The 111,128-nt window shown below is 70.6% G+C and carries 105 protein-coding genes, 2 other RNA genes and 1 other annotated feature (1 of these 108 running past the window's edge); of the genes, 29 read left to right on the plus strand and 78 right to left on the minus strand.

The window, feature by feature from the left end; genetic code table 11:
- Positions 1-109: 109 nt before the first annotated feature.
- The 9 genes from ftsH to ybgC all read right to left on the minus strand — a co-directional run bounded on the left by ftsH (position 110) and on the right by ybgC (position 9,707).
- On the minus strand, positions 110-2,047 hold the full coding sequence (ftsH, locus tag D3218_RS16270; protein WP_119541131.1) for an ATP-dependent zinc metalloprotease FtsH: 1,938 nt from the start codon (positions 2,045-2,047) through the stop codon (positions 110-112).
- A gap of 37 nt (positions 2,048-2,084) precedes the next feature.
- Complete coding sequence (tilS, locus tag D3218_RS16275; protein ID WP_119541132.1) at positions 2,085-3,443, minus strand: tRNA lysidine(34) synthetase TilS; 1,359 nt, start codon at positions 3,441-3,443, stop codon at positions 2,085-2,087.
- A 19-nt stretch (positions 3,444-3,462) separates the two neighbouring features.
- Complete coding sequence (ybgF, locus tag D3218_RS16280) at positions 3,463-4,395, minus strand: tol-pal system protein YbgF (RefSeq protein WP_245415079.1); 933 nt, start codon at positions 4,393-4,395, stop codon at positions 3,463-3,465.
- A gap of 202 nt (positions 4,396-4,597) precedes the next feature.
- A complete protein-coding gene (pal, locus tag D3218_RS16285; protein ID WP_119541243.1) occupies positions 4,598-5,140 on the minus strand; it encodes a peptidoglycan-associated lipoprotein Pal in 543 nt (180 codons plus the stop codon).
- 97 nt (positions 5,141-5,237) lie between these two features.
- Entirely contained in the window at positions 5,238-6,542 is a 1,305-nt protein-coding gene (gene tolB / locus D3218_RS16290; RefSeq protein ID WP_119541133.1) for a Tol-Pal system beta propeller repeat protein TolB, read from the minus strand.
- 119 nt (positions 6,543-6,661) lie between these two features.
- The gene (locus tag D3218_RS16295) at positions 6,662-7,783 is read right to left on the minus strand and encodes a cell envelope integrity protein TolA (protein ID WP_119541134.1); all 1,122 of its coding nucleotides are present in this window, start codon (positions 7,781-7,783) and stop codon (positions 6,662-6,664) included.
- 10 nt (positions 7,784-7,793) lie between these two features.
- A complete protein-coding gene (gene tolR / locus D3218_RS16300) occupies positions 7,794-8,246 on the minus strand; it encodes a protein TolR (protein WP_119541135.1) in 453 nt (150 codons plus the stop codon).
- A 39-nt stretch (positions 8,247-8,285) separates the two neighbouring features.
- Positions 8,286-9,002, minus strand: a complete 717-nt coding sequence (gene tolQ, locus D3218_RS16305) for a protein TolQ (RefSeq protein WP_119541136.1) — start codon at positions 9,000-9,002, stop codon at positions 8,286-8,288.
- A gap of 261 nt (positions 9,003-9,263) precedes the next feature.
- Positions 9,264-9,707: a tol-pal system-associated acyl-CoA thioesterase gene (gene ybgC, locus D3218_RS16310; RefSeq protein WP_245415080.1), complete on the minus strand. Its 444-nt coding sequence runs from the start codon at positions 9,705-9,707 to the stop codon at positions 9,264-9,266.
- A gap of 144 nt (positions 9,708-9,851) precedes the next feature.
- Here ybgC and D3218_RS16315 point away from each other — a divergent pair, with 144 nt between their 5' ends.
- Positions 9,852-12,059, plus strand: a complete 2,208-nt coding sequence (locus D3218_RS16315) for an esterase-like activity of phytase family protein (RefSeq protein WP_119541138.1) — start codon at positions 9,852-9,854, stop codon at positions 12,057-12,059.
- Positions 12,060-12,120: 61 nt separating this feature from the next.
- Here the strand turns inward: D3218_RS16315 and ruvB are convergent, their stop codons facing one another.
- The 5 genes from ruvB to ruvC form a co-directional block, all read right to left on the minus strand.
- Complete coding sequence (ruvB, locus tag D3218_RS16320) at positions 12,121-13,164, minus strand: Holliday junction branch migration DNA helicase RuvB (protein WP_119541139.1); 1,044 nt, start codon at positions 13,162-13,164, stop codon at positions 12,121-12,123.
- A gap of 11 nt (positions 13,165-13,175) precedes the next feature.
- On the minus strand, positions 13,176-13,796 hold the full coding sequence (gene ruvA / locus D3218_RS16325) for a Holliday junction branch migration protein RuvA (protein ID WP_119541140.1): 621 nt from the start codon (positions 13,794-13,796) through the stop codon (positions 13,176-13,178).
- A complete protein-coding gene (locus tag D3218_RS16330) occupies positions 13,793-14,218 on the minus strand; it encodes a type II toxin-antitoxin system VapC family toxin (RefSeq protein WP_119541141.1) in 426 nt (141 codons plus the stop codon). Before D3218_RS16330 ends, ruvA begins: the two co-directional genes overlap by 4 nt.
- Positions 14,196-14,465 carry an AbrB/MazE/SpoVT family DNA-binding domain-containing protein gene (locus D3218_RS16335; protein WP_119541142.1) on the minus strand — a complete coding sequence of 90 codons (270 nt, stop codon included), beginning with the start codon at positions 14,463-14,465 and terminating at the stop codon, positions 14,196-14,198. Before D3218_RS16335 ends, D3218_RS16330 begins: the two co-directional genes overlap by 23 nt.
- A gap of 66 nt (positions 14,466-14,531) precedes the next feature.
- On the minus strand, positions 14,532-15,050 hold the full coding sequence (gene ruvC / locus D3218_RS16340; RefSeq protein WP_119541143.1) for a crossover junction endodeoxyribonuclease RuvC: 519 nt from the start codon (positions 15,048-15,050) through the stop codon (positions 14,532-14,534).
- A gap of 321 nt (positions 15,051-15,371) precedes the next feature.
- Here ruvC and D3218_RS16345 point away from each other — a divergent pair, with 321 nt between their 5' ends.
- Positions 15,372-16,457, plus strand: coding sequence for a serine hydrolase domain-containing protein (locus D3218_RS16345; RefSeq protein WP_119541144.1), 1,086 nt, complete (start codon positions 15,372-15,374; stop codon positions 16,455-16,457).
- Positions 16,458-16,554: 97 nt separating this feature from the next.
- Here D3218_RS16345 and D3218_RS16350 read toward each other — a convergent pair whose 3' ends face one another.
- Positions 16,555-17,304 (minus strand): YebC/PmpR family DNA-binding transcriptional regulator, encoded by a 750-nt coding sequence (locus D3218_RS16350; RefSeq protein ID WP_119541145.1) that lies wholly within the window; start codon positions 17,302-17,304, stop codon positions 16,555-16,557.
- A gap of 173 nt (positions 17,305-17,477) precedes the next feature.
- On the opposite strand from D3218_RS16350, the gene D3218_RS16355 reads away from it, so the two are divergent.
- Positions 17,478-18,293, plus strand: a complete 816-nt coding sequence (locus D3218_RS16355) for an MBL fold metallo-hydrolase (protein ID WP_119541146.1) — start codon at positions 17,478-17,480, stop codon at positions 18,291-18,293.
- Between the two features lie 3 nt (positions 18,294-18,296).
- Here the strand turns inward: D3218_RS16355 and D3218_RS16360 are convergent, their stop codons facing one another.
- Both D3218_RS16360 and D3218_RS16365 read right to left on the minus strand, forming a co-directional pair.
- Positions 18,297-18,527, minus strand: coding sequence for a hypothetical protein (locus D3218_RS16360; RefSeq protein WP_119541147.1), 231 nt, complete (start codon positions 18,525-18,527; stop codon positions 18,297-18,299).
- A gap of 74 nt (positions 18,528-18,601) precedes the next feature.
- Positions 18,602-19,423, minus strand: coding sequence for a TIGR00282 family metallophosphoesterase (locus D3218_RS16365; protein WP_119541148.1), 822 nt, complete (start codon positions 19,421-19,423; stop codon positions 18,602-18,604).
- A 163-nt stretch (positions 19,424-19,586) separates the two neighbouring features.
- Here D3218_RS16365 and D3218_RS16370 point away from each other — a divergent pair, with 163 nt between their 5' ends.
- Positions 19,587-20,132 carry a CAP domain-containing protein gene (locus D3218_RS16370; protein ID WP_168990566.1) on the plus strand — a complete coding sequence of 182 codons (546 nt, stop codon included), beginning with the start codon at positions 19,587-19,589 and terminating at the stop codon, positions 20,130-20,132.
- On the opposite strand, the gene D3218_RS16375 is transcribed toward D3218_RS16370, so the two are convergent.
- The 4 genes from D3218_RS16375 to D3218_RS16390 form a co-directional block, all read right to left on the minus strand.
- Positions 20,083-20,676 carry a 5-formyltetrahydrofolate cyclo-ligase gene (locus D3218_RS16375; RefSeq protein ID WP_119541150.1) on the minus strand — a complete coding sequence of 198 codons (594 nt, stop codon included), beginning with the start codon at positions 20,674-20,676 and terminating at the stop codon, positions 20,083-20,085. The genes D3218_RS16370 and D3218_RS16375 overlap by 50 nt on opposite strands.
- Before the next feature lie 49 nt (positions 20,677-20,725).
- A non-coding RNA gene (gene ssrS / locus D3218_RS16380) (6S RNA) lies at positions 20,726-20,884 on the minus strand.
- Positions 20,885-20,941: 57 nt separating this feature from the next.
- The gene (locus tag D3218_RS16385; protein WP_119541151.1) at positions 20,942-21,307 is read right to left on the minus strand and encodes a cell division protein ZapA; all 366 of its coding nucleotides are present in this window, start codon (positions 21,305-21,307) and stop codon (positions 20,942-20,944) included.
- A gap of 32 nt (positions 21,308-21,339) precedes the next feature.
- Positions 21,340-21,621, minus strand: coding sequence for a DUF4164 domain-containing protein (locus D3218_RS16390; protein ID WP_119541244.1), 282 nt, complete (start codon positions 21,619-21,621; stop codon positions 21,340-21,342).
- A 425-nt stretch (positions 21,622-22,046) separates the two neighbouring features.
- Here D3218_RS16390 and gap point away from each other — a divergent pair, with 425 nt between their 5' ends.
- The 5 genes from gap (at position 22,047) to D3218_RS16415 (ending at position 28,106) form a co-directional block, all read left to right on the plus strand.
- Positions 22,047-23,063, plus strand: coding sequence for a type I glyceraldehyde-3-phosphate dehydrogenase (gene gap / locus D3218_RS16395; protein ID WP_119541152.1), 1,017 nt, complete (start codon positions 22,047-22,049; stop codon positions 23,061-23,063).
- Positions 23,064-23,071: 8 nt separating this feature from the next.
- Complete coding sequence (locus tag D3218_RS16400; protein ID WP_119541153.1) at positions 23,072-23,632, plus strand: putative glycolipid-binding domain-containing protein; 561 nt, start codon at positions 23,072-23,074, stop codon at positions 23,630-23,632.
- A gap of 38 nt (positions 23,633-23,670) precedes the next feature.
- Positions 23,671-24,864 (plus strand): phosphoglycerate kinase, encoded by a 1,194-nt coding sequence (locus D3218_RS16405; RefSeq protein ID WP_119541154.1) that lies wholly within the window; start codon positions 23,671-23,673, stop codon positions 24,862-24,864.
- Between the two features lie 18 nt (positions 24,865-24,882).
- A complete protein-coding gene (locus D3218_RS16410) occupies positions 24,883-25,611 on the plus strand; it encodes an SGNH/GDSL hydrolase family protein (RefSeq protein WP_119541155.1) in 729 nt (242 codons plus the stop codon).
- A gap of 707 nt (positions 25,612-26,318) precedes the next feature.
- On the plus strand, positions 26,319-28,106 hold the full coding sequence (locus tag D3218_RS16415) for a glucan ABC transporter ATP-binding protein/ permease (RefSeq protein ID WP_119541156.1): 1,788 nt from the start codon (positions 26,319-26,321) through the stop codon (positions 28,104-28,106).
- 4 nt (positions 28,107-28,110) lie between these two features.
- Here the strand turns inward: D3218_RS16415 and D3218_RS16420 are convergent, their stop codons facing one another.
- Positions 28,111-28,821, minus strand: coding sequence for a winged helix-turn-helix transcriptional regulator (locus D3218_RS16420; RefSeq protein ID WP_119541157.1), 711 nt, complete (start codon positions 28,819-28,821; stop codon positions 28,111-28,113).
- 88 nt (positions 28,822-28,909) lie between these two features.
- On the opposite strand from D3218_RS16420, the gene D3218_RS16425 reads away from it, so the two are divergent.
- A complete protein-coding gene (locus tag D3218_RS16425; protein ID WP_119541158.1) occupies positions 28,910-29,332 on the plus strand; it encodes a VOC family protein in 423 nt (140 codons plus the stop codon).
- A gap of 97 nt (positions 29,333-29,429) precedes the next feature.
- Positions 29,430-29,921 carry a VOC family protein gene (locus D3218_RS16430; protein WP_119541159.1) on the plus strand — a complete coding sequence of 164 codons (492 nt, stop codon included), beginning with the start codon at positions 29,430-29,432 and terminating at the stop codon, positions 29,919-29,921.
- Here D3218_RS16430 and D3218_RS16435 read toward each other — a convergent pair.
- Positions 29,900-30,931: a ligase-associated DNA damage response exonuclease gene (locus tag D3218_RS16435; RefSeq protein WP_119541160.1), complete on the minus strand. Its 1,032-nt coding sequence runs from the start codon at positions 30,929-30,931 to the stop codon at positions 29,900-29,902. The two genes, D3218_RS16430 and D3218_RS16435, sit on opposite strands and share 22 nt — an antisense overlap.
- Before the next feature lie 87 nt (positions 30,932-31,018).
- On the opposite strand from D3218_RS16435, the gene D3218_RS16440 reads away from it, so the two are divergent.
- The 4 genes from D3218_RS16440 (at position 31,019) to D3218_RS16455 (ending at position 37,332) form a co-directional block, all read left to right on the plus strand.
- Positions 31,019-31,942, plus strand: coding sequence for a class I SAM-dependent DNA methyltransferase (locus D3218_RS16440; protein WP_245415082.1), 924 nt, complete (start codon positions 31,019-31,021; stop codon positions 31,940-31,942).
- 83 nt (positions 31,943-32,025) lie between these two features.
- Complete coding sequence (locus D3218_RS16445; RefSeq protein ID WP_245415083.1) at positions 32,026-32,703, plus strand: YitT family protein; 678 nt, start codon at positions 32,026-32,028, stop codon at positions 32,701-32,703.
- Between the two features lie 39 nt (positions 32,704-32,742).
- Positions 32,743-35,319, plus strand: coding sequence for a ligase-associated DNA damage response DEXH box helicase (locus tag D3218_RS16450; RefSeq protein WP_168990567.1), 2,577 nt, complete (start codon positions 32,743-32,745; stop codon positions 35,317-35,319).
- Positions 35,320-35,466: 147 nt separating this feature from the next.
- Positions 35,467-37,332, plus strand: coding sequence for a PAS domain-containing protein (locus tag D3218_RS16455; RefSeq protein ID WP_168990568.1), 1,866 nt, complete (start codon positions 35,467-35,469; stop codon positions 37,330-37,332).
- Positions 37,333-37,428: 96 nt separating this feature from the next.
- Here the strand turns inward: D3218_RS16455 and D3218_RS16460 are convergent, their stop codons facing one another.
- The gene (locus tag D3218_RS16460) at positions 37,429-38,913 is read right to left on the minus strand and encodes a SulP family inorganic anion transporter (RefSeq protein WP_119541164.1); all 1,485 of its coding nucleotides are present in this window, start codon (positions 38,911-38,913) and stop codon (positions 37,429-37,431) included.
- A 79-nt stretch (positions 38,914-38,992) separates the two neighbouring features.
- Positions 38,993-39,045: a sequence feature (sul1 is cis-regulatory element that is thought to sense ions involved in sulfur or methionine metabolism; They are found in Alphaproteobacteria), on the minus strand.
- A 128-nt stretch (positions 39,046-39,173) separates the two neighbouring features.
- Here D3218_RS16460 and pdeM point away from each other — a divergent pair.
- Positions 39,174-39,893: a ligase-associated DNA damage response endonuclease PdeM gene (gene pdeM, locus D3218_RS16465; protein ID WP_119541165.1), complete on the plus strand. Its 720-nt coding sequence runs from the start codon at positions 39,174-39,176 to the stop codon at positions 39,891-39,893.
- Positions 39,894-39,906: 13 nt separating this feature from the next.
- On the opposite strand, the gene D3218_RS16470 is transcribed toward pdeM, so the two are convergent.
- The 4 genes from D3218_RS16470 to D3218_RS16485 all read right to left on the minus strand — a co-directional run bounded on the left by D3218_RS16470 (position 39,907) and on the right by D3218_RS16485 (position 46,191).
- Positions 39,907-40,401, minus strand: a complete 495-nt coding sequence (locus D3218_RS16470; RefSeq protein WP_119541166.1) for a DUF3429 domain-containing protein — start codon at positions 40,399-40,401, stop codon at positions 39,907-39,909.
- A gap of 6 nt (positions 40,402-40,407) precedes the next feature.
- The gene (locus tag D3218_RS16475) at positions 40,408-41,205 is read right to left on the minus strand and encodes a TIGR02186 family protein (protein ID WP_119541167.1); all 798 of its coding nucleotides are present in this window, start codon (positions 41,203-41,205) and stop codon (positions 40,408-40,410) included.
- The gene (locus D3218_RS16480; protein WP_119541168.1) at positions 41,202-42,134 is read right to left on the minus strand and encodes a sulfite exporter TauE/SafE family protein; all 933 of its coding nucleotides are present in this window, start codon (positions 42,132-42,134) and stop codon (positions 41,202-41,204) included. The genes D3218_RS16475 and D3218_RS16480 overlap by 4 nt, the downstream gene beginning before the upstream one ends.
- A gap of 97 nt (positions 42,135-42,231) precedes the next feature.
- The gene (locus tag D3218_RS16485) at positions 42,232-46,191 is read right to left on the minus strand and encodes a peptidoglycan-binding protein (RefSeq protein ID WP_119541169.1); all 3,960 of its coding nucleotides are present in this window, start codon (positions 46,189-46,191) and stop codon (positions 42,232-42,234) included.
- 269 nt (positions 46,192-46,460) lie between these two features.
- Between D3218_RS16485 and D3218_RS16490 the strand changes: the two genes are divergently transcribed.
- Positions 46,461-46,943 (plus strand): MerR family transcriptional regulator, encoded by a 483-nt coding sequence (locus D3218_RS16490; RefSeq protein WP_119541170.1) that lies wholly within the window; start codon positions 46,461-46,463, stop codon positions 46,941-46,943.
- 485 nt (positions 46,944-47,428) lie between these two features.
- On the opposite strand, the gene D3218_RS16495 is transcribed toward D3218_RS16490, so the two are convergent.
- The gene (locus D3218_RS16495; protein ID WP_119541171.1) at positions 47,429-48,307 is read right to left on the minus strand and encodes a 50S ribosomal protein L11 methyltransferase; all 879 of its coding nucleotides are present in this window, start codon (positions 48,305-48,307) and stop codon (positions 47,429-47,431) included.
- 51 nt (positions 48,308-48,358) lie between these two features.
- Positions 48,359-48,985: an SCO family protein gene (locus tag D3218_RS16500; protein ID WP_280959977.1), complete on the minus strand. Its 627-nt coding sequence runs from the start codon at positions 48,983-48,985 to the stop codon at positions 48,359-48,361.
- Positions 48,986-49,066: 81 nt separating this feature from the next.
- Here D3218_RS16500 and D3218_RS16505 point away from each other — a divergent pair, with 81 nt between their 5' ends.
- Positions 49,067-49,720, plus strand: a complete 654-nt coding sequence (locus D3218_RS16505; RefSeq protein ID WP_119541172.1) for a DapH/DapD/GlmU-related protein — start codon at positions 49,067-49,069, stop codon at positions 49,718-49,720.
- 134 nt (positions 49,721-49,854) lie between these two features.
- Positions 49,855-50,850, plus strand: coding sequence for a Tim44 domain-containing protein (locus D3218_RS16510; protein ID WP_119541173.1), 996 nt, complete (start codon positions 49,855-49,857; stop codon positions 50,848-50,850).
- A gap of 81 nt (positions 50,851-50,931) precedes the next feature.
- Here D3218_RS16510 and D3218_RS16515 read toward each other — a convergent pair whose 3' ends face one another.
- From D3218_RS16515 to D3218_RS16555, 9 genes are all read right to left on the minus strand, one after another.
- On the minus strand, positions 50,932-51,789 hold the full coding sequence (locus D3218_RS16515) for a 3'-5' exonuclease (protein ID WP_119541174.1): 858 nt from the start codon (positions 51,787-51,789) through the stop codon (positions 50,932-50,934).
- A gap of 33 nt (positions 51,790-51,822) precedes the next feature.
- The gene (ligA, locus tag D3218_RS16520; RefSeq protein ID WP_119541175.1) at positions 51,823-54,336 is read right to left on the minus strand and encodes an NAD-dependent DNA ligase LigA; all 2,514 of its coding nucleotides are present in this window, start codon (positions 54,334-54,336) and stop codon (positions 51,823-51,825) included.
- A gap of 87 nt (positions 54,337-54,423) precedes the next feature.
- Positions 54,424-56,097 (minus strand): DNA repair protein RecN, encoded by a 1,674-nt coding sequence (gene recN / locus D3218_RS16525; protein WP_119541176.1) that lies wholly within the window; start codon positions 56,095-56,097, stop codon positions 54,424-54,426.
- A 145-nt stretch (positions 56,098-56,242) separates the two neighbouring features.
- Complete coding sequence (locus D3218_RS16530) at positions 56,243-57,178, minus strand: outer membrane protein assembly factor BamD (protein ID WP_119541177.1); 936 nt, start codon at positions 57,176-57,178, stop codon at positions 56,243-56,245.
- A gap of 140 nt (positions 57,179-57,318) precedes the next feature.
- Positions 57,319-58,260: a UDP-3-O-acyl-N-acetylglucosamine deacetylase gene (gene lpxC / locus D3218_RS16535; protein ID WP_245415084.1), complete on the minus strand. Its 942-nt coding sequence runs from the start codon at positions 58,258-58,260 to the stop codon at positions 57,319-57,321.
- A 295-nt stretch (positions 58,261-58,555) separates the two neighbouring features.
- Entirely contained in the window at positions 58,556-60,154 is a 1,599-nt protein-coding gene (ftsZ, locus tag D3218_RS16540; protein ID WP_119541179.1) for a cell division protein FtsZ, read from the minus strand.
- A 114-nt stretch (positions 60,155-60,268) separates the two neighbouring features.
- The gene (gene ftsA, locus D3218_RS16545) at positions 60,269-61,597 is read right to left on the minus strand and encodes a cell division protein FtsA (RefSeq protein ID WP_119541180.1); all 1,329 of its coding nucleotides are present in this window, start codon (positions 61,595-61,597) and stop codon (positions 60,269-60,271) included.
- Complete coding sequence (locus tag D3218_RS16550; RefSeq protein ID WP_119541181.1) at positions 61,594-62,493, minus strand: cell division protein FtsQ/DivIB; 900 nt, start codon at positions 62,491-62,493, stop codon at positions 61,594-61,596. The genes ftsA and D3218_RS16550 overlap by 4 nt, the downstream gene beginning before the upstream one ends.
- The gene (locus D3218_RS16555; RefSeq protein WP_119541182.1) at positions 62,481-63,404 is read right to left on the minus strand and encodes a D-alanine--D-alanine ligase; all 924 of its coding nucleotides are present in this window, start codon (positions 63,402-63,404) and stop codon (positions 62,481-62,483) included. The genes D3218_RS16550 and D3218_RS16555 overlap by 13 nt, the downstream gene beginning before the upstream one ends.
- Positions 63,405-63,681: 277 nt before the next feature.
- Here D3218_RS16555 and D3218_RS16560 point away from each other — a divergent pair, with 277 nt between their 5' ends.
- On the plus strand, positions 63,682-64,923 hold the full coding sequence (locus D3218_RS16560) for a glycosyltransferase 61 family protein (RefSeq protein ID WP_136625125.1): 1,242 nt from the start codon (positions 63,682-63,684) through the stop codon (positions 64,921-64,923).
- On the opposite strand, the gene murB is transcribed toward D3218_RS16560, so the two are convergent.
- The 17 genes from murB to D3218_RS19850 form a co-directional block, all read right to left on the minus strand.
- Positions 64,920-65,867, minus strand: coding sequence for a UDP-N-acetylmuramate dehydrogenase (gene murB, locus D3218_RS16565; RefSeq protein ID WP_119541184.1), 948 nt, complete (start codon positions 65,865-65,867; stop codon positions 64,920-64,922). The two genes, D3218_RS16560 and murB, sit on opposite strands and share 4 nt — an antisense overlap.
- Positions 65,864-67,276 (minus strand): UDP-N-acetylmuramate--L-alanine ligase, encoded by a 1,413-nt coding sequence (murC, locus tag D3218_RS16570; RefSeq protein WP_119541185.1) that lies wholly within the window; start codon positions 67,274-67,276, stop codon positions 65,864-65,866. Before murC ends, murB begins: the two co-directional genes overlap by 4 nt.
- A gap of 31 nt (positions 67,277-67,307) precedes the next feature.
- Positions 67,308-68,411: an undecaprenyldiphospho-muramoylpentapeptide beta-N-acetylglucosaminyltransferase gene (murG, locus tag D3218_RS16575; protein ID WP_119541186.1), complete on the minus strand. Its 1,104-nt coding sequence runs from the start codon at positions 68,409-68,411 to the stop codon at positions 67,308-67,310.
- A gap of 10 nt (positions 68,412-68,421) precedes the next feature.
- Positions 68,422-69,588, minus strand: a complete 1,167-nt coding sequence (gene ftsW, locus D3218_RS16580; RefSeq protein WP_119541187.1) for a putative lipid II flippase FtsW — start codon at positions 69,586-69,588, stop codon at positions 68,422-68,424.
- Between the two features lie 3 nt (positions 69,589-69,591).
- Positions 69,592-70,986 carry a UDP-N-acetylmuramoyl-L-alanine--D-glutamate ligase gene (gene murD, locus D3218_RS16585; protein ID WP_119541188.1) on the minus strand — a complete coding sequence of 465 codons (1,395 nt, stop codon included), beginning with the start codon at positions 70,984-70,986 and terminating at the stop codon, positions 69,592-69,594.
- Between the two features lie 8 nt (positions 70,987-70,994).
- Positions 70,995-72,077: a phospho-N-acetylmuramoyl-pentapeptide-transferase gene (gene mraY, locus D3218_RS16590; RefSeq protein ID WP_119541189.1), complete on the minus strand. Its 1,083-nt coding sequence runs from the start codon at positions 72,075-72,077 to the stop codon at positions 70,995-70,997.
- Between the two features lie 3 nt (positions 72,078-72,080).
- Complete coding sequence (locus tag D3218_RS16595; RefSeq protein ID WP_119541190.1) at positions 72,081-73,550, minus strand: UDP-N-acetylmuramoylalanyl-D-glutamyl-2,6-diaminopimelate--D-alanyl-D-alanine ligase; 1,470 nt, start codon at positions 73,548-73,550, stop codon at positions 72,081-72,083.
- Entirely contained in the window at positions 73,547-74,995 is a 1,449-nt protein-coding gene (locus tag D3218_RS16600) for a UDP-N-acetylmuramoyl-L-alanyl-D-glutamate--2,6-diaminopimelate ligase (protein ID WP_119541191.1), read from the minus strand. Before D3218_RS16600 ends, D3218_RS16595 begins: the two co-directional genes overlap by 4 nt.
- Before the next feature lie 114 nt (positions 74,996-75,109).
- Positions 75,110-76,834, minus strand: a complete 1,725-nt coding sequence (locus tag D3218_RS16605; protein WP_119541192.1) for a peptidoglycan D,D-transpeptidase FtsI family protein — start codon at positions 76,832-76,834, stop codon at positions 75,110-75,112.
- Positions 76,831-77,178: a cell division protein FtsL gene (ftsL, locus tag D3218_RS16610; protein WP_119541193.1), complete on the minus strand. Its 348-nt coding sequence runs from the start codon at positions 77,176-77,178 to the stop codon at positions 76,831-76,833. Before ftsL ends, D3218_RS16605 begins: the two co-directional genes overlap by 4 nt.
- A gap of 3 nt (positions 77,179-77,181) precedes the next feature.
- Positions 77,182-78,219 carry a 16S rRNA (cytosine(1402)-N(4))-methyltransferase RsmH gene (rsmH, locus tag D3218_RS16615; RefSeq protein WP_119541194.1) on the minus strand — a complete coding sequence of 346 codons (1,038 nt, stop codon included), beginning with the start codon at positions 78,217-78,219 and terminating at the stop codon, positions 77,182-77,184.
- On the minus strand, positions 78,216-78,677 hold the full coding sequence (mraZ, locus tag D3218_RS16620) for a division/cell wall cluster transcriptional repressor MraZ (RefSeq protein WP_119541195.1): 462 nt from the start codon (positions 78,675-78,677) through the stop codon (positions 78,216-78,218). Before mraZ ends, rsmH begins: the two co-directional genes overlap by 4 nt.
- Before the next feature lie 518 nt (positions 78,678-79,195).
- An RNA gene (rnpB, locus tag D3218_RS16625) (RNase P RNA component class A) lies at positions 79,196-79,589 on the minus strand.
- A gap of 60 nt (positions 79,590-79,649) precedes the next feature.
- Positions 79,650-80,195: a lytic transglycosylase domain-containing protein gene (locus D3218_RS16630; RefSeq protein ID WP_119541196.1), complete on the minus strand. Its 546-nt coding sequence runs from the start codon at positions 80,193-80,195 to the stop codon at positions 79,650-79,652.
- 191 nt (positions 80,196-80,386) lie between these two features.
- A complete protein-coding gene (locus tag D3218_RS16635) occupies positions 80,387-81,142 on the minus strand; it encodes an N-acetylmuramoyl-L-alanine amidase (protein WP_119541197.1) in 756 nt (251 codons plus the stop codon).
- Positions 81,139-81,855, minus strand: coding sequence for a J domain-containing protein (locus D3218_RS16640; RefSeq protein WP_119541198.1), 717 nt, complete (start codon positions 81,853-81,855; stop codon positions 81,139-81,141). The genes D3218_RS16635 and D3218_RS16640 overlap by 4 nt, the downstream gene beginning before the upstream one ends.
- 159 nt (positions 81,856-82,014) lie before the next feature.
- Positions 82,015-82,215, minus strand: a complete 201-nt coding sequence (locus tag D3218_RS19850; RefSeq protein ID WP_168990569.1) for a hypothetical protein — start codon at positions 82,213-82,215, stop codon at positions 82,015-82,017.
- 200 nt (positions 82,216-82,415) lie between these two features.
- On the opposite strand from D3218_RS19850, the gene D3218_RS16650 reads away from it, so the two are divergent.
- The 3 genes from D3218_RS16650 (at position 82,416) to D3218_RS16660 (ending at position 85,616) form a co-directional block, all read left to right on the plus strand.
- A complete protein-coding gene (locus D3218_RS16650; protein ID WP_119541199.1) occupies positions 82,416-83,210 on the plus strand; it encodes a glycoside hydrolase family 25 protein in 795 nt (264 codons plus the stop codon).
- A gap of 73 nt (positions 83,211-83,283) precedes the next feature.
- The gene (locus D3218_RS16655; RefSeq protein WP_119541200.1) at positions 83,284-84,483 is read left to right on the plus strand and encodes a lytic murein transglycosylase; all 1,200 of its coding nucleotides are present in this window, start codon (positions 83,284-83,286) and stop codon (positions 84,481-84,483) included.
- A 344-nt stretch (positions 84,484-84,827) separates the two neighbouring features.
- Complete coding sequence (locus D3218_RS16660; protein ID WP_119541201.1) at positions 84,828-85,616, plus strand: peptidoglycan-binding protein; 789 nt, start codon at positions 84,828-84,830, stop codon at positions 85,614-85,616.
- Between the two features lie 274 nt (positions 85,617-85,890).
- Here the strand turns inward: D3218_RS16660 and D3218_RS16665 are convergent, their stop codons facing one another.
- The 5 genes from D3218_RS16665 to D3218_RS16685 all read right to left on the minus strand — a co-directional run bounded on the left by D3218_RS16665 (position 85,891) and on the right by D3218_RS16685 (position 89,078).
- A complete protein-coding gene (locus D3218_RS16665) occupies positions 85,891-86,838 on the minus strand; it encodes a glycine--tRNA ligase subunit alpha (protein ID WP_119541202.1) in 948 nt (315 codons plus the stop codon).
- 93 nt (positions 86,839-86,931) lie between these two features.
- On the minus strand, positions 86,932-87,123 hold the full coding sequence (locus tag D3218_RS16670; RefSeq protein WP_119541203.1) for a hypothetical protein: 192 nt from the start codon (positions 87,121-87,123) through the stop codon (positions 86,932-86,934).
- A 50-nt stretch (positions 87,124-87,173) separates the two neighbouring features.
- Positions 87,174-88,022 (minus strand): S49 family peptidase, encoded by an 849-nt coding sequence (locus D3218_RS16675; RefSeq protein WP_119541204.1) that lies wholly within the window; start codon positions 88,020-88,022, stop codon positions 87,174-87,176.
- A 68-nt stretch (positions 88,023-88,090) separates the two neighbouring features.
- Positions 88,091-88,858 (minus strand): methyltransferase, encoded by a 768-nt coding sequence (locus tag D3218_RS16680; protein WP_119541205.1) that lies wholly within the window; start codon positions 88,856-88,858, stop codon positions 88,091-88,093.
- Positions 88,851-89,078: a putative signal transducing protein gene (locus D3218_RS16685; RefSeq protein WP_119541206.1), complete on the minus strand. Its 228-nt coding sequence runs from the start codon at positions 89,076-89,078 to the stop codon at positions 88,851-88,853. Before D3218_RS16685 ends, D3218_RS16680 begins: the two co-directional genes overlap by 8 nt.
- 144 nt (positions 89,079-89,222) lie before the next feature.
- Between D3218_RS16685 and D3218_RS16690 the strand changes: the two genes are divergently transcribed.
- From D3218_RS16690 to moaB, 4 genes are all read left to right on the plus strand, one after another.
- Positions 89,223-90,236: a polyprenyl synthetase family protein gene (locus tag D3218_RS16690; protein ID WP_119541207.1), complete on the plus strand. Its 1,014-nt coding sequence runs from the start codon at positions 89,223-89,225 to the stop codon at positions 90,234-90,236.
- Between the two features lie 156 nt (positions 90,237-90,392).
- Positions 90,393-92,231 (plus strand): tetratricopeptide repeat protein, encoded by a 1,839-nt coding sequence (locus D3218_RS16695; protein WP_119541247.1) that lies wholly within the window; start codon positions 90,393-90,395, stop codon positions 92,229-92,231.
- A gap of 7 nt (positions 92,232-92,238) precedes the next feature.
- On the plus strand, positions 92,239-93,135 hold the full coding sequence (locus D3218_RS16700; protein ID WP_119541208.1) for a 4-(cytidine 5'-diphospho)-2-C-methyl-D-erythritol kinase: 897 nt from the start codon (positions 92,239-92,241) through the stop codon (positions 93,133-93,135).
- Complete coding sequence (moaB, locus tag D3218_RS16705) at positions 93,132-93,674, plus strand: molybdenum cofactor biosynthesis protein B (protein WP_119541209.1); 543 nt, start codon at positions 93,132-93,134, stop codon at positions 93,672-93,674. Before D3218_RS16700 ends, moaB begins: the two co-directional genes overlap by 4 nt.
- 6 nt (positions 93,675-93,680) lie before the next feature.
- Here moaB and D3218_RS16710 read toward each other — a convergent pair whose 3' ends face one another.
- Complete coding sequence (locus D3218_RS16710) at positions 93,681-94,157, minus strand: glycosyl transferase family 2 (RefSeq protein ID WP_119541210.1); 477 nt, start codon at positions 94,155-94,157, stop codon at positions 93,681-93,683.
- A gap of 132 nt (positions 94,158-94,289) precedes the next feature.
- On the opposite strand from D3218_RS16710, the gene D3218_RS16715 reads away from it, so the two are divergent.
- Together D3218_RS16715 and D3218_RS16720 are read left to right on the plus strand one after the other, a co-directional pair.
- Positions 94,290-95,447, plus strand: a complete 1,158-nt coding sequence (locus D3218_RS16715; RefSeq protein ID WP_119541211.1) for a PA0069 family radical SAM protein — start codon at positions 94,290-94,292, stop codon at positions 95,445-95,447.
- A 151-nt stretch (positions 95,448-95,598) separates the two neighbouring features.
- The gene (locus D3218_RS16720; protein WP_119541212.1) at positions 95,599-96,306 is read left to right on the plus strand and encodes a ribonuclease HII; all 708 of its coding nucleotides are present in this window, start codon (positions 95,599-95,601) and stop codon (positions 96,304-96,306) included.
- 121 nt (positions 96,307-96,427) lie between these two features.
- Here the strand turns inward: D3218_RS16720 and D3218_RS16725 are convergent, their stop codons facing one another.
- The 16 genes from D3218_RS16725 to D3218_RS16800 form a co-directional block, all read right to left on the minus strand.
- Entirely contained in the window at positions 96,428-96,910 is a 483-nt protein-coding gene (locus D3218_RS16725) for a F0F1 ATP synthase subunit B (protein WP_119541213.1), read from the minus strand.
- 11 nt (positions 96,911-96,921) lie between these two features.
- Positions 96,922-97,539 (minus strand): F0F1 ATP synthase subunit B, encoded by a 618-nt coding sequence (locus D3218_RS16730; protein ID WP_119541214.1) that lies wholly within the window; start codon positions 97,537-97,539, stop codon positions 96,922-96,924.
- A 72-nt stretch (positions 97,540-97,611) separates the two neighbouring features.
- The gene (locus tag D3218_RS16735) at positions 97,612-97,836 is read right to left on the minus strand and encodes a F0F1 ATP synthase subunit C (protein WP_055888550.1); all 225 of its coding nucleotides are present in this window, start codon (positions 97,834-97,836) and stop codon (positions 97,612-97,614) included.
- Positions 97,837-97,908: 72 nt separating this feature from the next.
- On the minus strand, positions 97,909-98,658 hold the full coding sequence (locus D3218_RS16740; protein WP_119541215.1) for a F0F1 ATP synthase subunit A: 750 nt from the start codon (positions 98,656-98,658) through the stop codon (positions 97,909-97,911).
- A gap of 234 nt (positions 98,659-98,892) precedes the next feature.
- On the minus strand, positions 98,893-99,231 hold the full coding sequence (locus D3218_RS16745) for an AtpZ/AtpI family protein (protein ID WP_119541216.1): 339 nt from the start codon (positions 99,229-99,231) through the stop codon (positions 98,893-98,895).
- Positions 99,232-99,349: 118 nt separating this feature from the next.
- Positions 99,350-100,501: a cell wall hydrolase gene (locus tag D3218_RS16750; protein ID WP_119541217.1), complete on the minus strand. Its 1,152-nt coding sequence runs from the start codon at positions 100,499-100,501 to the stop codon at positions 99,350-99,352.
- Positions 100,502-100,587: 86 nt separating this feature from the next.
- A complete protein-coding gene (der, locus tag D3218_RS16755) occupies positions 100,588-101,997 on the minus strand; it encodes a ribosome biogenesis GTPase Der (RefSeq protein WP_119541218.1) in 1,410 nt (469 codons plus the stop codon).
- Between the two features lie 18 nt (positions 101,998-102,015).
- A complete protein-coding gene (locus D3218_RS16760; protein WP_119541219.1) occupies positions 102,016-102,861 on the minus strand; it encodes a tetratricopeptide repeat protein in 846 nt (281 codons plus the stop codon).
- A gap of 113 nt (positions 102,862-102,974) precedes the next feature.
- Complete coding sequence (locus D3218_RS16765) at positions 102,975-104,018, minus strand: glycine betaine ABC transporter substrate-binding protein (RefSeq protein ID WP_119541220.1); 1,044 nt, start codon at positions 104,016-104,018, stop codon at positions 102,975-102,977.
- Positions 104,019-104,131: 113 nt separating this feature from the next.
- Entirely contained in the window at positions 104,132-106,057 is a 1,926-nt protein-coding gene (locus D3218_RS16770; protein ID WP_119541221.1) for a methyl-accepting chemotaxis protein, read from the minus strand.
- A 251-nt stretch (positions 106,058-106,308) separates the two neighbouring features.
- On the minus strand, positions 106,309-108,537 hold the full coding sequence (locus D3218_RS16775; protein WP_119541222.1) for a chemotaxis protein CheA: 2,229 nt from the start codon (positions 108,535-108,537) through the stop codon (positions 106,309-106,311).
- Positions 108,538-108,589: 52 nt separating this feature from the next.
- Positions 108,590-108,952, minus strand: a complete 363-nt coding sequence (locus D3218_RS16780) for a response regulator (RefSeq protein ID WP_274532641.1) — start codon at positions 108,950-108,952, stop codon at positions 108,590-108,592.
- 113 nt (positions 108,953-109,065) lie between these two features.
- Complete coding sequence (locus tag D3218_RS16785; RefSeq protein WP_119541223.1) at positions 109,066-109,383, minus strand: hypothetical protein; 318 nt, start codon at positions 109,381-109,383, stop codon at positions 109,066-109,068.
- Between the two features lie 28 nt (positions 109,384-109,411).
- Complete coding sequence (locus D3218_RS16790) at positions 109,412-109,984, minus strand: chemotaxis protein CheD (RefSeq protein WP_119541224.1); 573 nt, start codon at positions 109,982-109,984, stop codon at positions 109,412-109,414.
- Complete coding sequence (locus D3218_RS16795; protein WP_119541225.1) at positions 109,981-110,370, minus strand: response regulator; 390 nt, start codon at positions 110,368-110,370, stop codon at positions 109,981-109,983. The genes D3218_RS16790 and D3218_RS16795 overlap by 4 nt, the downstream gene beginning before the upstream one ends.
- An 85-nt stretch (positions 110,371-110,455) precedes the next feature.
- Positions 110,456-111,128, minus strand: partial view of a protein-glutamate methylesterase/protein-glutamine glutaminase gene (locus D3218_RS16800; RefSeq protein WP_119541226.1) — the 3' portion only. 338 nt of this gene lie beyond the right edge of the window; only the last 673 of its 1,011 coding nucleotides appear in the window; the start codon falls outside the window, past its right edge; the stop codon is at positions 110,456-110,458.

Raw genomic sequence — 111,128 nt, forward strand, 5'->3', positions numbered from 1 at the left:
GTCAGCGGGACGCACCATCGCGATCCCGTCGCGGCCTGCCGTGCCGCCGCCCCGCACGAAAAAGGCGGACCCGAAGGCCCGCCCCGCATGCTTAGCGCCGGTCCGCGCCTCAGACCGTCGGCTGAGGCTCCAGTCCGCCTTCCTTGTCGTCGCGCGGGCCGGACGGCTTGATCGAGCCGGCCTTGGGCACGGCGGATCCGCGCGAGGGCGGCGTGTCGTCGCCCATGTCGCGGGCCAGCGTCTTGCCGGCGAGCAGGTCGCGGACCTCGTCGCCCGAGAGCGTCTCGAACTCCAGGAGGCCGTTGGCCAGCGTGTGGAGGTCGTCCAGATGCTCGCGCAGGACCTGCCGCGCCTTGTTCTCGGCGACCTCGACGATGCCGCGAACCTCGCTGTCGATCAGCCGCGCCGTCTCTTCCGACATGTTCTGCTGCTGCGACACCGAATGGCCGAGGAACACCTCCTCCTGGTTCTGGCGGTAGCGCAGCCGGCCAAGCTTGTCGCTCATGCCGTATTCCATGACCATGGCCCGCGACATGTTGGTCGCCTGCTGGATGTCGTTGGAGGCGCCCGTGGTGACGTTGTCCAGCCCGTAGATGATCTCCTCGGCCGCGCGGCCGCCGAAGATCATGGCGAGGCGCGCCTCCATCTCGATCTTGCGCATGCCGTAGCGGTCGCGCTCCGGCAGGTTCATGGTGACGCCCAGCGCCCGGCCGCGCGGTATGATGGTCACCTTGTGCAGCGGGTCGTTGTGCGGAACGTAGATGCCGACCAGCGCGTGGCCCGCCTCGTGGTAGGCAGTGAGCTTCTTCTCGTCCTCGGTCATGGCCATCGACCGGCGCTCGGCGCCCATCATCACCTTGTCCTTGGCGTCCTCGAACTCGAGCATCGTCACGAGGCGCTTGGAGCGGCGCGCGGCCATCAGCGCCGCCTCGTTCACGAGGTTGGCGAGATCGGCGCCCGAGAAGCCCGGCGTGCCGCGCGCGATGGTGCGCAGATCGACGTTCGGGGCCAGCGGCACGTTGCGCACATGGACCTTGAGGATCTTCTCGCGGCCGCCGACGTCCGGATTCGGCACCATGACCTGGCGGTCGAAGCGGCCGGGACGCAGCAGCGCGGGGTCGAGGACGTCCGGACGGTTGGTGGCGGCGATCAGGATGATGCCCTCGTTCGCCTCGAAGCCGTCCATCTCGACCAGAAGCTGGTTCAGCGTCTGCTCGCGCTCGTCATTGCCGCCGCCGAGGCCCGCGCCGCGATGACGGCCCACGGCGTCGATCTCGTCGATGAAGATGATGCAGGGCGCGTTCTTCTTGGCCTGCTCGAACATGTCGCGCACGCGGCTGGCGCCGACGCCGACGAACATCTCCACGAAGTCGGAGCCCGAGATGGTGAAGAACGGCACGTTGGCCTCGCCGGCGACGGCGCGCGCGGTGAGCGTCTTACCCGTGCCCGGAGGGCCGACCAGGAGCACGCCGCGCGGGATCTTGCCGCCGAGGCGCTGGAACTTCTGCGGCTCGCGCAGGAATTCGACGATCTCCTCCAGGTCTTGCTTGGCCTCGTCCACGCCCGCCACGTCCGCGAAGGTGACGCGACCGTGCGCCTCGGTCAGCAGCTTCGCCTTGGACTTGCCGAAGCCCATGGCCTTGCCCCCCGCCCCACCCTGCATCTGGCGCATCAGGAAGATCCAGACGCCGAGGATCAGGAGGATCGGGCCGAAGGACAGGAGCATCGACCAGATCGGATTGGTGTTGTCCGACGGCGGGCTCGCGTTGATCTGGACGTTGCGGCCCTCGAGCCGGCTCACGAGCTGGGGGTCACCCGGCGAATAGGTCTGGAACGGGCTGGAGCCGTCCGTGTAGCTGCCGGAAATCCGCTGCCCCTGGATCGTCACGGAGCGCACGCGGCCCGAATCGACGTCCGACAGGAACTGGGAATAGGGAACCTCCCGCGTGTTCGCGTTCTGCGAGCCGTTGGAAAACAGCTGGAAGAGCGCGATCAGGAGAAGCGCGATGATCGCCCACAGGGCGAAATTCCGGAAGTTCTGGTTCATTATCCGTCCTGGGATGACGCCCCGATACGCCAACCCGCTAGGGTGCGCGAACCTTGACACGTCCTCGAAGATAGGTGGCCGCCAAATCCTTGCCAACAGCCTTGGAGGGATTTGCGGCATTTTGGGGTTCGGCGGTTAATCGTTCCGGCGGCTCGCCCGGCAGGTCCGCCCAGATCCGCCACCCGACCCGCTGGCGAACGGCCAGCACGGCGACGCCCGCAAACCGGTCCTGGAGGGCCGGATGCACGCCGACGAGGCTCCCGTCCCGGTCGAGCGCGACCGGGAGCGTGCGCTGCGCGGCGCCCCCGAGGCCGAGCCGTCCCAGCGCCTCGATGCGCTCCGCCCGGCCGGGCGGAATCGAGGCGATCGTGAAGCGGCGGTCGAAGGCGAGCGCGCCCGGCGCGACCGCCACGCCCGGCGGCCCCGCGCGGCCGAACTCGCGTCGCGCGACCAGACCACCCCGCCCCGCCTCGATCCGGCAACCGGCCAGCGTGGCCGCCTTGCCTTCGCCGGCTTCGAAGCGGGCGGCGAGCCGGTCGGCCGCCGCGCGCGGCGGCGGATGGAGCCCGCCCCCGACGGCTGTCAGGATGCGCGACCAGAGCGCCGCGTCACCGGCGCCGGGTCGGAAATCGGCGGCGCCGCACGCGTCCACGCCGATCCGCCTCTCGTCCGCGGCGCGGCCGATCGCCGACGCGTGGTGCGCGTCCTCCGCCTCGCGCAGCGCCGACGCATCCCCGATCGCGCGGCGGATCGCGGCGAGGTCGTGTGCGCCATCGGCAAGCTCGGCGCGAAGCCGGGCCCGCCGGAACCGCGTGTCGGCATTGCTCGGATCGGCCACCGCCTCCACCCCCGCCCGCCGGACCGTTTCCTCCAGCGCGCGCTTGGGAAGCGCCAGGAAGGGCCGCAGCAGGACGAGGCCGGGCTGGAGGTCCCGCCAGGGACGCATGCCGGCCAGCGCGGAACCGCCCGCGCCGCGCGCGCGCGCCAGGAGATGGGTCTCGATCTGGTCGTCGGCATGGTGGGCGACCATCAGCGCGTCCGCGCCGATCCGGGCCGCCTCTTCCGACAGGAGGTCGTAGCGCGCCTCGCGCGCGGCCGCCATCAGGTTGCCGCGCGGCAACCCGGGGCTCCGCCAGACCAGCGTGCGATGGGCGAGGCCGAGGTCGCGGCACAGGGCGGCCACGAACGCCGCCTCCCCCGCTCCTTCCGGCCGCAGCCCGTGGTCCACCGTCGCCACCGAGACGGCGACGCCGCCGCGTCGCTCCGCCATCGCCAGCAGCAGGGCGAGCGAATCCGGCCCGCCCGAGACGCCGAGAAGCCCATGGCGCACGGGCCGCCGCGACATGGCGAAACGGCCGAGAGCGACCGCGACCGCCTCGACCGTTTCGGATGTCATGGGCGCGACCGACGGCGGGTCAGGCGCAGTTGGCGGCCTTGGTCTCGCCCTGGAGCTTGCGCTTCACGTTGGCGCTCATGTCCGGGTATCGCTTGCCGACCTCGGCATAGGTGACGCAGGCGGTCTCGCGATTGTTGAGCCGGGCCAGCGACATGCCGAGCTTGAGCATCATCTCGGGCGCCTTGGCGCTCTTGGGATGCTCCTTCTGCGCGTTCAGGAAGACCTCGGCGGCGTCGCGATACTTGTTCTGCGCATAGAGTGACTCGCCCAGCCAATACTGCGCGTCGGCCGCGTCCTGCGAGTTCGGATAGGCCTGGGTGTACTGGCGGAACGTGGTCTCGGCGAGCTGGTAGTCGCCGGCCAGCATGTAGTTGTAGCCGAGCGAATACATCTCCACCGGGCCGTTGGTGGCGATGGAGGCGACCTGGCTGCCGTTCGACCCGGAGGCGGCGGCCGGCGGCGTCGGCTCGTTCAGGCTGGTATCGTCCAGAAGCGCGCCGATCTCGTCCTTCTGCCCTGCGGCCGGCGACGTGGCGTCGTTGACGCTCGGCGGGCTCGCCGAGGCGACGCGCTCGTTGCCGGGCGCGGCGGGAGCGGCCTCCGTGCGGCGTTCGGCCGGCTTGGCGGAGGCGCCCGAGCCCTTGCCCTCGAGATCCTGGAAGCGGAACTCGTTGTCCTCCTGCGCCTTGCGAAGCTGCTCCTGCAACTGGAGCACCATGAAGGACAGCTCCTCGACCTTGCCGGTGAGCCGCCGCATCTCCTCCTCCATCTGCGACAGGCGCACGCCGCCGTCGCCCGCCGCCTGCGCGAGCAGAACCGGCGCCTCCCGGCTCGCGGCCGCCGGCGCGCGTTCGCCGGCGCCGAAACCGAACGGCAGTTCGAGCGCCGAGGCGGGCCCCGCCAGGGTGGCGAGGGCGAGGATGGAGACGGTTGCGAGCTTCATGCTGGCCATGCGGAAATCCCCTCGGGATCGCTGGAGGCCCCTCGCCCGCCGGGCTTCGCGGCCGGGCGGACGGCGACCTTTCGACCCCTCAGCTTGAAAGAGGGGAAGGCGTCCAAAATTTGGCCGGTGCTAGCACAGACCGGGGTCCCGACATGCAAAACGGCCCCGAAGGGCCGTTTCGCGCAGCTCGCTGTGGCGGAAATGTCGCAGATCAGCTTCCGGCGCCGTTCAGCACCGTGACGGCGCGGCGGTTCTGCGACCAGCAGGAGATGTCGTCGCACACGGCGACCGGGCGCTCCTTGCCGTAGGAGATGGTGCGCATGCGATTCGGCGAGACGCCCTGGCTGGCGAGGTAGTCGCGCGTGGCGGCGGCGCGGCGGGCGCCCAGCGCGAGGTTGTACTCGCGCGTGCCGCGCTCGTCGGCGTGGCCTTCCACCGTGATCGAATAGTTGCGGTACTGGTTCAGCCACTGCGCCTGGCGCGAGAGCGTCTGCTGCGCGTCGGCGCGGATGGACGAGGAGTCCGTGTCGAAGAAGATGCGGTCGCCGACATTGACCGTGAAGTCCTGGCTCGTGCCCGGAGCCGCCGAGCCCCCGGCGCCGCCCATGCCGCCCATGCCGCCCGCGCCGCCGAGGCCGAGGCCGGCCGCGTTGTCCGGGAGACCCGTGTTCTTCTTGGCGCAGGCCGAAAGCGCCAGCGCCGCGACCAGCGCGAGGGCGATACGACCATGGACCCCAGTAGCGATGCGGCGCATGGCCGTCTCCTTCACGTATGTGGATTTCCGTCTGCGCCCGTTTACCATGTTCTCGGTTAACGAGTGGTCAACAGGCGATTGAAAAGGCTCGCGAATCCTATTCGAGCGCCGGCGACCATGCCGGGTCCGAGGCGTAGTTCGGCGTCGCCACCTTCTGCTCGTTGCGGCCCGTGAGGTCGATCGAGTAGAGCTGCGGTCCCGCGCCCTGGTCGCGGAAGAACATGATGACGCGGCCGTTGGGCGCCCAGGTCGGCCCCTCCGCGTGGAAGGACGAGGTGAGGATGCGCTCGCCGGAGCCGTCCGGCTTCATCACGCCGATCTGGAACTGGCCGCCGGTCTGCTTGGTGAACGCGATGAGGTCGCCGCGCGGGCTCCAGACCGGCGTGTTGTAGGTGCCCTGGCCGAAGGAGATGCGCTGCTGGCCCGAGCCGTCGGCGCCCATGACGTAGATCTGCGAGCGGCCGCCCCGGTCGCTCTCGAACACCACCTTGGACCCGTCCGGCGAATAGGAGGGCGAGGTGTCGATCGCGGCGGTGGAGGTCAGCCGGGTGGTGGCGCGCGAGCGCAGGTCCATCGCGTAGATGTTGGAGTTGCCGTCCTGCTGGAGGCTCATGATGACCTTCTGCCCATCGGGCGAGAAGCGGGGCGAGAAGGTCATGCCGGGGAAGTTGCCGACCACCTCGCGCTGTCCCGTCTCGAGCTGCAGCAGGTAGACGCGCGGTTCCGCCTGCCCGAAGGACATGTAGGTGATCTCCTGCCGGTTGGGCGAGAAGCGCGGCGTGAGCACGAGGTCGTTGCCCTGGGAGAGGTAGCGCACGTTTGCGCCGTCCTGGTCCATGATGGCGAGGCGCTTGCGGCGGTCGTTCTTGGCGCCGGTCTCGTCGATGAAGACGATGCGCGTGTCGAAATAGCCCTTCTCGCCCGTCAGCCGCTCGTAGATGGCGTCGGCGATGATGTGGGCGATGCGGCGCCAGTTGTCGGGGCTGGCATAGAACTGCTGGCCGTCGAGCTGCTGGCCGGCATAGGTGTCCCACAGGCGGAACTCGACGCGAAGGCGCCCGTCCGCCTCCGGCGTCACCCGCCCGGTGACCAGGGCCTGCGCGTTGATCACGGTCCAGTCCTGGAAGCGGGGCGTCGCGTCGGGCGTCACGTCCTTCTGGATGAAGGCGGCCGGGTTGATCGGCGCGAACAGGCCCGACCGCTTGAGGTCGGCCGAGACCACTTCCATCAGCTTCTGGCCCAGCGCGTCGCGCGACTGGAAGTTCGGCAGGGCGATCGGCAGCGGCTGGACATTGCCTTGCGTCACGTCGATCTCGACCTGGGCGCGGGCGCCGGATGCCAGGGCGAGACCGGCGGTCGCGGCGGCAAGGGCTAGGGCCAGGGATCGGATGAAGCGCGTCATGGGCGGGACCTTCCCGTTTGGGCGTCGGGCTCGAAGCCGGGATGGCGGCGACGGCCCGTTCTGGCATGAGACATGGACCGGGGAACGACGGCGCGCCGCCCCCCGTACGAAGCGGCGGATCAGAACATCTGGCTCGGGTCGAAGTTGACGGTGACCTGAGCCCAGGTGTCGTATTTCTCGGCCGGCAGGTTGTAGGGCGCGCAGCGGCGCACGGCGCGGATCGCCGCCTCGCTTGCCGCCCGTTCCGCCATGGACGCGCCGCCGCCGGACACGATCTCGGGCATCCCCTCGAGCTCGCCCGTCGGGCCGAGCTGCATGGAGATCTTCACCCGGAACGAGCCCGCGTCGACGTTTCCGGCCGGCGGGTTCCAGCACTTGGAGATCTGGCCCCGCAACGCGTCCATCTCGCTCTGCGACAGGGAGCCGCCGGTCTGGCGCGTCGCGCCGAACGCCGCCTGCTGCGTCGAACGCTTGGCCCCGCCGCCCGAGGACTCCTGCTTGTTGAGGAGCGCGGCAATCGCGTCGGCGTCGAACTGCTTGTCGGCCGAGGTCTGGGGCGCCGGCTTCTTGGTGTCCTTCGGCTTGTCCTTGGACTTCGACGCTTCCTTCGCCGGTTCCTTGGCGGGCTCCTTGGCCGGCTCGGGCGCCTTCGCCTCCGCGACCTTCACGGGCTCTGTGGGCTTGGGCTCGGGCGGCTTCGGCTTCACCTGCGGCAGCGGAACGTTGCGCGGCGGCGCGGGCGTCTCGGCTTCGGCCTTCGCAATCTCTGCGGCCAGGGGGTCGATCTCGGGCGCCGGCTCGGCCGGCGTCGGGGCGGGCTCCGCCTCGGCGGTCTCCGCCGGGGGCTCGGGCGGCGTCGGCTCCGGGGGCGCGGGCTGCGGCGGCTCGGGGCGCGCCTGCGGCGTGGCGGCCGGCGGCGGCGGCGGAGGGGGCGCCTCGGCCGTGCTGACGTTCTCGTGCGGCGAGGGCTTGGGCGCCGGCGGGCTCGCCAGATCGGTCTCGTTGTCGCCGACGTTCTCGGCGGGCATCGGGAGCTTGGCGGGCGTCTTGGTGGGCGTCGGCGCCGACGTTTCGGCTTCCGGCGCATCCTGCTCGCCCAGCGTCGCCTGGCTCACGTCGGTGACCAGCGTCACGGGCAGCGCCTCGCCGCCCATGTCCAGCTTTTCCGGCGTCCCGAAATGCCACAGACCCCAGGTCAGGATCGCGGTGTGCAGGATCGTGGAGGTGGCAAGGGGTTTCATCGGCCGCGCGTCAGCTTCCCGCGGTCTGCTGCGTGGTCACGAGACCGATGTTCTTGAAGCCGGCGGCCGAGATGCGCGACATGACGCGCATCACCGTGCCGTAGTCGGCGGCGCTGTCGGCGCGCAGGAAGATGCGCTCCTCGTAGCCGGCCTCGGCGATCGCCTTGAGCTGCTCGACGATCGCTTCCGGCTCCACGGGCGTCTCCTGCAGGAACACCTCGCCGCCCTTCTGGACGGAGATGGTGATCGGCTGCTTGTCGGCCGAAAGCGCCTTGGCGTTGGTCTTGGGCAGGTCCAGCGGCACGCCCACCGTCATCAGCGGCGCGGCCACCATGAAGATGATGAGCAGCACCAGCATGACGTCCACCATCGGCGTCATGTTGATCTCGGCCATGGGAGCCTTGCGCGCGCGACGCCCGCGGCGCGATCCGCCCCCAGACGAAGCTCCCGTCGACATGCCCATGGAAACGATCCCCTCTGAAACGGAACGAGGCGGCGGCGCTCAGCGCGCGGCCGAACGCTCGTCGATCTGGCGCGACAGGATGGACGAGAACTCGTCGGCGAAAGCCTCGAGCCGGGCGGCGAGCTTGCCCGCGTCGGCCGAGAGCTTGTTGTAGGCGACCACGGCGGGAATGGCGGCGACGAGGCCGATCGCGGTGGCCAGCAGCGCCTCGGCGATGCCCGGTGCGACCACGGCGAGGCTGGTCTGCTCGCTGGCGGCGATGGACTGGAAGGCGGTCATGATGCCGACGACCGTGCCGAACAGGCCGACGAAGGGCGCGGCCGAGCCGACGGTCGCCAGGAAGCCGAGGCGGGACTCCAGCCCCTCCATCTCGCGCGCCATGGTCACGTCCATCGCCTTCTCGATGCGGGTCTGGAGGCCGATGGGCGAGCGCGCGCCCTTCTCGAAGCTCTTCTTCCACTCGCGCATGGCGGCCACGAACAGCGCACCCATGCCGCTGGTCTTGCGGTCGGACAGCGTGTGGTACAGCTCCTCCAGCGACTGGCCGGACCAGAAGTTGTTCTCGAACTGATTGAGCTGGCGGCGGAAGCGGGCGTAGCGCTGCCACTTGTCGAAGATGATCGCCCAGGTCCACACGGACGCCGCGAGCAGGCCGATCATGACGAACTTGACGATGAACCCGGCCTGCCAGAAAAGGCCCAGGAGCGACATGTCGTGGGCCGGCGCGGCCAGCGCAGTCTGAGCGACCTCGTTCATTCCGTTTGCGTCCCTCGAATCCGTCGGATCGTCATGGTGGCTCGGAGCTTCTCGCTCCCGGCGGCTCGACGTCCCCGCCACGACGCAGCGGCGCCCGTGCCGGACATGCCGGCGCGAAACGTCGTCCATCGCGCCCTTTGACCGGTCGAATCCGGTGAAAGAATGGCATGGGGAGCTTGGCCCTTCGACGCTATAAAGCCTCGTTAGGGTTAACAAATCGTTTGCGTGCGGTGTTTCGGTGCGTCGCGGGACGACGCTGCGTCAACTTGCCGGGGCGCCCAGCCGCTCGGCCACCGCGGGCGGCATCCGCCGGGGCCGCCCGTCCGGCGATATCACCGCGACCTTCACCGCCGCCTCCACCAGCACCTCCCCGTCGCGAAGGATGCGCTGGTCGAGCACGACGCGCGCGCCGCCGAGCAGCGCGGTGCGCGTCTCCACCTGGAGAACGTCGTCGATGCGCGCCGGTCGAAGGAACTCGATCTCCATGCGCCGCACCGCGAAGGCCATCGGCTCGCCGAAGGCCCCGTCCATCAGCGCGCGGTGGCCGATCCCGTGCAGGCGCAGGAAGTCGGTGCGCCCGCGCTCCAGGAAATGGAGGTAGCGCGCGTGGTAGACGACGCCGGAGAAGTCGGTGTCCTCGAAGTACACGCGCACGTCCAGGCGATGCCCGCCCTCCACGAGGCGGCCGGAAAGCTGGTCTGTCATGGCGCGCCTCATAGCCCGTCCGGCCTTGGATCGCCACCACGAGCCGACCACCGAACCGTCGCGGTCCCGTCATGCGGATGTCATCGCGCCGTTGCATGCGGCTGGTTGGAGGAGCGACGTCCGATCAGCCCCGGAAGGTCCTCCATGCGTGCCACCCGCCTCCCCGCCGCCCTGGCGCTCCTCGCCTCCACCGCCCTGCCGGCCGCGGCCGAGCCCGTGTTCAACCGCATCGCCTCGTTTCCCGTCGCGCTGAACCTGCCCGAGGGCACGCCGGCCACGACGCCCACCTCGGCCGAGATCGTCGCCGCCTCTCCCGACGGTGATACCTTGGTCTATTCCGACAGCCCGAACGGCGGCATCGGCTTCATCGACATCGCCGACCCCCGCGCCCCGAAGGCCGCCGGCTACGTCGCCTTCGGGGGCGGCGAGCCGACCTCGGTGGCGGTCGCCGGCGGCAACGTCGTCGTCGGCGTCAACACCTCGGAAAGCTACACCGCACCGTCGGGCGAGCTGGCGGTGGTCGCGCTGGACGGGCATGCGGTCACGGCCCGGTGCGAGCTCGGCGGCCAGCCGGACTCGGTTGCCGTGTCGCCCGACGGGTCGCTCGTGGCGGTGGCGATCGAGAACGAGCGCGACGAGGACGTGAACGACGGCGCCCTGCCGCAGATGCCGGCCGGCTACGTGGCGATCCTGCCGCTGCGGGACGGCACGCCGGACTGCGGCGCCATGCGCCGGGTCGAGCTCACGGGCCTGGCCGCGATCGGCGGCGAGGATCCCGAACCCGAATTCGTTTCCTTCAACACGAACAACGAACTGGCGGTGACGCTTCAGGAAAACAATCACGTCGCGATCATCGACGGACCGACCGGAGTGGTGACGGGCCACTTCTCGGCCGGCACCGTGGCGCTCGACGGGGTGGACGCGCAGGACGACGGCCGCATCGCCTTCGCCGACGCGATCGAGGCGCGCCCGCGCGAGCCCGACGCCATCAAGTGGCTCGGCACGGATCGCCTCGTCACCGCCAACGAAGGCGACTGGAAGGGCGGCACGCGCGGCTTCACGATCTTCAACCGCAACGGAAGCGTCGCCTACGACGCCGGGCGCTCGTTCGAGATGGAGGTCGCCAAGGCCGGGCACTACCCGGACAAGCGGTCCGACGCCAAGGGCGTCGAGCCGGAAGGGCTGGAGGTCGCCGAGTTCGGGGGCCAGCGATACCTGTTCGTCCTCTCCGAGCGCGGCTCCGTCGTCGGCGTCTACCGCGACACGGGAGCTGAACCGGAATTCGCGCAGCTCCTGCCCTCCGGGATCTCGCCGGAAGGCGCGGTCGCCATTCCCGCACGCAACCTTCTCGCCACGGCGAACGAGGCGGACCTCGTGGAGGACGGCGGCGCGCGCAGTCACGTCATGATCTACGAGCGGGCCGAGGGCACGCCCGCCTATCCGCAGCTCGTGTCCGCCGAGGCGGACGGGGTTCCGATCGGCTGGGGCGCCCTCGGGGCGCTGGCGGGCGACCCGGAGCGGCCCCGGCGGCTCTTCGCCGCCAGCGACAGCGTCTACGGCAAGGCGCCGACGATCTACACGATCGACGCCTCGGCCAAGCCCGCCCGCATCACCGACGCGATGGTGGTCGCAGAAGGCGGCGAGCCGGCCCGCAAGCTCGACATCGAAGGCATTGCGCCGGACGGCGCGGGCGGCTTCTGGCTGGCGAGCGAGGGCAACCCCGAGAAGGAGGTGCCGCACCGGCTCGTGCATGTGGACGGCAAGGGCGCGGTGACGAAGACGGTCCCCTTCCCGGACGCGCTGCTCGCCCATCAGACCCGCTTCGGCGCCGAAGGCATCGCCAAGGTCGGCAACCGGCTGTGGGTCGCCGTCCAACGTCCCTGGAAGGACGATCCGACGAACACGACCAAGCTCCTCGCCTACGACCTCGGCACGCAGGTATGGGGCGCCGTGCGCTATCCGCTGGAAGCGCCGTCGGCCGAGGGCGCCTGGGTCGGCCTGTCCGAACTCGCCGTCGCCGGCGACAGCGCCTACCTGATCGAGCGCGACAACCTGATCGGCGACGCCGCAAGGGTGAAGCAGGTCACCCGCGTCTCGCTCGCCGACCTCGTGCCCGCCCCGCTCGGCGGCGAGCTGCCGACGGTGGGGAAGGCGGTGGTGCGCGACCTCCTGCCCGACCTGAAGGGGCAGACGGCCGGCTACGTCGTGGACAAGGTCGAGGGTCTGGCGATCGACGGGGACGGCACCGCCTTCGTGGTCACCGACAACGACGGCGTGGACGGTTCCTCGGGCGAGACGCTGTTCTTCTCCATCGGCAAGCTGGACGAACAATCGGCCGCGTTGCGCGACTGACCCTCATCCGCCGCATGAGGAAAGGGGGCGGAGCCACCGAGCTTCGCCCCCTTTCCGTGCCCTATTCGTCCTCGCCGCCCTCGAACAGGCTGGACTGGACGCCCTGGTAGGTGGAGGGCACGGCCAGGCCGAGATGCTTGAAGGCGTGCTGGGTGAGGAGCCGTCCGCGCGGCGTGCGCTGGATGAAGCCCTGCTGGAGCAGATAGGGCTCCACGATATCCTCGATCGCGTCGCGCGGCTCCGAGAGAGCGGCGGCGATGGTCTCGATGCCGACCGGACCGCCGCCGAAGTTCATGGCGATCAGGTCGAGATAGCGCCGGTCGAGCTGGTCGAGGCCGAGACTGTCGACGTCGAGCCGGGTCAGCGCCTCGTCCGCGATGCGCCGGTCCACCGTTTCGGAACCCGCCATGGTCGCGAAGTCGCGAACGCGGCGCAGGAGGCGGCCGGCGATGCGGGGCGTGCCGCGCGCGCGCCGGGCGATCTCGCGCGCGCCGTCGTCGCCCATGGGCAGGCTCATCAGCCGCGCTCCGCGCTTCACGATGTGTTCGAGCTCGGCGATCGTGTAGAAGTTCAGCCGCACCGGAATGCCGAACCGGTCGCGCAGCGGGGTGGTCAGAAGGCCGATGCGCGTCGTGGCCGCCACCAGCGTGAACTTGGCGAGATCGATCTTCACCGAGCGCGCCGCCGGCCCCTCGCCGATGATGAGGTCGAGCTGGAAGTCCTCCATCGCGGGATAGAGGATCTCCTCCACCGCCGGGGACAGGCGGTGGATCTCGTCGATGAACAGGACGTCCCGCTCCTCCAGGTTGGTCAGGAGGGCGGCGAGGTCGCCGGCCTTGGCGATCACCGGGCCGGAGGTCGAGCGGAAGTTGACCCCGAGCTCCTTCGCCATGATCTGCGCCAGCGTCGTCTTGCCGAGGCCGGGCGGGCCGACGAACAGCACGTGGTCCAGCGCCTCGCCGCGCGTCTTGGCGGCCTCGATGAAGATCTTGAGATTGGCGCGCGCGGCCGCCTGGCCGACGAAGTCGTCGAGCCGCTGCGGGCGCAGCGAGGCGTCGACGTCCTCTCCGCGCTTCTCGGGGGTGATGAGGCGGGTGCTGCTCATGATCTATCGCTTCATCGGCTGAGGGCCTTGAGGCCGAGGCGGATCAACGTGGTGGAAGGCGCATCCTCGCCCGCCTCCTTCACCGCGGCGGCGACCGCGCCGGCCGCCTGCTCGCGCGAATAGCCGAGATTGACCAGCGCCGACACCGCATCCGCGATCGGCGCCGGGGCGACGCCCTCGCCGATCTCTCGCTTCAGCCCGAAGCTTTCCACGGCCGCCGCGCCGGAGAAGGCGGGGGCCCGGTCCTTGAGTTCGGCCACGATGCGCGCGGCGACCTTCGGCCCGACGCCCGGCGCGCGCGCCACCATCGTCCGGTCCTGGAGGGCGATGGCGTTGGCGAGATCGCCGGTGGACAGCGTCCCGACCACGGCGAGCGCCACCTTGGCGCCCACCCCCTGCACGCTCTGGAGCAGGCGGAACCAGTCGCGCTCGGCGGCGGAGGCGAAGCCGTAGAGGCGGATCATGTCCTCGCGCACATAGGTCTCGATGAACAGCGCGGCCGCCTCCCCCGCCCCCGGCAGCCCCGCCAAGGTGCGCGCCCCGCAGAAGGCCACATAGCCGACGCCGTGCACGTCGAGCGTCACGCAGTCCTCCTCCACCGTGTCCACGGTGCCCTTCAGCTTGCCGATCAAGGATGCGTCTCCGGGCAGATGATGAGGAGGTCGGGGAAGTAGTCGCGATAGCGCGAGGCGTCGCGCGTGAGAAGGCGATGGCCGGCGAACGCCGCGTGGGCGCCGACGAGGAAGTCCGGCAGCGTGCGCTCGCGCCGTCCCCCGCGCTGCCGGTAGAGCCGGTGCGCCCGTCCGGCGGGATAGGCGGCCTCGAAGGGAAAGGGTTCGTAGGCGAAGCCGAACGGACGCAGGACCGAGAGGAGCACGCGCTCGTCGGAGTACGGTTGCGAGATCTCCGCAAACGACACGGCACTCAGACACAGGGAGCCGTGATCGGAAGCCTCGTCCAGCCGCAGGGACGACCAATGCTGCTGCTCGGGCCGGGAGTCCGCGTTGAGGATGTCGAGGAGGATGTCGGTGTCAACGAGGGTCGAGATCGTCACGCGGCCCTCGGATCATGTCCATGTATTCGTCCGTCGTCAGTCCGCCGAGATCCAGGGTCCCCCGCATCGCTTCGAGAGCCTTGCGGACCTGCTCGCGCCTTCGCTGCTTGGCGTCCGCCTCGTCCAGCCGGACGACCTCCACGAAGCCGTCGCGGTCGACGAATTCCACCTCGCTCCCCGGCCCGATCCCGAGCTTGTCGCGGATCGGCTTCGGAATGGTCACCTGCCCCTTCTCGGTGACGCGCATCGCCTGCCCTTTTGGTAATACCGGATCGGTATTACCTATCTGCAGGACGGGAACAAGTCAAGAACATCAGAGATTCGCGTAGGCCGCCCGCGCCTGCGCCGACTGGCGGTGGTGGGTGTGGCAGATGGCGATGGCGAGCGCGTCGGCGGCGTCGTCGGTGTCGAAGGTGGCCTTCGGCATCAGCACCTTCACCATCATGTGGATCTGCGCCTTCTCGCCGTGGCCGACGCCGATCACCGCCTTCTTCACCGCGTTCGGCGCGTATTCGGCGACGGGCAGCCCGGCGAGCGACGGCACCAGCATGGCGACGCCGCGCGCCTGCCCCAGCTTCAGCGTGGCCACCGCGTCCTTGTTGACGAAGGTCTGCTCCACGGCCGCCTCGTCCGGCCGGAAGCCGCCGATGACCTCGGTCAGGCCGTCGTGGAGCTGCCGCAGGCGGGTCGCGAGGTCGAGCTCGTTGTCGGAGGTCACCGTGCCGCTCGCCACGAAGCGCAGCGCGTTGCCCACCGTTTCCACGACGCCCCAGCCCGTGCGTCGAAGGCCCGGGTCGATGCCGATGATGCGAATGGTCCGCTCCTGAAGCATGCTCGTTCCACTTCCGTTCTTCTAGCGCATGGCTACGCCGGAGTGGTGAACAAAATGAAAAGACCGCCCCCCACCGATCCCGACAATTTTATTATTGCGATAAATTTTACTGCGATATACAAATCGGACATGGGACGGGGAGGTTCGCGATGGACGACATGAAGCCGATGGTGGGGCTGTTGAACGGCCTCCTGTTCAGCGCCGTGCTGTGGTTGATGGTGATCGACCTCGTCATCCTGTAGGCGGGCCCGCCCGGACCGGATCGCGCAAGAATCGGTGAGCGGGCTGGAGGGCCGTGCGGCGGCCGCCCATCTCCCCCTTATGACCCATCGCCTGATCGTCTCCGTCGCGCTGGCGGCGCTTCTCCTCCCAGTCGGCCGGCCGCTCGCGCAGGAGGCTGCCGCGCCCGTGCCGCCGGAAGCACGCGCTCCCGCCGATGCGACGGCGGTCGCCCCGGCCAACTTCGATGCGGCCGTCGCGCGCGCTGCCGCGTTGCAGCCGCTGGAGACCCTGCTGGTCGCGCAGGACGGCGAGACCGTCGTGGACCGGGGCTTTCGCGGCAAGCGCACGGATCGGGCCACCAACATCAAGTCGGCCTCGAAGTCCGTCATCTCCGCGCTCGTCGGCATCGCGATCGACAAGGGCCTGATCCAGGGCCCGGACCAGCCGATCGCGGACTTCCTCGCCGCCGATTTCCCCGCCGATCCCGACCCGCGCCTCCAGCACGTGACGGTCGGCAACCTCCTGTCGATGCAGGCGGGGCTGGAGCGGACGTCCGGCGGCAACTACGGCGCGTGGATCTCCTCGCGCAACTGGGTGCGCGACGCGCTACGGCGCCCCTTCGTGGCGGACCCCGGCGGCCCGATGCTCTATTCCACCGGGTCGACGCATCTCCTGTCGGCGATCCTCACCAAGGCGAGCGGTCGCAGCACGCTGGCGCTCGCCCGCGACTGGCTGGGGCCGGCGGGCGTGCGCGTCACCGACTGGGAGCGCGATCCGCAGGGGATCTATCTCGGCGGCAACCAGATGGCGATGACGCCGCGCTCCCTGCTCGCGCTCGGCGAGCTCTACCGACGCGGGGGCACCGCCGCCGACGGCACGCGCGTCCTGTCGCGCGAGTGGATCGAGGGGTCCTGGACGCCCCGCACCACGTCCCGCTTCCACGACGGACGCTACGGCTACGGCTGGTTCCTCGACACGTTCGCCGGCCACGAGGGCCGCTACGGCTGGGGCTACGGCGGGCAGATGATCTACGTCATCCCCGATCTCGCGCTCAGCATCGCGATCACCTCGGCGCAGGATCAGCCCTCGGCGCGCACCGGCTACGTGCAGGCGCTGCACCGGCTCGTGTCCGAGACGATCGTCCCGGCGGCCGAGGCCCGCCGAGCGGCCGAAGGCAAGAGCTGAACCGTCGCAGCGGCCCGCGTCGGCGCCCGGCCGAGCCGGGGAAACGGCTGCGCGGATCGTCCCCGCGCCGCCCGCCCGGCGCGAATCGAGGCCCGTCTCAGGCCGCCGAAAGCTTGGCCATCGTCTCCTCGTCCACCTCGAAGTTGGCGTAGACGTTCTGCACGTCGTCGTCGTCCTCGAGGTTGGCGATGAGGCGCAGCACGCTCTGGGCCTTCTCCTCGTCCACCGGCGTCGTGGTCTGCGGGCGCCAGATGATCTTCACGCTCTCGGCCTCGCCGAGGCTCTTCTCCAGCGCACCGGCCACCTCGTTGAGGTCGCCGAAGGCGGTGATGATGCGGTGGCCGTCGTCGTCGCTCTGGACGTCGTCGGCGCCGCCCTCGATCGCGGCCTCCATCACCGTGTCGGCGTCGCCGGCCGTGGCGGGATAGACGATCTCGCCGACGCGGTCCCACAGGAAGGAGACCGAATTGGTCTCGCCGAGCGCCCCGCCCGACTTGGTGAAGTAGGAGCGCACGTTGGAGGCGGTGCGGTTGCGGTTGTCGGTCAGCGCCTCGACGATCACCGCGACGCCGCCCGGACCGTAGCCCTCGTAGCGCACCTCGTCGTAGCTCTCCGTGTCGCCACCGGCCGCCTTGTTGATGGCGCGCTGGATGTTGTCCTTGGGCATGGACTGCGCCTTGGCGTTGTTCACCGCCAGGCGCAGACGGGGGTTCATGTCGGGGTCCGGCATGCCCGTCTTGGCCGCGACCGTGATCTCGCGCGCCAGCTTGGAGAACATCTTGGACCGCACGGCGTCCTGCCGGCCCTTGCGATGCATGATGTTCTTGAATTGGGAATGACCGGCCATCGCGGCACCTGTCCTCTTGTCTGATCGGATCGCTTGGGCCGACCGTATAAGAGCGGGCGCGGCCCGCGTCCAGACGACGCGCACGGGGGCCGATGACGCCACTGTGACTTGGGGGCTGGCGAAAAGCGGCGCAGGCTCGCTCCCAGAAGGCCCGTATCGGAAGGTCCCACGCGATGCTGCGACGGTTGATCCCCGCCCTCTTCCTGGCGCTCGTCGTCGCCCCCGCGGCCGACGCGCAAGAGCGGCCGGTCAGCACCTGCCTCGCCATCGCCGACCGCCTTCCCGGCGTGCGCGTCGCCTCGCTGGACGGGCCGCTTGGCCCGACGCGCCTCGCCCAGAACGGCCGGGACGAGGTGACGATCACCTTCGTGAACCACGCAACCTACCTGATCGAAAGCGCGGAGGGCGTGCGGATCGCGACGGACTACGCCGGCTGGCACGGCGGCGGCGCGCTGCCCGACGTCGTGACCATGAACAAGGCGCACTCCACCCACTACACCGACTATCCCGACCCGGCGATCGGCACCGTGCTGCGGGGCTGGAACCCGGAGGGCGGGGCGGCGCGCCATGCCGTGACGGTGGGCGACGTCCTGATCCGCAACGTGCCGACCGACATCAACCGGTTCGGCACGTTCGAGGCGGACGGCAACTCGATCTTCATCGTGGAGGCGTCGGGCCTGTGCATCGGCCATCTCGGCCACCTCCACCACAAGCTGACCGAGGAGGACTATGCCGCGATCGGGCGGCTCGACGTGTTGATGGTGCCGGTGGACGGGTCCTGGACCATGAGCCCGAGCGGCATGGGCGAGATCGCGCAGCGGCTCCACTCGTCCGTGGTGCTGCCGATGCACCGTTTCCGCACGCCGATCGAGCGGTTCCTGGCGCAGATCCCGGACTTCGCGGTGGAGCGGCGGAACGAGGCGTCGATCACGCTGTCGGCCCGCACCCTGCCGCGCCAGCCGACCGTGGTGCTGCTCGCGGGCGTCTGAGGCTCAGGCACGGCGCCGTCGCTCGCGCGAGGCCGACCGGTCCGGCCCGGCCTCCTCCTCCAGGATGGCCGCCTCGTCCTCCCGGTCGTCGTCGTCGTCGTCCATCTGGACCTGCACCGGGTTGCGCGCCGCGCTGGCGTGATGCCGATGCAGTTGCGGTGCCTGCGGCATCGAGGTGGCGCAGCCGATCAGCGCCAGGAGGACGCCGAGGAGATGGAGACGGATCGTCCGCAAACGCTCTGGCTTCCTGCTGCATTTCCTTCGCGAGGGCGGCAGACCATTGCACGAATGCGGCGGTTCTCCGGTCGTCACCAGAAGCCGGGGACGGAACCCTCCAGCCGCGGGCCGATGCGCACCGTGCCGACCTTCTCGGCCAGCCCCGTGCGGTCGGAGACCTCCACCGCCAGCCCGCAGATGGTCGCCGGGCCGGCCGCCGCCTCGAAGCGGCCGCGCGGCACCTTGGTGACGAAGCGGTTGATCGGCTCCTCCTTGTCCATGCCGAGCGAGGAGTCGTAGTCGCCGCACATGCCGGCATCCGACTGGTAGGCCGTGCCGCCCGGCAGGATCTGGTGGTCGGCGGTGGGCACGTGGGTGTGGGTGCCGACCACGACCGAGGCGCGCCCGTCGAGGAAGTGGCCGAAGCACTGCTTCTCGCTGGTCGCCTCGGCATGGAAGTCGAAGATCACCGCATCGGCCTGCTCGCCGAGCGGACAGGCCGCAAGGACGTCCTCGGCCGCGCGGAACGGGTCGTCCAGTTCGGGGTGCATGAAGACGCGGCCCATGACGTTGGCGACCAGGACGCGCGCACCGTTGCGGGCCTCTACTAGGCAGGAGCCGCGCCCCGGCGTGCCCTTCGGATAGTTGGCCGGGCGCAGGAAGCGGTCGTGGCGCGGGGCGAAGCTCAACGCCTCGCGCTGATCGAAGACGTGGTTGCCGGTGGTCACGACGTCGGCGCCGGCGGCGCAGGTTTCCTCGAAGATCTCCTCCGTGATGCCGAAGCCGCCGGCCGCGTTCTCGCCGTTGACCACCACGAAGTCGAGCCGCCAGTCGGCGACGAGACCCGGCAGGCGCTCGCGCACCGCCGTGCGGCCCGTGCGGCCCACCATGTCTCCCAGAAACAGGAACCTCATGGCCGCACCGCCGCGCCGACCGCAGTTCCGTCGAAATTCGCCTGTCTGGGAACGGTCCGGGGAATGATCTCGGTCACGGGCGAATCTCCGAGGGGTAAGTTTGGAACGACGTAGCGCGGGCACGCTCGCGATGCGAGGGCGTACGGCAGGGCAGTTCGGACGAATGACGATCAACACACGATGCGCCGCCGCGCTTCTGGCGGCGGCGCTCCTGGGCGGCTGCGCGGCCGGCCCGGGCTCCGTCTCGAAGACGGCGGACCTTTCCATCGACCGGGCCCACGGGCTGGCGCTGGTCAACGCCTTCCGCGCCGAGAACGGCCTGGGGCCGCTGACGGTGGACGAGCGGCTCATGAAGGCGGCGGCCGCGCAGAGCGAGGCGATGGCCGGGCGCGACAAGATGGACCACGCGGTGGCCGGCGCCCTGCCGGGGCGCGTCGAGCGAGCGGGCTACCATTGGGGCACCACCGCCGAGAACATCGGCCGAGGCTATAAGGACTACGACGCGGCGATGGTCGGCTGGATCAACTCGCCCGGACATCGCCGGAACCTCCTCAACCCGAAGGTGACGCAGATCGGCTTCGCGGGCGCGCAGGCCGTCGGCAGCCCCCGCGCCTACTGGGCGCAGATCCTGGCGACGCCGGGCCGCGAGCGCACGCCCGTCAGCGCGGAGCGCCCGATGCGCTGGGGATCCGAACTCCGCTTTCCGTGAGGATGCGGTCCAGGAACCGGTCGTGCGGCTCGACGGGCACCTCGTCCACCTCCTGCGCGTCGAAGGCGAGCCCGACGGTCACGAGCCTCGGGCGGACGGCGAGAAGCCGTGCGATGGCGCGGTCGTAGAAGCCGCGACCGTAGCCGATGCGCGCGCCGCGCCGGTCGAAGGCCAGGAGCGGCACGAGGAGGACGTCGGGCTCCAGCACGCGCGCGCCGGCGCCCGGCGCGACGGTGCCCAGACCCTGGCGCTCCAACTCGCCGTCGCGCAGCAGCTCCCGGAATTCCAGCTCCCCCGCGACGATGGCGGGGGCGGCCAGCCGCAGCCTGCGGTCGGCGAGCGCGGTCATGGCCGGGCGCGGGTCGATCTCCGAACCGATGGGAAGATAGGCGCCGACGACGTCCAGCCCGTCGAAGACCTCGTCGGCCGCGACGTGCTCGGCCAGCGCGAAGGCCGCCTCGATGCGCAGGGCGGGCGCGATCGCCTCGCGCCGGGCGCGCGCGTCGCGGCGCAGCTCGGCCTTCCGGCCGGCGATGTCGGGCATGACGTCCCCTCCCGTCGAACGGGCGCTTCATAGCGAAGAGGAAGAGGAGTGGCGAGCCACCTCGGCCGATGAGAAGATCGATCCCGGGAACCTACAGAGTAGGTGGGCGCCGTATGCCCCAGCCCACGGGCCGAGGCAGGAACAGCTCCCTTAGGGATGCGTAAGGCCCCGGGGAATATGTTATCCCTGTCGAACCGCGCAGCCCGCCGAGACTAGATATAGCACTGCCCTCGCGGCGTTTCCATGGCCGTCGCGCGGCCATCGCTCAAAGACGTCCGGTCTCCAGCTTGGCGGCGATCCGCTCCACGATCTCGGACACGCCGAGAAGGTGCTCGGTGAGGCGCTGGTCGCCTGCCCGCGCACCGTGCGCGGACTGTGCCTCGCGGTCTCGGAGTGCGGCGGTCTCGCCCTCGGCCGCGGCGATGCGCCCGCGCGCCTCGTCCAGCTCGTCCGCCACCATCAGCGCGGCCATCACCATGAGGCGGAGATCGCCAATCTCGCCGAAGCTGCCGCGAAGGCGCGTGACGCGCTCGTCGAGCCCGGCGCCGAGCGCGAGAAGGTGCTCCTCCTCGCCGTCGCCGCAGGCCATGCGGTAGGTCTTGCCGTCGATGGTCACCGCGATCTGGGGCATGGGTCGGCTTCCGCTTGTGGTCTTGGTCGGGATCAGGAGCGGCGATCGGCCAGGACGTCGCGAATCGACTCCATGGCGTTGACGAGGCGGCGCGACACCTCGCGGTTGGCCGTCTCCAGGCGCTGGGCTCGGGTGAGCGCGGTGTCGAGCTCGCCCGCCAGGCGCGACCGGTCGGCGGTCATCCGCTGCACCTCCTCCTCCACGGACAGGACCACGTGGTCGCGCGACAGGCGCGCGTCCACCGCGTCCTCCAGGCGCTCCAGGGCCTTCTGCAGACGAAGCGTCGCATCGCCGAGCGGACTAGCCGCATCCATCATCCTGCCTCCTTCGAAGGAATCGCGCCTGCGCCCCGTTCGCCGGGCACCTCGCTCAAGGCCTCCCTGCTTTATCGCGCGATCGCCCGATTTGGAAAGCGAAAGGCGCGTCGCGCCCCCGCGCGATTGACAGGCCCGGAGCACCTATGATGTGTCCCGTGCCGAACGATGAAGCCTCTTCCCGTCGTCCGAATCCCGGAGGAAAGCGGACCCGATGGCATGCCGGCGCGCACCCGAGCCCACGAGGCGGCGGCGTGCCCGGCCACCGGCGCCCCGCCCCGCGCCCGTCCGCGCTCCGTGCCTCGGCTGACATTTCTCGGCCCGGACCCTATCTCGGGCCGGACGAGCCGCATCCGCCGCCCCCTCGTCGCGGGCGGCTCCCGACGGGGCCATTCCGGCCTCGTCGCCTGAGGAGAAGTAAGATCATGGCAGTTCGCGTCGCCATCAACGGGTTCGGTCGCATCGGGCGCAACGTCCTGCGCGCCATCGTCGAGTCCGGCCGCACCGACATCGAAGTGGTGGGCATCAACGACCTCGGCCCGGTCGAGACCAACGCCCACCTGATCCGCTACGATTCGGTGCACGGCCGCTTCCCCGGGGAGGTGAAGGTGTCGGGCGACACGATCGACGTCGGCCGCGGCCCGATCCGGGTCAGCGCCGAGCGCGACCCGAAGAACCTGCCCTGGAAGGAACTCGGCGTCGACGTGGCGATGGAGTGCACCGGCATCTTCACCGACCCGGCGAAGGCTTCCGCCCATCTCGAGGCCGGCGCGAAGAAGGTCCTGATCTCGGGCCCGCTCAGCAGCTCGCCCGGCGGCGAGAAGACGATCGTCTTCGGCGTCAACCACGATACGCTGGTGGCCGGCGACAAGATCATCTCCAACGCCTCCTGCACCACCAACTGCCTGGCGCCGGTCGCCAAGGTGCTCAACGAAGCCATCGGCATCGACCATGGCTTCATGACCACCATCCACTCCTACACCGGCGACCAGCCGACGCTCGACACGATGCACAAGGACCTCTACCGCGCCCGCGCGGCGGCCCTGTCGATGATCCCGACCACGACCGGCGCCGCCAAGGCAGTCGGCCTCGTGCTGCCGGAGCTGAAGGGCAAGCTCGACGGCACCTCGATCCGCGTGCCGACGCCCAACGTCTCGGTGGTGGACTTCAAGTTCGTCGCCAAGCGGAACACCACGGTGGAGGAGATCCAGGGCATCGTGCGCGAGGCCGCGAACGGCAAGCTGAAGGGCATCCTGGGCTTCACCGACGCGCCCAACGTCAGCCACGACTTCAACCACGACCCGCACTCGTCCATCTTCCACATGGACCAGACCAAGGTCATGGAAGGCAACTTCGTGCGCGTCCTGTCCTGGTACGACAACGAGTGGGGCTTCTCCAACCGCATGTCGGACACGGCCATCGCGCTTCACAACGTCGGCTGAGACCGGCGATGCGCTTCCGGCCCCTCCCCTCGCGCGACGTCCGCTGGACGCCGGTCGAGGGCGTAGGCCTGGAGCATCTCCACATCGCCGCGACGCCCTCGGGCGTCGCGGCCCGCTCGGCGGTGATCGGGCAGCGCGGGGGCGAGCCCTACGGCGCGTTCTACGAGATCCACCTCGACGCCGGCTGGCGCGTCGAGCGGTTCTCGGTCGAGACGGCGGGCGGCGGGCGCCTCGCGCTGGCGCAGGCGGAGCCCGGCCGCTGGACGGGCGAGGACGGCACGCACCGGGCCGACCTCGACGGCTGCATCGACATCGACCTCGCCGGCACGCCCTTCACCAACACCCTGCCCATCCGCCGCCTCAACGGCCGGCTCGCGCGTCCGACCGAGCTTCGGATGCTCTACGTGCGCTTCGACACGTTCGAGCCGCTGGTGGACGAGCAGCGCTACACCGAGCTTTCGCCCACGCTCTATCGATACGAAGCGGTCGACCGCAGCTTCGCGGTGGAGCTTCCGGTGGACGAGGACGGCCTCGTGACCGACTATCCCACGCTTTTCCGGCGCGCCTGACCACGGCTCGCGCCCACCCAAGGAACGGAGCCCACGCGATGACCCTGTTCAAGACGCTCGACGACGCCGCCCTCCAGGGCAAGCGCGTCCTGGTGCGCGTGGACCTCAACGTGCCGATGAAGGACGGCAAGGTGACGGACGCGACGCGCATCGAGCGTATCCTGCCGACCGTCCGCGAGATCTCCGAGAAGGGCGGGCGCGTGGTCCTGCTCGCCCATTTCGGCCGGCCGAAGGGCAAGGCGGACCCCTCGCAGTCTCTGGCGCCGATCGCGCCGATCCTCTCCGAGAAGCTCGGGCGCCCCGTCGGCTTCGCCGAGGACTGCGTCGGGCCGGTGGCCGAGGGCATCGTCGCCAACATGACGGACGGCGACGTCCTGCTCCTCGAGAACACGCGGTTCCACGCCGGCGAGGAGGGGAACGACGAGACCTTCGTGTCGCAGCTCGCCTCCCTCGGCGACGTCTACGTCAACGACGCCTTCTCGGCCGCGCACCGCGCCCACGCCTCGACCGAAGGCCTCGCCCACCATCTGCCCTCCTATGCCGGCCGCACCATGCAGGCCGAGCTGGAGGCCCTGGAAAAGGGTCTCGGCCATCCCGAAAAGCCGGTGATCGCGATCGTCGGCGGGGCCAAGGTCTCGACCAAGATCGACCTTCTCCAGAACCTCGTGACCAAGGTGGACTGCCTGGTGATCGGCGGCGGCATGGCCAACACGTTTCTGGCCGCCCAGGGCAAGGACGTCGGCAAGTCGCTCTGCGAGCACGACCTCGCCGAAACCGCGAAGGCGATCCTCGCCGCTGCGGCGACGAGCGGCTGCACCATCCTCCTGCCGGTCGATGCCGTGGTGGCGCGCGAGTTCAAGGCCAACGCCGCGAACGAGACCGTGCCGGTCGACCGCGTGCCCTCCGACGCGATGATTCTCGATGTCGGCCCCGCCTCGGTCGGCGCCATCGCCGAATGGATCGACAAGTCGAAGACGCTGGTCTGGAACGGCCCGCTCGGCGCCTTCGAGATCGAGCCCTTCGACCGGGCGACCATGGCCGCCGCGCGCCACGCGGCCGCCCGCACGGACGCTCACCAGCTCGTCTCGGTGGCCGGCGGTGGCGATACTGTGGCCGCCCTCAACCAGGCCAGCGTGTCGGAGCGGTTCTCCTACGTCTCCACGGCCGGCGGCGCCTTCCTGGAATGGATGGAAGGCAAGCCGCTGCCGGGCGTCGACGCGCTCAAGGCCTGAGCCGAAGCGCGGCGAGCCATGCGGCCGGCCCTACTCTCCTGGCTGATGCTCCCGGTCTATATCTGGCAGGGCATCGGCATCCGGCGGCGCATCGAGCGCATGCTGCCGCCCGCCGGCCCCTTCCACGGGTCGGCGGGCGACGAGCGCGGCGACGCGCCGATCCGCCTCCTGGTGCTCGGGGATTCCTCGGCCGCCGGCGTCGGGGTGGACCGGGCGGAGGACGGGCTCGCCGCCCGCCTCGCCGAGCGGCTGCACGCCCTCACGGGCGAGGCCGTGCGCTGGCGCGCCATCGGCTCCAATTCGGCCGTCTCGGCCGACGTGCGCGACTTCATCGTGCCGAACGTCGCGGCGGAGGGCTTCACGCACATCCTCCTGTCGATCGGCACCAACGACGTGAAGAACTTCCACACCGCGCGGCGCTTCAAGCGCGGCTTCGGCGGCCTGCTCTACGCGCTGCGCGCCCGCTGGCCGGACGCGCGCATCGTCTGGTCGCCGCCGGTCGACATGCTGCGCGTGCCGGCCCTTCCGCCGGGCCTTGCCAAGGTGCTCTCGCTGCGCGAACGCGTGCTGGCGCGGCTCGGCGCCCGCCTGTGCCTGGAGCGCGGCGTGGTGCCCGCCACAACCCTGCCCCGCGTCGAGCCTGCCGGCTTCTCGCGCGACGGCTTCCACGCCTCGGCCGACGGCGCCGCCTACACGGCCGGCCACCTCGCGCCGTACCTGCTCGGAGACCGCGCCCGCCAGGGGTGAGACGGACAGGCCTTGCCTGCCCCCTCCACCCCTGCGTCCGCCGCCGTGGATCATCGCCTCCCCGAGACGGAGAGGCGAAGGGATCATCGAAGGACGGGACGGCCGAGAGCCAAGCCGGAAGCGTAGGGTGATTCGAGCGCGAGTGACGGCGAAGAGCTCGATATCCAAGGGGTGCTTTCGCGCCCCAGATGCGATGCGCGAGCCTTCGCCGTCATCGTCCGCGGCCTGAAGTCGGCCCCGACGCTCCGGGCGTGTCGCGATCTGTCCATCGCGTCCCCCGCGGCCGGTCCGGGGGCGGGCGATGGACGGATGATGGCGGGACGCCGACCATCCCGCGCCCGAGCCACGACCGGCACGCCGCATCGCGCACCAGCCCGCGCGAACCGGCGTTGATCGTGCGGACCCGACGCAGGCTCGCACGAACTCGACGCGTCGGTCCGAACCGCGACGAGCGCCGGGCCCGCCATCGAACGGCAGCGCGACGAGCCGAAAAGGCCGAGCCATGGAAGCGGCTGCGGCACCCGCGCGATCGGCTCGTGTGCGTCCCTTTCGCCACGGGACTCGCGTGACACTGTGGGATTAGAGCGGCGATCGATCGTTTCAAGATGCACTTGCCCCAATTCGGACGGAATGGCGGAGGAAAGGCCCGCGCGCCGATTTCATCGCATGCGATCCACCGGCCGGATCGCGCTCCCGGATGCCAGCCCATGCCTGCCGCTTCCCAGTCTCTCCAAGCCTATGCGCGGGCGATCCTGCTTCTGCGCCCCGAAGCCGGGCGGGTCGCCGGCATCGTCGTGGCCGGCATGGCCGTCGCCGGCATCCAGGTGGCCGAGCCCGTGCTCTTCGGCCATGCCGTGAACGCCCTCCTAGCGGGCGGAAACGCCTTGCAGCTCGTGCTCCTCTGGGGCGCCGCGAGCTTCGTCTCGTTCCTCTCGGCCATGACGATCTCGCTCCTCGCCGACCGGCTGATGCACCGCCGGCGCCTTGCCGCCATGGCGACCTTCCTCGAGCACGTCCTGGCGCTGCCGGCCTCGTTCCACGCGCGCTCGCAGTCCGGCGGGCTGATGCGGGTGATGGTTTCGGGCGTCGACACGCTGTTCTCGTTCTGGCTGCCGCTGTTCCGCGAGCAGATCGGAAACCTCGTCGCGCTCGCCGTGCTCCTGCCCGTCGCCTTCTGGATGAACTGGCGGCTCGCCTCGCTCCTCGGGGTGCTGATCGTCGTCTACACGCTGGTGAACCTTGCGGTCGTGCGTCGCACCTCCGGCGGCCAGGCCCATATCGAGGGGCACTTCACCCGTGTCTCCGGCACCGTCGGCGAGCTTTTCGGTAATGTGCCGATGCTCCAGAGCTTCCTCGCGGTGCCTCGCGAGATCGGCTCCGTCCGCTCGGCGCTCGACGGCATCCTCTCGGCCCAGTATCCGGTGCTCAACTGGTGGGCCGTGATGGCCGTGCTGACGCGCGGCGCCTCGTCCATCTCGATCGTCTCGATCTTCGCGTACGGCGCCCTTCTCGCCTCGCGCGGGCAGACCAGCGTCGGTGAGATCGTCTCCTTCGTGGGCTTCGCGACCCTCCTGATCGCCCGTCTGGACCAGCTCACCGGCTTCCTGATGGGCCTGTTCTCGCGCGCGCCGATGCTGGTGCAGTTCTTCGCCGTGCTCGGCGAGCGGACCGACGTCGTGGAACGCGCCGATGCGCAGCCGCTGGCGATCACCGAGGGGCGGGTCCGCTTCGAGAACGTCACCTTCCGCTATCCGCAGGGGTCGGGCGCCGTGCGCGGGCTCGACTTCGAGGCGCGGCCCGGCGAGACGGTCGCCATCGTCGGGCCCACAGGCTCCGGCAAGTCCACCGCCCTCTCGCTCCTCCAGCGCGCCTACGATCCCGAAAGCGGGCGCATCACTATCGACGGGCAGGACATCCGCGACGTCACGCTCACCTCGCTGCGGGCCTCGATCGGCGTGGTGTTCCAGGAGGCGGGCCTCTTCAGTCGCACCATCCGCGAGAACATCGCCATCGGCCGGCCCGAGGCGACGATGGCCGAGATCGAGGAGGCCGCTCGTCTCGCGGGCGCCGCCGAGTTCGTGGCCCGCCGGGCCGAGGGGTTCGAGGCCATGGTCGGCGAGCGCGGCGCGGGCCTGTCCGGGGGCGAGCGGCAGCGCCTAGCGATCGCCCGCGCGCTGCTGAAGGACGCGCCGATCCTGGTTCTGGACGAGGCCACCTCGGCGCTCGACACGGCCACCGAGACGCGGCTCCAGGGCGCGCTGGAGCGGCTGCGCCGGGGGCGCACGACCTTCGTGATCGCCCATCGCCTGTCCACCATCCGCTCGGCCGACCGGATCATCGTGCTCGACCAGGGCACGATCGTCGAAAGCGGCACGTTCGACGAACTGGTGGCGCGGGGCGGCATCTTCGCCGACCTCGCGCGCGACGCCGGTGTGGCGCCTCGGCGCCGGAGCGACGAGGCGGCGCCGCAGCCCTTCCTGGAAGCGGCCGAATAGCCCCTCAGCGCCCTGGCAGGGGCGCCTTGTCCGGAAGGGGGAAGAAGCCCGCGAAGCGCCGGACGGCGTCGCGGTCGCCCGCAATCTCCAGGGCGCCGGCGCGCTCCAGCGATTCCAGATCCTGACCGCCGTAGATCGCGGCCGCCACGGCGCGCGGCTCGCCCGCCAGCACGGCGTCGGCCGGCTCCGGCGGCGCGGCGGCGACCGCGATCCGCCCGTCCCGCACCTCGGCCAGCAGCGTCTCGCGGCCGAGACGCAAGCCGATGCGCCCCGCGTATCCGTCCGCGAGCGCGCCGTCGAACATGGTGCGCATCGACAGCATCAGCGACGCCGCCGAGAAGCTCGCGGCCGGATCGTGGAAGGGCGAGCGCGCCCCCCAGCGCCCGACCACGCGGAAGATCGGCTCGGCCTCGTAACCCCAGGCGGTGAGCTCGTAAACCTTGGCGCCGGACGGCGGCGGCAGCTCGCGGCGGGTGAGGACGCCCGCCTCCTCCAGCCATTCCAGCCGCTGCGTCAGGACGTTGGCGCTGATCCCCGGAAGACCGGCGCGCAGGTCGCCGAACCGGCGCGGGCCGGCCATCAGCTCGCGCATCACCAGGAGGGTCCAACGCTCGCCGACAAGCTCCAACGCGTGGGCGGCGGCGCATGCGTCGCCGTAGAACCAGTGATGCCCTGTGCCCGGTCGGAGATTTTTAGTTATTTTATCTGACTTCATCGTTGCTTTTTATAACTTGCCGTCGCAACCTCGGTCAATCCGAGCCGCGCCGGGGGGGGGGGGGTGCGGCGCCTTCGGGAGGAGCCCCATGCCGACCATGATCTTCGTCAACCTGCCGGTGCGCGAACTCGCGGCCTCGATCCGCTTCTACGAGGCGTTGGGCGGGTCCAGGAACCCGCAGTGCTCCGACGACACGGCAGCCTGCATCGTTCTGTCGGACGCGATCCACGTCATGCTGCTCACCCACGACAAGTTCATGCAGTTCTCGCCCCGCCCCGTCGCCGACGCGCGCGCCACGGCGCGGGTGCTGCTCTGCGTCTCGGCGGAGAGCCGCGAGGCGGTGGACGGGCAGGTGCGCAAGGCGATGGAGGCCGGCGGCACCCCCGACCCGACCCCGACGCAGGACTACGGGTTCATGTACGGCCGCTCCTACGAGGACCCGGACGGCCACATCTGGGAGGTGATGTGGATGGACCCGGCGGCCGCTGCGTCGGGAACCGCCGCCGCCTGAGGCCTGCCGCCTCGATGCAAGGAGAGGATCATGACCTGCGAGAAACGCTTCATGGCCCCCGCTCCGGGCGCCGTTCTCCGGACCGAGGCCTGAGCGCATGGACACCCTGCGCCCCTGCCTCTGGTTCGACGGCAATGCACGGGAAGCCGTCGACTTCTACGTCTCGCTCCTGCCCGGCTCGCGCATCGACGCCGTGGTTCCGGCACCGCGGGGCACGCCCGGCCGCGCGGAAGGCGACGTCCTGATGATCGAGTTCACGTTGATGGGCCAGCCCTACTCGGCCCTGAACGGCGGCCCGGACTTCCGCTTCACGCCGGCCGTCTCGCTCGTGGTGCCCTGCCGGGACCAGGCCGAGGTGGACCGGCTGTGGGATGCGCTTGCGGACGGCGGCGCGCCCTTGGACTGCGGCTGGGTAAACGACCGCTTCGGCCTGTCGTGGCAGGTCGTGCCGGACCGGCTGCTGCAGATGCTGAGAAGCGCGGAGCGCGAGCCGCGCCAGCGCGCCTTCGAGGCGATGATGGGAATGGTGAAGCTCGACCTCGCGGCGCTGGAGGCCGCCTGGGCCGGTCAGTCGCCCTCGTCCTCGTAGCCCACGAGGTGGAGCGGGCGGGCGCGCACGCCTTTCAGCGCGCACCAGCGCACCAGCGCCTCCTCGCGGCCATGCGTGACCCAGACCTCCTGCGGCGCGATCTCGGCGATGGTCTCGACCAGCTCGTCCCAGTCGCAGTGGTCCGAAAGGATCAGCGGCAGCTCGACGCCGCGCTGGCGGGCCCGCCCGCGCACCCGCATCCAGCCCGAGGCGAAGCAGGAGACCGGGTCGGGAAAGCGGCGCGCCCACTTGTCGGCGAAGGCCGAGGGCGGACCGACGATCACGGCCCCGGCGAATTCGCCCTTCGCCGCGCCCTCCGCGTCCTTGCCGCGCGCGATCGTGGCGGGCCGCAGCTCGCCGAGGTCGATCCCCTCCTCCTGGTAGAAGTCGCAAAGCCGCTTCAGCGCGCCGTGGATGAAGATCGGCGCGTCGTAGCCCTCCTCGCGGAGCATGCGGATCACCCGCTGCGCCTTGCCGAGCGCATAGGCGCCCACGAGATGCGCGCGCTCGGGAAACTGGCGGGTGGAGGCGATGAGCTTGCGCACCTCGCCGCGCGAGTCCGGGTGGCGGAACACCGGCAGCGCAAAGGTCGCCTCCGTGATGAAGACGTCGCAGGGCACCGGCTCGAAAGCCTCGGCCGTCGGGTCCTCGCGCCGCTTGTAGTCGCCGCTCGCCACGATCCGCATGCCGCCCCATTCCACCAGGATCTGGGCCGAGCCGAGCACGTGCCCGGCGGGGTGGAACGACACCGTCACGCCGTCGATCGTGATCCGCTCGCCCCAGTCGGCGACCTGCCGCGTCTCGCAGAAATCCTCGCCGTATCGCAGCGCCATGATCGCGAGCGTGCGGCGCGTGGCGAGCACCGTCCGGTTGCCGGGCCGGGCGTGGTCGGCGTGGCCATGGGTCACCAGCGCGCGTGCGACCGGGCGCACGGGGTCGATGTGGAAATCGCCCGGCGGGCAGTAGAGGCCCTCGGGCGTCGGGCGGAGGAGGTCTTCGAAGCGCGCCATCCCCCGGCGAGATAGGGCCTGCGCGCCGGTGCGAAAGCCCTTGCGCACGGGGGGTCGGCGGCCGCATATGCGCCAGCCCTTCTCGGAATGCCGCCCTTGCGCCCCAGCCAGCACAGATCCGGCGACGACCTCGCCGACCGCCGCGCCGACTATGCCGAGGCCTACGCCCGGGCCGGAGACCCGGCGGCGGCCGCCGACCTCATGGCCCAGGCGGTGGAGCGCGCGCCCGGCTGGCTGCTCGGCCGCGTGCGCTGGGCGGAGCTCCTGGCCGAGGCCGGCGACACGCAGGCGGCCGGCGAGGCCTTTCGCCGCGCGCTCGACGACGACGGCGCGGACCCCTACGGCGCGCGGCTGAAGCTCGCGCGGCTCGGCGCCGCACCCGTCCCCGACGCGGCCCCGCCGTCCTTCGTCGCGGGCCTCTTCGACCAGTACGCCGACGGGTTCGAGGACGCGCTGGTGCGCCGGCTCGGCTACCGGGTGCCGGACGAACTCATGGCGATGCTGGCGGCATCCGCGCCCGGCGCGCGCTTCGCGGCCGCGCTGGACCTCGGCTGCGGCACCGGGCTGATGGGCGAGCGGCTTCGCCCCGCCTGCGGGCGGCTCGACGGGATCGACCTCTCGGCCGGCATGCTGGAGAAGGCGCGGCGCAAGCGGCTCTACGACACGCTGATGGAAGGCGACATCCTCGCCGCGCCGCCGCTCGAGACGGGCGCCTACGACCTCGTCACCGCCGCCGACGTGCTGATCTACCTCGGCGACCTGCGCCCCGTCTTCGCCCATGTGGCCCGGCTCCAGGCACCGGGCGGCTGGCTGGCCGTCTCGGCCGAGCGGGCGGACCAGGCCGAGACCTTCGTTCTGCGTCCCTCGCTGCGCTACGCGCACGCGCCGGCCTATCTCCATGCCATGCTCGGCGAGGCCGGCTACGCGGTGGTCGCCGAGACCGGCGGCACCCTCCGGCGGGACCGGGGCGAGGCGGTCGCCGGCACGCTCATCGTCGCGCGCCGGGCTTGAGCATGGCTCCCATGCGAAAGGCGCGCTGGTCCGGGGCGGCCGGCCCGCTAGTCTCGAAGCTGCGACGCCAACGGAGTTCGACCTTGAGCGCCACCGAGACCTCGTCCGAGCGGAGGGAGCGGGACACCGTCCGCCGCGCCCACCGCTTCGGCTCATGGGCCGCAACGGCCACGCGGCACAGCCCTTGGGAGGACGCGCTCGGAATCGTGGCCGGCGTCACGCTGACCGCCGTGGGCGTCGCGATCCTCGGATCGCTCGGCTTTCTCACCGGCGGCATGGCGGGTCTCGCCTTCGTGGTGCACTACCTCTTCGGCGTGAACTTCGGCCTCGCCTTCTTCGTCCTCAACCTGCCCTTCTACGCCCTGGCGATCGGGCGCATGGGGCGCGCCTTCACGGTCAAGACCGCCTTCGCCGTCGCGCTTCTGTCGCTGATGACCGCCTTCAGCGGCGAGGCCCTGCGCTTCGCCTATGTCGATCCGCTGGTCGGCGCGTGCCTCGGCGGGCTGATGCTCGGCTTCGGCCTCCTCGCCCTGTTCCGCCACCGCTCCTCGGCCGGCGGCGTCGGCATCTTGGCCGTGTATCTCCAGGACCGGTTCGGCTGGCGCGCGGGGCTGACGCAGCTCGGCGTCGATCTCCTGGTCCTGGTCACGGCCTTTGCGGCCGTGTCGCCCGTCGCCGTCGCCTACTCGGTCCTCGGCGCGATGGTGCTGAACCTCTTCCTCGCGATCAACCACCGCACCGACCGCTATCTCGCGGTCTGACGCCTTGGCAGACCGCGGGGACGGCCTTACCTCCCTCGGGTGACAGCGCCGCTCTCCACCCCGCCCGCCACCCTGCCAGGCTTCGCGCTGCCGGAGCCGTTCCTGCGCTGGTTCGCGGACAAGGGCTGGTCGCCGCGCCCCCACCAGCTCGACCTGCTCCAGCGGGCCGAGAACGGGGCCTCCGTCCTGCTGATCGCGCCGACGGGCGCGGGCAAGACGCTGGCCGGCTTCCTGCCGTCTCTGGTGGACCTGGCGCGGCGCGGCCGTCGCAAGCCCGGCACCCGCCCGCCCGGCATCCACACGCTCTACATCTCCCCCCTCAAGGCGCTCGCCACCGACATCCGCCGCAACCTGGAGAAGCCGGTGGAGGAGATCGGCCTCCCCATCACGCTGGAGGCGCGCACCGGCGACACCTCGCAATCCAAGCGCCAGCGCCAGAAGCTGAAGCCGCCGGACATCATGCTGACGACCCCCGAGCAGCTCGCGCTGCTGATCTCGGCGCCCGACGCGGAAAGCTTCTTCTCGGACCTGCGCTACGTGATCTTCGACGAGCTGCATTCGCTCGTCGCCTCCAAGCGCGGCCACCTCCTGGCACTGGGCCTCGCGCGCCTGCGCCGCCTGCGGCCGGCCATCCGCACGATCGGCCTTTCGGCCACCGTGAGCGACCCGGACGAGCTGCGCGAGTGGCTGGTGGCGCAGGGGCCGGACGCCGATCCGCCCCGCCCTCGCCCGATGGCCGACCTGATCGTGGTGGACGGCGGCGCGCGGCCGGAGATCACCATCCTCAAGTCGCGCGAGCGCGTGCCCTGGCAGGGGCACATGGCGCGCTACGCGATGCCCGAGATCTACGAGGCGATCCGGGCGCACCGGACCACGCTGCTCTTCGTCAACACGCGCAGCCAGGCCGAGCTCCTGTTCCAGGAGCTCTGGCGGATCAACGAGGAGACGCTGCCGATCGCCCTCCACCACGGCTCGCTGGACGTCTCGCAGCGCCGCCGCGTGGAGGCGGCCATGGCGGCCAACGAGCTGCGGGCCGTGGTCGCGACCTCGACGCTCGACCTCGGCATCGACTGGGGCGACGTCGACCTCGTGGTGCATGTCGGCGCGCCCAAGGGCGCCTCGCGCCTCGCCCAGCGCATCGGCCGCGCCAACCATCGGATGGACGAGCCCTCGCGCGCCATCCTCGTGCCGGCCAACCGGTTCGAGGTGATGGAGTGCCAGGCGGCGCTGGACGCCAACTATCTCGGCGCGCAGGACTCCCCGCCGATGCGCGAGGGCTGCCTCGACGTCCTCGCCCAGCACGTGCTCGGCATGGCCTGCGCCGCGCCCTTCCGCTCCGACGACCTCTTCGCCGAGGTGACCGGCGCCGCACCCTACCGCACGCTCGACCGCGACACGTTCGACCGCGTGGTGGAGTTCGTGGCCACCGGCGGCTACGCGCTGCGCGTCTACGACCGCTACGCCAAGATCCGCCTGACCGAAGACGGCACGTGGCGGGTGACGCACCCGTCGGTGATCCAGCAGTACCGGATGAACGCCGGCACCATCATCGAATCCGAAGCCCTCCTGGTGCGCCTGATCCGCGCCAAGACGCGGAGCGGCATGGCGCGCGGCGGACCGGTGCTCGGCAAGATCGAGGAGAACTTCCTGGAGACGCTGGCCGTCGGGGACACGTTCCTGTTCTCCGGCCAGGTGCTGCGCTTTGAGGGCATCCACGAGATGGAATGCCTCGTCACCAAGACGCGGGACGACGAGGCCAAGGTGCCCTACTACGGCGGCCAGAAGTTTCCGCTGACGACGTTCCTCGCCGCCAAGGTGCGCGAGATGCTCGCCGACCCTGCACAATGGGGCGCCCTGCCCTCCCAGGTCGGCGAATGGCTGGCGATCCAGAAGCGCAAGTCGGCGATCCCCGGCCCGAACGATCTCCTGATCGAGACCTTTCCGAACGGCAACCGCTTCTTCATGGTCGCCTATCCGTTCGAGGGGCGCCTCGCCCACCAGACGCTCGGCATGCTGCTGACGCGTCGGCTGGAGCGTGCGCGCGCCAAGCCGCTCGGCTTCGTCGCCACCGACTACGCTCTCTCGATCTGGGGCCGCGCCGACCTCGGGCAGATGATCTCCACCGGGAAGCTGTCGCTGGAGGAGCTCTTCGACGAGGACATGCTGGGCGACGACCTCGAAGCCTGGATGGCCGACTCCTGGCTGCTGAAGCGCACTTTCCGGCAATGCGCCGTGATCGCCGGCCTGGTGATGAAGCGCCAGCCCGGCCGCGAGAAGACCGGGCGGCAGGTCACGGTGTCGTCCGATCTCGTCTACGACGTCCTGCGCGCGCACGAGCCCGACCATATCCTCCTGCGCGCCACCTGGGCCGACGCCGCGACCGGCCTTCTGGACGTGCGGCGCGTGTCCGACCTCCTGGCGCGCATTCGGCGCCATATCCTTCACAAGGACCTGGAGGAGATTTCGCCCCTCGCCGTCCCGATCATGCTGGAGGCCGGCCGCGAGCGCATCGAAGGCGAGGCGCGCGACGATCTCCTGGCCGAGGCGATGGAGCAGGATCTCGTCATCAAGGCGCTGGGCGAGATGACCGACTTCCGGTCGAACTACCTGCGCTAGGACCGTCTTCGCCGGGGATTCCGTCCGCTTCGACCCCGAGCGGGGGAACCGGCGGCTTTGCCCTTTCCCTGCGTCACCGAACGTCCTACGGCTGGTGGCGGATTCTCCCGGACGGTCCAGCCTTCGAGATATAGGTACGAAATGACGATGCAGGTCGATCCCGGCGCGGATGCGAGCCCCACCGGGACGTCGGGCCTTGGGATGCCGGGCGTTGCGGAGCGGATCCGCCGTCACGACTGGTCGGCGACGCCGCTCGGCGCGCGCGAGACGTGGCCGCAGAGCCTGCGCACCACGCTCGACATCATGCTGGGCTCGGGCCACGCCATGTGCCTCGCCTGGGGGCCGGATCGCACCTTCCTCTACAACGACGCCTATGCCCCGTTCCTGGGCGCGCGCCATCCTTCGGCGCTGGGCATGGGCTTTGCCGCCGTCTGGCCGGAGATCTGGGGCGAGATCGGCCCGCTGGTGGACCGCGTCTTCGCCGGCGAGACCACCACCTTCCATGCCATGCCGCTCGTGATGACGCGCAACGGCTTCGCCGAGGACACGTGGTGGGACTTCTCCTACTCGCCCGTGCGCGACGAGCGCGGCGCGGTGGCCGGCCTCCTGAACGTCGCCGCCGACGCCACGCCCCGCGTCCTGGCCGAGCGCGAGCGCGACAGGGCGCTCGCCGACCAGCGCGCCAGCCAGGATCGCCTCGCGGCCCTCGTTTCGGCGAGCTCCGACAGCCTCTACACGATGAGCCCCGACTGGCAGGAGATGCGCAGCCTGGAGGGTCGCGGCTTCATCACCGACACCACCACCCCCAGCGTGCGCTGGATGGACGTCTATCTCTTTCCGGAGGACCGCGACGAGGTCCGCCGCGCGATCGAGCGGGCGATCGAGCGCGTCGAGCCGTTCGAGCTGGAGCATCGCGTCCGGCGGCCCGACGGCAGCGAGGGCTGGACCCATTCGCGCGCGGTTCCCATCCTCGGCGACGATGGCGAGATCGTGGAATGGTTCGGCCTCGCCGCCGACGTCACCGCCCGGCGCCAGGCAACCGAGGCGCTGCGCGAGAGCGAGAGCTTCATGCGGGGCGTCCTGTCCTCGTCCACCGACTGCATCAAGGTTCTCGACCTCGACGCCAGGCTCGTCTTCATGAGCGAGGGCGGACAAGAGGTCATGGAAGTGTCGGACTTCAACGACGTCGTCGGCTGTCCCTGGCCGGACTTCTGGCAGGAGGCCGGCAACCTCGCGGCCCGGCAGGCCATCGCCGAGGCGCAGACGGGGCGCTCCGCGACCTTCCAGGGCTATGCCGACACGATGAAGGGCAACCGGCGCTACTGGGACGTGCAGGTGTCGCCCATCCTCGGCCGCGACGGACGGCCGGAGCGCATCCTGTCGGTGTCGCGCGACGTCTCCGCCCTCAAGGCCTCCGAGGAGGCGCGGGCCGTCCTGGTGCAGGAGATGGCGCACCGGATGAAGAACACCCTGGCGATGGTCCAGGCGGTGGTGACGCAGACGCTGCGACAGGCGGCGAGCATGGAGGCGGGCCGTCTGGCGGTGTCCCAGCGCCTCACCGCGCTCGGTCGCGCCCAGGATATCCTGACGCGTTCCGACTTCTCGGAAGCCGACGTCGGGGATGTCGTCGCGGCCGCGATCGACCCGCACCGGGTGGCGGAGGATCGCATCACCTGGGCGGGTCCTGCCTTCGGCCTGACGGCGCAACAGGCGCTGGGCCTCAGCCTCGCCATCCACGAACTGGCGACCAACGCGGCCAAGTACGGCGCCCTCGCGAACGAGACGGGGCGCGTCGCCATGTCGTGGGACGTGGCGGACGGGGCGTTCAGCTTCCTTTGGACTGAAACGGGCGGCCCGCCCGTCGGCACGCCCGAAAGCCGGGGCTTCGGCTCCAAGCTGATCGAACGGATCGTGGCGTCCTACTTCAACGGCGAGGGTCGCATCGACTTCGATCCCGCCGGCATCCGGTTCCGGTTGACCGGCGCGGCCGCCGCGGCGCCCGAGCCGGACTGAGCGCCGGCACCGGCGCGCCAGGTCCCGCCGGGCCGATCCCGTCGCACGGACCGGCGGGCCGAGGCCCGCGGGTCCTCGATGCCGCGTCCGCCGGCCTCAGTGGCCGGCCGGCAGCTCCAGCGCGTCCGCCCGGTTCTGGATCGTCAGCTTGTCGACGATGGTCTGCGAGGCGGCGTTGAGACCGACGACCTCGACCGCCACGCCCGCCTTGCGGAACTTCAGCACCGCCTTGTCCAGGGCGCCGACGCCGGTGAGGTCCCAGATATGGGCGCGAGAGACGTCGATGATGACGCGCTCCAGCGCCTCGCGGAAGTCGAAGCTCTCGGTGAAGCGGCCGGCCGAGGCGAAGAAGACCTGCCCCTCCACCACGTAGGTCCGCGCCTTGCCGCCGTCCGTCGAGACGCTGGTGACGGCGAAGATCTGCGCGATCTTGGAGGCGAAGAACAGGCCCGACAGGAGCACGCCCGCGAACACGCCGAGGGCGAGGTTGTGGGTCCAGACCACGATCACAACCACGGTCAGCATCACCACCGACGAGCGGCGCGGATGGGTGACGAGGCTGCGCAGCGAGCCCCAGTCGAACGTGCCGATCGAGACCATGATCATGATCGCCACCAGCGCCGGCATCGGGATCACCGCGACCCAGTCGCCGAGCACCACGATCAGGAACAGGAGCGCGACGCCCGCGAAGGCGCAGGACAGGCGGCCCCGACCGCCGGAGCGGATGTTGATGCCCGACTGGCCGATCATCGCGCAGCCCGCCATGCCGCCGAAGAAGCCGGTGGCGAAGTTGGCGATGCCCTGGCCGAAGCATTCGCGGTTCTTGTCCGACCCCGTGTCCGTCATGTCGTCGACCACCTGCGCGGTCATCAGCGACTCCAGGAGGCCGACCAGCGCGATCGCCACCGAGTACGGCAGGATGATCATCAGGGTGTCGAGGTTGAAGGGCACGTCCGGCAGGAAGAAGCTCGGGAAGCTCGACGGAAGCTGGCCCATGTCGCCCACGGTGCGCACGTCGATGCCGAACACGAGCGCGGCGGCCGTGATCGCCACGATCGCCACCAGCGGCGACGGCACCGCCTTGGTGAGGCGCGGGAACAGGTAGATGATGGCGAGCGCGGCGGCGACCAGAACGTAGGTCATGTTCGGCACGCCGATGAGCTCGGGAAGCTGCGCCAGGAAGATCAGGATCGCGAGCGCGTTGACGAAGCCGGTCATCACCGAGCGCGAGACGAAGCGCATGAGATCGCCGAGCCGCAGGAAGCCCGCCGCCATCTGCACGACGCCCGCGAGCACCGTCGCGGCGAAGAGGTACTGGAGCCCGTGGTCGCGCACCAGCGTCACCATCAGCACGGCGGTGGCGGCCGTGGCCGCCGAGATCATGCCGGGCCGGCCGCCGAAGATGGCGGTGAGGACGGCGATGGAGAAGGACGCGTAGAGCCCCACCTGCGGATCGACGCCCGCGATGATGGAGAAGGCGATGGCTTCAGGGATCAGCGCCAGCGCGACCACGATGCCCGAGAGCAGGTCCGCGCGGACGTTGCCGAGCCAATCGGCCCGGAGATTTTCGGTCGAGAACATAGGGGAAAACAACGAGGATCTCGACGACGTTCGCGGCTCCAACGGGAAGCGCGGTCGCATGCTGTCTGAACGTCGTCTGGATTGGCCGAGGGATAGGCGCCCGGCATAGCCACCCGGCAGGCCGGGTCCTTGTGCGCCCTCTTCATGTCTTGCACGGGCGCGAGAATCAAGTGCCGATCGTCGCACCGCCTTGCCTTCGCCCCGATTCTGGATTCGAAGAACGCTTCGAGAACACGCAAAAGGTCCCGGACGCCACGCGCATGAACATGATCCACCGAAGGATGCGGCAGGGCGAGGCGCCGGGGCTGGAGACGACCCTGAACGGCGGCGCCGTGGTGTGCGATCCGTCCGGGGTCCTGTTCGCGCCGTCCGAGCGGCTCCTGGTGGTCTCCGATCTCCATCTCGAAAAGGGGGCGGCCTTCGCCCGGCGCGGCATGTTCCTGCCGCCCTACGACACGGACGCGACGCTCCTGCTCCTGGAGGCGGCGCTCGACCGCTACCAGCCGCATGTGGTGGTGGCGCTCGGCGACAGCTTCCACGACCGGCACGGCGCCGGCCTGATGCCCGACGCCCCGCGCGCGCGGCTGAAGGCGGCGATGGCCGGGCGGGACTGGATCTGGATCGAGGGCAACCACGACCCCGAGCCGCCCGCCGGCCTCGGCGGCCTGTGCGCGGCCGAGGTATCGATCGGGTCCTGGCACTTCCGCCACGAGCCGACGGCGGGCGAGCGGCCCGGCGAGGTCGCCGGCCACCTCCACCCGGCGGCGCGCGTCAGCGGCAACGGGCGCAGCGTGCGCGGCGCGTGCTTCGCGAGCGACGGCGCGCGCATGGTGATGCCGTCCTTCGGCGTGACCACCGGCGGGCTCAACGTGCTCGACCCGGCCTTCGCCGGCCTGTTCCGGGCGGCCGACGCGCGGGCCTACGTGATCGGCGCGGCGCGGATCTACCCGATCCCCTTCGCCGCGCTCAGCCGGGGCTGACGGCGGCCCGGCCTCAGTAGGCGACCGGCTGGGCCGAGGCGTAGGCGATCACCGCCAGAGACAGGACGGCGCCCACCGTCAGGACCACGCGCAGCGGCGCGAACCAGGGCGTCGCGATGCGCCCGGCCCGGATCGCCGCGACGTCCCAAAGGCCCTGGAGCACGAAGGCGACGGCGAGGCCCACGAAGGACCAGGGCGAAGGTAGGAGCACGCAGACCCAGGCGCCCACCGCCGGGATCACGGATTGCGCCAGCGCAGTCGGGCTCTGCCGGCCCGGCTCGTTCAGCGCGGCGCCCCAGCGGATGCCGCCCAGGAACGACAGGATGATCGCGCCGTAGGACAGCACCACGAAGGGCAGGTCCGGCAGCGGGATGACCTCCGACCCGGTGACGATCATCCAGGCGCCGACGACAAACGGAATGAGGCCGCCCAAACCCAGGATCCAGGCCGCGCGAACCATCTGCTCGGCCCGGCTGCGCGGCGGGGCGGAGGAAGCGTCGTCGTACATTTTCGATCAGTCCCGTTTGAAGACAAGCCGGCCGAACCAGCCGGTGAACACCGCGATCGCGACCGCCAGCAATCCGTAGAAGAAGCCGTCGGTCGCCGCGAAGCGGGATATCTGGCTCTCGATACCCGTCTTGACCACCCACAGATCCTCCGATCGTTCGCGCACGAAGACGCCTTCGCGGAACAGGATGGCCCGCGCGACATGGCGCCCCACGGGCAGGTCGCCGGAAAGCTGGAGGTTGGCGCGGAACAGCGTCGCGCTGACGAACTCGATGCCGCCGCTGGACTGGCTGAACGCCCGGCCCTGCTCGCCGAGCCGCTTCACCGCCTCGGAGAACTCCGCCTTGCGCTCCGGTCGCACGGTGCGCAGGCTCGGCGCGTCGAACTCAAGGTTCTCCACCCCGATGTCGAGCTGGCGCAGCGTGGTAGCGGGGGCGATGTCGCGCAGCGGCCGGGTCGAGACCAGCGTGTAGGAACTCGGCACGGCGTTGAAGCGCTCGGCCCCCCGGTTGATCCAGATGCCCAGCGTGCGCTCCTTCTCGCGCACCACGATGTCGCGCCGTGGCCCCTCCAGGATCACCACGATGTCGTAGCGCCCCTGGCGCAGGAGGCGCTGGTCGGCGTTGTCGAGCGCCCCGAACACCACGAGGCGCGAGCCGCCGAAATTGGTGCCCACCGAGATCGTCTCGGTGGACAGGCCGATCTCGAAGGTCTCGGCGAGCGGCGCGGGCGCGGTCTGCGCGCCGGCGACGGCGGGCAGCAGCGCCAGAAGCGCCCCGCACAAGGAGGCTCGAAGGCGCCTCACCCGCTTTCCCCGCTCGGCAGGGTGATGGAGTAGGGCTCGGCCGGTGGAACCACGAGCTCCACGAAGAGCCGACCCGCCACCGCCAGCACCATGAGCGCGAGCAGCGCGCGGAGCTGCTCGCCGCGCAGCTTGCGGCCGGCCTCCGCGCCGAACTGCGCCCCGATCACGCCGCCGATCATCAGGAGAAAGGCGAGCACCACGTCCACCGTCTCGTTGGTCGCCGCCTGGAGCACGGTGGTGGCCGCCGCCGTCACCATGATCTGGACCAGCGAGGTGCCGATCACGACGCTGGTCGGCACGCGCAGGAGATAGATCATGGCCGGCACCATGATGAAGCCGCCGCCCACGCCCATCACCGAGCCGAGAAGCCCGATCACGAAGCCGAGCCCCAGCACCGGCACCAGCGAGACGTAGAGCTTGGACCGCTTGAAGCGGGTCTTGAACGGCAGGCGGTGGACCCAGCTATGATGGCCCGAGCGGCGCAGCACCTCGCCCGAGCCGCCGCCGCGCACCCGGCGCATGGCGCGCAGGCTCTCGTTCATCATCAGGATGCCGACCGTGCCGAGCATCACGACGTAGAGCATGGACACGGCGAGATCGAGCTGGCCGATGCGGCGCAGCAGCGTGTAGACGCCGACGCCCACCACCGAGCCGACCACGCCGCCCCCGATCAGCATGCCCGCGAGCTTCAGGTCCACCGTGCCGCGCTTGTAGTGGGCGAGCGCGCCCGAGAACGAGGCCGCGATCACCTGGTTCGCGCCGGTGGCGACCGCGACGGCCGGCGGGATGTTGTAGAAGATCAGAAGCGGGGTGATGAGGAAGCCGCCGCCGACCCCGAACATGCCGGACAGGAAACCCACCGCCGCGCCCATTCCGACGATGACGAAGACGTTGACGGTGATCTCTGCGATCGGGAGGTAGAACGTCACGTGTGGGATTCCGCCGAGCTGGTCCACCGGAACGGAAAAAGGGGTCCGGTCCTCATGGCCCGAACCCCTCGCGGAAGTCAAACGATGTGCGCGCCGTTCAGGCGTCCTTGCGCTCCAGGAGCGCGCGGATCAGCGGCTCGTCGATCTTGCCGGTCGCCTGGAGGCCCGCCTTGCCCTGGAACTGGCGGATCGCCGCCTCGGTGCGCGCGCCGGCCACGCCGTCGGGCCTTCCCGGATCGTAGCCGAGCTTGATGAGGATCGCCTGGACGTTGCGGATGGCGCGGGTCATGTCGACCGAGGCCGTGCGACCGGACTTCTCCGACCACTCGGGCGGCAGGTCCACCGTATTGGCGGCCTCCACGCGCGGCTCGGCCGTCCAGGCGGCGATCTCGGCGTCCAGCGTTCCGCGCTGCCCCGCGGACAGGGTCTTGCCGACCTCCTGCATCTTGGCCTCGGCGTCCTTGTCCCCCGCCCTCGCGACGATGCCGAACCAGCGGTAGGAGCTGGCGAGGTCCTGCTCGACGCCAGCGCCTCGGGCATAGAGGATGCCGAGATTGTACTGGCTGTCGCGCATGCCGTGGTCGGCCGCCTTGATGAACCAGCTCGCCGCGTTCGCCGGCTCGGACTTGCCGTCGATGCCGGTGGCATAGAGGACCGCGAGATTGTGCATGGCGCGCACGTTGCCCTGCTCGGCGGCCAGGAGATACCAGTCGCGCGCCAGCGCCGCGTCGCGCTCCACGCCGTTGCCCTTCTCGAACAGGGTCCCGAGGCTGTACTGCGCCGGGGCGAAGCCGCGCGCGGCGGACTGCGCGAACCAGTCGAGCGCGGCGGTCGGATCGCTCGGTCCGTTGCGCCCTTCCATCACGCGCAGGCCGATCTCGAACAGGGCCTTCGGGTCCTCGGCGGCGACCGCGTTGGCCAGCGCCTCGGAGGCGACTCCCTCGGGCAGCGCCGGAACCGCGCCCTGCGCGGCTTCAGGCAGCCGCGCGCGGGCGGACGCCAGCAGCGCCACCGCATCGGCGGCAGCGGCAGGCGCGGACGCGACCGGCGCCTCGGGCTGCGCGGCCTCGGGCGCCGCCGCGACCACCGCCGGCGGCGGCTCCACCGGGGCGTCCATCGGCATCGGCTCGTCGTTCGCCGTCTCCACCGGCGTCGTCGCTGCCATTTCGGGCATCTCGACGGCCCGGGTCTGGGGCAGAGCCGAGGCCTGCGCCGCGGGCGGCTCCGCCGGAGCGGACGCGGAAGCGAGCTGCGTCGGGGCCACGGCGGGCGCGGCCGAAGCGGACTCCATCGCCGGCTCGGGCGATGCGGTCGCCGGCGTTCCGGCGGCCACCGTGCCGTCCACCACGGCCGCGTGCTGCTCCTTCGACGTCAGGCGGTCGATGCCGAACGGCACCGCCATCAGCGCCAGGAGAACCGCGCCGACGCCCATCAGGATGGGCTTGCGGCGGTTGGAGGCCGGCTTGTCGGCCAGATCCTCGCCGCGCTTCTCGCGGTCGCGCAGGGCCTCCGCCTCGGCGGCGGCTGCCAGGGCGGCCTTGCGCGCGGCGGCGATGAAGTCGGCCTTGGCCATCGGCTCGGGCGACGTGTCCTCGCCGCGCTGCTGCTGGCGCACGCGCTCGATCAGGGCGGCGATGTCGGGCGCGCCGGAACCGGGCTCCAGCGGGCGGTTGGCCTCGCGCGAGATCAGGCTGTCGGACGGGTCGAGCTCCGGCGCCGCGAGCATCGCGCTCTTGGGGGGCTCCGCATCCTCGCTCGTCCGGTCCTGCGCCATCGGCTCGCGGGCGACGGGCTCCTCGATCAGGGGCGTCGGGCGGATGCGCTCGGCCAGCGTCGGCGACGCGGGCGCCTCGGCCTTGGACTTGCCGTTGCGGCGGCCGATGTGGCGCTGCAGGGCGGCGCGCAGCCCCCTCGCCTCCTCCTCGGCGATGGCGCCCTGCGGCGCCGCCCGCTCGGCGAAGGCCGGCATCTCGGCAGCGGGCGCGACCTCGGCGGCCGGCGGCGCGGCCGGACCACGGGCGTCGGCCGTCACGACCTCCGACATCGGCTCGACGGCGGCCCGGCGCAGCACGGGCGCGGCGGGCAGCTCCACGGAGTGGCCGCGCATCTCCTGCTCGATGGTGGTCAGGCGCTCGACGATCTTGATCAGCGTCGCATGCACCGCGTCGAACACGCCGAAGGTGCGCTCGTCGCTCTCGCGGCACAGCGCCTCGAGATTGCGCATGTCCTGCGCCAGGTCCTGGACGAAGCCGCCCTCGCGGCGCGCGTCCTCCGCCTGCATGCGCCGCACGGCCTCCTCGGCCGCCGCGCGCGCGGCCGCGACCACGTTGTCGCGGTTCTCGTCGAGCTGGCGCTCGATCGCGTCCAGGCGCTGGCCCACCGCGCCGGCGTCCTCGGCGAGGGCGCCCGGCACGCCGGCAAGGATCTGCGTCATGCGGGTGATCTGCGCTTCCAAGGCGGCGATGACCTCGGGATCCACCCCGCGCGCCGAGGCGGAGACCTCCAGGCGCTGCGCGATCGCCGAAAGGCGTTCCTCGAAGGCCGACGTGTCCGCGCCGCCGGCGCGCCGGAACAGGCCGTCCACGCGCTCGGCCAGGGTGTCGATGCGCCGGCCGAGATCCTCCGACGGTGCGGCGGCGCTCATGTCCTCGACGCGCTCGGCCAGGGCTGCGATCTGCGACGACAGGGCCTCCACGTTGCGGCTGTCGGCCAGGCGGTCGATCCGGCCCGTGAGGTCGGCGACGCGCGCCTCGATGCGCTCCACCGGCGCCATGTCGATCTCGCCGACGCCGCGCTTCGCGGCGTTCGCGAGCGTCGCGGAAATCTCCTCCAGCCGCTCTTCCAGAAGGACGAACTGCGACAGGTCCGGCTCGCGGACCTCGCGGGTCAGCGTCTCGATCCCCTCGGCGAGCGACGCGACGCGCGCCTCGAGCTGATCGATCTGCAGGAACTCGGGCATGCGCACCAGGGCGCGCTCGATCTCGTGCATGCGTCCGGCCAGGCGCTCGACGCCGGCCTCCAGCTCGGAGGCGTTCAGCCGCTCCGCCAGCGCCTCGAATCGGGCATCCATCGCCTCCGCGCCGTTCTCGGCGACGATGTCGTCCAACTTCCGGCGCAGGCCGTCGAGCTCGCCGCGCAGCACCTTGGCGACGGATTCCTCGGCCTGGACGCGGGCGGTGTCGAGATAGCGCGCCTCGAACTCCTCCCACCGCTGCTGGACCGCGAGGACCTGATCCTCGGTGGCGAGCGAGCGGAGCGAGGTGCGCAGGCGCTCCAGCTCGACCTTCAGGTTGCGCTTGGCCTCGGCATCCAGCGCCACGTGCTCGGCGATCCGGGTCTCGAAGGCGTCCCAGCGGCTCTTCACGGCCTCCAGCGATTCCTCGCGGGCCATCTGCCCCACCATGGCCGCCACGGCGTCGAGATCGCCGCGCAGCGCCTCCAGGGAGGCCTGGTCCGCCGTGCCGGCGGTCAGCTCGGTCAGCGACTCCATGATCTCGTAGATCTCGGCACCGATGCGCTCGGGCGCGTCGCGCTCGGCGACCATCTGCTTGAGTTCGCCGAACGATGCCTGGAGCTCCCGGATCCGCGCGTCGGTGTCGACGCCGACGCGATTCTGGATGTCGCCGCGCAGGAGCGTCAGTTCGGCGGCCAGATCCTTGATCAGCGCGATCGAGGCGTTCTGAAGCTGGAGCTGCTCGACCTCGGCCGCGATCGCGCCGATGCGGCGGCCGGCGGCGGCGCGGCGGCGCGGCGCCTCGTCCTCGGACGCGAGCGCGCGCTCCACGGCGACGTTGGACACCGCCGCGGTCAGCGACGGACGGCGCGCCCGGCGCGCTTCCGCCACGGCACGCAGCTTCTCGCCGGGGGTCGGTTCGGCGGTTTCGCCGGCGTCCGCGGGCTCGGCGGACGGCGCGCCCGCCTGGGCCTTGGACGAGGACAGCCGGCTCAGCCGCTGCTCCAGGTCTTCGAGCGTCTTGCTGAGCGAGGAGAACGACCCGTCGGAGGGCGCGTGAGCCTCCTCCGGGCGATGCCTGACCTTGGCTTCGTTCTGGGACATTTCACCGCTCCTTCCGCTGCCCGCCGCCTGCCTGCGGGCGCGACCGCTCTGCCTCAGTTCACGACCGGGCGGCTTAACGAGAGGTTAACCGCAGGTCATTTGATTAAGGATTTAAAAACCTAAGCGGGAGCGAGGCTGGATTCGGAGACGTCTACACTTGCGGAAATGGACCTTCCGCCGATAGTTATTTTTTATGCGGCAAGCTTACGAAATCGCTTCCGCAACTACATAACACCCGTGTGACAACCGCGGGTGATGAGTGAGACATCATGAAGCATCCCGTATCGGACGACCCTGGCGAGGGCACGGACACAAGGCTCGCGATCGCGGACCTCCTTGCGTGCGACCATCACGACCCACAGGGGGGCGACCACAGCTACCGGATCGGCGATCTCGCGCGCGAGTTCGGCGTGTCGCTGCGCACGCTCCGGTTCTACGAGGATCGCGGTCTCCTGCAGCCCGAACGGCAGGGCACCACCCGGATCTACTCCCGCCGAGACCGCATGCGGCTGCGGCTGGTGCTCCTGGCCAAGATGCTCGGCTTCTCGCTGACCGAGGCCAAGCAGATCATCGACGTCTACCACCAGCCGGACGGCGCCAGGAAGCAGCTCGAGGTGGCACTGGAGCGAATGACCGAGCAGAAGGTCGTGCTGCTCGACCAGAAACGGGAGATCGACCAGTCGCTGGAGGCGATGGATGTCGCCCTGGCCATGGTCGGCGATCGGCTCGAACGGGCTGCCGGCAACGGCTGAACCCTCGCCGCAGCAGCGTTGTCGCGGCGATCATGAACGGATCATGAAGATCGGCCATGAAATGCCCTGCGTCCTCGGCACGGAACCTATGCACCGGATGGGATAGCTCGCCGTGCGGCGATGCAGCATATGAGAACCCGGGAGCACGAGAGAGATGTCCCAAGAGGTTCGCATGATCAACGTCCGCACCGAACGTACCGGGTCCTTCCCGACGCAAATCGGCGCCAGCGCACGCCGTCCGGGGGCCGACCGGTCCCGCCCGTCCAGCCGTTTCGCGCATGGAACCGCGCGTCCGATGTATCTCGAGACCGAGCCGATGATCCACATGATCTCGCGTCGCGGTTCGATGTTCGAGGCGAGTGCGCCGCAGCGCCCCTAAAGCTTCGCCCGGAGACGGGCGCATCGTCCTATGCGATTTCACGAGGGCTCGGCCATTGGCCGGGCCCTTTTTCGTGCGCCCGGCCCGCTCGTGAAATGCGGGAGGGTCAGACCGCCCCCACCCGGTTGCGGCACAGGTGCAGCGTGACCCACTCGCCGCGAAGCAGCGTGCGGCGATGGAACAGGCCCTGGATGCGATAGGCCGCCAGGACCGCCTCCCTCTGCCGCTCTAGGATGCCGGAGAGGATCACGTCGCCGTCGTCCGACAGGTGGCGCGCCACCTGCGGCGCCAGTTGCATCAGCGGCCCGGCGAGGATGTTGGCGATCACGAGGTCGAAGGGCGCATGGCGGCGGAAGGCGGGCGAGCCGAACCCGGTCGCGGTCGCCGTCTCGACATGGCGCGACACGCCGTTCGCGCGCACGTTCTCGCGCGCCACGGCGATCGCGACCGGGTCGATGTCGGTCGCCAGCACGGGCCGGCGCGCCAGCTTGGCGAAGGCGATCGCCAGCACCGCGCTGCCGGTGCCCAGATCCAGCGCGTTGCGGGGCCGGCGCCGGCGCACCACGCTCTCGATGGCCGACAGGCATCCGGCCGTAGTTCCGTGGTGCCCCGTGCCGAAGGCCTGCCCCGCCTCGATCTCGATCGACAGGTCGTTGGGCAGCACCTTGTCGCGGTCGTGCGCCCCGTGCACCAGAAAGCGCCCGGCGCGCACCGGCTTGAGGCCGGCCAGGACCTCGGCCATCCAGTCGATGTCCGGCAGGTCCTCGCGCTCGGGCGCGAGATCGCCGAAGGCCTCGCGCACCGCCGCCTCGTCCACGGCCTCCGCCTCCTCGAAATAGACGGAGACCTCGAACAGCGCGGCCTTCTCGTCGATCTCGGTCAAGGCCACCGGCGACCCGTCCTCGCCGAACCAGGCGTCGAGCCGGCCATAAAGCGTTTCGGCGGGCGCGCGCGACGAACGCGCGTAGTATCGGACCTGACCCAAGACGACCTCGTTTCCTCGATTTTCCGGCGGCGACGCGGCCGCCCTGCCCCGTCACAAGGTGACAAGGCGCTCCAGCTTGCCCTCGGCCGTCTTGGGATCCTCGCCATAGGCGATGGTGCCGACGAAACGCCCCGTCCGGTCGAGCAGGATCACGGACGCCGTGTGGTCCATCGTGTAGTCGTCGCCCTGCTCGACCTTGCGCGAATAGGCACCGTATCCCTTGAGCATGGCGGCCACCGCGTCCGGCGCGCCGGTCACGGCGGTGATGTCGGACGATAGAGCGCTGACATAGGTCTTCAGGATCTCCGGCGTATCGCGCTCCGGGTCCACGGTCACGAAGACGATGCCGAAGCTCTCGCCCTTCTCCTTCAGCGCCTTCTGGTAGCCCGAGAGTTCGTAGAGCGTCGTGGGGCAGACGTCCGGGCAATGGGTGAAGCCGAAGAACAGGGCCGTGGGTCGGCTGCGCAGCACCGCCTCGGTGACCGGCGCGCCGTTCTGGTCGACCAGCGTGAACGCCGTGCCGTAGGGGTCGGCCCCCTCGGTCACCTGCGCCATCTCCGCCCGTCCGAAGGTCCACACGAGGACCAGAAGCGCCAGCACGGCCGCCACGAGGAACCAGAGAGCGAAGCGCATCGCCGGCAGCCGGCGGCGGCCTTTGCGCGGGGTCGGGTCGGTCATGTCGTTGCTCCCATGTCGCGGTCTCGGATACAGCAATGCTCCGCCGGCTCCAAGCCGCGACGAACGGGGCCAGGGGCGACGATGAGCGAAGCCGATCCGGGAAACGACGATCTTCGGTTCAGGCCGGACGAGCCGCGCATCCATCCCAGCGCGGAGCTGAAGCAGACCCGCCTCGGCCGCCACTGCGACATCGGCCCGCGCGTGGTGCTGCGCGACGTCGTGGTGGGCGACTACTCCTATTTCGAACGCGGCGGCGAGGCCACGCATGCCGAGGTGGGCAAGTTCTGCTCGATCGCGGCCCATGTGCGGATCAACGCGCTGGAACACCCGGTGGAGCGCGTCTCCACCCACAAGATCACCTACCGGCCCAACGAATACTTCCGCTGGCGGGGCGTGGACGACGCGTTCCGCGAGCGCCGGCTCCAGCGCCGCGTGACGCTCGGCCACGACGTATGGATCGGGCACGGCGCGGTGGTGCTGCCGGGCGTCCGCGTCGGCACGGGCGCCGTGGTCGGTGCCGGCGCCGTGGTGACGCGCGACGTCGCGCCCTACACGATCGTGGCGGGCGTTCCCGCCCGTGTGCTTCGCCCGCGCTTCACGCCCGACGTGGCCGAACGGCTCCTCGCTCTCGCCTGGTGGGACTGGTCCCCCGCCCGGCTCTTCGACGCCATCCCGGACATGCAGTCGCTGTCGGCCGAGCACTTCCTGGCTCGCTGGGAAGGCGCCGAAGGCTGAGGCCGCCCGTTCCGACCCTGTCGAACTTGTGATCGCCCGGGCGCGCCGCGGAGGCGGGGAATCCTTTCCAGCCGGAAAGCCGGGCACCTATATGGAGCCCGACGCATAACGGCATATCGGGAGGATCGACCCTCATGGGCACTTCGGCCAAGACGCGCGGCATGGCTCTGATGAGCGTGCTGGCGCTGACCTTTTCGCTCGCGGCGGTCGACTACGCCGAAGCCCGACGTGGCGGCAGCTTCGGCAGCCGCGGCGCGCGCACCTACCAGTCCGCGCCGCCCACCAACACGGCGCCCGCCGCCGCGCCCGTGCAGCGGTCCATGACCTCGCCCGGCACCGCCGCGCCCGCGGCCGGCGCTGCGGCCGCCGCGCGCCCGGGCGCGCGCACGGGCATGTTCGGCGGCGGCTTCGGCGGCGCGCTGATGCGCGGTCTCGTGATCGGCGGTCTGTTCGGCCTGCTGATGGGCACCGGCTTCGGCGGCCTTGCCGGCATGCTGGGCTTCCTGGTCCAGGCCCTGCTGATCGGCCTCGCCATCATGTTCCTGGTGCGCATGTTCCGCCGCCGCTCCGAGAGCGCCGCGATGGCCGGCGGTCGTCCGAACGCGGGCGGGGACCGGACCATGTTCGAGGGCCTCGGCCAGCGCGCTCCCCAGGGCGGACAGGCGGCCGGCGCGCGCGGCTATAACGGCCCGCAGGGCGCGGCCGCCCCGACGGCGGCCGGCGTCGACCAGCTCCGCATCACGGCGGCCGACCTCGACATCTTCGAGAACCGCCTCCGGACGCTGCAGGACGCGTTCAGCCGCGAGGACTACGCCGCGTTGCGCGAGATCACGACGCCCGAGGTCGCCTCCTACCTGTCCGAGGAACTGGCCACCAACGCCTCCAAGGGCATCCGGGTCGAGGCGAGCGACGTGACGCTGCTGCAGGGCGACGTCGCGGAGAGCTGGAAGGAAGGATCGCGCGAATTCGCCACCGTGGCGATGCGCTATTCGATGGTCGAGACCGTGCGCGACCGCGAGACCGGCGCCATCCGTGAAGGCGGCTCGACCCCGGTGGAGTCCACCGAGGTCTGGACCTTCCTGCGCGACTTCAAGGACGAGTGGAAGCTTTCGGCGATCCAGGAGGGCTGACCGCCCTCGCCTCCCGACATCCGCCCGATCGGCCCGCCCGTTCCCCCCGGAACCGGCGGGCTCTTTCGTGGGCGCGGCCGCTCAGGCGGCGCCGCGCCGGCCGGCCGCGAACAGGCGCAGCAGCTCCCGCTCGATCTCGGGCGTCAGGCCGACCACGGCGCCGAGATCGCCCAGCCGGAGCGCGGCGCGATGCTTGCAGTCGGAGCGGAAGCGCGAGGCCGGGCAGGTGCAGGCGAGGCGCATGTCGCCGCGCGGTCCCCGCACCGCCTCGATCTCGTAGGGCGTGCCGCGGCTTCCCGCCACGCGGAAACGAAGACGGCTCGTCGCCGCGGCGCCCCGCGCGGCCAGGGCGCGGGCCGCCACGCCGCCCGCCTTCGGTGCCGCGCCGGCCGCGACGGCCTTCGCGAGCCCGGAGGTCTCGGCCAGCTCGCCGATGTCGCGCGCGCCGGCGTGGCGCACGCCCTCCAGCGCGATCGCGGCGCAGGCGAAGGCATCCTCGCCGGCATCATGGTGGCGGAAGGCGATGCCGAAGCGCGCGGCCAGCGCCGAAAGCTTGCGGCTCGGCTCCTCCGGCCAGAGGCGGCGCGCCATCGCCACCGTGCAGAACGAGCGGAACCGGGGCAGCGCCAGCCCATGACGCGCGGCGGTGCGCTGGAGGACGCCCATGTCGAACGAGGCATTGTGGGCGAGCACCAACGCCCCGTCGAAGACGGGCGCGATGTCGCGCCAGACCTCGGCGAAGCTCGGTGCGTGGAGCACGTCCTCCGGCCGGATGCCGTGGACGCGGATGTGGAACGGATCGAAGTCGAGCTCCGGCGGACGCACCAGCGTGTGGAAACGGCGCGTCACGGCGCCGCCCTCCACGAAGGCAAGCCCGATGGCGCAGGCGCTGTCCGGGCTGCGGTTGGCGGTCTCGAAATCGAGGGCGACGACGGTCATGCGGATCCGGAAAACGGGAGGTCCCCGTCTGAATCAGGCTTCGCCCACCAGGGCAAGCCAGTCGTCCTCGGAGATCACCTCGACGCCGTGCTTCTGCGCGTCGGCGAGCTTGGACCCGGCGCCGGGCCCGGCCACCACGAGGTCGGTCTTCTTCGACACCGAGCCGGAGACCTTGGCACCCAGCGCCTCCGCCCGCTCCTTGGCCTGCGAGCGCGTCATCCGCTCCAGCGTGCCGGTGAAGACCACGGTCTTGCCCATCACCGGCGAGGACGCGGGCGGCGGCGCCGCCCGCTCGTTGGTGGTGGACACGCCCGCCGCGAGCAGCGCCTCCACCGCCTCGCGGTTGTGCGCCTCGCCGAAGAAGTGGATCAGCGACAGGGTCGCCACCGTGCCGATGTCGGAATCCCTCGTGAGTTCGAGAAAGTCCGGGCCGGGCGCCCCGGCCTTCGCCCGCCCGATCGCCCTCCGCAGCGCCTCGCCCTCTCCGTAGCGTTCGCGCAGGGCGACGCGCTGGGGCGACGTCAGCGACAGATCGTCGTCGCGCAAGGGATCGAACTCCCCGTCGCCCAGCCGCTCGTCCGAAAGCTCCATCAGCCGGTCGAAGGTCTTGCCGCCGATCCGCGACAGGGCGCCGAGCTCGGCCCAGGCCTCGCCCGGCTGCTGGCGCGCCGCCCCGGCGATGCCGTCCAAGAGGTGAGGAACGTCGTCGTAGTGCTTCGCCAAGGCCTTGGCCGAGCTTTCGCCGATCTCGGGAATGCCGAGCGCGAACACGAAGCGGTCCAGCGCCACGGTGCGCCGGGCCTCGATCCCGTCGAAGAGGTTCTGCGTGGCCTTGGTGTAGTCGTAGGCCTTGCGGGCGCCGCGCTTCTTCGGCGCCTTGCCCTCGGCCGCGAGCGCCGCGTCTTCGGCTGCCTCGTTCTCCAGCCGGTTGGCGAGGGCGCGCTCCTCGATCAGCCGCTTCACCGGCTCGAAGGGCAGCCGGAACAGGTCGGCGGGTTGCCGGGCGAGCTCGCCGTCGTAGAGGGCCTCCACCAGCTTCTCGCCCAGCCCCTCGATGTCGAAGGCGTTGCGGGAGACGAAATGCTTCAAACCCTCCTTGGCCTGGGCGGGGCAGGTCATGGCGGCCGTGCAGCGGCGCACCGAATCGAGGCGCCCGGTGCGCGGGTTGATCTCGCGCTCCGCCTTCGAATGGCAGATCGGGCAATGGTCGGGATACGGGAAGGGCTCGGAACCCTCCGGCCGCTTTTCGATCACCACGTCCACCACCTGCGGGATCACGTCGCCCGCGCGTTGGATCACCACGGTGTCGCCGACGCGCACGTCGCGTCCCCCCCGGATCGGCTGGCCGTCGGCGTCGCGCCCGGCGACGTAGTCCTCGTTGTGCAGGGTGACGTTGGAGACCACGACGCCCCCGACCGTCACCGGCGTCAGCTTGGCGAGTGGGGCGAGCTTGCCGGTGCGCCCGACATTGATGACGATCTCCTCGACCGTCGTGGTGGCCTGCTCGGCCGAGAACTTGTGCGCGATCGCCCAGCGCGGCGCGCGCGACACGAAGCCGAGCTCGCGCTGCCGGTCGAGGTCGTCCACCTTGTAGACCACGCCGTCGATGTCGTAGCCGAGCCCGGCCCGTGCCGCCTCGATCCGCCGGTAGTGGTCGATCAGCCCGTCCACGGTGTCCAGCCGGCGCATCAGCGGCTCGGCGCCGCCGAACTGCGGCACGGTGTTGGTCTGGAAGCCCATCGCCTGCAGCGCCGCCACCACCTCGCTCTGCGTGGCGGCCGGCAGCTCGCTGGTCTCGCCCCAGGCATAGGCGAAGAAGCGCAGCGGGCGCGTCCTGGTAACCTTGGCGTCCTTCTGCCGCAACGAACCGGCGGCGGCGTTGCGTGGGTTGGCGAACTGGCGCGCGGCCTTGGCCGCCTCCCCCTCCCCGCCGCCGGCCTCCGCCAGCAGGCGCGCGTTGAGCGCGGCGAAATCCGCATGGGTCATGTAGACCTCGCCGCGCACCTCGAACACGTCCGGCGCGAAGCCGACGAGCCTTGCCGGGATGTCGTCCAGCGTGCGGGCGTTGGCGGTCACGTCCTCGCCCACCTGCCCGTCGCCGCGCGTCGCGGCCGAGACGAGGCGGCCCTTCTCGTAGCGCAGGGAGAGCGAGAGCCCGTCGATCTTCGGCTCGGCCGTGATGGCGAGCGGCGCGTCCTCGCCGAGGCCCAGGAATCGGCGCACCCGCCGGGCGAAGTCGGCGACGTCCTCGTCCGAGAAGGCGTTGTCGAGCGAGAGCATCGGCACCGCATGCCGGATCTTGGCGAACTTGGCGGCCGGAGCGGCGCCCACCTTACGCGAGGGCGAATCGGGACGCACGAGCGCGGGGAAACGGCCCTCGATCTCGGCGTTGCGCCGGCGCAGCGCGTCGTACTCGGCGTCGGTGACGGTCGGCGCGTCGTCCTCGTAGTAGCGCCGGTCGTGCCCTGCCATCTCGAGCGCCAGCCGTTCCAGCTCGGCGGCCGCTTCGTCGGGGGTCATCCGGTCGAGGTCGGGAAGGTCGGACATGGGAGGCTCGGCTGAGAAACGTCGATCACGCGGGTACACCGATTCTGGAGCGGCCCGGCGAAAAATCCCGCGTCGCCGGCCGGCCGCTCAGCCGGGGTGGCCGATCAGCCGCGCTGCGGCCGCCCGCGCCTCGTCGGTCACGGTGTCGCCGGCCAGCATGCGGGCGATCTCCTCGCGCCGCGCGGACACGTCGATCGTCGCCACCCGCGTCGACAAGCGTTCGTCGCCCGGCACGGTCTCGGCCTTGGAGATCAGGAGATGCGTCGTCGCGCGCGCGGCCACCTGCGGCGCGTGGGTGACGGAGAGGACCTGGACGCGCGAGGCGAGCCGCGCCAGGCGCCGGCCGATCGCGTCGGCCACCGCGCCGCCGACCCCGGTGTCGATCTCGTCGAACACCAGGGTCGGAGCCGAGCCCCTGTCGGCCAGAACCACCTTGAGCGCCAGCAGGAAGCGCGACAGCTCGCCGCCCGACGCCACCTTCATCATCGGCCCGGCGCGCGTGCCGGGATTGGTGCGCACCCAGAACTCGGCGGTATCGATGCCCGCGCCCGTGCGCGCCTGCGCGTCGGTCGCGATCTCCACCAGAAAGGCGGCGCGCTCGAGTTTCATGTCCGGCAGCTCGCCCATCACCGCCTCGGCGAGATGCCCCGCCGTCTCGTGCCGCCGGGCCGACAGGTCGGCCGCCAGCCGGTCGAAGGCGTCGCGCCGGACGGCCACCTCGGCGTCCAGATGGCCGAGGCGCTCCTCGCCGGCGTCGAGATCGGCAAGGTCGCCCACCATCTTCGCCGTGAGGTCGGCAAGGTCGTCCACGGGCACGTTGTACTTGCGGCCGGCGGCGCGCAGCGCGAACAGGCGCTCCTCGCACCGCTCCAGCGCGCGCGGGTCGAACTCCAGCGTACGCAGCGCGCCCTGGAGGCTCATCTGCGCGTCGGAGAGCGCGTCGAGCCCCGCCTCCAGCCGCTCGATCACCTCGTCCAGAAGACCGGGAAGCTCGTCCCGCTTGCGGTCCAGCCGGCGCAGCAGGCTGCCGAGGCCCGGGATCGGCGAGGCCTGGCCCGAAAGCTCCTCGTGCGCGTCGTTGACGTCGGTGGCGACCTTCTCCGACCGCATCATGCGCTGACGCTCTTCGGCGAGCTCCTCCTCCTCGCCGGCGATCGGGGCGAGGTCGGAGAGTTCCTCCACGGAGGCCCGCAGGTAGTCGGCCTCGCGCGCGGCGGCCTCGACGCGGGCGCGGTGGCGCGTGAGCTCAGCCTCCGCCCGGCGCCAGTCGTCGAAGGCGCGCGACACGGCCGCCGCCTCGCCGGCAAGCCCGCCGTACTCGTCGAGAAGCAGCCGGTGCGCTTCCGGGTCCACCAGCGCGCGGTCATCGTGCTGGCCGTGGATCTCGACCAGGCTGGCGCCCACCTCGCGCATCAGGCCGACGCTGGAGGGTCTGTCGTTGATGAAGACGCGGGTTCGGCCGTCGGCGCTCTGCACGCGCCGCAGGATGAGGTCGCCGTCGTCGTCGAAACCGTTCTCGGCCAGAAGCCGGCGCGCCGGATGGGCGGCGGGCAGGTCGAACACCGCCGACACCTCACCCTGCTTGGAGCCGTGGCGCACCAGCCCCCCGTCGCCGCGCCCGCCGAGGGCGAGCGAGAGGGCGTCGAGCACGATCGACTTGCCGGCGCCGGTCTCGCCGGTGAGCACCGACAGGCCGTCGTTCAGCGCGAGGTCGAGCCGGTCGATGAGGACGATGTCGCGGATCGAAAGGTGAACAAGCATGCGGAAGAAGGGCTAGACCGGCTCGGGCAGAATGGCAATCGCGAAGATATGGACGCACCCGCGCGCTGAGAAGGGCGGGCGATGCCGGCCGGCCCCGGAAACGAAAAAAGGCCGGCGGATGCCGGCCTTCCTCGATCTGGCGCCCTCAGCCGCGCGCCGGCGGCCTCAGCACGGTGGCGTCGGCCTGAGCGCGGCTGGCCGCCGGCGTGCGGTCCGCGCCGGTGATGGCGCGCGTCGCATTGCTGAACCAGGACGTCGCCCCGCCCTGGCGCGGCTGCAGACCGTTGGACTGAAGCAGCGCATAGGAGTCGCGATACCACTCGGATTCGGGGAAGTTCTGCCCCAGGACCGAGGCGGACGCCTGTGCTTCCTGGGTCAGGCCCATCGCGTAGTAGCTCTCGGTGAGGCGTGCCAGCGCCTCCTCCACGTGCCGCGTCTCGGGATAGGTGTCGACCACGTTCTTGAAGCGGTTGATCGCGGCGATGTACTCGCGGCGCTCCTGGTAGTAGCGGCCGACCTGCATCTCCTTGCCAGCGAGCTGGTCCTTGGCGACGCGCAGCTTGGTGCGCGCGTCCTCGGCGTACTCGCTGTCGGGATAGCGGTCCACGACCTCCTGCATCGCCTGCACGGCGCGCGCCGTGTCGGACTGGTCGCGCGTCACGTCCGGCATCTGGCGGAAGTAGGACAGGCCGATGATGTACTGGGCGTAGGCCGCGTCCTCCGAGCCCGGATAGAGCGACAGGTAGCGGCGGGAGGAGGCGACGGCCTCGTCGTAGTCGCCGGTCCGGTAGCTGGAGAAGGCGCGCATCACCAGCGCCTTGCGGGCGAACTCGGAATAGGGGTGCTGCCGGTCGATCGCCTCGAACTTGGCGGAGGCCTCCTTCAGCCGGCCGCCCTCGAGATTGGCGAGGCCCTGGTTGTAGAGCACGTCGGCCGGCTCGGTCTGCGAGGCGAGCGCCAGGGCGTCGATGTCCGTGTCCTTCGAGGACATGCACCCCGAGAGAAGAAGGCCGGACGCGGCGATGGCCAGTGCCATCGGCACGACCGGAAAGCGGCCGGTCAGCGGCATCTTGATTCCCATCGAACTGGTTCCCCCTGGCTTCCCCGGACGGACGCGGACCGTCCCAACGGGACACCTTCCTAGCCAACGTCCCGCATCGCGACAACGCTTCACGACAGGCCAAGGCGCCTTTTTTAAGACCTGTCGAGGCTCGGGATGGCTCAGAGCACCTGCGGGCCGAGCGCGGGCACGGCCAGAGCGGCCATGCCGGACTGGCGAACGGGCTCCGCCCGGCGGCCCGACACCTCGACCAGCGCATGCGCCGACGGATCGGCGAGGAGCGCCTGGAGCGCCATGGCGTTGAGGCGGTGGCCGCCCTTGAACGAGCGGTAGCAGCCCAGGACGCGCGCGCCGGCCAGCGCCTGGTCGCCCACGGCGTCCAGCACCTTGTGACGCACGAACTCGTCCGGATAGCGAAGGCCGGCCGGGTTGATCACGCGATCGTCGTCGCCGATCACCACCGAGTTCTCCAGCGACGAGCCGAGCGCGTGGCCCGATGCCCAGAGCCGCTCCACGTCCTTCATGAAGCCGAAGGTGCGCGCCCGGGCCAGCTCGTCGCGGAACACGGCGGGGCTCAGGTCGGCGCAGAAACGCTGGCGGCCGATCGCGGCGGTGGCGAAGTCGATCTCCACCTCGAACCGCGTGCCTTCGTGCGGATGGTATTCGGCATAGCCGCCGTTGAGCTCGACGCGCACCGGCTTCAGCACCTTGATGAAGCGGCGCGGGGCGCGCTGGGCGACGAGGCCGGCCGATTCGATGGCGCGCACGAAGACGTCGGAGCCGCCGTCCATGATCGGGATCTCGTTGCCGTCGATCTGGACCACGACATTGTCGACGTCCATCGCGTAGAGGGCGGCCATGATGTGCTCGATCGTCGCCACGTGCGCGCCGCGCCGGTCGCCGACGATGGTGGACAGGTCGGTCGAGGTCACGTTGCCGGACACGGCGCGGATCTCGTGCACCAGGCCCGACGCCTCGAAGACATGGAACACGACGCCGGTGTCGGGCTCGGCCGGGTGCAGCGACAGTTCCACCAGCGTGCCGCTGTGAACCCCCACGCCCTCGAAACCGATGCGCGCTCCGATCGTGTGCTGACTGACCACGTGATACTCATCCTTATACCGGCCTGCCGCGCGCCGAACGATCGCGCCCGGGGCAGGAAACTCTTCTCGGCGTCCGGACGATCCCGACATGGATTCCGCAAGCACACGCGAAGTGTCTGAAACTGCCCCGAAAACTAGGTCTCGGCCCAAATAAGGCCAAATCACGCTTTCTTACCCTGTGTTACCGGAAAGCGGCTTAATGTTTGATTTACGATTGCGAAATCAACCTGTTAACGAGAACGGCCCGCCCTCTTGCGAGGGCGGGCCGCACCAAAAGGCGCTGAGTTTGTGACCGTCAGTTGGACTGACGACGCAGGAAGGCCGGGATTTCCAGCTGATCCTCTTCGCTCGGCTGGCGAACCTGGCTCTGCGGACGAGCCGCGGAGTCGGCCGCCTGGCGGCGCGGCGCGTAGGGGCTGGCCTCGGCCGGACGACGCTGTGCGGCCGGACGGACCGGATCGGCGAGCAGCGCCTCGTCCTCCTCGCGGCGCGACAGGCCGGTGGTCAGGCGACGCAGGAGACCCATCGGACCCCGCTCGTCGCCCGCCGCTTCGACGCCGGCGCGGCGCTCGATCTCGGCCTGCACCACCGGCGGGAAGTCCTCCACGCGGGGCATGCGGGCCTGGGCGGGCTGCTGCACCGGCTGGCGCGGAGCCGGGGCACGCGGCGCGACCTGGGCGATCTCGGCCTCGAGAGCGGCGGTGAAGTCGTCCTCGATGTCGGCCATCGCAGGGGCCGGCTGGTAGGCCGGCTGCGGGGCGGCGAAGGTCGCGGCCGGAGCCTGGGCGACCGGCGCCGGCGCGACGGGCTGCGCCATCGCGGCGGGCTGGGCGACATAGGCCGGAGCGGGAGCCGGCTGCGGTGCCGGACGGCTGGCCACGGCGGCGGCGGCGCGCGTTTCGGCGGCGTGGCCGTAGACCTCCATCGCGGCCTTGTCGATGCCGGTGGCGACCACCGACACGCGGATCACGCCTTCCAGGCTCTCGTCGAAGGTGGCGCCGAGGATGATGTTGGCGTCCTGGTCGACTTCCTCGCGGATGCGGGTGGCGGCCTCGTCCACCTCGAAGAGCGTGAGGTCGCGCCCGCCGGTGATGGAGATGAGGAGGCCCTTGGCGCCCTTCATCGAGGTCTCGTCCAGGAGCGGATTGGCGATGGCGGCCTCGGCGGCGGCCATGGCGCGGCCCTCGCCGGACGCCTCGCCCGTGCCCATCATGGCCTTGCCCATCTCGCGCATCACGGAGCGCACGTCCGCGAAGTCGAGGTTGATCAGGCCTTCCTTGACCATCAGGTCGGTGATGCAGGCGACGCCCGAGTAGAGCACCTGGTCGGCCATGCCGAAGGCGTCGGCGAAGGTGGTCTTGTCGTTCGCGATCCGGAACAGGTTCTGGTTCGGAATGACGATCAGCGTGTCGACGTTCTTCTGCAGCTCCTCGATGCCCTGCTCGGCGATGCGCAGCCGGCGCTGGCCCTCGAAGTGGAACGGCTTGGTGACGACGCCCACCGTCAGGATGCCCTTCTCGCGCGCCGCGCGGGCGACCACGGGCGCGGCGCCCGTGCCCGTGCCGCCGCCCATGCCGGCGGTGACGAAGCACATGTGCGAGCCGAGGAGGTGATCGCAGATCTCGTCCAGCGACTCTTCCGCCGCCGCGCGGCCCACCTCGGGCTGCGAACCGGCGCCCAGACCCTCGGTCACGGCGACGCCCATCTGGATCACGCGCTCGGCGCGCGAGGAGCGCAGCGCCTGGGCATCGGTGTTGGCGATCACGAACTCGACGCCCTCGAGCCCGGCGTTGATCATGTTGTTGACGGCGTTGCAGCCGCCGCCGCCCACACCGAACACGGTGATCCGCGGCTTCAGCTCGGTGATGTCCGGCTTCTGCAGGGTGATGCTCATCGTGGTTTCCTTTGCGTCTGGGCCGGTTCGCCGCGCGGCCTTCGGGTCTGTTGGCCGGTGCGCGGCGCGCACCGATTTGGGGTTCGGGTGGGTGAGCTTCGCACGCGAAGCTTGTCAGAAGCTCTGCCGGAGCCAGGATCCGAATCGTCCGACGCGCGTGCGCGGGTCGAGCGCGAAATCGATCATGGACTGCTCGGGCACGTGTTCGGCGGCCGCGACCTGCGGATAGATCAGGAGGCCGACGGCCGTCGCGAAGGCCGGGCTCTTGTTGGAGGCCGAGAGGCCCGCGACGCCGACCGGCCGGCCGAGCCGGACGTTGCGGTTCAGCAGTGCGCGCCCCGCCTCCGACAGGCCGGCGAGCTGGCTGGCGCCGCCGGTGAGAACGACCCGCTTGCCGATGACGTGGCCGAGATTGGACGCCGCGAGCCGGTCGCGGATCAGTTCCAGCGTCTCCTCCACGCGCGGGCGGATGATGCGCGCGATCAAGGAGCGCGACACCTGCACCGGCTGGTCGTGGGCCTCGTCGCCGAGCGGCGCCGCCGAGACGGTCTCGCCGTCGGCCATCAGGCTGGGCAGCGCGTTGCCGTGCATCACCTTCAGCCGCTCGGCCTGCTCGGGGCGGATCGACAGGCCGCGCGCCAGATCCATGGTGATGTGGTGGCCGCCCAGCGCGACGGCGTCGGCATAGGCGAAGTGGCCGTTCTGGAAGATCGAGATCGTGGTCGAGCCAGCGCCCATGTCGATGCAGGCCGAGCCCATCAGCGCCTCGTCGTCCACCAGCGTGGACAGGCCGCTCGCATAGGGCGTGGCGACGAAGGCCTCGACCACGAGGTGGGCGCGGTTGATCGCCGCTTCCAGGTTGCGCAGCGGGGTTTCCTCCGCCGACAGGATGTGGAGTTCGGCGCCGAGCTCGGAGCCGGTCATGCCGACCGGGTTCTCCAGGCTCCCCTCCCCGTCGAGCGACAGGTCGAAGGGCACGCGGTGCAGGGCGACGCGACCGTCGCGCAAGGGGTGGCGCGCGGCCTGGTTGAGGACGCGGCGAAGATCGAGCTCGCCGACCTCGGCGCCCTCCACGGCCGCACGGGCCGAGCCGCGCAGGCTCTTCAGCCGGCCGGCGCAGACGGACACGATCAGCGACTCGATCGTGAGCCCGGCCATGCGCTCGGCGGCGTCGACGCAGAAGCGGATCGACTTCTCGGCGGCTTCGAGGTCCACCACGACGCCGGACTTCACGCCGCGCGAACGCTGGTGGCCGATGCCGATGACCTCGACCACGTGCGTGCGGCCCGGCAGGACCTCGCTCTCGGGGCGAGGCTTGAGCCTGGCGATCAGGCAGGTGACCTTGGAGGAGCCGACATCGAGCACCGAGATGGTGCGCACGCGGCGGTCCGAGGGCTTCCTGATCCGGGGCAGATCGTCGGTGGGCTTGGAGAAGAGGCTCATACCGGCTTTTCCTTCTGAGCCTGCTTCCAGAGCTTGTCGCGTTCCTTGACGACCTTGTCCCACCGCTGCTTGGCGGCGGGCGTGAGCTTGACCACCATCCGGTCGGACAGGCGCATGTCGACCGAGACGATGTCGCGGGCCAGGAGGCCCTCGTTGCGGTCCACTCGCATCACGGTGGCCGCCGCCTCGATCGGGTCGAGCTCGGGCAGGCGGATCACCACGCCGTTGTCGAGCCGCAGGTCCCAGCGCCGGTCGCCGACCCGCACATAGGCCTTGATCCGCTGGTCGAGCTCGGGAACCAGCGCCATCTTGTCGAGGATGTCGGCCGCCTCGCGCGCCGCGCCCGGCCCCACCACGAACGGCAGGTCGGTGAAGCGCGTGGTGGCGTAGGGCACGATCTCGCGGCCGTCGTGGTCGACGATCCACAGATCCTTATCGCGCTGCCAGAGCGCGAAGGGCTTGCGCTCCACGAGCGCGATCTTCACCCGGTTGGGATATTCCTTCTCGATCGTCGCGCTCTCGATCCAGGGCATCGCCTCGATCGCCTCGCGCGCGGCCGTCACGTCCAGCGCCGGCAGCGTCTGCGCGCCGGCCATCCAGAGCGTCTGGAGCACGTCGATCTCGCTCGTCTCCGCGTAGCCCGTCACGTCCACGGTCTCGATCGACATGCCGAGCGGCTCGGCCACCGCGTCGATCACCGCCGTGGTATGGCCGCCCAGCACCATGCCGTAGACGGCGGTGGAGCCCAGCAGGCCGACGGCCAGCGTCCGGAAGCGCGGCAGCGGCATCTCGCGCACGTTGCGGATCCACACCACGGTCTTCCGGCCGAGGCGCTGGACACGCATCACGATCGGGCTGACGCGGTGGAACATCGGGGCTTCGTTCAACGGGCGCATGAGGCGTCCCTCACCATCCAGGACAGGAGTTCGCCGAACGAGTGGCCGGCCTTGCGCGCGATGTCGGGCACGAGCGAGGTCGGCGTCATGCCGGGCTGGGTGTTGATCTCCAGCCAGACCAGTTCGCCCTTGTCGCCGAAGCGGTCGTCGTAGCGGAAGTCCGAGCGCGACACGCCCCGGCAGCCGACCGCGCGGTGGGCGGCCAGCGCCGCCTCCTGCACGCGCCTGGCGACGGCGGGCAGGATCTCGGCCGGAATGACGTGCTGCGAGCCGCCCGGCAGGTACTTGGAATCGTAGTCATAGAAGGCGTGGCCCTCCGTGGTGATCTCGCACACGGGCAGCGCGACGTCGCCCATCACGGCGCAGGTCAGCTCACGCCCCGGCACGAAGCGCTCCACCATGACCTCGTCGCCGAACGCCCATTCGGCGCCGTGCAACTGCTGGGGCGGGTGTTCCTGGTCGGCGCGCACGATCAGCACGCCGAAGGACGAGCCCTCCGCGATCGGCTTCACCACGTAGGGCGGCGCCATCGCATGGGCCTTGGCGACCGCACGGCGGTCGAGGATCTTGTGATCGGCCACCGGGACGCCGGCCGCCTTGGCGATCGTCTTGGCCTTCACCTTGTTCATGGCGAGGGCCGAAGCGAGGACGCCCGAATGCGTGTAGGGGATCTGGAGGAACTCGAGGATGCCCTGGATCGTGCCGTCCTCGCCGAACGGCCCGTGCAGAGCGTTGAAGGCCACGTCCGGCGCCAGATCCTTGAGCACCGCCGCCACGTCGCGGCCGACATCCACGCGGCTGACGCGGAAGCCCTCGGCCTCCAGCGCCTCGGCGCAGGCCTTGCCCGACGAAAGGCTCACGGGCCTTTCGGACGAGAAGCCACCGAACAGCACTGCGACATGCGAGGTCATCGACCGGGAATCCCATCCATTAAGGGTCAGGAACCATTCATCGCCCGAGGATGGTTAAGCGGTGGTTAACCGACCGTGGCAGGATCAAGAAAATCGTAAGGCCGTTTGAAGAGACGGCGTTTACCTTTTCCGGAGGCCGAACGGAGCCGAATGCGTCTGCACTGCTCTCCGCCCGCCGACCTGTGAGCGAAGGGCGAATTTTTCGCCAAAGCCGGTGCAGGCGAGGCTGTGCCGCGATATCAGATGCTTCGGACGGTATAGTCGTGGATGAAACGTCGTGCGCCTGTCCGGGCGAACGATCACGGTCTGGCGGTGGAAAATGGCGGAACAGGTCGCGTATGCCTGCGTCGAAGAGGCGAAGGTCCAGGCATTCCTGTATCCGATCGTCGATGCGCCAATCGGCTTCCGGGGTGGCCCGGTCCTCACCGATCCGGCGCAGCAGCGTCTTCGCCACCATCGCAATTCAGCGCCCTACGATCACTTCCAGGCCGATACGGCCTACGACGATCGCCTGAGCGGAGACTATTACTACGCCGGCCCGCTGTACGATCACTTCGGACACTTCTTGTCCGAGATGGTCCACCGGATCGTATCGGCGCACCATCACGGCGCTGGATATCCGTTGCTGTTCATCTCGACGCGGGAAACGCCGACACCTGCCGATATCGAAACGGCGGCTTCCTACATCCAGGACATCCTGCATTTCCTCGGCATCGATGCTGGAAACTCGGTCGTCATCAGACGAAACACGATCGTTGAGCGGCTTCACGTGTTCGAGCAAGGGGCGTGTTGGGGCGGCCATCCGAAGGCGTCCTATCTCGACCGGCTGGCCGCGTTCTCAGGGGATCGGCTGGACCAGATCTGCGGAGCCGTCGAGCGGCCGAAGAAGATCTACGTATCCCGCTCGGCTCTTCCGAAGCTCGGATCGATCCTTGGGGAGGAGTATTTCGAACGCATCCTCCACGAAGAGGGGTTCACCGTTTTCCGACCGGAGAACCATCCGTTCGCTGTCCAGATGGATCATTATCGCAAAGCGGACACGATCGTCTTCGCGGAGGGGTCGGCAGCACACGGCACGGAACTCCTGGGGTCCCGTATGATGGGCACTGTGGTTCTGGTCCCACGATCCCCGCAAGCGTATGTATTCGAGAGAGTGCTTCAGCCTCGATCCCGACGCTTCATTCGAGCCAACGTCACACGTTATCTCGGCACGGTGAAGGAGAACCCGTCGGACGGATCTCCCCTGTTTCACAGGGGAGTATCCATCATGAGACCGCAGATCACAGTGCAGACCTTTCGCGAGAACGGCATCTCGCCGATGCGTCGCTTCTCGTCGACTGCCTATCTGAAGGCCGCCGTCGCGGATCTGCGCCGCTATTGGGATGAGGCCAAGCGCATCCCGGAGCCCTTCAACCGGCGGTATGCCGCGTCGCTGGCGCGCAACCTGGCCTTCGGGTGGATGGAGGGAGACGGAGTCTCGAGGAAGGCCCTGCGCGAGGGCGAAAAGACGGGGTGCTAGGGCCGGAACGGCTCGACCTCGGCGCCGGGCGCAAAGCGGCCGAGCCGCCGGATCTCCCATTCCAGGAGAATGCCGCTCGTCTCGTGGACCCTGCGGCGCACGGTCTCGCCGAGGAGTTCGAGGTCGTGCCCCGTGGCCTCGCCGACGTTCAGCATGAAGTTGCAATGGAGCGCCGACATCTCGGCACCGCCGACGCGTAGACCGCGACAGCCGGCCCGATCCACTTCCTTCCAGGCCGAGGTGCCCGGCGGGTTCTTGAAGGTCGAGCCGCCGGTCTTCTCGCGCACCGGCTGCACCGTCTCGCGATGGTGCTGCACCTCGTCCATGGCGCGGCGGATGTCGTTGCGGTCGGCCTCCGGTCCTTCCAGCACCGCCGAAACGAAGACGAGGTCCTCCGGCGCGTCGGCATGGCGATAGGAGAAGCCCATGTCGGCCCGGGAAAGCACATGCGCGCCTCCCCGGCGGTCGAGCGCCCGCGCTTCCACCAGCCGGTCGGCCATCTCCACGCCGTTGGCGCCGCCGTTCATGCGGATCGCGCCGCCGACGGAACCCGGAATGCCGTGCAGGAAGTGGAAGCCGCCGATGCCCGCCTCGCACGCCACCGCCGCCACCCGCTTGTCGCTGGCGGCGGCGCCCGCGCGGATGCGCCCCCTTCCGATCGCCTCGACCTCGCCGAACCCCTTGGCCGGCAGACGCAGCACCACGCCGCCGACGCCGCCGTCGCGGATCAGGAGGTTGGAGCCGATGCCGACGACGGTCAGCGGGACCTCGGCCGGCAGCGCGGCGAGGAAGGCGACGAGATCCGCCTCGTCGGCGGGCTGGAACATCAGGTCCGCCGGCCCGCCGGTGCGGAACCAGGTGATCTTGGAAAGGTCCGCCCCGGCCTGCAGCCTGCCGCGAAGGCCGAGGGCCGGATCGGCGAGCGCGGCGAAGAGCTCGCTCAAGCCTCCCGTCCCAGCGCCTCGAGTTCCTTCGGCAGGGCATAGGCCCAGGTGGTGATCGACCCGGCGCCGAGGCACACGACCATGTCGCCGGCTTCGGCCACGCGGTGAACCAGCGGAGCGAGCTCGGCCGGGCCGTCGATCAGCCGGGCGTCGCGATGGCCGCCGAGGCGCAGGCGCTCGGCCAGCATCACCGAATCCACCCCGTCGATCGGCTCCTCGCCCGCGGAATAGACGGGCGCCAGGATCACCGTGTCGGCGTCGTTGAAGCAGGCGGCGAAGTCCGCGAATAGGGACTGGAGGCGCGTGTAGCGATGCGGCTGCACCACGGCGACGACACGGCCCGAGGCGGCCGAGCGCGCGGCCGACAGGACGGCGCGAATCTCCACCGGGTGGTGGCCGTAGTCGTCGTAGACATCGATGCCGAGCGCCTGGCCGGTATGGGTGAAACGGCGCTTGACGCCACCGAACGAGCCGAGCCCCTTGCGGATCGCGGCCTCGTCGATGCCGATGCGGTGGGCGACCGCGACGGCCGCCACGGCGTTGCTAACGTTGTGCCGGCCCGGCATCGGCAGGACGAGGTCCTTCATCGTCGCCGTCGCCCCGGTGATGCGGTCGCGGATCGTCACGTCGAAGGTGGAGCGCGGCCCCTCGGCGCGCACGTTTTGGAAGCGCGCGTCGGCCTGGAGATTCTCGCCGTAGGTGATGATGCGCCGATCCTCGATCTCGGACACCAGCGTCTGCACCTCCGGGTGGTCGAGGCACATCACGGCGAAGCCGTAGAAGGGCACGTTCTCCACGAAGGCGCGGAAGGCGGCACGCACCTTGTCGAACGTGCCGTAGTGGTCGAGGTGCTCGGGGTCGATGTTGGTGACCACGGCGACGTCCGCCGGCAGCTTCAGGAAGGTGCCGTCGCTCTCGTCGGCCTCCACTACCATCCACTCGCCCTCGCCCATCCGGGCGTTGGTGCCGTAGGCGTTGATGATGCCGCCGTTGACCACGGTCGGGTCCATGCCGCCGGCGTCCAGCAGCGTCGCCACCATGGAGGTGGTGGTGGTCTTGCCGTGCGTGCCGCCGATGGCGATGGCCTGACGGAAGCGCATCAGTTCGGCCAGCATCTCGGCGCGGCGCACGATGGGCAGAAGGCGCTCGCGCGCCGCCGACAGCTCGGGGTTGGAACGCTTGATGGCGGTCGACACCACGACGACCTCGGCCAGGCCGAGGTTCTCGGCGGCATGGCCGACATGGACGGTGACGCCCTTGTCGCGCAGCCGCTGGACGTTGGCGTTCTCGGACGCGTCCGATCCCTGCACCGTGTAGCCGAGATTGACCAGCACCTCGGCGATGCCACTCATGCCGATGCCGCCGATGCCGATGAAATGCACCGGGCCGATATTGGGCGGCATCTTCATGGCCGGCTCCTCTGGTCGTGTCGTGGAGGGGTCAGCGCCCCGCGGCGGCGTCCGGCATAGACGCCACGAGATCGGCAAGCAACCGCGCCGCCTCGGGAATGCCCTGGGCGCGCGCGGCGCCGGCCATCGTCACCGCCTTGTCGGCGTCGTTGGCGACCATCGTCACGAGACCGGCCAGGCGCTCGGGCGAGAGGTCGGACTGCTGCGAGACGATCGTGCCGCCCGCCCCCTGCAGGCGTGCCGCGTTGGCGGCCTGGTCGTGGTCGAGCGCGTGCGGATAGGGCACCAGGATCGATGGACGGCCGATCACCGACAGCTCGGACACCGTGGAGGCGCCGGCGCGGCTGACCACGAGATGCGCCTTGGCGATGCGCCCGGCCATGTCGCCGAAGAACGGCGAGACCTCGGCGGGAATGCCGAGCTCGCGATAGGCCGCGACGGTGCGCGCCTCGTCCTCGGCCCGCGCCTGCTGGGTCACGCGCAGCCGGGCGCGCACCGCCGGCGGCAGGAGCTTGGCCGCCTCCGGCACGGCATCGGAAAAGAAGCGCGCGCCCTGGCTGCCGCCGAACACCACGAGCTCGAACGGCTCGCCCTCGCCGCTGGCTCGGTAGGGCTCGGCCGCCGCCTCCAGCACCGCCGGGCGCACCGGATTTCCGGTCACCGTGGTCTTGGCCGCCACCGCGCCGTCCGCGCCGGTCTGCGGAATGCCGGCGGCGACGCGCCGCACGCGGGGCGCCAGGAAGCGGTTGGCCCGGCCCATCACCGCGTTCTGCTCGTGGATCGCGGTCGGCAGGCCGAGCTGCACGGCGGCCATCATCGGCGGCAGGGTCGGATAGCCGCCGAAGCCGATCACGGCCACCGGTCGCAGGCGCTTCATCAGGGCGATCGCGCCGCGATAGCCGGTCCACAGCTTCAGCCCGGAGCGAAGCACGGCTGCGGGGTTCCGCGAGCCGAAGGTCGCCGAGGGCACGACATGCGTCTCGTCCGCCGGGAAGCTGCCGGCGTAGCGCCCCGCCCGCTCGTCGGTGACGAGATGGACCGCGTGGCCGCGCGCGCGCAGCTCGTGCGCCAGGGCTTCCGCCGGAAACAGGTGGCCGCCGGTCCCGCCGGCGCACAGGAAGATGGGTGCGGTCATGGCCTGATCGTCAGCGCGCGGGATGGGGCACCTGGAAGGCGAGCGTGCGCTCCACCAGCCGGTCGGTCTGCGATACGTTCTCGGCGCGCTTGCGGGTCAGCGCCAGCACGAAGCCGGCCGAGATCGCGACCGCCATCATGGAGGAGCCGCCGTAGGAGATGAAGGGCAGCGTCATGCCCTTGGCGGGCATCAGGTGCAGGTTCACGGCCATGTTGATGATCGACTGGAGGCCGAACAGCATCACGAGGCCCGAGATGGCCAACCGGTTGAACGTGTCGCGCTGGCTGAACGCGATGGTCAGGCCGCGCAGCACGACGAAGCAGAACACCGCCGCCAGCGCCATGCAGGACACGATGCCAAACTCCTCGGCGATCACCGAGAAGGCGAAGTCGGTGTGGCTGTCGGGCAGCATGCGCTTGATCGTGCCCTCGCCCGGCCCCTGGCCGAGCCAGCCGCCCGACAGGATCGCCTCGCGCGCCGTGTCGACCTGGTAGGTGTCGCCCTCGCCCGTCAGGAATCGGTCGATGCGCGAGGCGACGTGCGGGAACACGGTGTAGGCGCCCAGGAAGCCGACCATTCCGATGCCGCCGAGCATGACGATCCACACCCAGGAGAGGCCCGCCATGAAGAACATGCAGCTCCACGTGGCGGCGGTCAGGATGGTCTGGCCGAGGTCGGGCTGGGCGACGAGCAGCGCGGTGACGACCAGAAGGAGCATGATCGAGAACAGGTTGCCCGGCACGTCCGGCCGGCGCGAGCGCTCGGCGAAGAGCCAGGCGCAGACCACCACGAAGGCCGGCTTCATGAACTCGGACGGCTGCACCGTCAGCGGGCCGAAGTCCATCCAGCGCCGCGCGCCCTTGACCTCCATGCCGAAGAACAGCGCCATCACCATGATGACCAGCGAGGCGGCCAGCATCACGATCGACATGCGGCGGATGCCGCGCGGGGTGAGCAGGGAGGTCGCCAGCATCACCGCGATGGACGGAAACAGAAACAGCGCGTGGCGCTTCACGAAGTGGAACGGCTCCAGGCCGATCTTCTCGGCCACCGGCGGGCTGGCGGCGAAGGACAGGACCATACCGCCGATCATCAGGATCAGGAAGGCGGCCAGGAACCAGCGGTCGACGGACCACCACCAGTCCGTGATGAGACCCTTCTTGGCGCGGCTCGACATGGCTCAACCCTTCGCTGAGAGTTCGGTCGCGGGCAGCGCGGCCACAAGCTGGCGGAACGTGTCGCCCCGCACCTCGAAATTCCGGAACTGGTCGAAGCTGGCGCAGGCCGGCGACAGGAGCACGACCTCCTCCTCACCGGTCCGGGCGGCGTCGCGCGCCGCATCCTCGACCGCGACGTCCAGGGTACCGGAGATTTCGTAAGGAATTCGTTCACCAAGCGCGGCGGCGAAGGCGGGCGCGGCCTCGCCGATCAGATAGGCCTTGGCGATGCGCGGGAAGAGCGGCTCCAGCGAGGCGATGCCGCCCTCCTTGGGCAGGCCGCCGGCGATCCAGTGGATGCGCTCGAAGCTGCCGAGCGCGGGCGCGGCGGCGTCCGCATTGGTCGCCTTGGAATCGTTGACGAAGAGGACGCGGCCCTGCCGGCCGACCTCCTCCATGCGGTGGGCGAGGCCCGGAAACGACCGCAGGCCGGCGAGAACCTCGTCGTGGTCGAGACCGAGCGCCAGAAGCGTCGCCACGGCGGCGGCGGCGTTCTGGCCGTTGTGGCGCCCGCGCAGCGAGCCGATGCCCGCCAGGGGAAAGCGCGCGGCGACCGTGCCGCCCGTGGCGACCCGCACCTCGCCGTCCGCAAAGAACACGCCGTCGGACAGCGCGCGCTCCTTGGAGATGCGAACCACGACGTTGCCCTCGCTCTCATGCCAGTCGGCGATGCCGGCGCAGTAGTCGTCGTCCACCCCGATCACCGCCGTTCCGGCCTCCTGGAGGAGCCGCGCCTTGATGGCCGCGTAGTTCTCCATCGTACCGTGGCGGTCGAGGTGGTCCGGCGTGAGGTTCAGGAGGATGCCCACGGTGGGGCTGATCGAGGGCGCGAGGTCGATCTGGTAGGACGAGCACTCCACCACGTAGAAGCGATCGGGGCCGGGCGGCTCCAGCGTCAGAACCGCGACGCCGATGTTGCCGCCGAGCTGCGTGTCGCGCCCGGCGGCGCGCAGGCAATGGGCGACCAGCGCCGTGGTGGTGGACTTGCCGTTGGTGCCGGTGATGGCGACGAAGGGCGCGCGGGGCGTCCCTGCGTCGCGCTCGCGCTGGAAGATCTCGATGTCGCCGATCACCGGGACGCCGGCGGCGATGGCGAGGTCGGCCGCCCAGTGGGGCTTGGGATGGGTCAGCGGCACGCCCGGCGAGAGCACCAGCGCCTCCACCGCGGTCCAGTCGAGATCGTGCAGGTCGCAGGTCGGGATGCCCTCCGCAGCCGCCGCCTCGACGCTCTTCGGATTGTCGTCGAAGGCGACGAGGCGCGCGCCTCCCGCCTCCAGCGCGCGGGCCGTCGCCAGCCCCGAGCCGCCGAGCCCGAACAGGGCGACGGTGCGATCCTTGAACGTGCGGGCCGCGATCATCCCCGACCTCAGCGCAGCTTGAGGGTCGACAGGCCCACGAAGGCCAGGAGAAGCGCGATGATCCAGAAGCGCACCACGACCTGGCTCTCGGTCCAGCCGAGCTTCTCGAAATGGTGGTGGATCGGCGCCATCAGGAAGACGCGCCGGCCGGTCATCTTGAACCAGCCCACCTGAATGATGACCGAGAGGGCCTCCATCACGAAGAGGCCGCCGATCACCCCGAGCACCAGCTCGTGCTTGGTGGCGACCGCCACGGCGCCGACCAATCCGCCCAGCGCCAGCGAGCCCGTGTCGCCCATGAAGATGGCGGCCGGCGGCGCATTGAACCAGAGGAAGCCGAGCCCCGCGCCGATCACCGCTCCGCACACGACCGCCAGCTCGCCCGTGCCGACGACGTAGTGAATCTGGAGATAGTTGGCGAAGTTCGTGTTGCCGGCGAGATAGGCGATCAGGCCGAAGGCCGCGGCCGCGATCATGATCGGCATGATGGCGAGCCCGTCGAGCCCGTCGGTGAGGTTCACCGCGTTGCCGGCGCCCACGATCACGAAGGCGGCGAAGGCGGCGTAGAACCAGCCGAGGTCGATCAGCAGCGACTTGAAGAACGGGATCGAGAGCGAGCTCGCGAAGCTGCCGGACTGCGCCAGGATTACCATCACGCCCGCCGCGCCCGCGATCAGGAACTCGAGGCCGAGGCGCGACTTCCCGGAGAAGCCCTTGTGGCTCTGCTTGGTGACCTTGAGATAGTCGTCGTAGAAGCCGATCGAGCCGAAGCCGACCGTCACCAGCAGCACCATCCAGACGTAGATGTTGGACAGCTCGGCCCAGAGCAGCGTCGCGACCAGGAAGCCGGACAGGATCATCAGCCCGCCCATGGTCGGCGTGCCCGCCTTCTTGAAGTGGGTCTGCGGCCCGTCGGCGCGGATCGGCTGCCCCCTGCCCTGGCGCACCCGCAGATTGGCGATGATCGCGGGACCGAACAGGAACACCACGATGAACGAGGTGATCATCGCGCCGCCGGTGCGGAAGGTGATGTAGCGGAAGACGTTGAAGAGCTGGGCGTCGTCGGCGAGCGTGGCGAGATAGGACAGCATGGATCAGGCTCCCTGCCCGGTATCGGAGGAGGCCGGCATGCCGGAGGCCGCCGGGACCGGGGCCGAGTGGATGCGGATCAGATCGTCCACGATCTTCGAGAAACCGATGCTCTTCGAGGCCTTCGCCATGACGACGTCGCCCGGCCGAAGATGCCCGACGAGGCTTTCGCGAAGCTCGTCCGGGCTGGCGTGCCATTCGTGGCGCACGAGCCGCTCCAGCGCGCCGTCGAGCCCGCGCATCTCCGGGCCCGACAGGAGCACGAGGTCGGGATGGGCGTCGAGGATGGGGCCCGCGAGGTCGGCGTGGAGGCCGGACGAGAACTCCCCGAGCTCCAGCATGTCGCCGAGCAGCGCGATGCGGCGCCCGCTTGGGCCCGGCGCCGCCTGCGCCAGGAGCGCCAGCGCGGCGCGCATGGAGGCCGGATTGGCGTTGTAGCTCTCGTCGATCAGGGTCCACTCGCCGCCGCCGGGCAAGGTGAGCGCATGACGCTCGCCCCGGCCCTTGCCGGCGCGCCACGAGGTCAGCGCCTGCGCGGCCTGGTCCACGTCGGCGCCCAGGAGATCGGCCGCTCCCAGCACCGCCAGGGCGTTCTGCACGAGATGGCGCCCACCCGAGCCCAGCGCGACCTCGACCTGCGTCCCGTCGATGCGCGCCACGAAGCGCGAGCCCGACGCCGAGGGCCGGAAGCCGGCGAGCCGGTAGTCGGCGCCTTCCGCCTCGCCGAAGGTCGTGATGCGCGTCACGCCCGCCGCGCGCGCGGCATCGGCGAGCGTCGCGGTCAGCGGATCGTCGGCGTTGAGCACGGCGGTGCCGCCCGGCACCACGCCCTCGAAGATCTCGGCCTTGGCCGCCGCGATCTCTTCCAGGCTGCCGAAGAAGCCGAGATGGGCGGCGGCGATCAGCGTGACCACGGCGACGTGCGGGCGCACCAGCTTCACCAGCGGGCGGATCTCGTCCGGGTGGTTCATGCCGATCTCGAACACGGCGAAGCGCGCGTCGGCCGGCAGACGGGCCAACGTCAGCGGCACGCCCCAATGGTTGTTGAACGAGGCGGCGGAGGCGTGCACCGAGCCCTGCGCGCCCAGGACATGGCGCAGGGCGTCCTTCGTGGTCGTCTTGCCGACGCTGCCCGTCACCGCGACGATGCGCGCGGTCGCCCGGTCACGCGCGGCGGCGCCGAGGCGCTCCAGCGCCGTCAGGACGTCGTCCACCACCACCAGCGGCAGGCCGATGGCGCCGAGCGCCGGCAGCTTCTGTTCCGACACCACGAGCATGGCGGCGCCCGCGGCGGCCGCCTGGCGCAGGAAGGCGTGGCCGTCGAAGGCGTCTCCCTTGATGGCGAAGAAGACGTCGCCCGGCTCGAGCGTGCGCGTGTCGATCGACACGCCCGTCACCGCCGTGGGCATGGCGCCGACTGGGCGCCCGCCGGTGGCCTTGGCGATGTCGTCGCCGGTCCAGAGCGGCGCGCTCAACGGGCGACTCCCGCGATCGCGGCGCGAACCTCGTCGTGGTCGCTGAAGGGCAGCGTCGCGTTGCCGGTCGTCTGGCCGTTCTCGTGGCCCTTGCCCGCGATCACCACCGTGTCGCCGGCATCCGCCAGTTCCACCGCGTGCCGGATCGCCGCGCGGCGGTCGCCGATCTCCTCGGCCTGCGGCACGGCGGCCAGGATCGCGGCGCGGATCTCGGACGGCACCTCCGAGCGCGGATTGTCGTCGGTGACCACCACCACATCGGCGAGGCGCCCGGCGATCTCGCCCATGATGGGCCGCTTGCCGCGATCGCGATCCCCGCCGCAGCCGAACACCACCACGACGCGGCCGGTGGTGAACGGGCGCACCGCCGACAGGACGTGCTCCAGCGCCTCGGGCTTGTGCGCGTAGTCCACGAAGACCGGCGCCCCCTCGGCGGTGGTGCCGGCGAGTTCGAGCCGGCCGGGCGCGCCCTTGAGATGCTCCAGCGCCGGCAAGACGTCGTCGACGTTGCGCCCGGTGGCGATCGCCAGGCCCGCAGCCACCAGCGCGTTGGCCATCTGGAACTCGCCGGCCAGCGGCAGCACGACGCGGTAGAGCTTGCCGGCGGCCTCGATCTCGGCGATCTGGCGGTGACGCTCGTGCTCCAGGCGCTTGAGCTTCAGGAAGCCGCCGTTGGAGCCCACGGTCATCACGGTGGCGCCTGCGAGCTTGGCGGCTTCGGTGGCCGCCGCCGACCAGCGGTCGTCGGCATAGATCACGGCCGGCGCGCCCTTGGGCAGCAGCGTGTCGAACAGGCGCATCTTGGCCCGGAAATAGTCCTTCACCGTCGGGTGGTAGTCCATGTGGTCGCGGCCGAGATTGCTGAAGCCCGCGGCGCGCAGTTCCACGCCGTCCAGCCGGCGCTGGTCGAGCCCGTGGCTCGACGCCTCCATGGCGGCGTGCGTGACGCCCTCGTCGGCGAGCTCGGCCATCAGGCGCGCCAGCGCCACCGGCTCGGGCGTCGTCAGCGAGCCGTAGTCGTCGCGCGTCGGCGAGACCACGCCCGTGGTGCCGATCGACGCGGCCTTGAGGCCGCACATCGTCCAGATCTGGCGGGTGAAGGCCGCAATCGAGGTCTTCCCGCTGGTGCCGGTCACGGCCACCACGTGCTCGGGCTGGCGGCCGTGGAAGCGGGCGGCCATGCGCGCGAGCGCCCGGCGCGCGTCGCCCGAGCGCAGGACCGGCACGGCGGCCGTGGTCTCGACGCCCACCGGCAGCAGCACCGCCGCCGCGCCCCGAGCCACCGCGTCCCCGACGAAGGCCGCGCCGTCGCCCTTGGAGCCGGCCAGCGCGGCGAACAGGAAACCGGGACGGACCTCGCGCGAGTCGGAGGTCAGGCCGGTCACATCGGCCGTGTCATCGTTCGCCCCGGTGGCGAGGTCCTCGGCCAGTTCGCAAAGCTTCATTCACCATCTTCCGCATGTCACGGAAAAGCCGGCGGGCATGCCGCCGGCTCGTCCGGGTTCGCTCTCGGGCTCGTCCTGTAGAGCACGGGACGACCCTGTTGAAGCAATTTGACGTCAGTAGGACACGAGGAGCGACTTGCCCGTCTCTCCGAAGTCCGGCTTCACGTCGAGGAACGTGGCGGCCCGGCGCACGATGTTGCCGACCATGGGCGCGGCGTTGTAGCCGGCGGTCGCCGCGTACTTGCCCTCCTCGCGCTGGGGCTCGTCGATGATCGACAGAACGAGGTAGCGCGGCTTCTCGATCGGGAAGGCGCCGACATAGGCGTTGAAACGCTTGTCCTTGGAGTAGCGCCCGGCGACGACCTTCTCGGCCGTGCCCGTCTTGCCGCCCACATGGTAGCCGGGCGGGTTGGCGCTCTTGCCCGAGCCCGACACGCCGTTGAGCTTGAAGATCTCGCGCATCTCGGCGGAGGTCTGGTCCTTGAGCACCTTCACCCGGATCGCCTCGGCCTCCTCCTTGGTGCGGGGCAGGAAGGTGGGCGGCACGTACCAGCCGTCGTTGACGATCGCCGCCGCCGCCGCCGCCGTCTGCAGCGGCGTGGTGGATACGCCGTGACCGAAGGCGATGGTCATGGAGTTGATCTTCTTCCACTGCTTGGGCTGCGTCGGCATGGCCGTCTCGGGCAGCTCGGTCTTGATCCGCGACAGGAGGCCCATGCGGGTCAGGAACTCCTTGTGCCCCTCGATCCCGATGAGGTCGGCCTCGCGCGCCGAGCCGACGTTGGACGAGTATTCGAAGATCTCGGGCACGGAGAGCGGGCGGCCCTTGCCGTGGAACTCCTTGATCGTGAAGCCCGCGACGCGGAAGGGCGTCGTGGGGAACATGTCGGTGTACTTCACCTTGCCCGAATCGAGCGCCATGGCCGTGGTGAAGATCTTGAAGGTCGAGCCCATCTCGAACGTGCCGGCCGAGATGCGGTTGAGGTTCTCCTTCTTCAGCGCGTCGGCCGGGAAGTTCGGATCGTAGTCCGGCAGGGACGCCATGGCGATGATCTCGCCGGTCTGGATATCCATCACGAGGCCGCCGGCGGCGATCGCCTTGTACTTGGCCATGGCGGCGACGAGCTCGTCGCGCACGATGTGCTGGACGCGCAGGTCGATCGACAGGTTCACCGGCTCCAGCTTGCCGTTGCCGGCGAAGCCCAGTTGCTGGAGATCGCGGAAGCCGGCGTCGTCGACGTACTTCTCCATGCCGGCGATGCCCTGGTTGTCGATGTTGGTCACACCGACGATGTGGGCCGCGGTCGGACCGCCGGGATAGAACCGCTTCTTCTCCGTGCGGAAGCCGATGCCGGGGATGCCGAGCGCCATGATCTGCTGCTGCTGGCGCGGCGTCAGCTCGCGCTTCAGCCAGGCGAAGCCCGCCTTGGACGAGAGGCGCGCGTGCAGGACCTTGGCGTTGAGGTCGGGCAGGACGGTGAGGATGGACTCCGTCGCCTCGTCCGCGTCCACGATGCGGCGCGGCTCGGCGAAGAGCGAGGCGGTCTTGATGTCGGTCGCCAGCACCTCGCCGTTGCGGTCGAGAAGGTCGGGGCGCGTCACCGGCCCCTGCCCGGCCACCGAGCGGTAGGTGTCGTTCGGGTCGGACTGCGTGCCGAGATAGACCAGCCGTCCGCCGATCACGACGTAGATGGCGCAGAACAGGCCGGTGGCGATCAGGAAGCGAGGCTTGTTGCGCGGCGCCTCGACGCGTCGGCGGCGCAGGCCGGCGGCCGGCGCGGGGGGCGTCACGCCGGGCGCGCGGGCAAGGCCGGACAGGAGCGTGCGGAGCACTTTCATCGAATGCGGCCCTGGCTGGCGGAGGCGATCTTGGCTTCGTGCGCGGCCTCCTGCGGCACGGGCACCGCCGGAAGCTGGTTCGGGTCCACGATCTGCTGCGGCTCGACCGGCCGAAGCTCGAGCACGGAATCGAAGTTGCGCGCCAGCGCCTCCAGGCGGAACGGCTGGTTCAGCAGGCTCCAGTCGGCCTCCAGAAGCTGCATGGTCTCGTGCTCCTGCGTGATCTTGCGATCGAGCAGCATGACCTGATGCTCCAGCGCCTCGGCGTGGTACTTCTGGCCGAAGGTCCACGTGGCGGCGACGAGGACGATGGCGACGAGGAGGACGTCGAGCGTCTTCAGCATGGGTCAGGCAGCTCCGGACGGCGGCAGGTCGGCAAGGGACGGCAGGTCGACGAAGGCCGTCGCCTCCGCATCCCGCCGTGGCGGCGTCGCGGTTCGGACGGCGGCCCGCAGCTTGGCCGATCGCGCACGGGGGTTGAGAGCGATCTCCCCCTCGTCGCCCGTCACGGCCTTGTTGCGGGATTCGAATGTGACGTCCCTATGCTGAACATCCGGTAAATGGCGCGAACCTGACGCCGCCTCCGAGCGGTCGCGCAGGAAGCGCTTCACGATCCGATCCTCCAGCGAATGGAAGGTGACGACCACGAGCCGGCCGCCCGGCTTCAGCACGTGCTCCGCCGCCACCAGCGCGCGCACCAGCTCGCCTAGCTCGTCGTTGATGAAGATGCGCAGGGCCTGGAACGTACGGGTCGCAGGGTCGATCCGGTCCTTGTGCGAACGGCCGACGACCCGGCCCACCAGCCCGGCCAGATCCAGCGTCCGCTCGAACGGCCGCTCGGCGCGGCGCGCCTCGATGGCGCGCGCGATGCGGCCGGCCTGCCGCTCCTCGCCGAGGAAGTTGAGGATGCGCGCGAGGTCGCCGACCTTGAGCCGGTTGACGACGTCCGCCGCGCTCGGGCCGTCGCGGCTCATGCGCATGTCGAGCGGGCCGTCCTTCTGGAACGAGAAGCCCCGCTCGGCGTCGTCGATCTGCATGGACGACACGCCGATGTCGAGCACGACGCCATCGAACGGCGCCTCGTCGCGCTCGGCGGCGATGGCGCGCAGGTCGCCGAAGCGGCCGGGATGCAGGGAGAGATCCGGGAAGCGCTCCCGGAGCGGCCGGGCCGCCGCGATCGCCGTGGGGTCCCGGTCGATGCCGAGCACCGACGCGCCGCGCTCGAGCAGCGCCGACGAATAGCCGCCCGCGCCGAACGTGCCGTCCACGAACCGCTCGCCGGGGCGCGGGTCCAGTGCCGCGAGGACGGGGTCGAGAAGCACCGGAACGTGGCGGACCGGTCCGCCACCGGCTGGCGCGAAGGCCTGGCCGTGGTCCGCCATCATTCCGGTGTACTCTCGAACGCGCCTCGTCCGAGGCGCCGCGCGGTGAGCCGCGCCCTCGCCTCGGCCCGGTAGGCCTCGAACTGGGATGGCTCCCAGAGTTGGAAGAAGTGGTTGCGTCCGACGAAGGCCACACGGTCGGTGATGCCCGTATGGGAGCGGATGAAATCGGAGATCATGATCCGCCCTTCCCCGTCGAACTTCAGGAATGCCCCATCGCCATAGGCGAAGAGCGACATGTCGGCGTAGTCCTCGCCGAAAGGGTCCTCGGCCGCCATCCGCGCCTCGTAGCGCTCCAGGAGGTCCATGCCGCCGACGTCGATCGCCGGATGCCCGATCGCCTGCAGCGCATAGAGCTCGCGCACGCCCCGCCCGGCCAGAACCTGGCGGAAGTGCGCCGGAACCGACACGCGACCTTTGGCGTCGATGTTGTTGATCGCGTTGGAAAGAAACCGTTCCACCCGTCGCGAACCCCAGCCCTCGGCCCCGCACCGACCCTTTCACCCACAGCCCGTGTCCGGCCGAATTCGGCACAGCCGGACCCCACCGCGCAACCTGAGGTTACGCGGATTGCTCAACCACGACGGGTCGAGCGGACGTGCCGCATGCCTGAAATCGGCCCGTAGCGGGCCTTCGAATATGCGATTTGGGATACCATGGGCGGATATGGGGGTCAATGGGAACGCGCGGCCGCGCGCACCCCACCGCCACAGCGATCCGCCGCGCTGGAACGAATTAAATCAATTGATATCAGCTATTTAGCGGATTTCGTCAGCATGGACTACGACACACCGCGTTGCAGCGAAGCCGCGCCGGAAATGTTTGCGAACGCAGGGAGTTGCCGCGTCGTGCAGCGGCACTAAAGCAGCGTCGGCAACGGCGGGAATATCGATGGGTCCGACCCCGCCTCTCGACGGCCGGGGGAGTTCACGGCACCCGTCGGTTGCGGTGGGAGCGCATCCCAAATGTCGATGGGTCGAGTGCCAGCCGGCCTGTAAGCCGGGTTCTGTGCGACGGCGACGAGCCGTGCGGCGACCATTCCTCTGGGACGCCGCTCGCGCGGCGCCTCAAGCAACCTACCCGGACGACTGGCCCGGAGCGGGCCGGCGGTTGCCCGCCACGTCGTCCCTATTCGGTCTTGCTCCCGGTGGGGTTTACCATGCCGCGACCGTTGCCGGCCGCGCGGTGGGCTCTTACCCCACCCTTTCACCCTTACCCCGCAAGCCGAAGGCTGCGGGGCGGTCTGCTCTCTGTGGCACTGTCCCTGGGGTCACCCCCGCCGGGCGTTACCCGGCACCGTTCCTCCTTGGAGCCCGGACTTTCCTCCCCCGCCGCCTTTCGACGATTGCGGGAGCGGCCGCCCGGCCGGCTGGCAGGGCGCGGTGTCGCCCGGCGGCCGGGCTCCTGTCAAGCAGGCGCGGCCCGTGGGGCCCTCAGAGCGAGGCGAGAACCGTCTTGACCTTCTGGCAGTAGCGCGCCGAGGTTGGGTTCATGCGCTTGGAATAGTGGCCGGCATTGTATTTCAGGATGGTGCCGCACAGCGTCCCGCCGCCCCGGCGCTCGGCCCCGGCCAGGTAGCGCATGCCGTACTTGATGTTCACGGCCGGGTTGTAGAGTTCGTGGACGTCCCCCTCGAAGCCCATGTCTCGCGCGGTGGCGGGCTTGATCTGCATCAGGCCGATCTCGCCAGCCCGGCCCGTCACCTCGATCCGGTAGTTGCTCTCCACCGAGACGATCGCGTGGGCGAGCTCCACCGGAACGTCGTTGGCCTTCGCCTCCCGGGCGATGATGTCCGCGAAGGGGCGATCCTTCAGGGCTTCGTCGGCGGTCTCCTCGGCCTCGTCGGCCGGCTTCTGCTGGGAAATGGACGGCTCCGCGACGGGCGCCAGGGACGTGGATGATGCGGTATCGGCTTGTGCGGCAGAAATCTGGGCAAGCAGAAGCGTCGCGGCGCAAGCCGCGGCAGGCAGACGGTTCATTGTGGTTCCGTGGATTGTCGGCGCACCCGTCGAACGGACGGGCGGCCGGCCCCCTCATGGGCCGCCCGGATACGCGGCGGCGATGACGGGTCTGCTTTTGCCGCCGGAATCGACCGCCAATGTGTCGATGCGATCACGGAACATTAACGACTGAAACATTTCGGCACGACCGTAAGTCGGCCATACGTCCGTCAGGAGAGGGATGGCAGGCTCGTCAGAAGGCGGTGCAGCGTGGCGATCGTGCCCATGTCGGCTACCCCGTCGACGCGACCGGGGCGAAAGTGCCGTTGGAAGGCAAACGTGTTGAAACGCGTTGCCTCATCGAAGGTTCCATCGATCGCCTGCCGATATCCGTAGGCCGCGAGGAGCCCCTGGTACGCCTCGACGGGTTGGCCGCGATCGCCGAGCGTCAGGAAGCGGCCGCTGGGGACCACGGCGGGGGCAACCCAGTGGCCGATCCCTGCCCGAAAGAGTTGATCCCAGGGAAACAGTTCGCCGGGATCCTGCTTGCGCGTCGGCGCGACATCGGAATGGGCCAGCACGTTTTGCGCCGCAATAGACCATCGTGCGACGCAATCGCGACACAATTCGATCACCGCCTCGATCTGCCGAGCGGGAAACGGACGGTAGCCGTGCTCGTGTCCCGGATTGACGATCTCCACGCCGATCGAGCGCGAATTGACGTCGTCGCGGCCTCGCCACCAGGACACTCCGGCGTGCCAGGCGCGCCGCTCCTCCGCGACGAGTTGGAAGACGCACCCGTCCTCCTCCACCAGATAGTGCGAGGACACCTCGCCTTCGGCGCCCGACAGGCGGCGCAGCGCAGCCGCGCCGCTTTCCATGCCGGTATAGTGCAGGAGCAGGATCTCGGGGCGCAGGCCGTCGCGACGTGCATCGTGGTGCGGCGAGGCGAGCGTGCGTGTGGCGACCGGGCTGTCCGGCGTCATGTCATCGCGACCCGACCGACCAGCGACCACGCCGCGTTGATCGCCTTCATGCGCTCGGTGGCGATGGCCATGAACTCGTCCGGCACGCCCCGCGCGGCGAGACGGTCGGGATGGTTCTCCTTCACCAGTTCCAGATAGCGCCGCCGGATCACCTCCGGCGGATCGGTGGGACGCACCCCGAGGACGGCGAAGGCGCCTTCCGGGCCGACCTGCACATGGCGCGCCTTGACCCGCTCGAACTCCGCCTCGGTCATGCCGAAGATCTCGGCGACGCGCGCCAGGAACTCCAGCTCGCGCTCGTGGACGAAGTCGTCCGCCCCGGCGATGTGGAACAGGCCATCCAGGACGTCGCCCAGCAGCGCGCAGTTGCCCGGCCCGCCGTCGCAAAGGCCGCGCATCTTGGCGGCGTAGATCTCGAACCCGGCCGTGTCTCGGCGGGCGAGGTCGTAGAGAGCGAAGACGTTGCCGACCTCTTCCGGCGGGATCTTGAAGATTTCCCGGAAGGCCCTGATCTCGTTCTGGCTCACCACGCCGTCGGCCTTCGCCATCTTGGCCGACAGGGCGATCATCGCCACCGAGAAGGCGACGCGGCGACGCGTCTCCCGGTCGCCGGAATAGGCGGTGCGCACGCGCTCGACGATCGCCTCGATCGCCTCGGCGCCCGAAGCGGCGATGTCCCGGAAGAGCTGGGCCAGCGTGGAGAAGATGGACATGCGAAACGGGTCCTGCCGCCCGATGCGGCGAATCCAGGCCGTTCTATCCGATCCGGGCCGTAGACCGAAAGGGCCGCCCCGATCCGCTCGCGGCGCACCCCGTGAAAAAGGCCCGTCCCCGAGGGGACGGGCCCGGTCCGGGCAGCCGGTAAGCGCGGCCTACTGCGTGGTGGTGGTCCCGGTCGTGCCGGTGGCCGGCGTCGTGGCCGTGCCGGTGGCGGGCGCCGGAGCCGGCGTCGTGGCGGTGCCGGTGGCGGGCGTCGTCTCGGTGGTCGCCGCCGGCGTGGAGGAGCTGTTGTCCGAGCACGCGCCGAGCACGAGCATGGACGAGGCACCGATGGCGAGAAGCATGGAACGCATAGGTCGTCTCCCTTGATGACAGTCCCCCATCGAACGAACGGGGTGGGAGTTGGGTTCACGCGACCGGATCACGCCTTGAGTCCCGATGTTTCACATTCGATCATGGCTGCGTGAAGCGGGCGGGCGGCTCAGTTTCGGACAAGCGTGCGCCTCGAAGGTCCGCGCCGGCTCCGGCCGTTCCGTCGCCAATGGGAAGACGCATGCGCGCGATCCAAAGCCTCCTGTCGCGAGCCGCCGCCGGCTCTCGCATCCTCGTCCTCGTCGCCTCGGCGCTGGTGGTCGCCGGTTGCCGCACCGCCTCGCTCGACCCGGCGGAGCTCGGCCTGACCGGCGTTTCCGGCTCCGCTCCGCACCACTATCCCGTTCACGGGATCGACGTGTCGAAATACCAGGGCAAGATCGACTGGGACGGCGTGCGCCAGGGCGGCGTCGCCTTCGCCTTCATCAAGTCCACGGAGGGCGGGGATCGCGTGGACTCGGCCTTCCGACGCAACTGGGACGCGGCCGGCGCGGCCGGGGTGCCGCGCGGCGCCTACCATTTCTTCTACTGGTGCCGGCCCGGCATCGAGCAGGCGCGCTGGTTCATCCAGAACGTGCCGCGCGACCCCGCCGCCCTGCCCCCGGTCCTCGACGTCGAGTGGACGCCGGACTCGCCCACCTGCACCCGACGCCCGCCTCGCGAGGAGATGGTGCGCGAGATGACCGCCTTCATGGACGCGCTGGAGAAGCATTACGGCGTGCGTCCGATCATCTACGCCCCGATCGACATCCATCGCGACCGGCTGGTCGGCACGTTCCCCCAGCATCAGTTCTGGCTGCGCGGCGTGAAGGACCATCCGAGCGTCAACTACGCGGGCCGCGAGGACTGGCGCTTCTGGCAGTGGACGGCGACGGGCACGGTGCCGGGCGTCGCCGGCGACGTCGACCGCAACGCCTTCTCGGGCACGCGAGAGGACTGGGACACCTGGCTCCGGGCCCACCGCCCCGCCGCCTGATCTTCCTCAAAGCGCCCCATTTGCGCCGTCAAAGGCGACGCACCCATCCTTTCCACGGAGCGAGAGTCCCGCCATGGCCCCTTCCCTCAAATCGCTGGCGCTCGCCTCGACACTTCTGATTGCGGGCGTTTCCGGCGCTGCGGCGCAAGGCGCGCAGTGCGGCGGCGACTGGAACCGGTTCATGCAGGACGTGCGGGCCGAGGCGCTGGCCAAGGGCCTTTCGGCGGCGGGCGTCGACCGCGCGCTCGCCGACGTCCGCCAGGACGACAAGGTCCTGTCGCGCGATCGCGGTCAGGGCGTGTTCCAGCAGGAATGGAGCCGCTTCCAGGGCCGCATGGTCAACAAGGACCGGTTGGCGCGCGGCCAGGCCCAGCTCAAGAAGCATGCCACCACCTTCCGCGAGGTGGAAGCCGCCACCGGCGTGCCCGGCCCGGTGATCGCGAGCTTCTGGGGGCTGGAAACCGATTTCGGCGCGGTGCTCGGCGACTTCGACACGCTGTCGGCGCTCGCCACGCTCGCCCACGACTGCCGCCGCCCCGAGATCTTCCGCCCGCATCTGATCTCGGCGATCGAACTGGTGGACAAGGGATACCTGCGCCCCGACCAGATGCGCGGCGCCTGGGCGGGCGAGCTCGGCCAGACGCAGATGCTTCCCGAGGACTACATCGCCTTCGGCACAGACCAGGACGGCAACGGCCAGATCAACCTCCTGACCGATGTGCCGGACGTCCTGATGACCACAGGAAAGTTCATCCAGTCCATGGGCTGGCAGCGGGGCCAGCCCTGGCTGGAGGCGATCCGCGTGCCGGCCGATTTTCCGTTCGACCGCGCCGCGCTCGTCAACAAGGAGCCGCGCAGCGCCTTCGCGGCGCTCGGCGTCCGAAAGGCGGACGGCTCTCCGCTGGAGCGCGACGACGTTCCCGCCTCCATCATCCTGCCGCAGGGCAAGGGCGGGCCGGCCTTCCTCGCCTTCCCGAACTTCGACATCTACCTCCAGTGGAACAACTCGCTCACCTACTCGCTGACCGCCGCCTATTTCGGCACGCGGCTGGCGGGCGAGCCCGTGGTGGACATGGGCAACCCGCAGCCGGGCCTCGACGGCGACCAGATGAAGCGCCTCCAGAACAGGCTGGTGTCGCTCGGCTACGACGTCGGCAAGGTGGACGGCATCCTGGGCGCCAACACGCGGGCCGCGGTGGCGACCGAACAGTCCAAGCGCGGCTTCGCGCCGGACGGATGGCCCACGGCGCCCTTCCTGGCCGCGCTGAACTGAGGGTACCGGGGCGGGCCGCCGCGCCCGCCCCTTCGGCCCACGCGCGGTTGCCCATACACCGGAGGGGCGACCGCGCTCCCACGTCCGGCGCACGGCTCCGGCCGGCCCAGCAGGCAGAAGCGGGAGCGCCTCCCGCCCCTGTTCCCAAGCGTGGCGGCGGTCGATCCGCCCCGCCCCTCCCTGCCCCGCCGCGCCGGAGCAGCCCCTTCTCCCCGCCTTGTGCACCGCCGCGCCTCCTGCGCCCAAGCTGAGGCGAGGCGACCAGCCCTGTCGACCGGCATCGCTCGCGGGTCGCAGCGGGTGTCTCGCAGGTGAAGCCGACGGGTTTCGAGAGGGAGCGCGACGTGTATCCGATCGATGGGGACTTCATTCTGAAGATCGCGCCGAGGTTTTGGGGCGCCAGGGCGGCGGCGCAGTCCGCGATCGTCGCCGCCGTCTCGCCGATCCTCGCCCCGACGCTGGACGAGTACGACATCGGCAGCAGGCTTCGCATCGCCCACTTCATGGCGCAGGTGACGCACGAGTGCGCCGGCTTCCGCACCACGGAGGAGTTCGCCTCCGGCAGCGCCTACGAAGGCCGGACCGACCTCGGCAACACGAAGCGCGGAGACGGCGTACGGTACAAGGGACGCGGCCTTCTTCAGCTCACCGGCCGGGCCAACTACCGCCGCCTGGGCGAGAGGCTCGGCCTGCCGCTGGAGGACGAGCCGGAGATCGCCGCCGATCCGGCGATCTCGCTCCGGATCGCCTGCGAGTACTGGCACGAGCGCAGGATCAACCCGGCCTGCGACGGGGACGACCTCGTCAAGGTGACGCGGCTCGTCAACGGCGGCCTGAACGGGCTGGAGGATCGCCGCAACTTCCTGAAGAGAGCGAAGGCGGCGCTGGCGGAGATGGATGCCGTCGCGGTCGGGCTGAGCGCGAGGGCGGCGACGCCCGTGCTGCGGCGAGGGTCATCGGACGAAGCCGTAGGAGAGCTGCAGTCGCTCCTGCGCGGCAAGGGATACGCGCTGGCGATCGACAACGAGTTCGGAGCGGCGACGGAACTGGCGCTCTTCCTGTTTCAGCGAGAGGCCGGGCTCGCGCCCGACGGCATCGCCGGCCGGAAGACCTGGTCCGCCCTGCGCGCCTGAACGGGGACGAGCCCGCCTCCCCTACGCGCCGCACTCGCAAAGCAGCTCCCGGCGCGGATGCCGAGCCGGCGGTGCCCCGGGAGCCTGCCCCTTCTCGGCAACGGCTTCGACCCGATCCTCGAGCGGCCGGCGTTGATCGCCTCCATGCGATCGGCGCCGGTCGGGTCGCCATCGTGCGGGCGGCCGGGCGCCGAAGACCGTGCGCCGGATCGATAGGGTTCCGGCACGGCTCGAGGTCAGCGCCTGAGCAGGCCCCGGAGGCGTTGCAGCGATCTTAAGCCGCGGCCTTCCACCCTGCGCCGCCGGCCTCCGTCAGGAGGAACGCCTCGCCGCAGGCCTTCGCGAGGGTGCGCACGCGCAGGATGTAGCTTTGGCGCTCGGTGACCGAGATCACGCCGCGCGCGTCCAGGAGGTTGAAGGCGTGGCTCGCCTTGATCGCCTGGTCGTAGGCCGGCAGCACGCAGCGGTGCAGCGCGCCCTCGCCGGACGGTGCGCCCGCGGCCAGGATGGCGGCGCATTCGCGCTCGGCGTCGTCGAAGTGCCGGAGCAGCATCTTCGTGTCGGCGATCTCGAAGTTGAAGCGCGAATATTCGCGCTCGGCCTGGAGGAACACGTCCCCGTAGGTGACCTTCTCAGCGCCCTCGCGTCCGTTGAAGTTCAGGTCGTAGACGTTGTCGACGTTCTGGACATACATCGCCAGACGCTCCAGACCGTAGGTCAGCTCGCCCGCGACCGGCGCGCATTCGATGCCGCAGACCTGCTGGAAGTAGGTGAACTGCGACACCTCCATCCCGTCGCACCAGCACTCCCAGCCGAGGCCCCAGGCGCCCAGCGTCGGCGATTCCCAGTCGTCCTCGACGAAGCGGATGTCGTGCAGCGCCATGTCCACGCCGATCGCCTTGAGCGAGCCGAGGTAGAGCTCCTGGAGATTGGGCGGGTTGGGCTTCAGGATGACCTGATACTGGTAGTAGTGCTGGAGCCGGTTGGGGTTCTCGCCGTAGCGCCCGTCCTTGGGCCGGCGCGACGGCTGGACGTAGGCCGCGTTCCACGGGCGGGGTCCGAGCGCGCGCAGCGTCGTCGCCGGATGGAAAGTGCCGGCGCCGACCTCCATGTCGTAGGGCTGGAGCACCACGCAGCCGTAGTCCGCCCAGTAGCGGTGAAGCGCGAGGATCAGCCCCTGGAAGGAGCGTTCGGGCCGCATGTGATCGGCGAGTTCGGACATGGACGGCGGGCCTCGGGAATGAAAAGCGCGGCGGGTTGCTGGCGCGCGAGTTGCCACGCGCGCTTCGCCGGGGTCAAGCCTCGGGCGGCGCGGTCAGTCCCGCCGGATCCGGTAGACCCCGTCGGCCCCCCGCTCCAGCGTGCCGTGCGCGCCCGTGCGGGTCTCGGCCTCGGTGCGACGGTTGCGCTCCACCACGCGCGCCGTTTCCTGGCGGAGCTGGCGATAGCCGAGATAGGCGGCGGCCCCGACGAGGCCGAAGAGGAGGATGGGCATCGGATCGACCATGATTCACCTTCCCCCGACTATCTCGGCGCTTTCGGGCGAAGGCAAGGCGTTCAGAGCCCGTAGCGGGCCCACAGGGCTCGCTCGTCGGCGGCGGCGAGGACGGCTTCCGCCGCCGCGCCGGCCAGGGCACCGGCGCCCGCGCCGCGCCCGAGGCCGAACAGGCCGCGCTTCTGCTGGATCACCGCGAGCCGCACCTTGGGCCCGTAGGTTTCGCGCAGGACCGAGCGCAGGTCGCCCACGCGGTCCACCAGCCCGAGCTCCAGCCCGCGCGTGCCCGACCAGAACAGGCCGGAGAAGAGGTCCGGGTGGTCGGCAAGCCGATCCCCGCGCCGCGACCGGACCAGATCGATGAAGGTGCGATGCACGTCGAGCTGCAGGGCCTTGAGATGCTCGACGTCCTCCGGCCGCTCGGGGCGGAACGGGTCCAGCGTCGCCTTGTTCTGGCCCGCGGTGTGGACGCGGCGCTCGATGCCGAGCTTGGCGATCAGGTCGACGAAGCCGAAGCCGCCCGACACGACACCGATGGAGCCGACCACCGAGGACGGATCGGCGACGATCTCGTCGCCCGCGCAGGCGATCATGTAGCCGCCGGACGCCGCGAGATCCTCGCAGGCGACCACCACGCGCTTGTTCTTCTCCTCGGCAAGGTCCCGGATCCGCTGGAACACGAGCCGCGACTGCACGGGCGATCCGCCCGGCGAGTTGACCGAGATCGCCACCGCCGGCGCGTCCTTGTGGGCGAACGCCCGCTCCAGGAGCGGCGCGACGGAGGCGAGGTTGATGGAGGAGCGCAGCGGCGACCCGCCGGACATGATGACGCCGTTGAGCCGCACCACGGGGATCACGGTCTCCGCCTTGCGGAAACGCTTGGGAAGGAGCCTGGCGATGGGGTTGGGCACGGGGCGGGCCTTGGGTGAGAGCTGCGTCGCCCGGCATGTAGGGATCGGCGCCCGCCGCGCCAACGACGTCACGTCATCGCGATATGCAGGTGCCCGCCGGCAAGCGCCGTCCTGGTCGGCGCGTCGAGGACCAGCGGAGGCAGGAGACGCAAGGGTGCGCGCGAGCCGCGCGTCGCCGCGACCAGGATGCGAATCGCCGGGGCATGCGCGTCCGAATGCACGGCACGCACGCAAAGGCCGCCGAGCCGGTTGTCGCAGGCCCTCGCGATCTCGGCGAGCTGGTCCGGCCGGCCGATCATGCGCAGCGCCCCGCCGTGGCGCAGCAACGCGGCGGCCACCGCGAGCCAGCGGCCGGTGAAAGCGGGATCCGGCACGCCCTTGGCGCTGGCGCGCATGGGATGGGGCGAGACGCGGCCGCCGGCGGGGTGGAACGGCGGGTTGGTGAGCACGAGGTCGAAGGCGGCATCGGCCAGCCCCGCCGCCTCGCGCGCCGGGCGCGGCTGGAGAAGGTCGAGCTCCGCAAGGTGCAGACGCCCGGCCAGGGCGGCGTTCTCCGGCAGCGCCAGGGTTCCGCGGGCGAGCTCGGCCATGGCCCGGTTGCGCTCGGCGAGCACGACATGCAGTCCCGGCGCCCGGACCGCCGCGGCCAGGGCGACCGCCCCGGCGCCCGAGCCGAGATCGGCCGCCAGCCCGCCCTGCCCCGGCTCCACCGTGGCGGCGAGCAGAAGCGCGTCGTCGCCCGACCGGAGGCCGCCGCGCGCCGGCTGAAGGAGATGGAAGGCGCCACCCAGGAAGGCGTCGCAGGTGACGCCGTCGGCGGGCGCTCCGTCAGGCACGGTCGGACAGTTCGTGCGCCAGCCCCGCGTCGGTCAGTAGGCGGCGGGCGCGCTCGACATCGTCGCCATCGACCAGGAGGCGGCGCGGCAGGATGCCGATCGAGCCGTCCAGGACGCTCATGTGGCTGTCCGCCAGGAGATGGATGACGTCGGCATCGCGCAGCAGGGCCTGCGCGAAGGACAGGAGGACGGGATCGTTGGTGCGCAGGAGTTCGATCATGGGAACGTTCAGTGCCCCCAAACCGGCGTGCTCCGCAAGCCGCAAGGCCGCCTCGGTCGCCGGACGGCGCCGCCGCGCCACTTTACGCACTTGCCGCCCATCGCCCGCCCGGCTATTGCGCGCGCAGCCACACGGAGATGTTCAGTGACCCTTGCCAGCCCCTTGGATCAGACGAGAGCGGTCGCCTCGATCGACCCGATCCTCGGCCTGACGCGCGCGGACATGGACCGCGTCAACGCGCTGATCCTGTCCATGGCGGGGTCGAACGTCGAGCTGATCCCCGAGATCGCCGAGCACCTGATCTCGTCCGGCGGCAAGCGGCTCCGCCCGATCCTGACGCTGGCCTCGGCGCTGGCCTTCGGCTACCGGGGCGACGATCACGTCAAGCTCGCGGCGAGCGTCGAGTTCCTCCACACGGCGACGCTCCTGCACGACGACGTGGTGGACGAGAGCGACCTGCGGCGCGGGCGCAAGACCGCGCGCACCATCTGGGGCAACCAGGCGAGCGTTCTGGTCGGCGACTACCTTCTCGGCCAGGCCTTCAAGATGATGGTCGAGGTCGGCTCGATGCGCGCGCTGGCGATCCTGTCCAACGCCTCGGCGGTGATCGCCGAGGGCGAGGTGTGGCAGCTTTCGGCGGCCAAGCGGATCACCACCACGGAAGCGGACTACATGGCGGTGATCGGCGCCAAGACGGCCGCCCTGTTCGCCGCCGCGGCCGAGGTCGGGCCGGTGATCGCGGGCGCCGGGCCGGCGTTCGAGGCGGCCATGCGCGACTACGGCCTGCATCTCGGCCTCGCCTTCCAGCTCGTGGACGACGTGCTCGACTACGGCGGTTCGGCGGGCGATCTCGGCAAGAACGTCGGCGACGACTTCCGCGAGGGAAAGATCACGCTTCCGGTGATCCTCGCCCATGCCGCCGGCACGCCGGCCGAACGCGACTTCTGGCGATGCGCCATGGAGGAGGGGCGCAACGACGACGCGGCGCTGGCCGAGGCCCGCGAACTGATGGCGCGCCACGGCGCGCTGGAGGCCACCAAGGCCCGCGCCCGCGAGCACGGGCGCCACGCGTCCGAGGCGCTGTCCCTGCTACCCGCGGGCCCCTATCGCGACGCGCTGGACGCCGTGGTCGCCTTCTCGATCGACCGCATCCGATAATCGTCCGGCAGGCTGGCGTCGCGCGTCGTCGCAAAATAAACATTCTGAACACGGACATGGGTGGGCGCGCTTCACCTGCGCGCAGCACCGGCAGCGGACAAGGCGGCGATCTTCGGCGCCGACGCGCCGGGGGGGTCGGGAAAGAGGAAGTTCGACGTGGATAGAACGCGCATCTCGCGGATCGCACTCGCGGCCGCCCTGGCCTCCGCCGTCCTGGCCGGCCCCGCCGGCGCCCAGACCGCCGAACCCGCCGCCCAGGACGCGCCCGCCACCGGAACCGAGCGCGCCACGGTGAACGTGCAGTCCCTGTCCGGCGCCTATCTGGCCGCCAAGATGGCGCGCGAGAACCGCCAGCCGGGGATCGCCGCCGACTACTACGACGAGGCGCTGCGGCTCGATCCGACCTCCGAGGTGCTGCAGCAGGAGGCGATGTTCGCCTATCTCGCGGACGGGCGCTTCAAGGACGGCGTGGATCTCGCCGCCAAGCTCGTGGACAACGAGACCGTGGGCAAGGTGGCGCAGATCGCCGTGGCGCTCGACGCGCTGCACGACGGCCGTTTCGACGCCGCGATCGAATCCCTCAAGCTGCGCGACACGAGCGATCTCGACAGCCTCCTGGTCGCCCATCTCTCGGCCTGGGCCGACGTGGGCGCCGGACGCGGCAAGGAGGCGCTCCGTCGGATCGACGACCTGCGCGGCGCCTCGTGGTTCGCCGCGTTCAACCAATACCAGACCGGCCTGATCGCCGGCCTCACCGGCAACCTCGACCGAGCGCGCTCCTCGCTCGGCGCGCTGATCTCGGACCAGAGCTCGGCGCAGACCTCCGTGGACGCCTATATGGCGGGCGCCGAGGCGCTGGCCCGGCTGGAAGCGCGCGCCGGACGCAAGCGGCAGGCGCTGGACGCGGTGGCGCGGGGTCTGGAGCTCGCTCCCAACTACGAGCCGCTGACCCAGCTCCAGTCCGCCATCCAGGACGGCAAGGAGATCGCCCCGCCGATCGCCGACGCGCAGGCGGGCGCCGCCGAGACGCTCTACATCCTCGGCCAGGCGATCAATCGCGGCGACGGGCAGGACGTCGCGCTGCTCTACTTCCAGTTCGCCCGGGCCGTCGCCAAGACGGCCGACCCCAAGCTCCTGACGGCGCTGGCGGGCATCGCCGACCGCTCCAAGCAGATCGACCTCGCCCTGACCTACTACGGGCAGATCCCGGAGGGCTCGCCCTACCGTCGCACGGCCGAGCTGCAGATGGGGCTCGACCTCTGGCAGGCCGACCGCAAGAGCGAGGCGAAGGTGCACCTGCGCAAGGCGGTCGAGAATTATCCGAGCGACCTCCAGGCGCACCTGGCGCTGGCCGACGTCCTGGCGGCGGACAAGGAATACGCCGAAGCCGTCACCATGCTCGACAAGGCGCTGACCCTGGCCCCCAAGAACGCGCCCAACCTCTGGAACATCTACTACCAGCGCGGCATCGCCTTCGAGCGCCAGAAGGAATGGGACAAGGCCGAGCCCGACCTCCGCCGCGCGCTGGAGCTCGAGCCGGACCAGCCGCAGGTCCTGAACTATCTCGGCTATTCCTGGGTCGACATGGACCGCAACCTCGACGAGGGGCTGCAGATGATCCGCACCGCCGTCGACCTGCGTCCCAACGACGGCTACATCATCGATTCGCTCGGCTGGGCCTACTATCGCCTGGGCCGCTTCGACGAGGCGGTGGAGCAGCTCGAGCGCGCCGTGCTCATCATGCCGGCCGATCCGACGCTGAACGATCACCTCGGCGACGCCTACTGGCGCGTCGGACGCACGCGCGAGGCACGGTTCCAGTGGAACCGCGCGCTGGTGGGCGACCCGGCGCCCGAGGCCGTCGAGGTCGAGAAGATCAAGCGCAAGCTGGCCGACGGCCTGCCGGCGGCCGAGACCGCCCCCAGGCCCGGGCAGCAGCGCGCGGCCAACGAGAATGCGCCGGCCGAGCCCAAGGCGGCCGCGCAGCCGAACTGACGCCCGCATGGATGCCCTGGTCCGCGAGACGGCGGTCGCCTCGGTCGCCGCGCGCGCCAAGCTCAACTTGGCGCTGCACGTGGTCGGCCGCCGCGCCGACGGCTACCACGAGCTGGAGAGCCTCGTCGCCTTCGCCGACTTCGGCGACCGGCTCGAGATCGCACCCGCCGAGCGCGACGCGTTTCGCGTCGACGGGCCGCTCGGGGCGGGCGTGCCGACGGACGCCGCGAACCTCGTTCTCCGGGCGCGGGCGCTGGCGAGGGCCTGCGCGGCGGAGGCAGGGCTCGACCTCGAACCGCTGGACATCCGCCTGACCAAACACCTGCCGCACGCGGCGGGCATCGGCGGCGGCTCGGCGGACGCGGGCGCGCTTCTCGCCTGGGTCGTCGCGCGCCATCCGTCGCTCGGCCCCCGCATCGCCGAACGCTGCGTCGCGCTCGGTGCCGACGTGCCCATGTGCCTCGCCGGCGAGGCGGCCGTGGTGCGCGGCATTGGCGAACGCCGCGGGCGGCTGGCCGCCCTTCCCGCCCTTCCCGTGGTGCTGGTCAACCCGGGCGTGCCGCTGGCGACGCCCGCCGTGTTCGCCGGCCTCGCGCGCCGCGACAACGCGCCCCTGCCGCCGCTCCCCGAAGGTTTCGCCGATCTCGGCACGCTGGCCGGCTATCTCGCCGCCACCCGCAACGATCTCGAGCCGCCGGCCTGCGCGCTGGCGCCGGCGGTGGCGCACGCCGTCGCGGCGCTCCAGGCGAGCGGCGCCGGCTTCGCGCGCATGTCCGGCTCCGGCGCCACCGTGTTCGGCCTGTTCGCCGACCGGGCGGGGGCGGAGGCGGCCGCGCGCGCCATCGTGGCGGAGCGGCCCGGCTGGTGGGTCCGGGTCTCCTGCCTGACGGGACAGGGCCGATGACCGATCGCATCTTCGTGCCGCTGCGGATCGCCGTGCTCACCGTGTCGGACACGCGCACCCCGGCGGACGACCGCTCCGGCGACACGCTGGCGCAGCGGCTGGAAGCGGCGGGCCATGCGCTCGCCGATCGGCGCATCGTCCCCGACGATGTCGCCGCGATCCGCAAGACGGTGCTCGGCTGGTCGCGCGACCCGGCCGTGGACGTCGTGCTGACGACGGGCGGCACCGGCTTCACCGGGCGCGACGTGACGCCGGAGGCGCTGGAGCCGATCTTCGAGAAGCGGATGGACGGCTTCTCGGCCGTGTTCCACCGCGTGTCCTTCGAGACGATCGGCGTGTCCACGATCCAGTCCCGCGCGACGGCCGGCGTCGTCGACGCGACGTTCGTCTTCGCGCTGCCCGGCTCGCCCGGCGCCTGCCGGGACGCCTGGGACCATATTCTCGCGGCGCAGCTCGACTACCGCCACCGCCCCTGCAATTTCGTGGAGATCATGCCACGCCTCGACGAGCATCTCCGGCGAGGCGGCCTCTCGGCCTGAGCGGGATCAGCGCCCCGGCCGCATCCGGCGGGGGCGCAAGGCCCGCAGAAGGGCGTCGATATCGCCGCCGCGGGACGCCGCCGCCAGCGCGGCGCGCGACACCAGCACGGCACCGCGCCGGCGCGGCATGAGGCGGTCCAGGACCCCGGCGCGCGGCTCGGGCAGGCGCACGGCGCCGGCCCCGGCGGCGCCCCGCCCCCCGGCGTGGCGCAGGACCCGCTCGATCCAGTCCTCGGGCAGGCGCTCACCCGCGCGCACCAGCAACACCCACTCGCCCCGCAGCCCGGCGGCGCCCGCCATCGTCTCGCCGGTCGCAGCCAGCCGACAGCCGGCGTGGTCGGCGACGCGCCGCACATCCTCGTTCTCGGCGTCCAGCACCGCAACGTCCCGCAGGACGCCCTCCACCGCACCGGCGACGAGCGGCGTCAACGTCTGCGCGAGGGCCGCCGGATCGTCGGCGCGGTGGATCAGGACCGTCAACATGCCTCCTGCGTTAGCGCAAGGCGCCTCGCGCCGCCAGCGTCACCGTTCGTTCCGTTTTGTTCTTGTATTGTTCTCTTCCGATGATTAGGATCCTGGTCATACCGGGATCGCACCCGAAGGGAACCTTGTCCCATGTCCGAGATCCGCAGCATCGACCGCGCCGCGCTGGGCCCCGGCCGCGGCGTCGACATCGCGAACCACATGCTCAACCAGTCGGGCCTGCGGGTCGGTTTCGACCGCCGGCGCGGCCGGGGCGCGGGGCTCAACCCGTCGGGCCGCTACGAGCCCTTCTCGCGTGCCGCCTTCGACGACGGCTGGAACACGATCGACGAGCTGCCGCCTTTCCGTACCGAGGTGCAGAACGAGACGGCGCGCACGATCATCACGCGCAACCAGTCGCCCGACATCTCCTTCGACCGGTCGGTGAACCCCTATCGCGGCTGCGAGCACGGCTGCGTCTACTGCTTCGCGCGGCCGACGCACGCCTTCATGGGCCTGTCGCCGGGTCTCGACTTCGAATCGAGGCTGTTCGCCAAGCCCAACGCGGCCGAACTCCTGGAGGACGAGCTGTCGAAGCCCGGCTACGAGCCGCGCTCGATCGCCATCGGCACGAACACCGACCCCTACCAGCCGATCGAGAAGACCCGGCGCATCATGCGCGAGATCCTGGAGGTGCTCGAGCGGGCCAATCATCCGGTCGGCATCGTCACCAAGTCGGCGCTGGTGACGCGCGACATCGACATCCTCGGCCGCATGGCGGCCAAGGGTCTGGCGCGCGTCGCCGTGTCGGTCACCACGATGGACCGGCATCTGGCGCGCACCATGGAGCCGCGCGCGGCGACGCCCGCCCGGCGATTCGACGCCGTGCGCCAACTGACCGACGCCGGCATTCCGACCATGGTGATGACCGCGCCGATCATTCCGGGCCTGACCGACTCCGAGATCGAGCGCCTCCTGGAGGCGGCGGCCGAGGCGGGCGCGAAGGAGGTCGGCTACGTGCTCCTGCGCCTGCCGCTCGAGGTCTCGCCGCTCTTCAAGGACTGGCTGCTGCGGCACTATCCCAACCGCTACCGTCACGTGATGGCGCTGCTGCGCGCGATGCGCGACGGCAAGGACTACGACGCCGAATGGGGTCAGCGGATGACCGGCAAGGGCCCTTACGCGCAGCAGATCCGCCGCCGCTTCGAGCTCGCCGCCAAGCGCCTGGAGCTGAACCTCGACCGCTCCAAGCTGCGCACCGACCTGTTCCGCGCACCCAAGGGCGGCGGCGTGCAGCTTTCGCTGCTCTGAACGGTCGCGGGGGGTGCAAGGTGCCCCCCGTGCGATCGGATCGCCCGGTGCCGCAGCCGGGCGACAGGCGCCGGTGGTTTCTCCCCGTTCCGCCGCCGCCAAAAGCTCGACGGTTCGCCAACCCGCCGTCGAGCTTGAGAAGGATCGGAGAATGCGCAAGGGTCGCCGCACCATGACCCGCCACGTCTCCGATCCTTCGCTCCCCTTCCCCCCCACGACCGTTCTGGCCCGATCCGACGCCCTCGCGCCGGACGACGCGCTGGAGCGTGAGCTCCGGGCCGGGGGCGCCGAGCGCGTCGCCGGCGTGGACGAAGCCGGCCGGGGGCCGCTTGCCGGGCCGGTGGTCGCGGCGGCGGTGATTCTGGACCCGTCCCGCGTGCCGTCCGGCCTCAACGATTCCAAGAAGCTGCGGGCGGTCGAGCGCGAGCGGCTGTTCCACGAGATCCTCGCGACGGCGCTCGTCGGCATCGGCACGGCGGGGGCGGTGGAGATCGACCGCGTCAACATTCGGCAGGCCACGCTGAACGCCATGCGACGCGCGCTGGGCGGTCTCGCGCTGCCGGCGTCGCACGCGCTGATCGACGGGCGCGATGTGCCGCCCCGCCTCGCCTGCCCCGCGACGGCCGTGATCGGCGGCGACGCGCGCTCCCTGTCGATCGCCGCCGCCTCGATCGTCGCCAAGGTGACGCGCGACCGCATGATGGCGCATGTGGGCGCCGCCCATCCGGGCTACGGGTTCGACCGCCACATGGGCTACGGAACGGCGGCGCATCTGGCCGCCATCGAGGCGGACGGCCCCTGCCCGCACCATCGGCGCAGCTTCGCCCCGATCGCCGCGCGGCTCCGGCGCGGCGCCTGAGGCGCCTCCGGGCCGCGCGGCATCGGGCAGCGGGGCCTGCGCGCAGCGGATGCCCGGCCTTCGTGCCAACAAAAAAGCCGCCCCGAAGGGCGGCTCGATCTGCGTGCGGGTGCGACGGACTTCAGTTGAGCCGGCGCCGCACCTCCTCGATGGAGCGTTCGGTCATCCGGCCGTCGTTGCCGAGATTGCGCTCGCCGATGATGCGGGTCGCCGCGTCGATCGCGATGTTGACGGCGGAGGCGCGCACCTCTGCGATCGCGTCGGACTCGGCCTGGGCGATCTTCTGCTCGGCCACCTGGGTGCGCCGGGCGACGTATTCCTCGCTTTTGACGCGCGCTTCCTCGACCAGGGCCGACGCCTCGCGCTGGGCGCTGGCGACGATCTCGCGGGCCTCCGCCTCGGCCTCGCGGCGGCGGCGCTGGTAGTCGGCGAGCTGGCGCTTGGCCTCTTCCTTCAACTCGCGTGCCTCCTCCATCTCGTTCTCGATCCGCTTGGCGCGGTTGTCGAGCGAGCGGGCGGCCATGGCGGGCGCCTTGAAGTAGGCGACGATGGCGAGGAACAGTACCAGGCCGACAAGAGCCCAGAAGGTCGCGTCGAAATGCATGGTTCAGCTCCTCAGGCGCGAACGGCGCGGACGGCTGTGGCGACGTCCTCGCGGGGCACGTCGGTGCCGGTCAGCTCGGTCAGGATGGCCTCGGCAGCTTCCGTCGCGATCGTGTCGACGTCCGCGAGGGCTCGGGCCTTGATGTCGGCGATGCGGGCCTGCGCCGCATCCAGCTTGGCGTCCAGCTCGCCCTCGATGCGCTTGCGCTCCGCATCCGCGCCCGAGCGGGCCGAATCGCGGGCCTCGCCGGCGATCTTCTGCGAGTTGGCGCGGGCGCTGGCGAGTTCCTGCTCGTAGGCGGCCTGCGCCTCGTCGGCGTCGGCGCGCATGCGCTCTGCGGCCTCGAGGTCGGCGGCGATGCGCTCGCGGCGGTTCTCGAGGACCGATGCGATGCGCGGGACGATCGTCTTCGACAGGACGTAGTAGAAGACGCCGAAGGTGATCGCCAGCCACAGGATCTGCGAGGCGAAGAATTCGGGGTTCAGCGGCGGAAAGGTTCCACCGGCCTCGTGCGCGCCCTCGGGCACGCCGATGGCTTCGGAGGTCTGGGGGGTCGGGGCGGCGGTCAACGGCGTTCCATGGCCATCAGGCGCACCCTCCGTCTGCGCGAAAGCTTCGGTGACAAACATGTCCCACTCCGATGATACGGGTCCGGCCGCCCCCTTCGGAGCGGCCGGCTGCACAATCCCGGTAAACGTCGATCAGACGAAGAGCAGCAGCAGCGCGATGAGCAGCGAGAAGATGCCCAGAGCTTCCGTGACGGCGAAGCCGAAGATCAGGCGGCCGAACTGGCCGTCGGCGGCCGACGGGTTCCGCAGAGCGCCGGTGAGGAAGCTCGAGAAGATGTTGCCGAGGGCGAGAGCCGTGCCGGCCATGCCGAAGCAGGCCAGACCAGCGCCGATGTAACGTGCAGCTTCCGCGTCCATGTGAAACTCCTTTAGTGGATCGTGCGGGAAAGGGTCCGCGACCCGCGAGGGCCGCGCGACGAGGGGATGCGGTCAGTGGTGAACGTGGACCGCGTCGTTGAGGTACATGCAGGTCAGCACCGCGAAGACGTAGGCCTGCAGGAACGCCACGAGGAACTCGAGCGCCGTGATGCCGACCGTCATCAGGAGCGGCAGGATCGCGCCGCCGACGCCCACGGCGCCGAGCGCGCCGAGCGAGGTGACGAAGCCCGCAAAGACCTTCAGCGTGATGTGGCCCGCCAGCATGTTGGCGAAGAGACGAACCGAGAGGGAAACCGGGCGCGACAGGAACGAGATGATCTCGATCAGCACCACGAAGGGCACCACCGCCGCCGGCACGCCGGAGGGAACGAAGACCTTGAACCAGCCGAGACCGTGGCCCCGGATGCCGGCCACCACCACCGTGCCGATCACCAGGAGCGCCAGGGCGAAGGTGACGATGAGATGGCTGGTGACGGTGAAGAAGTAGGGGAACATCCCGAGCAGGTTGGCGACCAGGATGAACATGAAGAGCGAGAACACGAGGGGGAAGAACTTCATCCCCTTGGAACCCGCCGCATCGCGCAGCATGCTCGCGATGAATTCGTAGGACAGCTCCGAGACCGACTGCGAGCGGCTGGGAACCAGACCGCGGCCGCGCGTCGACCAATACAGGAAGCCCGTCGCCACCGCGACAGTCGCGACCATGAAGAGCGAAGAATTGGTGAACGAGAAATCGACCCCGCCGATTTCGATCGGAACCAGCCGAGAAATCTGAAACTGATGAAGGGGATCGTTCGCCAAACGCTTGGTCCTCTTATGCTCGCCCTCTCGGAGCGAGACTGCCATAGCGTCCCGAACCGCGGTTCGCAACACCCGCAAGCCGAAATGCGAAGACTGTCCCCGCCGTATCGCCGCGCCGGGTGCGCGGAACGTCCTTCGCGGTGCACCCGGCGCGCCGGGGATGCCCGGCCGCGCCGCCAGCGCACGCCCCGCGCCCTGCCCGGGCGGCCACCCGCGCGGCGCGCGACGGTCTCGTCATCGTGAAGGCGGATCGGCGGGCGGCGTCGGCTGGCTGGCCGAGCGGATCACGTTGAGCACGCCCGCCGCGAAGCCGAGGAGCAGGAAGACGATCAGCCCGAAGGGCGCCGTGCCGAAGAACCGGTCGATGCCGTAGCCGATCACCGCGCCGACCACGACGCCGGCGATGAACTCGCTGGCGATCTTGAGGCCCTGCGCCATGCCCTGCATGCTGCCGGGCTTGTCCGTCTCGGGCGGGATCGTCGTCTGGGTGGCCTTGAACCGATCGAGGCGGGCCCGGAGGCGGGCCCGGTCGGCTGCCAGCTCGGCGTCGGTCTTGTCCGTCCCGTGATCCATCGTCCCCGCCGCTCCGCGTGCCGAACCTTCGCGAGGGTCCGCACGCTCTTCACGATACCGTGTCCGGCGCGATGCCGGTCACCCCCATGTACGTCAGGAGGCGTGCGAGCGGTAGGGCTCAGCGCCAGCCGCCGCCGAAGGTGCGGTAGAAGACGTGCAGGCCGATCTTGTCGACCTTCTGCATGGTGCGCGCCCAGCGCGGGCTGACATAGGTGGCGTGGTAGTGCGTGGCGGAGCCGACTTCGGGGAGCCAAGTCTCGCCGCGCGTCACCTCGCCGGCGATGCGCTTGGCGGTGCCGTAGGCGCGCTTGTTCCAGATCACGTCCTTGATGCCGTCGCAAGCGAACGAGAACTGGCAGCGATTCTTCCAGTCCTGGTTCTGGTAGACCACGCCGCAGATGGTCTCCGGGTAGGCCGGGTTGCGCACGCGGTTGAGGATCACCTGCGCGACGGCCGCCTGCCCCTTCTCGCTCTCGCCCCGCGCCTCGAAATAGATGCCCTTGGCGAGGCAGGTCTGCTCCTTCTCGGTGAACGAGGAGGCCGGGAGGGTCGAGGCCGCCCAGGAATGGTCGTCCGCGCCGATGGGCGGGCGGAAGTCGCGGCCCGTCGGATGGAGCACGGCGTCGAAGAGGCTGGAATTGCCGGGCGCGGCCTCGGGGGCGTAGGCCGCGAGGGCCTGGAGCGCCTCGGCCTTGCCGGCGGGAATCTCCCTGGCCACGGCGGCGGGTGCGAGCGAGGCCACCTCGACGGCCATGTCGGCGGACGGAAGGCGCACGTCGTCGCCCATTCGACGGAAGGCGGCGACGCGGGTCGCATCGGCCGGCATCGGGCCGGCGAGCGCGGTCCGCATCTCGTCGTCGCCGAGCGCCAGGCCGGGGCGCAGCAGGCCGTTCGGCGAGAGGATCGCGCCCGCCGCGAAGCGCGGCTGCACCGCCGCCAGGGGATGGGGTCCGACGCGCCCTCCCCGTTCGGCCGGGATGCGCCGCGAGCCGTCGCGAACGTAGACCGCGCCGTCGGCGGGGAGCATCGCGAGATCGGCCTCGGCGTCGTCGAAGGCGGGTTCGCCGGCGAAGGCGGACAGCGTGAGGAGCGGCGCGGCGAGGTTGGACGACGGATCCGGGGTCGAGGACCCGGTGTTCGACAGGGCGGTCGGAAGGGCGGGCAGAACCAGAAGCGTGGTGGCGAGCGACAGGACCAGGCGGCGGAGCACGGCGCGGCGGGCGGCGGATGTCCTTGCCCCCCGGCGGGCGCCACGCTTCGGTTTGGTCATGATCGGCTTCCGCAACGTTCCATCGGAAGCCGAACATCGCTCATTAACCTTAGCGAGCGGTTAATGAGCGGGAGGACCGGGGCGGGTCAGAACTTCTTCGCCTTGTGGGCGTAGGGGTTGTCCGACTTGCGCATGGTCATGCGGATCGGGATGCCGACGAGACCGAACTGCTCGCGCAGGCCGTTCACGAGATAGCGCGTGTAGGCGGTGCCCACAGCCTCGGGCCGCGAGGTGTGGAGGATGAAGGTCGGCGGCCGGGTCTTGATCTGCGTCATGTACTTGATGTTGACGCGCCGGCCGGAGGCCGCCGGGGGCGGATGGTGGGCCACCATGCGCTCCAGCCACTGGTTGAGCTTGGCCGTGGAGATGCGCCGGTTCCAGGTCTCGTGCGTCTCGGTGACGGCGCGCATCAGGCGGTCGAGGCCCTCGCCCGTCGCGCCCGCGACGGTGACCGCCTTGACGCCGCGCACCTGCGGCAGGAGCCGCTCGGTCTTCTCGCGCAGGTCGGCGAGCACTGCCTGCCGGTCCTCCACCAGATCCCACTTGTTGAAGGCGAGCACGGGCGCGCGCCCCTCGCGGGCGATGAGGTCCACCAGCGTGAGGTCCTGCTTCTCGAAGGGGATGGTGACGTCGAACACGATCACCACCACCTCGGCGAAGCGGATCGCCCGCAGCGCGTCGGCGACCGAGAGCTTCTCCAGCTTTTCCTGCACGCGGGCCCGGCGGCGCATGCCGGCGGTGTCGAACATCTTGACCCGGCGCCCGCGCCATTCCCATTCCACCGAGATCGAATCGCGCGTGATGCCGGCCTCGGGGCCGGTCAGCAGGCGCTCCTCGCCCAGGAAGCGGTTGACCAGGGTGGACTTGCCGGCGTTGGGCCGCCCGACGATGGCGATGTTGAGCGGCTTGGTCGCGTCGTAACGCTCGATCGGCTCGCCGTCCTCGTCGAACTCGATCTCGGCCTCGAGGTCGGCCACGGCGGCCTCGTCGTCGGCGAAGGCTCCGGCGCCGAGCGCCTCCACGATCGCGTCGCGCAGGTCGCCCATCCCCTCGCCGTGCTCGGCCGAGATGGCGCAGGGCTGGCCGAGGCCGAGCGAGAAGGCGTCGTAGAAACCGACGTCCGAGCCCCGCGCCTCCGCCTTGTTGGCCACGAGCACCACCGGCTTGCCGCGACGGCGCAGAAGCTCGCCGAACGTCTCGTCCTGCGGGGTGATGCCGGTCTTGGCGTCCACGACGAAGAGCGAGAGGTCGGCGTCGTCGATCGCCGTCTCGGTCTGGGCGCGCATGCGCCCCTCCAGCGTGTCGGCGCCGGCCTCCTCGAGACCCGCCGTGTCGATCACCCGGAAGTCGAGGTCGAGCAGGCGCGCCTCGCCCTCGCGCCGGTCGCGCGTGACGCCGGGACGGTCGTCGACCAGCGCAAGCTTGCGGCCGACCAGCCGGTTGAAGAGGGTGGACTTGCCGACGTTCGGCCGCCCGATGATGGCGATGGTGACCATGGTCTCCTCGGGCTCCCGTCAGGCCGGGGGCTGGGCGGGCGCGGCGGCGGGCGCGGGCGCGGGCGTTTCGGCCGGCGCTACGGCGGCCGGGGCTTCGGGGGCGGGCGGCGCCGGTTCGGCGGGCGCAGCAGGCGCGGAGGGTGCCGGTTCGCCCGACGGGACGGTAGCCGGCACCGGCGCGTCGGGCGCCGACGTCGCGGCCGGCGCGGCGGGGGTCGAGGCCGCGATGAGTTCCCCCATCAGGCCGGCGCGGCGGCGGATGCCGGCCGGCGCGCCGAGGTCCTCCTGCAACTGGTCGAACATGGCTCGGGCGGTGTCGATGTCGCCGGCCTTCCAGGCCGACAGTCCGATCGCCTCGCGCGCCGGAAAGCGAAGCGGCTCCGCGTCGCCGGTCAGCCGCTCCGCACGGGCGCGCACGTCGGCCAGGGAGCCGTGGTCGACCAGGATATAGGCCGCGCGCACCGCCGCCATGTCGCGCAGGCCCTTGGGCGCGTCGGCCGTCCCCGCCACCTCGTCGAAGGCGGCGACCGCGGCGCTCGGATCGTCGCCCGCGCGGGCCTCGGCCAGCCGCATGCGCGCCAGCGCCGGGTATGCGTTCACGCCGTCCGCCGCCAACCCGTCGAGGATCGCCGCGGCCTCCTGCGTCTTGCCCTCGGCATAGAGCGTCTCGGCCTGGAGCAGGCGGTCGCCGTCGGCGGCGGCCACGCCCGCCTCGTACCGCTGCCACAGGACATAGCCCGCGACGCCCAGCACGAGGAGCACGGCCAGGACGACGAAGGCGGTGCCGTAGCGGACCCACAAGGCGCGGACACGCTCCTGGCGAAGCTCCTCGTTCACCTCGCGAACGAATGTGTCATTGCTCATGGACGCTCAACCTTGGCGCTGGAACGGGCGGCCCGCGGGGCCGGGCCGGATAGGCTTGCGCTTTTGAACGATTTTTTCCGCGAGCGGAAGCCATGGGCGTCGCGCGGACGGCTTTACAGGGCTCGACCGACGCGCTCGGCGGCGTCCGGCGGCAGCCAGGCGCGCCAGACCGAGGGGTAGGATCGCAGGAAATGCAGCGCCGCCGCCTCGCCGTCGGCCTCGTTCTCCTCCTTCCAGAGCAGGACGCGGTTCACGGTTTCGTTGCGCCAGCTCCGGACGGACAGGTAGCGCATGGCGGCGGGAGCCGCGCGCTCGAAGCGGTGGGACACCAGCGTGTAGACGTCGGCCGGGGTCCAGGCGTTGGGGCGTGGGTCGGCGCATTCGGGCCGGGTCGTGCAGCGCAGCCATTCCCGGCGGTCGAAGGGCACGTCGAAGGCGAGGCGCGTCATCGGGTAGCGGGCGAGGACGCCGGTGGGCGACCAGTAGTAGCCGATCCAGCCGCGCCGCTCGGCGAAGGCCCGCGCGATGGAGCCGTCCAGCGCGTCGCCGCTTTCGCTGGAAGCGAGCCGAAACCCCTTCTCGGCGGCCCGGTTGGCGCGGAACAGGTTCTCCACCATGATCTGGCAGCCCCAGCCGAGCGGGCAGTTGTGCAAGACCCCTTCTCCCGGCGCGCCCGCAGCGGCGAAGAGCTCGGGCCGCGCAAGCGCGTCGCCGAGCGTGCGGATCTCGGGATGGGCGTCGGCGAGGTATCGCGGGATCCAGAACCCCTCCTGCGAGCCGTCCGAAAGCACCTTGGCGCCGAAGGCGATGCGGCCCCGGTCGGCGGCTTCGCCCAGCTCGTCGCGGAACTGGTTGACGAAGACCTCCGGCGCGACGTCCGGCTCGCCCCGCGCCGTCATGGATGCGAAGGTGCTCATCGTGTCGCCGGGGACCAGGACCGCGTCGCAGCCGAAGCCGTGCCGCAGGACGAAGCGGTCGATGGACGCCATCACCTCGGCCGAGCCCCAGGTCATCGCGGCGATGCGCACGGCGCCGCAGGCGGGGGGCGGCGCGGCACCGGCAGGCGCCGCGCGGAGCAGCGCGGCGGCCGCGGCTAAGGCCAGGGCCAGGGCCAGGGCCAGGGCCAGGAATGCCGTCGGGCGGCGCGCTGCTGTCATCTCGACCCTCGACTTCGGACACGCACGGGCGGAAGCCGGCGGCGGGCCCGCCGGCTCGCCGATCTAGGCGTTACCTCGTTTCGTGCCGATGTCGTGGGCGGTGCGCCGACCGGTCAGAACTCTTCCCAGCTCTCGGACGCGGGCGCGGCAGCCGAGGCGGCACCGCCTCGCCCGTGGCTGCGGAACTGCACCACCGCCCGGGCGGCGCGCGGCGTCTCGCGGCGGTCGGCGCGCTGGAGCTGGTGGGAATGCCCCTGCGTCGAGAAGATCTTGAACTCGCCGATCAGGCGGGCGAGCTCGTCGGTCTCGCTGGCCAGAGACTGGGCGGCGGCGGTCGCCTCCTCCACCATGGCGGCGTTCTGCTGGGTGAACTTGTCCATCTGGTCTGCCGCCGTCTGGACCTCCTTCAGCGAGGTCGCCTGCTCGCGGGTGCGCGTCGCGATTTCGGCCACCGTGCGGCTGACCTCGCCGACCTCGGCGATGATGTCGTCGAGGCTGCGACCCGAGGCGGTGACCAGCTCGACGCCCGCCTCTACCTGCGTGCCCGACGCGGAGATCAGCGTCTTGATCTCCTTGGCCGCCTCGGCCGAACGCTGCGCCAGCCCGCGCACCTCCTGCGCCACCACCGCAAAGCCCCGCCCCGCCTCGCCGGCGCGCGCCGCCTCGACGCCCGCGTTCAGCGCCAGGAGGTTGGTCTGGAACGCGATCTCGTCGATCACCCCGATGATGCGGCCGATCTTCTCGGACGATTCCTCGATCGCGCGCATCGCCTCCACCGCGCGGCCGACGATCTCGCCGCCCTTGGCCGCGTTGCGGTTGGCGCTCTCGGCGGAGGCCAGCGCGCGCCCGGCGCCCTCCGCCGTCTCGTTCACCGCGCGCGTCACGTCGGCCAGCGCGGCCACCGTCTGCTCGAGGCTGGCGGCCTGCTGCTCCGTGCGCTGGGACAGATCGCTGGACGCGGCGTTGATCTCGCCGAGTCCCGTGCGCAGCGAGCCGACCGCCGCGACCACCGAGCCCAGCGTGCCCTCCAGACGCTCGACGGAGGTGTTGAACTGATCGCGGATCGGCAGATACTGCTCGGCCACCGGCTGGTCGATGCGAACCGTGAGATCCCCCTGCGACAAGCGGGCGAAGCCACCCTGGACGCCGTCCACGAAGACCTGGAGATCCTGCTTCGCGGCGCGCTCGGTGGCGGCGGCGCGCTCGCGCTCGGCCGCCTGCAACTCGCGCAGGGCGGCGGCTTCGGCCTCGAGGCGCACCTGCTCCACGGCCGCCAGCCGGAACGTCTCGACGGCGGCCGCCATCTGGCCGATCTCGTCGCGGCGCCCAAGCGAGGGCACCGTGATGTCGCGGTCGCCGGCCGCCAGCCTGCCCATGGAGTCGCGCAGGCGCATCGCCGGCTTCGAGATCGCGCCGACCAGGAGCCAGGCGAAGGCACAGCCGGCCGCCAGCAGCAGACCGAGCGCGGTGAGGATCTGCGTGATCCCCGTCTCGTAGGCCGCGCGCTGCTCTTCGCCCAACGCATCGGATCGGTCGCGCAGCGCCTTGATGGATGCGTCGATGGACGTCTCGATCGGATCGATCAGCGCATCGGCGCGGTCGGAGCGTACGAAGGGACCGGCCTGTGCGATGGTGGCCGGGTCGGAGGCAAGCCGCAGCGCCTGCGCGGCGACCTGCGCCTGCCAGACGTCCATCGCGGCGGACGCGTCGCGAAGCATCGTCTTCACCGCCGGATCGATCGCCGAGCCGTCGAGCTTGGCGGCCGTCGCGCGGAAGCTGTCGTAGTGCTTGGCGAGCCGCTTGGCCATGTCCTCGGACGGCATCAGGATATAGCCGCGCATCGACAGTTCCTGCCGTGTCACCAGCATGCGCAGCAGCAGCGCGTCGCTGACGCCCTCCCCGACGGCCTCGCGCTCCAGGCGGACGCCCTCGATCTTCGCCATCGTGCCGTAGACGACCGCGCCCATCACGGCCGAGCCGACGATCATGGCCGCGAAGCTGGCCGTGATCTTCTTGCCGATGGAGATTTTGGACAACATGGGGTGCGACCTTCCGGCGAAGCGAATTCGGTTGCTCCCGGCGGCCGCGCCCGTCTTGCAACGAGACGTCAAGCAGCCGGTCGGGATCTTCACGCCATAGTGAAAACTATAAGTCGAACTAAATACTTAATGAGGTGACTCGACGCAGTACCGGAAGCCGCGATCTTGGTCGCACCCCGCCTGCGCGAAAACGCCGCCGGCGCGGGCCGGCGGCGTCGAGGAACGCGTGCGATAGTCCGGTGGGGCGCGCGCTATTCGGCGGCCAGGGCCGAGATGCCGTTCTCGAAGCGCGAGGAGGCGGCCACCGCGTCGATGTCGAGGATCAGCGCCACGCGGCCATCGCCGAGGATGGTCGCGGCCGCGATGCCGGCGACCCGGCCGTAGTTGGCCTCCAGGCTCTTGATCACCACCTGCCGCTGGCCCTGGATGCTGTCCACGAGAAGCGCGGAGCGCTGCCCGTTCTCGGCCTCGACCAGGATGGCCACGCCCGCCATGGCGTCGGTCGGCTCGCGCCGGTAGCCGAGCTGGCGCGACACGTCGATCAGCGGCAGGAAGCTGTCGCGCACGTTGATGACGCGCTGGTCGCCGCCGAAGGGCTTCACCTCAATGTTCTTCGGCCGCAGCGTCTCGATGATCGCGGTCATCGGGACCACCAGCGTGTGCTCGCCGCACGAGACGATCATGCCGTCGAGCACCGCGAGCGTCAGCGGCAGGCTCATGGAGAAGAGCGAGCCCTTGCCGGGACGCGAGGTGATCGACACCCGCCCGCCGAGCGCCTGGATCGAGCGCTTCACCACGTCCATGCCGACGCCGCGACCGGACAGTTCGGAGACTTCCTTCTTGGTGGAGAAGCCGGGCAGGAAGACGAGGTTGTCGAGCTCGTCGTCGGAGAGTTGCGCGTCGGCGGGCACGAGGCCCTTGGACACGGCGATGTCGAACACCGCCTTACGGTTGATGCCGGCGCCGTCGTCGGAGATCTCGATCACGATGCGCCCGGACCGGTGCATGGCCGCGACGCGCACCACGCCCTCGGCCGGCTTGCCCGCTGCCGCGCGCCCCTCGGGCGATTCCAGCCCGTGGTCGATGGCGTTGCGGATCATGTGGGTGAGCGGGTCGGAAAGACGCTCGATCACCGTCTTGTCGACTTCGGTGTACTCGCCCTCGGTGACGAGGCGGACGCTCTTGCCGGTGCGCTCGGCCACCTCGCGCACCAGGCGCGGCAGCTTCTGGAACACCGACTTCACGGGCTGGGCCCGGATCGCCATCACGCTGTCCTGCATCTCGCGCGTGAGCTGCTCGAGCTCGTCGAGGCCGATGGCGATGTCGGACGCGCGGGTGAGGCCCGCCTGCATCACGCGCTGCGACAGCATCACCTGGTGGATCACGAGCTCGCCCACGAGGTCGATCAGACGATCGACGCGCTCGAGGTCGACGCGGATGGTGGGCACCGGACCGGCGGGCGCGGCCTTGTCGCCCGAGGCTTCGGAAGCGGCGGCGGCCGAGGCCGCGGATGCGACAGGAGCGGGTGCGGGCGTGGCGGGTGCCGCGGGCGTCAGGGCGCCCACGTCGGGGTGAGCCTGCTCGGGCGGGTCCGCCTGCGCAGGCTCATCCGCGAAAGGGACGGAGGACCCTCCCCCGATCGAGCCGAGGAGCGCGGCCATCTGGGCGTCGAGATCCTCGGCGCTGAGCTGGGGCGCGTCGTCGTCGGCCCGCTCCACCGCGATGTCGCAATCGCCCTCGACGAACTCGAAGATCTCGTGGATGGCGGCTTCGCCCGCCGCCGTGGTCACCTCGATCGTCCAGGACAGGGCGGCGCCCTCGGGCTCCAGCTCGGCAAGGTCCGGCAGTTCGTCCGAATGGCAGGTCACCGAGCCGGTTCCGAGCGCCATGGTCTCGCGGATCAGGCGGGCGGCGTCGTTGGCGTGCTCGTAGAGCGAGGGCTTGGGCTCGACGCGCACGCGGAACGTGGCGTCCTGGCCGGCGGCGGCGAACATGTCGCTGAAGTCGACGGCCACGGGAACGAAGTCGACCTCTTCCTCGATCGGCGCGGCGAACGAGGGGGGCGCATGGTGGACGGGCACCGTCGCATGCGCGCCACCACCGGCCAGGACCGACAGCTCCGCCATCAGCGACTGCGGGCGCGCCGGATCCACCGCGCCGTCGTCGCGCGCGGCGGTGACGAGATCGGTCAGCACGTCGGCCGAGCGCAACAGCACCCGCACCACGCCCTGGTCGGCTTCCAGCCGCTCGGAGCGCACGAGGTCCAGCACCGTCTCGAAGGCGTGCGCGAACTGCACCAGCGCGTCGAGGTTGAAGGCGCCCGCGCCGCCCTTGATCGAGTGCACCGCTCGGAACACGGCGTTGACCGTCTCCGAATCCGTCTGTCCGCCCTCCATGGCGAGCAGGCCCGCCTCCAGTTCCTGGAGCTGCTCGGCGCACTCCTCGAAGAAGGTGGCGCGAATGGCGGCCATCGTGTCCATGGACGGGTTCCTTGAAATCGGCTTCGAAGGACGGTGTGTCGGTGTCGGCGCTTTACGGGGCGACGCGGTTGATCGCGTCCACGAGCTTCTTGGGATCGAACGGCTTGACGATCCAGCCGGTGGCGCCGGCGGCCTTGGCGCGCGCCTTCTTCTGCGCGTCGTTCTCGGTGGTCAGCACCAGCACCGGGATCGCCCGCTTGTCGGCGTCCGCGCGGAGCTGCTCGATGAAGGTCAGGCCGTCCATGCGGGGCATGTTCACGTCGGTCACGATCACGTCGGGATCGCAGCCGGCCAGGACCTCGAGACCGTGGACCCCGTCCTCAGCCTGGACGACGTCGAAGCCGGCGCCGGCGAGCGCCGCCCGCAACATGTCGCGCATGGTCCGCGAGTCATCTACCGTCAGGATCGTCTTCACTACCGGTTCCTTTCTGAAATCGGTCACATCGGGTTTACTTTAGAGGGCAGAAATTTCTTCTTCATGAACAAGCAGGACGCGGCGGAAGCAGATGTTCGCCAGTGGTCCGCCCGTCAGAACAGGTCCACGTCGCCCGCCCGCACCTCGGCCTCCGTCCAGCCGCCGAGCCGGGTCGCGAGGGCCGACAGGCGGATGGCCGAAAGCGGCTCCCCGAGATCGCGCTCCCCCTCGCCGGCGAAGGAAGGCGCGCTGGCCCGCACGAAGCCTTCCAGCTCGGCGATGGTCTGGCTGAGGAGATCGTGGCTCTGCGCGACGATCATCGCTTCCGGGCCGAGCCCTGCGGGCGGGATCAGTCCTTCCAGGCGCGTCGCCGCGGCCGTGAGACGGGCCAGTTCGTCGGCGAGGCGCTCGAGAAGCAGTTGCGAAGACATGGAGCTTCCGGTCACGCCGCGCGGTCCTTCAGAAGAGCTCAAGGTCGCCGCCACCCAGCGGGGGCGCCACGGGCACCGGCGCCATGATCTTGGGAATGGCCTTGTCGGTCGGCTCCATCAGGATCTGGCGCGCGCGCCCGCTGACCGGCCAGAACTCGATCCGCCGCCCCTGGGCACCGCCCAGGCTGCCGCCGACATGGGAGATGCCTTCCAGTTCCAGGAAGCGCCGGGCGAAGCCGGCGTTCTTGGCGCCGATGTCGGACAGGCCGACCATGGTGCGTGCCCCGCCGAACAGCTTGGCCTCCAGGGCATGCTTGCGCGCGCCCTTCTTCAGGAGGCCGTTGACCAGAAGCTCCATCAGGTAGAGCCCGTAGCTCTGCATGCTGGTGGACGAGCCCCCGGCGCCGTCGCCCGGAAGCAGGAAGTGGTTCATCCCCCCGACCCCGGCGCCGGGATCGCGAATGCAGGCCGCGATGCAGGATCCGAGCAGCGTGGTGAACACCACGTTGGGCCGGTCGTCGACCTGCGCTTCCCCCTGGATCAGGTTGATGCGCAGGCGGTCCGTCGACGTGGGCGGAGGGGCGAACCGGGCCTGGCTCATTGCAGGGGACCGAGCACCGCTTCGAGGGTCTTGCGCAGCACCGGGACCGTGATGGGCTTGGCCAGGATGTTGTTGGCGCCCGCCGCCGCCGCCTGCTGCACCAGGGCGCGGTCGCCCTTGCCGGTGAGGATGAAGAACGGCGTCTTCTTGGTCGGCCCGTAGGACCGCAGCGCCTTCAGGAGCTGGATGCCGTCCAGCTTGGGCATATTGAAGTCGGAGATGACGATGTGGCACGGCGTCGCCATCATCTGCTTCAGCGCCTGCTCGCCGTCCACGGCATAGATCACCTGCGTGATGCCGAGCTGCGTCAGCGCTTCGTAGATCAGGAGACGGCTGGTCCGATGGTCGTCAACGATCATCACCTTGAGATGCTGTACGAAACTCATGGATTGCCATTCCCTTGTCGAAAATTCCGAGACCGATCGTCTCGCAGAAAGCTGAAGGATTCATGCAGGAGAAGGGAACGGCCGGTCAGTTGAAGATGGCCTTGGCCATCGCCCCGATCGGGACCCGCTTCTCGGCGGCGCCGATCTCCCAAGCCACGCGCGGCATGCCGTAGACGAGCGAGGTCGCCTCGTCCTGCGCGAGCGTCCGGAACCCCTTCCCGCGCATCGCCAGGAGCCCGTCGGCCCCGTCCCGCCCCATGCCGGTGAGGATCGCTCCGGTGACCCGGCCCTCGCAGGTCCTGGCGATGGAATGGAACAGCACGTCGACCGACGGCCGGTGGCCCTGCACCGGGTCCTCGTCGCCGAGCGAGACGATCAGCCTGGTGCCGCTGCGTCGCACGCTCATGTGCCGCCCGCCGGGCGCGAGATAGACGTGGCCGGGCAGGATCGGCTCGCCCGAGCGGGCCTCCACCACGGTGGCGGGCGAGGCGCGGTCGAGACGCGCGGCGAAGGAGGCCGTGAAGGAGGCCGGCAGGTGCTGGACGATCATCACCGGCGGGGTGTCGGCCGGAAACTGCGCCAGAAGCGCGATCAGCACCTCGACGCCGCCGGTCGAGGAGCCGATGCCGACCAGCTCGGGCCAGGCGGCCCGTGCGGTCTGCGGGGCGGAGATCTGGCGGTCGCGGCTGCCGGCGATCTGGGCCTTAGCCCGATGCGCCTCGTGCACCAGCGCGGGCAACACGGCCAACGTGTCGCGC

It is taken from the genome of Aureimonas flava, from assembly GCF_003583935.1.
Classification (GTDB): domain Bacteria; phylum Pseudomonadota; class Alphaproteobacteria; order Rhizobiales; family Rhizobiaceae; genus Aureimonas; species Aureimonas flava.

What these genes read in the sequence shown, in the direction of transcription:
- pdeM (WP_119541165.1), top strand. Translation starts at nt 39,174, where the DNA reads ATGAACATGATCCACCGAAGGATGCGGCAGGGCGAGGCGCCGGGGCTG.
- D3218_RS16760 (WP_119541219.1), bottom strand. Translation starts at nt 102,861, where the DNA reads ATGAGCAATGACACATTCGTTCGCGAGGTGAACGAGGAGCTTCGCCAG.
- ftsW (WP_119541187.1), bottom strand. Translation starts at nt 69,588, where the DNA reads ATGTCGAGCCGCGCCAAGAAGGGTCTCATCACGGACTGGTGGTGGTCC.
- tolR (WP_119541135.1), bottom strand. Translation starts at nt 8,246, where the DNA reads ATGGGCATGTCGACGGGAGCTTCGTCTGGGGGCGGATCGCGCCGCGGG.
- D3218_RS16405 (WP_119541154.1), top strand. Translation starts at nt 23,671, where the DNA reads ATGACCCTGTTCAAGACGCTCGACGACGCCGCCCTCCAGGGCAAGCGC.
- tilS (WP_119541132.1), bottom strand. Translation starts at nt 3,443, where the DNA reads ATGACATCCGAAACGGTCGAGGCGGTCGCGGTCGCTCTCGGCCGTTTC.
- D3218_RS16715 (WP_119541211.1), top strand. Translation starts at nt 94,290, where the DNA reads ATGTCCGAGATCCGCAGCATCGACCGCGCCGCGCTGGGCCCCGGCCGC.
- D3218_RS16415 (WP_119541156.1), top strand. Translation starts at nt 26,319, where the DNA reads ATGCCTGCCGCTTCCCAGTCTCTCCAAGCCTATGCGCGGGCGATCCTG.
- D3218_RS16770 (WP_119541221.1), bottom strand. Translation starts at nt 106,057, where the DNA reads ATGTTGTCCAAAATCTCCATCGGCAAGAAGATCACGGCCAGCTTCGCG.
- D3218_RS16460 (WP_119541164.1), bottom strand. Translation starts at nt 38,913, where the DNA reads ATGTTCTCGACCGAAAATCTCCGGGCCGATTGGCTCGGCAACGTCCGC.
- D3218_RS16375 (WP_119541150.1), bottom strand. Translation starts at nt 20,676, where the DNA reads ATGCCCGACATCGCCGGCCGGAAGGCCGAGCTGCGCCGCGACGCGCGC.
- moaB (WP_119541209.1), top strand. Translation starts at nt 93,132, where the DNA reads ATGACCGATCGCATCTTCGTGCCGCTGCGGATCGCCGTGCTCACCGTG.
- ybgF (WP_245415079.1), bottom strand. Translation starts at nt 4,395, where the DNA reads ATGGCCAGCATGAAGCTCGCAACCGTCTCCATCCTCGCCCTCGCCACC.
- D3218_RS19850 (WP_168990569.1), bottom strand. Translation starts at nt 82,215, where the DNA reads ATGCGTTCCATGCTTCTCGCCATCGGTGCCTCGTCCATGCTCGTGCTC.
- D3218_RS16700 (WP_119541208.1), top strand. Translation starts at nt 92,239, where the DNA reads ATGGATGCCCTGGTCCGCGAGACGGCGGTCGCCTCGGTCGCCGCGCGC.
- D3218_RS16795 (WP_119541225.1), bottom strand. Translation starts at nt 110,370, where the DNA reads ATGAGTTTCGTACAGCATCTCAAGGTGATGATCGTTGACGACCATCGG.
- D3218_RS16555 (WP_119541182.1), bottom strand. Translation starts at nt 63,404, where the DNA reads ATGACCTCGCATGTCGCAGTGCTGTTCGGTGGCTTCTCGTCCGAAAGG.
- D3218_RS16550 (WP_119541181.1), bottom strand. Translation starts at nt 62,493, where the DNA reads ATGCGCCCGTTGAACGAAGCCCCGATGTTCCACCGCGTCAGCCCGATC.
- ligA (WP_119541175.1), bottom strand. Translation starts at nt 54,336, where the DNA reads ATGTCCGACCTTCCCGACCTCGACCGGATGACCCCCGACGAAGCGGCC.
- D3218_RS16350 (WP_119541145.1), bottom strand. Translation starts at nt 17,304, where the DNA reads ATGGCCGGTCATTCCCAATTCAAGAACATCATGCATCGCAAGGGCCGG.
- D3218_RS16505 (WP_119541172.1), top strand. Translation starts at nt 49,067, where the DNA reads ATGAGCGAAGCCGATCCGGGAAACGACGATCTTCGGTTCAGGCCGGAC.
- D3218_RS16455 (WP_168990568.1), top strand. Translation starts at nt 35,467, where the DNA reads ATGCAGGTCGATCCCGGCGCGGATGCGAGCCCCACCGGGACGTCGGGC.
- D3218_RS16710 (WP_119541210.1), bottom strand. Translation starts at nt 94,157, where the DNA reads ATGTTGACGGTCCTGATCCACCGCGCCGACGATCCGGCGGCCCTCGCG.
- D3218_RS16765 (WP_119541220.1), bottom strand. Translation starts at nt 104,018, where the DNA reads ATGACAGCAGCGCGCCGCCCGACGGCATTCCTGGCCCTGGCCCTGGCC.
- D3218_RS16430 (WP_119541159.1), top strand. Translation starts at nt 29,430, where the DNA reads ATGGACACCCTGCGCCCCTGCCTCTGGTTCGACGGCAATGCACGGGAA.
- D3218_RS16515 (WP_119541174.1), bottom strand. Translation starts at nt 51,789, where the DNA reads ATGACCGTCGTCGCCCTCGATTTCGAGACCGCCAACCGCAGCCCGGAC.
- D3218_RS16355 (WP_119541146.1), top strand. Translation starts at nt 17,478, where the DNA reads ATGCTGCGACGGTTGATCCCCGCCCTCTTCCTGGCGCTCGTCGTCGCC.
- D3218_RS16640 (WP_119541198.1), bottom strand. Translation starts at nt 81,855, where the DNA reads ATGTCCATCTTCTCCACGCTGGCCCAGCTCTTCCGGGACATCGCCGCT.
- D3218_RS16785 (WP_119541223.1), bottom strand. Translation starts at nt 109,383, where the DNA reads ATGTCTTCGCAACTGCTTCTCGAGCGCCTCGCCGACGAACTGGCCCGT.
- D3218_RS16650 (WP_119541199.1), top strand. Translation starts at nt 82,416, where the DNA reads ATGCGCGCGATCCAAAGCCTCCTGTCGCGAGCCGCCGCCGGCTCTCGC.
- der (WP_119541218.1), bottom strand. Translation starts at nt 101,997, where the DNA reads ATGGTCACCATCGCCATCATCGGGCGGCCGAACGTCGGCAAGTCCACC.
- D3218_RS16775 (WP_119541222.1), bottom strand. Translation starts at nt 108,537, where the DNA reads ATGGACACGATGGCCGCCATTCGCGCCACCTTCTTCGAGGAGTGCGCC.
- D3218_RS16435 (WP_119541160.1), bottom strand. Translation starts at nt 30,931, where the DNA reads ATGGCGCGCTTCGAAGACCTCCTCCGCCCGACGCCCGAGGGCCTCTAC.
- tolQ (WP_119541136.1), bottom strand. Translation starts at nt 9,002, where the DNA reads ATGAACGAGGTCGCTCAGACTGCGCTGGCCGCGCCGGCCCACGACATG.
- D3218_RS16510 (WP_119541173.1), top strand. Translation starts at nt 49,855, where the DNA reads ATGGGCACTTCGGCCAAGACGCGCGGCATGGCTCTGATGAGCGTGCTG.
- D3218_RS16750 (WP_119541217.1), bottom strand. Translation starts at nt 100,501, where the DNA reads ATGACCAAACCGAAGCGTGGCGCCCGCCGGGGGGCAAGGACATCCGCC.
- D3218_RS16635 (WP_119541197.1), bottom strand. Translation starts at nt 81,142, where the DNA reads ATGACGCCGGACAGCCCGGTCGCCACACGCACGCTCGCCTCGCCGCAC.
- D3218_RS16440 (WP_245415082.1), top strand. Translation starts at nt 31,019, where the DNA reads ATGCCGCCCTTGCGCCCCAGCCAGCACAGATCCGGCGACGACCTCGCC.
- D3218_RS16470 (WP_119541166.1), bottom strand. Translation starts at nt 40,401, where the DNA reads ATGTACGACGACGCTTCCTCCGCCCCGCCGCGCAGCCGGGCCGAGCAG.
- ftsA (WP_119541180.1), bottom strand. Translation starts at nt 61,597, where the DNA reads ATGAGCCTCTTCTCCAAGCCCACCGACGATCTGCCCCGGATCAGGAAG.
- recN (WP_119541176.1), bottom strand. Translation starts at nt 56,097, where the DNA reads ATGCTTGTTCACCTTTCGATCCGCGACATCGTCCTCATCGACCGGCTC.
- D3218_RS16630 (WP_119541196.1), bottom strand. Translation starts at nt 80,195, where the DNA reads ATGAACCGTCTGCCTGCCGCGGCTTGCGCCGCGACGCTTCTGCTTGCC.
- mraY (WP_119541189.1), bottom strand. Translation starts at nt 72,077, where the DNA reads ATGCTGTCCTATCTCGCCACGCTCGCCGACGACGCCCAGCTCTTCAAC.
- D3218_RS16670 (WP_119541203.1), bottom strand. Translation starts at nt 87,123, where the DNA reads ATGGTCGATCCGATGCCCATCCTCCTCTTCGGCCTCGTCGGGGCCGCC.
- ybgC (WP_245415080.1), bottom strand. Translation starts at nt 9,707, where the DNA reads ATGACAGACCAGCTTTCCGGCCGCCTCGTGGAGGGCGGGCATCGCCTG.
- D3218_RS16485 (WP_119541169.1), bottom strand. Translation starts at nt 46,191, where the DNA reads ATGTCCCAGAACGAAGCCAAGGTCAGGCATCGCCCGGAGGAGGCTCAC.
- ftsZ (WP_119541179.1), bottom strand. Translation starts at nt 60,154, where the DNA reads ATGAGCATCACCCTGCAGAAGCCGGACATCACCGAGCTGAAGCCGCGG.
- ruvC (WP_119541143.1), bottom strand. Translation starts at nt 15,050, where the DNA reads ATGCTTCAGGAGCGGACCATTCGCATCATCGGCATCGACCCGGGCCTT.
- D3218_RS16385 (WP_119541151.1), bottom strand. Translation starts at nt 21,307, where the DNA reads ATGCCCCAGATCGCGGTGACCATCGACGGCAAGACCTACCGCATGGCC.
- murD (WP_119541188.1), bottom strand. Translation starts at nt 70,986, where the DNA reads ATGATCGCGGCCCGCACGTTCAAGGATCGCACCGTCGCCCTGTTCGGG.
- D3218_RS16295 (WP_119541134.1), bottom strand. Translation starts at nt 7,783, where the DNA reads ATGAAACCCCTTGCCACCTCCACGATCCTGCACACCGCGATCCTGACC.
- D3218_RS16335 (WP_119541142.1), bottom strand. Translation starts at nt 14,465, where the DNA reads ATGCGCGTCACCGAGAAGGGGCAGGTGACCATTCCGAAGCCGATCCGC.
- pal (WP_119541243.1), bottom strand. Translation starts at nt 5,140, where the DNA reads ATGCGCCGCATCGCTACTGGGGTCCATGGTCGTATCGCCCTCGCGCTG.
- D3218_RS16400 (WP_119541153.1), top strand. Translation starts at nt 23,072, where the DNA reads ATGCGCTTCCGGCCCCTCCCCTCGCGCGACGTCCGCTGGACGCCGGTC.
- D3218_RS16665 (WP_119541202.1), bottom strand. Translation starts at nt 86,838, where the DNA reads ATGTCCGAACTCGCCGATCACATGCGGCCCGAACGCTCCTTCCAGGGG.
- D3218_RS16370 (WP_168990566.1), top strand. Translation starts at nt 19,587, where the DNA reads ATGACGATCAACACACGATGCGCCGCCGCGCTTCTGGCGGCGGCGCTC.
- D3218_RS16500 (WP_280959977.1), bottom strand. Translation starts at nt 48,985, where the DNA reads ATGACCGACCCGACCCCGCGCAAAGGCCGCCGCCGGCTGCCGGCGATG.
- gap (WP_119541152.1), top strand. Translation starts at nt 22,047, where the DNA reads ATGGCAGTTCGCGTCGCCATCAACGGGTTCGGTCGCATCGGGCGCAAC.
- rsmH (WP_119541194.1), bottom strand. Translation starts at nt 78,219, where the DNA reads ATGATGGCGGACCACGGCCAGGCCTTCGCGCCAGCCGGTGGCGGACCG.
- D3218_RS16420 (WP_119541157.1), bottom strand. Translation starts at nt 28,821, where the DNA reads ATGAAGTCAGATAAAATAACTAAAAATCTCCGACCGGGCACAGGGCAT.
- ftsH (WP_119541131.1), bottom strand. Translation starts at nt 2,047, where the DNA reads ATGAACCAGAACTTCCGGAATTTCGCCCTGTGGGCGATCATCGCGCTT.
- D3218_RS16720 (WP_119541212.1), top strand. Translation starts at nt 95,599, where the DNA reads ATGCGCAAGGGTCGCCGCACCATGACCCGCCACGTCTCCGATCCTTCG.
- murC (WP_119541185.1), bottom strand. Translation starts at nt 67,276, where the DNA reads ATGAAGATGCCGCCCAATATCGGCCCGGTGCATTTCATCGGCATCGGC.
- murG (WP_119541186.1), bottom strand. Translation starts at nt 68,411, where the DNA reads ATGACCGCACCCATCTTCCTGTGCGCCGGCGGGACCGGCGGCCACCTG.
- D3218_RS16730 (WP_119541214.1), bottom strand. Translation starts at nt 97,539, where the DNA reads ATGTTTGTCACCGAAGCTTTCGCGCAGACGGAGGGTGCGCCTGATGGC.
- ruvB (WP_119541139.1), bottom strand. Translation starts at nt 13,164, where the DNA reads ATGAGCAGCACCCGCCTCATCACCCCCGAGAAGCGCGGAGAGGACGTC.
- D3218_RS16725 (WP_119541213.1), bottom strand. Translation starts at nt 96,910, where the DNA reads ATGCATTTCGACGCGACCTTCTGGGCTCTTGTCGGCCTGGTACTGTTC.
- ftsL (WP_119541193.1), bottom strand. Translation starts at nt 77,178, where the DNA reads ATGCTGAAGACGCTCGACGTCCTCCTCGTCGCCATCGTCCTCGTCGCC.
- D3218_RS16605 (WP_119541192.1), bottom strand. Translation starts at nt 76,834, where the DNA reads ATGAAAGTGCTCCGCACGCTCCTGTCCGGCCTTGCCCGCGCGCCCGGC.
- D3218_RS16745 (WP_119541216.1), bottom strand. Translation starts at nt 99,231, where the DNA reads ATGGATCACGGGACGGACAAGACCGACGCCGAGCTGGCAGCCGACCGG.
- D3218_RS16365 (WP_119541148.1), bottom strand. Translation starts at nt 19,423, where the DNA reads ATGAGGTTCCTGTTTCTGGGAGACATGGTGGGCCGCACGGGCCGCACG.
- D3218_RS16345 (WP_119541144.1), top strand. Translation starts at nt 15,372, where the DNA reads ATGACCCATCGCCTGATCGTCTCCGTCGCGCTGGCGGCGCTTCTCCTC.
- D3218_RS16390 (WP_119541244.1), bottom strand. Translation starts at nt 21,621, where the DNA reads ATGGATGCGGCTAGTCCGCTCGGCGATGCGACGCTTCGTCTGCAGAAG.
- D3218_RS16315 (WP_119541138.1), top strand. Translation starts at nt 9,852, where the DNA reads ATGCGTGCCACCCGCCTCCCCGCCGCCCTGGCGCTCCTCGCCTCCACC.
- D3218_RS16600 (WP_119541191.1), bottom strand. Translation starts at nt 74,995, where the DNA reads ATGAAGCTTTGCGAACTGGCCGAGGACCTCGCCACCGGGGCGAACGAT.
- D3218_RS16530 (WP_119541177.1), bottom strand. Translation starts at nt 57,178, where the DNA reads ATGGGAATCAAGATGCCGCTGACCGGCCGCTTTCCGGTCGTGCCGATG.
- D3218_RS16655 (WP_119541200.1), top strand. Translation starts at nt 83,284, where the DNA reads ATGGCCCCTTCCCTCAAATCGCTGGCGCTCGCCTCGACACTTCTGATT.
- D3218_RS16490 (WP_119541170.1), top strand. Translation starts at nt 46,461, where the DNA reads ATGAAGCATCCCGTATCGGACGACCCTGGCGAGGGCACGGACACAAGG.
- D3218_RS16735 (WP_055888550.1), bottom strand. Translation starts at nt 97,836, where the DNA reads ATGGACGCGGAAGCTGCACGTTACATCGGCGCTGGTCTGGCCTGCTTC.
- D3218_RS16685 (WP_119541206.1), bottom strand. Translation starts at nt 89,078, where the DNA reads ATGATCGAACTCCTGCGCACCAACGATCCCGTCCTCCTGTCCTTCGCG.
- D3218_RS16790 (WP_119541224.1), bottom strand. Translation starts at nt 109,984, where the DNA reads ATGAGCCAGGCCCGGTTCGCCCCTCCGCCCACGTCGACGGACCGCCTG.
- tolB (WP_119541133.1), bottom strand. Translation starts at nt 6,542, where the DNA reads ATGACGCGCTTCATCCGATCCCTGGCCCTAGCCCTTGCCGCCGCGACC.
- D3218_RS16425 (WP_119541158.1), top strand. Translation starts at nt 28,910, where the DNA reads ATGCCGACCATGATCTTCGTCAACCTGCCGGTGCGCGAACTCGCGGCC.
- D3218_RS16410 (WP_119541155.1), top strand. Translation starts at nt 24,883, where the DNA reads ATGCGGCCGGCCCTACTCTCCTGGCTGATGCTCCCGGTCTATATCTGG.